Annotated in this window: 58 protein-coding genes (1 of these 58 cut by a window edge); 26 read left to right on the forward strand and 32 right to left on the reverse strand. The window is 72.2% G+C overall.

Going from position 1 to position 97,357, the window contains the following annotated elements; translation table 11 throughout:
- Positions 1-4 carry the end of a MarR family winged helix-turn-helix transcriptional regulator gene (locus ACH4S7_RS22645; protein ID WP_398523039.1) on the forward strand. The gene continues 593 nt to the left of window position 1, outside the view, so only the last 4 of its 597 coding nucleotides appear in the window; its start codon lies off the left edge, out of view; its stop codon occupies positions 2-4.
- A 255-nt stretch (positions 5-259) separates the two neighbouring features.
- The gene (locus ACH4S7_RS22650) at positions 260-1,063 is read left to right on the forward strand and encodes a gamma-glutamyl-gamma-aminobutyrate hydrolase family protein (RefSeq protein WP_398523186.1); all 804 of its coding nucleotides are present in this window, start codon (positions 260-262) and stop codon (positions 1,061-1,063) included.
- 768 nt (positions 1,064-1,831) lie between these two features.
- On the opposite strand, the gene sepH is transcribed toward ACH4S7_RS22650, so the two are convergent.
- On the reverse strand, positions 1,832-2,911 hold the full coding sequence (sepH, locus tag ACH4S7_RS22655) for a septation protein SepH (RefSeq protein ID WP_398523040.1): 1,080 nt from the start codon (positions 2,909-2,911) through the stop codon (positions 1,832-1,834).
- Between the two features lie 527 nt (positions 2,912-3,438).
- Here sepH and ACH4S7_RS22660 point away from each other — a divergent pair.
- The gene (locus ACH4S7_RS22660; RefSeq protein WP_398523041.1) at positions 3,439-4,314 is read left to right on the forward strand and encodes a hypothetical protein; all 876 of its coding nucleotides are present in this window, start codon (positions 3,439-3,441) and stop codon (positions 4,312-4,314) included.
- Positions 4,315-4,321: 7 nt separating this feature from the next.
- On the opposite strand, the gene ACH4S7_RS22665 is transcribed toward ACH4S7_RS22660, so the two are convergent.
- Together ACH4S7_RS22665 and ACH4S7_RS22670 are read right to left on the reverse strand one after the other, a co-directional pair.
- Positions 4,322-5,635: a D-arabinono-1,4-lactone oxidase gene (locus ACH4S7_RS22665; protein ID WP_398523042.1), complete on the reverse strand. Its 1,314-nt coding sequence runs from the start codon at positions 5,633-5,635 to the stop codon at positions 4,322-4,324.
- Positions 5,601-6,860 carry an MFS transporter gene (locus tag ACH4S7_RS22670; protein WP_398523043.1) on the reverse strand — a complete coding sequence of 420 codons (1,260 nt, stop codon included), beginning with the start codon at positions 6,858-6,860 and terminating at the stop codon, positions 5,601-5,603. Before ACH4S7_RS22670 ends, ACH4S7_RS22665 begins: the two co-directional genes overlap by 35 nt.
- Positions 6,861-7,031: 171 nt before the next feature.
- Here ACH4S7_RS22670 and ACH4S7_RS22675 point away from each other — a divergent pair, with 171 nt between their 5' ends.
- Complete coding sequence (locus ACH4S7_RS22675; RefSeq protein WP_398523044.1) at positions 7,032-8,159, forward strand: ferrochelatase; 1,128 nt, start codon at positions 7,032-7,034, stop codon at positions 8,157-8,159.
- A 155-nt stretch (positions 8,160-8,314) separates the two neighbouring features.
- Positions 8,315-9,133, forward strand: coding sequence for an inositol monophosphatase family protein (locus ACH4S7_RS22680; protein ID WP_398523045.1), 819 nt, complete (start codon positions 8,315-8,317; stop codon positions 9,131-9,133).
- A gap of 600 nt (positions 9,134-9,733) precedes the next feature.
- Here ACH4S7_RS22680 and ACH4S7_RS22685 read toward each other — a convergent pair.
- The gene (locus tag ACH4S7_RS22685; RefSeq protein ID WP_398523196.1) at positions 9,734-9,928 is read right to left on the reverse strand and encodes a hypothetical protein; all 195 of its coding nucleotides are present in this window, start codon (positions 9,926-9,928) and stop codon (positions 9,734-9,736) included.
- Positions 9,929-10,232: 304 nt separating this feature from the next.
- Here ACH4S7_RS22685 and ACH4S7_RS22690 point away from each other — a divergent pair, with 304 nt between their 5' ends.
- The 4 genes from ACH4S7_RS22690 to ACH4S7_RS22705 all read left to right on the forward strand — a co-directional run bounded on the left by ACH4S7_RS22690 (position 10,233) and on the right by ACH4S7_RS22705 (position 13,788).
- Positions 10,233-10,886 carry a response regulator transcription factor gene (locus tag ACH4S7_RS22690; RefSeq protein WP_398523046.1) on the forward strand — a complete coding sequence of 218 codons (654 nt, stop codon included), beginning with the start codon at positions 10,233-10,235 and terminating at the stop codon, positions 10,884-10,886.
- 3 nt (positions 10,887-10,889) lie between these two features.
- Positions 10,890-12,125, forward strand: coding sequence for a sensor histidine kinase (locus tag ACH4S7_RS22695; protein WP_398523047.1), 1,236 nt, complete (start codon positions 10,890-10,892; stop codon positions 12,123-12,125).
- Positions 12,126-12,520: 395 nt separating this feature from the next.
- Positions 12,521-12,817 carry a DUF4193 domain-containing protein gene (locus tag ACH4S7_RS22700; protein WP_005310959.1) on the forward strand — a complete coding sequence of 99 codons (297 nt, stop codon included), beginning with the start codon at positions 12,521-12,523 and terminating at the stop codon, positions 12,815-12,817.
- Positions 12,818-12,828: 11 nt separating this feature from the next.
- A complete protein-coding gene (locus tag ACH4S7_RS22705; RefSeq protein ID WP_398523048.1) occupies positions 12,829-13,788 on the forward strand; it encodes a hypothetical protein in 960 nt (319 codons plus the stop codon).
- Between the two features lie 117 nt (positions 13,789-13,905).
- On the opposite strand, the gene ACH4S7_RS22710 is transcribed toward ACH4S7_RS22705, so the two are convergent.
- Positions 13,906-14,373 (reverse strand): DUF3093 domain-containing protein, encoded by a 468-nt coding sequence (locus ACH4S7_RS22710; protein WP_398523049.1) that lies wholly within the window; start codon positions 14,371-14,373, stop codon positions 13,906-13,908.
- 214 nt (positions 14,374-14,587) lie between these two features.
- Between ACH4S7_RS22710 and ACH4S7_RS22715 the strand changes: the two genes are divergently transcribed.
- The 8 genes from ACH4S7_RS22715 (at position 14,588) to ACH4S7_RS22750 (ending at position 22,321) form a co-directional block, all read left to right on the forward strand.
- Entirely contained in the window at positions 14,588-15,196 is a 609-nt protein-coding gene (locus ACH4S7_RS22715; RefSeq protein ID WP_398523050.1) for a PaaI family thioesterase, read from the forward strand.
- The gene (dut, locus tag ACH4S7_RS22720) at positions 15,196-15,741 is read left to right on the forward strand and encodes a dUTP diphosphatase (RefSeq protein ID WP_398523051.1); all 546 of its coding nucleotides are present in this window, start codon (positions 15,196-15,198) and stop codon (positions 15,739-15,741) included. The genes ACH4S7_RS22715 and dut overlap by 1 nt, the downstream gene beginning before the upstream one ends.
- A gap of 1 nt (position 15,742) precedes the next feature.
- Positions 15,743-16,528, forward strand: a complete 786-nt coding sequence (locus tag ACH4S7_RS22725; RefSeq protein WP_398523052.1) for a DUF3710 domain-containing protein — start codon at positions 15,743-15,745, stop codon at positions 16,526-16,528.
- 144 nt (positions 16,529-16,672) lie between these two features.
- Positions 16,673-17,404, forward strand: coding sequence for an ABC transporter ATP-binding protein (locus ACH4S7_RS22730; protein ID WP_398523053.1), 732 nt, complete (start codon positions 16,673-16,675; stop codon positions 17,402-17,404).
- A gap of 218 nt (positions 17,405-17,622) precedes the next feature.
- Positions 17,623-20,166 (forward strand): ATP-binding protein, encoded by a 2,544-nt coding sequence (locus tag ACH4S7_RS22735; protein WP_398523054.1) that lies wholly within the window; start codon positions 17,623-17,625, stop codon positions 20,164-20,166.
- A 47-nt stretch (positions 20,167-20,213) separates the two neighbouring features.
- The gene (locus ACH4S7_RS22740) at positions 20,214-20,903 is read left to right on the forward strand and encodes a response regulator (RefSeq protein ID WP_398523055.1); all 690 of its coding nucleotides are present in this window, start codon (positions 20,214-20,216) and stop codon (positions 20,901-20,903) included.
- 233 nt (positions 20,904-21,136) lie between these two features.
- A complete protein-coding gene (locus tag ACH4S7_RS22745) occupies positions 21,137-21,565 on the forward strand; it encodes an OB-fold nucleic acid binding domain-containing protein (RefSeq protein WP_398523056.1) in 429 nt (142 codons plus the stop codon).
- 3 nt (positions 21,566-21,568) lie between these two features.
- Positions 21,569-22,321: a DUF3159 domain-containing protein gene (locus ACH4S7_RS22750; protein WP_398523057.1), complete on the forward strand. Its 753-nt coding sequence runs from the start codon at positions 21,569-21,571 to the stop codon at positions 22,319-22,321.
- A gap of 116 nt (positions 22,322-22,437) precedes the next feature.
- Here the strand turns inward: ACH4S7_RS22750 and ACH4S7_RS22755 are convergent, their stop codons facing one another.
- Positions 22,438-23,196: a class I SAM-dependent methyltransferase gene (locus ACH4S7_RS22755; protein WP_398523058.1), complete on the reverse strand. Its 759-nt coding sequence runs from the start codon at positions 23,194-23,196 to the stop codon at positions 22,438-22,440.
- Between the two features lie 614 nt (positions 23,197-23,810).
- On the opposite strand from ACH4S7_RS22755, the gene ACH4S7_RS22760 reads away from it, so the two are divergent.
- Positions 23,811-25,985: a S1 family peptidase gene (locus tag ACH4S7_RS22760; protein ID WP_398523059.1), complete on the forward strand. Its 2,175-nt coding sequence runs from the start codon at positions 23,811-23,813 to the stop codon at positions 25,983-25,985.
- Positions 25,986-26,622: 637 nt separating this feature from the next.
- Positions 26,623-27,135, forward strand: a complete 513-nt coding sequence (locus tag ACH4S7_RS22765) for a phospholipase (RefSeq protein WP_398523060.1) — start codon at positions 26,623-26,625, stop codon at positions 27,133-27,135.
- Between the two features lie 86 nt (positions 27,136-27,221).
- Here the strand turns inward: ACH4S7_RS22765 and ACH4S7_RS22770 are convergent, their stop codons facing one another.
- The 10 genes from ACH4S7_RS22770 to ACH4S7_RS22815 all read right to left on the reverse strand — a co-directional run bounded on the left by ACH4S7_RS22770 (position 27,222) and on the right by ACH4S7_RS22815 (position 65,993).
- A complete protein-coding gene (locus ACH4S7_RS22770; protein WP_398523061.1) occupies positions 27,222-28,157 on the reverse strand; it encodes an ornithine carbamoyltransferase in 936 nt (311 codons plus the stop codon).
- A 216-nt stretch (positions 28,158-28,373) separates the two neighbouring features.
- On the reverse strand, positions 28,374-36,095 hold the full coding sequence (locus ACH4S7_RS22775) for an amino acid adenylation domain-containing protein (protein WP_398523062.1): 7,722 nt from the start codon (positions 36,093-36,095) through the stop codon (positions 28,374-28,376).
- 60 nt (positions 36,096-36,155) lie between these two features.
- Positions 36,156-42,737 (reverse strand): amino acid adenylation domain-containing protein, encoded by a 6,582-nt coding sequence (locus ACH4S7_RS22780; protein ID WP_398523063.1) that lies wholly within the window; start codon positions 42,735-42,737, stop codon positions 36,156-36,158.
- Entirely contained in the window at positions 42,734-43,510 is a 777-nt protein-coding gene (locus ACH4S7_RS22785) for a thioesterase II family protein (protein WP_398523064.1), read from the reverse strand. Before ACH4S7_RS22785 ends, ACH4S7_RS22780 begins: the two co-directional genes overlap by 4 nt.
- A 57-nt stretch (positions 43,511-43,567) precedes the next feature.
- Positions 43,568-50,248 (reverse strand): amino acid adenylation domain-containing protein, encoded by a 6,681-nt coding sequence (locus ACH4S7_RS22790; protein WP_398523065.1) that lies wholly within the window; start codon positions 50,246-50,248, stop codon positions 43,568-43,570.
- On the reverse strand, positions 50,245-53,556 hold the full coding sequence (locus tag ACH4S7_RS22795; RefSeq protein ID WP_398523066.1) for an amino acid adenylation domain-containing protein: 3,312 nt from the start codon (positions 53,554-53,556) through the stop codon (positions 50,245-50,247). The genes ACH4S7_RS22790 and ACH4S7_RS22795 overlap by 4 nt, the downstream gene beginning before the upstream one ends.
- Complete coding sequence (locus tag ACH4S7_RS22800; RefSeq protein ID WP_398523067.1) at positions 53,553-59,189, reverse strand: amino acid adenylation domain-containing protein; 5,637 nt, start codon at positions 59,187-59,189, stop codon at positions 53,553-53,555. Before ACH4S7_RS22800 ends, ACH4S7_RS22795 begins: the two co-directional genes overlap by 4 nt.
- 2 nt (positions 59,190-59,191) lie before the next feature.
- Complete coding sequence (locus ACH4S7_RS22805; protein WP_398523069.1) at positions 59,192-60,196, reverse strand: LLM class flavin-dependent oxidoreductase; 1,005 nt, start codon at positions 60,194-60,196, stop codon at positions 59,192-59,194.
- A gap of 5 nt (positions 60,197-60,201) precedes the next feature.
- Entirely contained in the window at positions 60,202-60,405 is a 204-nt protein-coding gene (locus ACH4S7_RS22810) for an MbtH family protein (protein WP_398523070.1), read from the reverse strand.
- A gap of 35 nt (positions 60,406-60,440) precedes the next feature.
- Entirely contained in the window at positions 60,441-65,993 is a 5,553-nt protein-coding gene (locus ACH4S7_RS22815) for an SDR family NAD(P)-dependent oxidoreductase (RefSeq protein ID WP_398523071.1), read from the reverse strand.
- A gap of 227 nt (positions 65,994-66,220) precedes the next feature.
- On the opposite strand from ACH4S7_RS22815, the gene ACH4S7_RS22820 reads away from it, so the two are divergent.
- Both ACH4S7_RS22820 and ACH4S7_RS22825 read left to right on the forward strand, forming a co-directional pair.
- Entirely contained in the window at positions 66,221-67,507 is a 1,287-nt protein-coding gene (locus ACH4S7_RS22820; RefSeq protein WP_398523072.1) for an MFS transporter, read from the forward strand.
- Positions 67,508-67,511: 4 nt separating this feature from the next.
- Positions 67,512-68,306 carry an alpha/beta fold hydrolase gene (locus tag ACH4S7_RS22825; RefSeq protein WP_398523073.1) on the forward strand — a complete coding sequence of 265 codons (795 nt, stop codon included), beginning with the start codon at positions 67,512-67,514 and terminating at the stop codon, positions 68,304-68,306.
- 55 nt (positions 68,307-68,361) lie between these two features.
- Here the strand turns inward: ACH4S7_RS22825 and ACH4S7_RS22830 are convergent, their stop codons facing one another.
- Genes ACH4S7_RS22830 through ACH4S7_RS22845 form a run of 4 tightly spaced genes read right to left on the reverse strand, consistent with a single transcriptional unit; the run spans position 68,362 to position 71,916 of the window.
- On the reverse strand, positions 68,362-69,003 hold the full coding sequence (locus tag ACH4S7_RS22830; RefSeq protein ID WP_398523074.1) for a response regulator: 642 nt from the start codon (positions 69,001-69,003) through the stop codon (positions 68,362-68,364).
- Positions 69,000-70,244 (reverse strand): sensor histidine kinase, encoded by a 1,245-nt coding sequence (locus ACH4S7_RS22835; RefSeq protein WP_398523075.1) that lies wholly within the window; start codon positions 70,242-70,244, stop codon positions 69,000-69,002. Before ACH4S7_RS22835 ends, ACH4S7_RS22830 begins: the two co-directional genes overlap by 4 nt.
- On the reverse strand, positions 70,202-71,044 hold the full coding sequence (locus tag ACH4S7_RS22840) for an ABC transporter permease (protein WP_398523076.1): 843 nt from the start codon (positions 71,042-71,044) through the stop codon (positions 70,202-70,204). The genes ACH4S7_RS22835 and ACH4S7_RS22840 overlap by 43 nt, the downstream gene beginning before the upstream one ends.
- Positions 71,041-71,916: an ABC transporter ATP-binding protein gene (locus ACH4S7_RS22845; protein ID WP_398523077.1), complete on the reverse strand. Its 876-nt coding sequence runs from the start codon at positions 71,914-71,916 to the stop codon at positions 71,041-71,043. Before ACH4S7_RS22845 ends, ACH4S7_RS22840 begins: the two co-directional genes overlap by 4 nt.
- Positions 71,917-72,331: 415 nt before the next feature.
- On the opposite strand from ACH4S7_RS22845, the gene ACH4S7_RS22850 reads away from it, so the two are divergent.
- A complete protein-coding gene (locus ACH4S7_RS22850) occupies positions 72,332-73,261 on the forward strand; it encodes a pyridoxal-phosphate dependent enzyme (protein ID WP_398523078.1) in 930 nt (309 codons plus the stop codon).
- A gap of 16 nt (positions 73,262-73,277) precedes the next feature.
- Here ACH4S7_RS22850 and panD read toward each other — a convergent pair whose 3' ends face one another.
- The 3 genes from panD to ACH4S7_RS22865 all read right to left on the reverse strand — a co-directional run bounded on the left by panD (position 73,278) and on the right by ACH4S7_RS22865 (position 75,904).
- Entirely contained in the window at positions 73,278-73,649 is a 372-nt protein-coding gene (panD, locus tag ACH4S7_RS22855; protein WP_398523079.1) for an aspartate 1-decarboxylase, read from the reverse strand.
- Positions 73,650-73,752: 103 nt separating this feature from the next.
- Positions 73,753-74,136 carry a hypothetical protein gene (locus ACH4S7_RS22860; RefSeq protein WP_398523080.1) on the reverse strand — a complete coding sequence of 128 codons (384 nt, stop codon included), beginning with the start codon at positions 74,134-74,136 and terminating at the stop codon, positions 73,753-73,755.
- Between the two features lie 100 nt (positions 74,137-74,236).
- A complete protein-coding gene (locus ACH4S7_RS22865) occupies positions 74,237-75,904 on the reverse strand; it encodes an alpha/beta hydrolase (RefSeq protein ID WP_398523081.1) in 1,668 nt (555 codons plus the stop codon).
- A gap of 1,224 nt (positions 75,905-77,128) precedes the next feature.
- On the opposite strand from ACH4S7_RS22865, the gene ACH4S7_RS22870 reads away from it, so the two are divergent.
- A complete protein-coding gene (locus ACH4S7_RS22870) occupies positions 77,129-78,400 on the forward strand; it encodes a BTAD domain-containing putative transcriptional regulator (RefSeq protein ID WP_398523082.1) in 1,272 nt (423 codons plus the stop codon).
- Here ACH4S7_RS22870 and ACH4S7_RS22875 read toward each other — a convergent pair.
- From ACH4S7_RS22875 to ACH4S7_RS22890, 4 genes are all read right to left on the reverse strand, one after another.
- Entirely contained in the window at positions 78,393-78,743 is a 351-nt protein-coding gene (locus ACH4S7_RS22875) for a hypothetical protein (RefSeq protein WP_398523083.1), read from the reverse strand. The genes ACH4S7_RS22870 and ACH4S7_RS22875 overlap by 8 nt on opposite strands.
- 261 nt (positions 78,744-79,004) lie before the next feature.
- Positions 79,005-80,582: a cellulose binding domain-containing protein gene (locus ACH4S7_RS22880; protein ID WP_398523084.1), complete on the reverse strand. Its 1,578-nt coding sequence runs from the start codon at positions 80,580-80,582 to the stop codon at positions 79,005-79,007.
- Between the two features lie 444 nt (positions 80,583-81,026).
- On the reverse strand, positions 81,027-82,364 hold the full coding sequence (locus ACH4S7_RS22885; protein ID WP_398523085.1) for a class I SAM-dependent RNA methyltransferase: 1,338 nt from the start codon (positions 82,362-82,364) through the stop codon (positions 81,027-81,029).
- Between the two features lie 122 nt (positions 82,365-82,486).
- Complete coding sequence (locus ACH4S7_RS22890) at positions 82,487-84,535, reverse strand: APC family permease (RefSeq protein ID WP_398523086.1); 2,049 nt, start codon at positions 84,533-84,535, stop codon at positions 82,487-82,489.
- A 214-nt stretch (positions 84,536-84,749) separates the two neighbouring features.
- Between ACH4S7_RS22890 and ACH4S7_RS22895 the strand changes: the two genes are divergently transcribed.
- Together ACH4S7_RS22895 and ACH4S7_RS22900 are read left to right on the forward strand one after the other, a co-directional pair.
- A complete protein-coding gene (locus tag ACH4S7_RS22895; RefSeq protein WP_398523087.1) occupies positions 84,750-85,418 on the forward strand; it encodes an NAD-binding protein in 669 nt (222 codons plus the stop codon).
- Positions 85,418-86,086, forward strand: coding sequence for a potassium channel family protein (locus ACH4S7_RS22900; protein WP_398523088.1), 669 nt, complete (start codon positions 85,418-85,420; stop codon positions 86,084-86,086). Before ACH4S7_RS22895 ends, ACH4S7_RS22900 begins: the two co-directional genes overlap by 1 nt.
- Positions 86,087-86,163: 77 nt before the next feature.
- On the opposite strand, the gene ACH4S7_RS22905 is transcribed toward ACH4S7_RS22900, so the two are convergent.
- The 5 genes from ACH4S7_RS22905 to ACH4S7_RS22925 form a co-directional block, all read right to left on the reverse strand.
- A complete protein-coding gene (locus ACH4S7_RS22905) occupies positions 86,164-87,120 on the reverse strand; it encodes an ABC transporter ATP-binding protein (protein ID WP_398523089.1) in 957 nt (318 codons plus the stop codon).
- On the reverse strand, positions 87,117-90,131 hold the full coding sequence (locus ACH4S7_RS22910; RefSeq protein ID WP_398523090.1) for an FtsX-like permease family protein: 3,015 nt from the start codon (positions 90,129-90,131) through the stop codon (positions 87,117-87,119). The genes ACH4S7_RS22905 and ACH4S7_RS22910 overlap by 4 nt, the downstream gene beginning before the upstream one ends.
- Before the next feature lie 376 nt (positions 90,132-90,507).
- Positions 90,508-93,894 (reverse strand): FtsX-like permease family protein, encoded by a 3,387-nt coding sequence (locus ACH4S7_RS22915; RefSeq protein WP_398523091.1) that lies wholly within the window; start codon positions 93,892-93,894, stop codon positions 90,508-90,510.
- A gap of 365 nt (positions 93,895-94,259) precedes the next feature.
- Positions 94,260-94,931, reverse strand: coding sequence for a hypothetical protein (locus ACH4S7_RS22920; protein ID WP_398523092.1), 672 nt, complete (start codon positions 94,929-94,931; stop codon positions 94,260-94,262).
- A gap of 104 nt (positions 94,932-95,035) precedes the next feature.
- Positions 95,036-95,794: a HEAT repeat domain-containing protein gene (locus ACH4S7_RS22925; RefSeq protein ID WP_398523093.1), complete on the reverse strand. Its 759-nt coding sequence runs from the start codon at positions 95,792-95,794 to the stop codon at positions 95,036-95,038.
- A 680-nt stretch (positions 95,795-96,474) separates the two neighbouring features.
- On the opposite strand from ACH4S7_RS22925, the gene ACH4S7_RS22930 reads away from it, so the two are divergent.
- Positions 96,475-96,882, forward strand: coding sequence for an ATP-binding protein (locus ACH4S7_RS22930; RefSeq protein ID WP_398523187.1), 408 nt, complete (start codon positions 96,475-96,477; stop codon positions 96,880-96,882).
- Positions 96,883-97,357: the final 475 nt, after the last annotated feature.

A 97,357-nucleotide genomic window follows, 5' to 3' on the forward strand; every position in this document is an offset into this window, starting at 1 on the left:
ATGACCACCCGGCTGAAGATCGTGCCGTTGGCGTGAAACCCTTGTCCCGCCGCTGTCCGGCGCCCTACGATCCCCCTGCCGTTTGGCCTCAAACGAATATGACAACCGGCCATTCCCGTCCGGGATGGCGGCCGACTGCCACCGGACGGGCGATCCGCGCGTCCTCTCGGTGGGACGGGACGGTCCGTCAGTGGCCTTCGGCCGTCCACCCCTTGCCCGGGCCCACCGAACCGAAGACGACCTGGATCCCGCCGTGACCCTGCCGAGACCACTGATCGCGATCCCCGCCCGCTTCTCCGCCTCCGCGTCGGCCGTGCGGTACGCGGCCGAGGCCAGCGCCCATGCCCTGGTCGAGGCGGTGTGGCGGGGGGGCGGCGAGCCCGTGACGATCCATCCGTACGCCCCCGGGGGCTTCGCCTACGCGGTCGATGTGGCCGCCCGACTGGCCCGCTTCGACGGTGTGCTGCTGCCCGGTGGCGACGATGTCGCCCCGCACCGGTACGGCGCCCCCCAGGAACAGGCGGAGGAACAGGCGGAGGACGCGGGCCGGATAGGACACGCGGCGCCCGCTCGGCATGACGGCCGCCCGCGGACCACCGAGGACCTGTCGGCGGCGGCCACCGCCGACGAACAGGACGGTTTCGACCTCGAAGTGGCCCGCCAGGCGCTGCGCGCCGGCCGGCCGTTGCTCGCCGTCTGCCGGGGGCTCCAGATAGTGAACACCGTGCTCGGCGGGACCCTGCGCCAGGACGGTCGGGACGGAGTGGACCGCGAACACCTCAGCCGGACGCACCCGGTGACCCTGCGGGCGGGATCCCGGATCGCCCGGATCATCGGCGGTGAGAAGGCCGAGGTCTCCGGCCACCACCGCCGGCTGGTCGAACGGCTTGGCGCCGGACTACGGATCACCGCCACGGCCGCCGACGGTTCGCCCGAGGCACTGGAACTCGTCGGCGAGAAGGGGTGGCTGACGGCGGTGCGGTGGCATCCCGAGGACACGGCACACGAGGACCCGGCGCAGCAGCGCGTCTTCGACACCCTGGTCCGGGTCGCCACCCGGTAGACCCGCGGCACCACGAACACCCACGCCCGGCCCGGATTCAAACGGTCGTTTTCCAGCCAGGTGGATAGCCCGCACCCATCCGGTGCCCAAAAAAGCCCATCACCTGACATTTCACACCGGGGTAAATCCATACAAAAGCATATCCATTCGGCAAATTCTCCCTCGACCCGAATGGGTGACCCGGTCAACCGGAAGCCCATGGTGGGGGCTTCCGGGGGGCATAGCGCCGAGCGGGCCGAGCCGTTCGGGACGGATCCACACACCGGACCGCATGAGATCCGCACACGCGCGCGATGCGCACCGGAGCGGACCGCATGAGATCCGCACCCGACCAGCGCGCGCACGCGCACCGGCCGGGGCGGCGCGGCGCACCGGGACACCCGGCCGTTCGCAGGGATTCAGGAACCCGGGGCCGAGCTGAGGTAGGCACCCGGAAGCGGGGAGGCACCGACAGGGCGCGGCCGGCCACATCGGCGCCGCCCCGCACCTAGGACGACGCACCCCGAGGGCAGCCACCCGGGCCCTCTTCCGGGCCCGGCGCACTGACCCGGCCCGCTCCCGGAAAGGGACCTTGGCCCTGTCCGGGCGATCTTGTGGGGCCCACGACGACAGCTACGACACGTCCCCGAGGCCCTTGCGGGCCTGGGGAGGCCCCACACCTCGGCCCTTGCGGGCCTGGGGAGGCCGCACGCCACGGCCCACGGGGCCTGGGGAGACCCCATGCGTCTGACGCCGCGGGCTGACCCTCGAAGATCGCCCGGACAGGACCTAGTCCTGCTTCTTGCGCCGGGTCCCGAACACGATCTCGTCCCAACTGGGCACCGCCGCGCGACGACCCGGACGGACTCCGTCCGCCTCCGCCTGCCGGTCCGTGGTGCCGGTCAGCCGGTCGCGATGGCCCGCGACCGAGCGGGGCATCAGCACATCGGCGTAGGCGGAACCCGCCCCCGCCGAAGCCGCCGGGGCGACCGACTCCTCCTCTTCCGGATCCTCGGCCGGCTCGACCGAAGGGTCCGCGGGAGTCACGCGCTCCGGAACGACCATGTCGCCCCGGAAGCTCGGTACCGCCTCCAACAGGCTGGTCAGCGAGTCGCGCTCGCTGACGCCGTCGTCCGACCCCGCGGGGGCGTTCGCGCTGGGGCGCTCCGCCGGCCGGTCCAGGGTCCGGTCCAGCGGCCGGTCCCTGGGCAGCCGCGCGATCCTCGGCACGAACGGGAAGCTCGGCTCCTGCGAGGCGATCGTGTCGTCCGTCTCGCCGATCAGCGCGCGCGCCTCGTCGTCGACGGCCTGCACCAGCCGGCGCGGTGGGTCGTACGTCCAGCTCGCCGAGTGCGGTTCGCCCGCGACCCGGTAGATGAGCAGGACCTCCCAGGTGCCGTCGTCCCGCCGCCAGGAGTCCCAGAGCGTGGTGTCCTTCTCCGCGCCGCGCAGCGTCAGCCGCTCCTGGACCGCCTCGCCGAGCTGGGGTCCGGTGTTCTCGCCGGGGCGGCGTACGGGTGTCTTGCGCGCCCGCTCCGCCATGAACGCCCGCTCCGCGAGCACCGGTCCCTCGAATCGGCGCACCCGCTCCACGGGAATGCCCGCGAACTGGGCGACCTCTTCGGCCGACGCTCCAGCGCGTATCCGCGCCTGAATGTCTCGGGGACGGAGGTGGCTCTCCACCTCGATCTCGATCTGACCGAGGCGCGCACGGTCGTTGCGTACGGCGGCGCGCAGCCGCTCGTCGATCGGGAGGGTGTACTCCGTACTGTCGGCAGCCTTGAGCACCAGTCGTGTGCCGTCGTTGGAGACGGCCACGACACGCAGTTCGGGCATGGGGACCTCCCGGGTGGTGCCTGCCGACGTCACCTGTGCGTCGCTGCTTCCGCTAGTCGAGTGTGGCCTGCCCGGGTGCAGCCTGCCACAACCTTGCCGAGTTGCCCGGCGTGTCGGGCACAGGCCCTGGATCGCCGCGATGGCACGGTTACCTCTTCACCACTCAGCGTGACCAGGTAGTCACTCTGCGTGCAGATAGCCCTGCGTTGTCGCGGTGCCGCCGGTTCGAGCGCCATTTTCGGCCCCCTACCCGAGGTCCGGCCACCCGCGAGGGAGCCCAGGCCCAGGGCTCGCCACAGTACTCCATTCGGGCCATCCGGGTGGACTGCCGCGCCGCCGAACTTCTCGATGCGAACGGTAGTTCACCACTCGCACAAGGATCATGGGTGTTCTGGTTCACAGAATCTTCCCAAAGGGAACTATTCAGTTCGCCCATTTGTCCCTCATGCGTACAGACGCGACAGAAAGGCGACCAGGGGCTGAGGATGCATCAGAGGCCGGATACCGAAACAGACCGGAACGAAGAGAGCGGGCGACGGCTGGATCTCAGCGTTCCCCAAGTGGCTGGAAGTGCTCTGGCGGCGGTGGCGGCCGCCGTACTCGCCTCCCGGCTGGGCGTCTACGGGACGATCATCGGCGCCGGTGTCGTGAGCGTGGTCGCCACCTCCGGGGGCTCGATCTTCCAGTACCTCTTCAGCCGCACCGGCGACCAGTTGCGCGAGGCCACCGTGCAGGCACGGCCCCTGGGCGGCCGGCGACGGGTGACTCCGGACGCTCCCGGGGACGACCGCACCAGGCCGCTCGCGCGGGCGGAGTACGGCGCGGTCGCGGGACCGGCGCCCGGCGACACCGCCCCGCCCCTCGGCATCGGCGGTGACGGCGGCGACGAATTCGGCGGAGCCACCACCCACGGCACCCGGATGCGCGGCTGGAAGCGCCCGCTGCTCGGCGCCGCGGTCGTGTTCGGTGTGTCCATGGTCGGCATCACCGGCTTCGAACTGGCCTCGGGCTCCGAACTGGGCGGCGGCAAGGGCACCACCGTCGGCTCGGTCGTCCGGGGTGACACCGGCGACAGCAAGCCCGCACCGCCCCCGCCCCCGTCGGACCAGCGGGACCAGACCGAGCACTCCGACCCGGAGGAGTCCCGGCAGCAGAGTCCCCCACCGGCCACCGGCGACGGCGAGACCGGCCGGGACCAGAACAACGGCGGCGGCGACCCGACCACCGGACCCGACCCCACTCCCTCCGGATCCGGCGAGCCCTCCACCGGCCCCTCGGGCAACGAGTCGGGCGAACCGTCCGACGGCCAGAACGGCGACCAGGACACCGACCGGCCGAACGGCCCCGCGTCCACCCCGTCCCGGCCGGGCGCCGCGACCGGAAACGACGGCGGTGCCGGCACCGGTACGGAGAACGGCGCGAGCACCGGACCGTGACCCGGCGTCAGTCGCCGAGCACCCGCCGCAGATAGTCGTTGCCGAACAACCGCTCCGGGTCCAGCCGGTCCCGTACCGCGGTGAACTCCGCGAACCGCGGATACGCCGCCGCCAGGTACCCGGCGTCCCGGGTGTGGATCTTGCCCCAGTGCGGTCGACCGCCGTGGGCGGTCATGATCCGCTCCACCGCGGTGAAGTACCCGCGGTACGGCGTGCCCCGGTAGAGGTGCACGGCGAGGTAGGCGGTCTCCCGGCCCGACGCCGTGGAGAGCGCGATGTCGTCGGCGGGGGCCGTCCGCACCTCCACCGGGAAGCCGACCTTCAGCGGCGAGCGCCCGATCATCGCCCGTACCTCGCGCAGTGCCGCGACGGCGGCCGCCCTGGGCAGCGCGTACTCCATCTCCACGAACCGGACCCGGCGCGGCGAGGTGAAGACCTTGTAGGGGATGTCGGTGTAGGTACGGGCGGACAGCGCGCGGCTGGCGAGGCGGGCGATCACCGGAACGGTCGCCGGCACGGCTCGCCCGATCGAGCTGGCCACCTGGAAGAGGCCGTTGGCGAGCAGTTCGTCCTCGATCCAGCCGCTGACCGCGCCGGGCGGAGCGGCGGGGCCGTCGCTGCGGTTGTTGCGCTTGGTGTTGCAGTTGTCCGTGTGCGGGAACCAGTAGAACTCGAAGTGTTCGTTCTCCGCGTGCAGGGCGTCGAACTCCGCGGTGACCCGGTCGAAGGTCATCGGCTCCTCGCGCGCCCTCAGGAGGAACGTCGGCTCCACGGCGAGGGTGACGGCGGTGATCACGCCGAGCGCGCCGAGGCCGATCCGGGCCGCGTCGAAGATCTCCGGGTGCTCGCCCTTGGAGCAGGTGATCGTGGCACCGTCGGCGGTGACCAGCTCCACCTCGGTGATCTGCGCGGAGATGGAGGCGGAGTCACGGCCGGTGCCGTGCGTGCCGGTGCTGATGGCCCCGGCGACCGTCTGCTCCATGATGTCGCCCATGTTGGTCAGCGACAGTCCCTCGCGGGCGAGCGCCATGTTCAGCCGCTTCAGGGGCGTACCGGACTCGACCGTCACGGTCATCGCCGTACGGTCGATCTGGCGGATTCCGGTGAGCAGATCGGGGCGTATCAGCACTCCGTCGGTGGCCGCCACGGCGGTGAAGGAGTGTCCCGTCCCGACCGTCTTCACCCGGAGGCCGTCCGCGGCGGCCCGCCGTACGGCGTCGGCCACCTCGGCGACCGACGCCGGGAAGACCTCCCGGGCCGGGCGGGCGGTGACCGTACCCGCCCAGTTACGCCATGTCGGCGTCGTGCTTCTCGTGCCCATCGACCTGATCGCGCCCATCGCCCCGCTGCCCCTCCCGCGTCGGCGCCGGCCCGCTCAGCCGGCGATGGCCCAGGAACGCCACCACGGCCGCGAGCGCGCCCGCGATTCCGGGCACCGCGTATGCCGTCTCCGCCCCGAACGCGTCGACCGCCCAGCCCCCTGCCGAGAAGCCGAGCGCGATACCGACCGCGAGTCCGGTGCTGACCCAGGTCATCCCCTCGGTCAACTGTGAACGCGGCACATGCGCTTCGACGAGGGCCATCGTGGTCACCATCGTGGGAGCGATGGCCATGCCCGCGACGAAGAGCGCCACGGCCAGCAACGTGAGGTTCCCGACCAGTTGGAGGGGGATCATACTCACGGCCATCGCGCAGACGCCCACCAGCCACCTCCGGCCGGCCGGGCCCTTGAGGTGCAGCAGTCCGAAGACGAGCCCGGCGAGACAGGATCCGAGCGCGTAGACCGCGAGCATCAGACTGGCCGCCGCCTTGTGCCCCTGCTCCTCCGCGAAGGCGACGGTGACCACGTCGACCGCGCCGAAGAGGGCGCCCGTCGCCGCGAAGGTGACCGCCAGCACCTGGAGCGGCCGGGAGCGGAGCGCGGAGCTCGACCGGCTCTCGCCGCGCGGATGGGGCACCGGCTCGGTGGCGCGCTGCGACGTCAGCCAGAAAACGCCGATGAGCAGGAACACCGCGGCCAGCAGCGGGCCCGCCTCGGGGAACCAGGCGGTGGAGAGGCCGATGGAGATGATCGGGCCGCAGATGAAGCACATCTCGTCGACGATCGACTCCCACGAGTACGCGGTGTGCAGTTCGCGCGATCCCCCGGGGTAGACGGCGGCCCAGCGGGCGCGGACCATCGAGCCGACGCTCGGCACACAGCCGGCGGCGGCCGTGAAGACGAAGAGCGTCCAGTTGGGGGCGGACTGCTGGACACAGACCAGGAGTCCCGCGACCGCCGCCACCGCGACGAGGGTGGCCGGGCGCAGCACCCTAACCTGACCGTGCCGGTCCACCAGCCGGGAGACCTGCGGGCCGAGCACGGCGGCCGACAGCGCCATCGTCGCGGAGAGCGCGCCGGCGAGTCCGTAGCGGCCGGTGATCTGGGAAACCATCGTCACGATGCCGATGCCCATCATCGCCAGGGGCATACGGCCGAATAGCCCGGCGGCAGTGAAACTCTTGCTGCCGGGGGTCGCGAATATCGCGCGGTACGGGCTGGGCAACGGGCGCTCCGGTAAGGCGTATGGATGGCGTTGACAGATTACGCCCGGCCGTTCCCGGCGCGCAGGGGGGTCTCCCGCCCGCGGCCCCCGGCCGGCCGCGGGCCGTGGAAATCGGGACGGGACGGCGGGTGGGTGGTTCCGCTGTCGGTGCCGGGTGGCAGGATCGGTTCCATGTCCGACCTGTGCGATCCCACCCCCTATGACGCCCTGCTGCTGCTGTCCTTCGGAGGCCCTGAGGGCCCCGACGACGTCGTCCCCTTCCTGGAGAACGTGACGCGCGGCCGAGGTATCCCCACGGAGCGGCTGAAGGAGGTGGGGCAGCACTACTACCTGTTCGGCGGGGTCAGCCCCATCAACGCCCAGAACCGCGCCCTGCTGGCCGCGCTCGAAGCGGATTTCGCGGCGCACGGCCTGGACATCCCGGTCCGCTGGGGCAACCGGAACTGGGCGCCGTATCTGACCGACACCCTGCGGGATCTGGTCAAGGACGGCCATCGGCGGATCGCGGTGCTGGTGACCAGCGCGTACGCCTCGTATTCGGGCTGTCGTCAGTACCGCGAGAATCTCGCGGACGCGCTGGCGGAGCTGGCGGCCGAAGGGTTGGCGGTGCCGCGCGTCGACAAGCTGCGGCACTACTTCAACGACCCCGGATTCGTGCGCCCCATGGTCGACGGGGTGCTGAGATCGCTGGCGGAGCTGCCGGCCGAGGTGCGGGCGGGCGCGCGGCTGGCGTTCACCACCCACTCGATCCCGGTCGCGGCGGCCGACTCGTCGGGTCCGCCCGATGGACACGGTGACGGCGGGGCGTACGTCCGCCAGCACCTGGACGTGGCCCGGCTGATCGTCGAGGCGGTGCGCCGGGAGACGGGCGTCGAGCACCCCTGGCAGCTCGTCTACCAGTCCCGCAGCGGCGCCCCGCACATCCCGTGGCTGGAGCCGGACATCTGCGACCACCTGGAGGAGCTGCACGCCGCCGGGGCGCCGGCCGCCGTGATGGTCCCGATCGGCTTCGTCTCGGACCACATGGAGGTCCTGTACGACCTGGACACCGAGGCGGTCGCGCGCGCGGCCCAACTGGGGCTGCCGGTGCGCAGATCGGCGACGGTCGGCACCGACCCGCGGTTCATCGCGGCCGTCCGCGAGCTGGTGCTGGAGCGGGCCGAGTCCGAGCGCGGGGTGGCCCCCGAGCGCTGCGCGCTGGGGTCCCTCGGCCCGTCGCACGACCTCTGTCCGATCGGCTGCTGTCCGGCCCGTGCGCCCAGGCCCGCGGCGGCGGGTGTCGACAGCCCGTACGCGTGACAACCGGGCGGCCGGGGGCCCCGCGGCGTCGTCCCGTGCACGGGACGGCCCTCAAGGCGGCTCCCGGGCCGTCGCGCCCGTCCCTCGCGCCTCTCGTTGTTCCCGGCGGCCGCCCCGCAGCTCCCGTCCCGTCATCCCGTCATGGAGGAATCGCCGTGAGTGACCGCCTGGACCCGCAGGACCCGCTCCTCACCGAGCTGCTCGATCTCGCCTCGGAGGCCGCCCGCCGCGCGGGTGCCCTGCTGCGCGACGGCCGGCCGGAGGATCTCGCGGTCGCGGCGACCAAATCGAGCCCCATCGACGTGGTCACCGAGATGGACATCGCCGCCGAGAAGCTGATCACCGGCTTCCTCACCGAGCACCGACCCGCCGACGGCTTCCTCGGCGAGGAGGGCGCGGCCACGCCGGGCACCAGCGGGGTGCGCTGGGTCATCGATCCGCTCGACGGCACCGTGAACTACCTCTACGGGCTGCCGACCTGGTCCGTCTCGATCGCCGCGCAGCTCGACGGCGAGACGGTCGTCGGGGTGGTGGAGATCCCGATGCGCGGCGAGAGCTTCCGGGCGGTGCTCGGTGGCGGGGCGTACGGCGGGGACAGGCCGCTCCGGCACCGCCGGGCGGCACCGTTGGACCAGGCCCTGATCGCCACCGGTTTCAACTACGTGGCGACCGTACGGGCCCATCAGGCGGCGGTCGCCGAGCGGCTGATCCCGCTGGTGCGGGACATCAGGCGCGGTGGCTCGGCGGCGGTGGATCTCTGCGATGTCGCCGCCGGCCGGCTGGACGGGTACTACGAGCGGGGGCTCCACCCCTGGGACCTGGCGGCGGGCGATCTGATCGCCCGGGAGGCGGGGGCGCTGACGGGCGGCCGGCCCGGTCTGCCGCCGTCGCGCGAGCTGACCCTGGCGGCGAGCCCGGGGGTGTTCGAGCCCCTGGGCGCGCTGCTGGAGGAGTTCGGCGCCTGGCACGACTAGGCCCCTGTCGGGCCGATCTTGTCGGGCCCGCGACGACCGCTGGGCACGTCCCCTCGGCACTGGGGGCCTGGAGACCTGGGAGGACCCCACGCCCCGGCCCGTGGCGGCCCGGGGGACCCCCACGCTGCGTTGTCGGAGTCATCGGAGTCATCGAGGTATGTCCCGGTACGAGGACGACCTCCCGCTGGCTTCGCCGGGAGGAGACCCACCGCCCTGCGATACGTCCCCTGGGCCCGTAGGGCCTGAGGAGGCCCCACGGGCCGGCACTGGGGGCTGGGGAGACCCCACGCATCTGACGCCGCGGGCCGACCCTCGAAGATCGCCCGGACAGGATCCAGGGGCCCTCTCGTGCCCCGGGCGCGGTGAAGGGCCTCGGTGCGCGAGATCGCGCGCCGAGGCCCTTCACGGTGGACGGGGTGTTCGTGTTCCAAACGCTGTCCGGGGGGTGCGGGACCGGTCCGGCCGGGGATACGCGCCGACCGGCGCCAACCGGTTCCGCTGCTTCCGGGTGGTGGTCACACCGAGTGAGCGGGGTGTGCCGGGCAGGCCACACCGAGTGCTGTGGGCCTGAGGGTGATGCGGGCCGAACGATGGTGCGGGCTAAACGCTGACCTCGACGCCGTGCTCGGCGGCCAGACGGCGCAGATCGTCGATCTCGGCCTGCTCGACATCCGCCAGGAAGTCGTCGCCCGTCTCGCGTGCCAGTGTCAGGTCCGTCTCCGCGGCCTTTATGCGCTGCAGCAGTCCTGCGGTGAATGCGTCCATGTGCGCCCCCTCGTCGTGGGTCGGTGGCACGGGGGTGTGCCTCGGGATTTCCCCCGCCGCAGCGGGGGGCGGGGTGACCACGCCTGCACAGATGGTGGAGGTGCGCCACTACAGGGCGTGATCTCGGGTGTTTAGTCGTCCTCCCCCGGCGGGTTCTAGCAGAAACCTCAACTCGCCCGGGAATCCGGTTGATTCCCGTAAGACCGGGTCGGGCTCACGAAGGGCGGTTCGCCTTACAGCCGGTTTACGCGCGTAACGGGCAGGATGGGAGCGCACAACCGTGCGCAAACCTGCCCTGATCATGAGTGACGGGCTCAGAGGAAGGGACCGAGACGTGCGCGTACTCGTCGTCGAGGACGAGCAACTGCTCGCCGATGCGGTGGCCACCGGACTGCGCCGGGAGGCCATGGCCGTCGACGTCGTGTACGACGGCGCCGCCGCCCTGGAGCGCGTCGGGGTCAACGACTACGACGTGGTCGTGCTGGACCGCGACCTTCCGCTGGTCCACGGTGACGATGTGTGCCGGCGGATCGTCGAGCTGGGGATGCCGACCCGGGTGCTGATGCTGACCGCGTCCGGCGACGTCAGCGACCGGGTCGAGGGCCTGGAGCTGGGTGCCGACGACTACCTCCCCAAGCCGTTCGCCTTCACCGAGCTGACCGCCCGGGTGCGGGCGCTCGGCCGGCGTACGACGGTGCCGCTGCCGCCCGTCCTGGAGCGCGCCGGGATCAAGCTCGACCCGAACCGCCGGGAGGTCTTCCGGGACGGCAAGGAGGTCCAGCTCGCGCCGAAGGAGTTCGCGGTGCTGGAGGTGCTGATGCGCAGCGAGGGCGCCGTCGTCTCGGCCGAGCAGTTGCTGGAGAAGGCGTGGGACGAGAACACGGACCCGTTCACCAATGTGGTGCGGGTCACCGTGATGACGCTGCGCCGTAAGCTCGGCGAGCCCCCGGTGATCGTCACCGTGCCCGGTTCCGGCTACCGGATCTGACCGGTGGCCGCTCCCCCGGCGCCCCCCGCGACGCCCCCGAAACCGACCTGGGACCCCCGTGCCCCGGTGCGCCCGCTGCTGCGTCCGACGATCCGGATACGGCTGACCCTGCTGTACGGCGGGATGTTCCTGATCGCCGGCATCCTGCTGCTGACGATCATCTATCTGCTGACGGCGCAGGCGCTGCACTCCGGTGACGGGATGCCGTTCAAGCTGCTGCCGGAGAGCAAGGTCCAGCTCACCGACAACGCCTGTCCGGCGCTCTCCCCGGGGATGTCCGCCGACGAGGCGAATTCCGTGCTGCAGACCTGCTTCTCGCAGCAGCGCGAGGTGGCCCTGGACGATCTGCTGCGCCGCTCGCTCTTCGCCCTGCTGGGCCTGAGCATCATCGCCTTCGCCTTCGGTTACGCGATGGCGGGCCGGGTGCTGTCGCCGCTGGGCAGGATCACCCGTATCGCCCGCCAGGTGGCCGGTTCCGATCTGTCCCGTCGGATCGAGCTGGACGGCCCCGACGACGAGCTGAAGGAGCTGGCGGACACCTTCGACGAGATGCTGGACCGGCTGGGGCGGGCGTTCACCGCGCAGCAGCGGTTCGTGGCGAACGCCTCGCACGAGCTGCGTACGCCGCTCGCGATCAACCGCACGCTGCTGGAGGTCCACCTCTCCGACCCGGCGGCCCCCACCGAGCTCCAGCAGCTCGGCAAGACGCTGCTGGCCACCAATGAGCGCAGTGAGCAGCTGGTGGAGGGTCTCCTGCTGCTCGCACGCAGCGACAATCAGACATTCGAGCGGAAGCCGGTGGATCTGGCGGAGGTCGCGACGCGCGCGGTCGACCAGACCCGGGCGGAGGCCGATGCGAAGGGCGTGGAGTTCCGCGGCGAGTGCGCGGAGGCCGTGGTGCCGGGCAATGGTGTACTGCTGGAGCGGATCGCGCTGAATCTGGTGCAGAACGCCGTGCGGTACAACGTTCCCGACGGCTGGGTCGAGGTCTCTTCGGGGACCGAGGCCGGCGTCGCGGTGCTGACGGTGTCGAACACGGGGCCGGTGGTGCCCGCCTACGAGATCGACAATCTGTGGGAGCCGTTCCGACGGCTGCGCCAGGACCGTACGGGCAGTGACAAGGGCGTCGGCCTCGGCCTTTCCATCGCCCGATCGGTGGCGCGGGCCCACGGGGGACGTATCATCGCGGAGCCTCGCGAGGGCGGTGGCCTGGTGATGCGTGTCACGCTGCCCGTCTGAGACAGGTGATCGAGACCACATACTTTCGTTCGCTTTACGCGGAATTTTCTGGACCTGTTCCGGAGTTGAGCATGTGGGATCGATCACAAGGGCGAATTTCAAGCCATCAACTCTCTGTGATCATGGCCCTTACCGGAAAGCCGGGAAAAGTCCGGGTTTCCAGGGGTCGAGATCACGGGAAGTACACGGGGTGGCGCCCGTGAGCTGCGACATTCGGATCGTGTACGGTCCCCATCGCTGTCCAACCCGATCACTCCAGGGCGATCCGGTTGGGTGTCGATTGAGTAACAGACCTTGATGTGAGGCAAAATCTCCGCCTCGGGTCGGGCACAAGTCCGGCCTCTCACGCGTTACGTGCGCTGAGACACCGCAACCACCCAGAGGGGGAGAGCGACATGGCAACGGATTACGACACCCCACGTAAGACCGACGACGACGTTGATTCCGACAGTCTTGAAGAACTCAAGGCTCGGCGGAACGACAAGTCGACGTCGACGGTCGACGTGGACGAGTTCGAAGCGGCCGAGGGCATGGAACTGCCCGGCGCGGACCTTTCCAATGAGGAATTGGCCGTCCGGGTCCTGCCGAAGCAGGCCGACGAGTTCACCTGCATGAGCTGCTTCCTCGTGCATCACCGCAGTCAGCTGGCTCGCGAGAAGAACGGCCAGCCGATCTGCCGCGACTGCGACTGAGGTCCGGTCGCGTGGCAGGCGAGACACCGTCCAGGAAGATGCGTTTCCGGCGTCAGAAGCCGTCGGAGACGGACCGGGGCGGTTCGGGACCGTCGGAAGGCGCCACGCCCTCTGACGACCACTCGACCGCCCTCCTGCCCCATGGTGCGGGAGAGACGGGAGACGACGAGCGGGGCCGGCCGGCCCCGTCCGGTGCGCTCCCGGCGCTCCCGCACGAAGCGGCGGACCGGACCGGTTCACCGACCCGGTCACGCCTGGCCGCCGTGCGTCAGGGCGTCCGGAGGAGCAGTGACGGCGCCAAGGCCGCGGTCGGCTACATCGCCGACCGCATCATCGAGAACGCGCCCCGGGTCCCGGTGCGCGATCTCGCGACCCTGCGCGCGCAGTTTCCCGGGCTGAGCCCGGAGCAGCTCGCCGACAAGCTCGTCGCGGGCGCGTCGACCGCCACCGCCACGGTGGGCGCGGGCGTCGGGGCCGCCGCGATGCTGCCGGTTCCGCCGGCGATGCCGGCCGAGCTGGCGGCGGAGATCACCGGCGTCGCGGCGATCGAGCTGAAGCTCATCGCCGAGCTGCACGAGGTCTACGGCCTGCGTCCCGCGGGCGGTCTCAAGGACCGCAGCACCGCGTATCTCTCCGCCTGGTCGGACGAGCGCGGTGTCGAGGTGACCAAGCCGTCGACGTACAAGAACGCCGCCGTCAGCGGCGGTCTCAAGCGGGAGCTCCGCCAGCAGATCATGAAGCGCATGATCCGCAATCTGCCGAACCTGATTCCGTTCATGGTCGGCGCGGCGGTCGGAGCGGTCATGAACCGCCGGGACACCCGGCACCTCGCCGACCGCGTCCGCAAGGACCTACGGGCCCGCCAGGTGCCCTGGGACGCGCTGCCCTCCCTGCCGCCCCTGGAGCAGCCCACGCATCCGCTGGAGGTCACGGAGGGCCGTCAGATCCCCCGTGAGCTGGGCGGCGGCTGAGCCCCGACCCATCAGGGGCGCCATCGGGCCCCACCGGGGGTCGGCATCCGGCCCCGACCGGGGCCACCATCGGGCAGAGACCCCACCCGAAACACCCGCCCCGCTGGCCCCGACGACTCAGGTAGCCAGCGCGGCGGCCAGTTTCCGCGGGTTCCGGGTCGACAGATAGACGTACGGCGTCGGATCGGCCGGATCCGTGATCTCGATCCGTACGGCCGTGGGCACATAGCTGCGCAGCAGCATGAAGGCCCGGGGATCGGCCTTGTACGAGCGCCAGGCCCGCGCCTCCGCCGCGTCCAGCACCTCGGGCTCACCGAGGGCCGTCAGCGGGATCCGCGCGTCACCCGCGATCAGCGAGCCCGCCACCACCCTGATGCGGGCGGAGCCGTACGCGCTCACCACCACCATCGCCAGCGCGGCCGTCCCGACCAGACCGCCGAGCATCGGCAGCGTGCCGAGCGGGAGGGTGACCAGACCGCCGGAGATCCCCAGCAGGAGTGTGATGCCCCACCAGGTACGGGGCGCCGTCAGACGTTCGTCGTAGCGCGGCGCACCGGGGCGCGCGGAGTTCGCGCCGGCGGACACGGCGGCAACGGCCGGGACGGCTGAATCAGCAGAATCGGTGGAAACAGCGGAAGCGGACGAATCCGCGGAATCGGCGTGCGCGGAGTCCGTGTCCCGGGAGTCGGGGCGCGGGGAGTGGGCGCCCGGAGAGTCGGGGCGCGGGGCGGAAGGCTGCATGGCGCCAAGCTTGGCACGGTGCGGTCCCGGGGTATCCGCGCGGGTAAGGTCTGCGCCTGTGAGCACTGCGAATTCCCGGGGGGCCGGCCCCACGCCCGCCGCCCTGATCCCCCCTCCGGACGCCAGACCGCCGGTACGCCACCCCGACGCCCCCGCCCCCGGTGAGCTGCTCGGCTCCCACTACGACCACTGCTTCGGCTGTGGCGCCGGCCAAGCGCACGGCCTGCACCTGGCGGCGCGCGCCGGTGCCGGGGTGACCATCACCGCCGAGTTCACCGTGCGCCCCGCCCACCAGGGCGCCCCGGGCCTGGCCCACGGCGGTGTGCTGGCCACAGCCCTGGACGAGACGCTGGGCTCGCTGAACTGGCTGCTGCGGAAGATCGCGGTCACCGGCCGGCTGGAGACGGACTACGTCCGCCCGGTCCCCGTGGACACCGTGCTCTTCCTCCAGGCCGAGATCACCGCGGTCGCCGGGCGCAAGATCTACTCCACCGCCGTGGGACGGATCGGCGGCCCCGAAGGACCGGTCGCCGTACGTGCCCAAGCGCTTTTCATCGAGGTCAAAGTCGAGCACTTCATCGACAACGGCCGCCCGGAGGAGATCCGGGCCGCCATGGCCGACCCCGACCAGATCCGGCGCGCACGCGCCTTCGAGGTGAATCCCTGATGTCCCTGACGCCCAGCCCGGCCCCGGTCTCCCCGGCCTCGCCGGTTGACGTGCTGATCCGCCGGGTGGACCCCGACGTCCCGCTGCCGGTCTACGCGCACCCCGGTGACGCCGGCGCCGATCTGGTGACCCGGGAGGCCGTCGAACTGGCCCCCGGCGAGCGCGCGGTGCTCCCCACCGGGGTCTCCATCGCCCTCCCGGACGGCTACGCCGCCTTCGTCCACCCGCGCTCCGGTCTCGCCGCCCGCTGCGGTGTGGCCCTGGTGAATGCCCCAGGGACGATTGATGCCGGGTACCGTGGGGAAATCAAGGTGATCGTGGTCAATCTCGACCCGCGCGACAGCGTGCGGTTCGAGAAGTACGACCGCATCGCCCAACTGGTAGTCCAGCAGGTCGAGAAGGTGCGCTTCCACGAGGTGGCGGAGCTTCCCGGCTCGGCACGGGCCGAGGGGGGCTTCGGGTCCACCGGCGGTCATGCCGTGGTGGACGGCTCAGCGGGTGGGAATCGATACGCTTCCGTCGTATCCGACCGGGAAGGACAGTGACGTGTTCGGACGTCGCAAGAAGAGTGGTTCCGCGGAGGACGCGGACGCAACGGGCGAGGCCGAGCGAGTCGCCGACCTGTCAGCCGAGAGCGACACGGAACACGCGGACGGTGAGGAGACTCCCCGCGGCAGGGTGAACCTCCCGCCGATGCCGCGGCCGGACGGCCCCTGGGACCTCGACGAGGTGTCCAAGCCCGCCGAGGGCCGGGTCGACCTGGGCGGCCTGTTCGTGCCCGGGGTCGAGGGCATGGAGCTGCGGGTCGAGGTCGCGGGGGACGCGATCGTCGCGGCGACCGTGGTGCTCCGCGACAGCGCCGTACAGCTTCAGGCGTTCGCGGCGCCCAAGAAGGAAGGCATCTGGGGCGAGGTCCGCGAGGAGATCGCCACCGGCATCACCCAGCAGGGCGGTGTCATCGACGAGGTCGAGGGCCCGCTGGGCTGGGAGCTGCGGGCGCAGGTGCCCGTACAGCTGCCGGACGGCACCGGCGGTGTGCAGTTGGTGCGCTTCATCGGGGTCGACGGCCCGCGCTGGTTCCTGCGGGGAGTGATCTCCGGCCAGGGCGCAGTGCAGCCGGAGGCCGCCGGTCTGCTGGAACAGATCTTCCGGGACACGGTCGTCGTGCGCGGTGACGGCCCGATGGCGCCGCGTGACCCGATCGTCCTCAAGCTGCCGGAGGACGCGCAGATGGTGCCCGAGGGCGTCCAGCAGGAGGACCAGGAGAACTCGCGCTTCTCCGGAGGCATGGGACAGCTCCAGCGCGGTCCGGAGATCACCGAGATCCGCTGACCCGTACGAACCGCCAGGTGGGCCGCGCTTCCGTCAGGGAGTGCGGCCCACCGGTGTTTCCGCGTACTGTGCCCGGACCGATTCCGTACGTCTGTACGGCTGTGTCCGGTGTCCACACGACGCCGGTGGGACGAGGGGGATTCGATGACCGAGAGCACGAGCGCGGGCAGCGGCACGGTTCTCGCCGGTGATCCGGCGGCCGGTGCGATGGTACGGGTGGAGAATCTGCACCGCTCGTACGGTTCCGGGGCGGCGGCCGTGCACGCCCTGCGCGGGGTCTCCTTCACGATCCCGCGTGGTGAGCTGGTCGCCCTCAAGGGCCGCTCCGGCTCCGGCAAGACCACCCTGCTCAATCTGGTCGGCGGTCTCGACTCTCCCGACGAGGGCCGGATCAGCGTCGACGGGATCGATCTGGCCGCCCTCGGCGAGAACGGTCTGCTGGAGCTGCGCCGGGACCGGATCGGCTTCGTCTTCCAGTCCTTCGGGCTGATCCCCATCCTCTCCGCGGCCGAGAACGTCGGGGTGCCGCTGCGGCTGCGGAAGGCCGACGCCCGGGAGCGCGACGAGCGCGTCGAGCTGCTGCTCGACCTGGTCGGGCTCGCCGATCACGCGGCGCAGCGGCCCGGGGAGCTGTCCGGCGGGCAGCGGCAGCGGGTCGCCATCGCGCGGGCGCTGGCCAACCGGCCCGCGTTGCTGATCGCGGACGAGCCGACGGGCCAGCTCGACGCGGAGACCGGACTCGCCGTGATGGAGCTGCTGCGGGCGGTGGTCCGCGGCGAGGGGGTGACGGCGCTCGTCGCCACCCACGACGCCCAGCTCCTCGGTCTCGCGGACCGGGTGCTGGAGCTCAACGACGGCGATCTCATCGAGCACTGAGGCCCGCGCCCTCCCGCTGTGACCTTCCCGCTGTGGCCTTCCCCCGTCGTTGACCAGCGGCGGAGCCGTCCCGGCCGCCGCTTCTGCGGCGGTGCGGGCGCCGGCGTCAGAATCGCGTCAAATACGTCGCTCACGGACGTCCCAGGTCCGTTCCGCCCGTGTCCTGGGCCGTATGGTCGTCCCAGCGTGAACAGCAGTTTCTGAAAGACAATGAGGCCATGGGACGCGGCAAGCTACGGATCTATCTCGGCGCGGCGCCGGGTGTGGGCAAGACCTACGCCATGCTGGCCGAGGCCCACCGCCGGGTCGAACGGGGCACGGACTGCGTGGTGGCCTTCGTGGAGCACCACGACCGGCCCCGTACCGAGGTCATGCTGCACGGTCTGGAGCAGGTCCAGCGGCGCGAGATCGAGTACCGGGGGACCGTCTTCACCGAGATGGACGTCGACGCCGCCCTGGAGCGGCGCCCCACGGTCGCGCTGGTGGACGAGCTGGCCCACACCAATGTGCCGGGCTCCCGGAACGCCAAGCGCTGGCAGGACGTGGAGGAGCTGCTCGCGGCCGGCATCGATGTCGTCTCGACCGTCAACATCCAGCACTTCGAGTCGCTGGGCGATGTCGTGGAGTCCATAACGGGCGTACGGCAGCGGGAGACCGTCCCCGACGAGGTCGTCCGCCGGGCCGATCAGATCGAATTGGTCGATATGTCGCCGCAGGCGCTGCGGCGCCGGATGGCCCACGGCAATATCTACAAGTCGGACAAGGTCGACGCGGCCCTCTCCAACTACTTCCGGCCGGGCAATCTGACCGCGCTGCGGGAGCTGGCCCTGCTCTGGGTCGCGGACCGGGTGGACGAATACCTCCAGCAGTACCGGGGCGAGCACAACATCCGCTCCACCTGGCAGGCCCGGGAGCGGATCGTCGTCGGTCTCACCGGCGGGCCCGAGGGCCGCACCCTGATCCGGCGGGCGGCCCGGATGGCCGCGAAGGGTTCCGGCAGTGAGATCCTCGCCGTCTACATCGCCCGCAGCGACGGTCTGACCTCGGCCTCGCCCAAGGAGCTGGCGGTCCAGCGGACCCTGGTCGAGGATCTCGGCGGCACCTTCCACCACGTCATAGGCGATGACATCCCGGCCTCGCTGCTGGAGTTCGCGCGCGGGGTCAACGGCACTCAGATCGTGCTCGGCTCCAGCCGCCGCAAGGCGTGGCAGTACATCTTCGGGCCGGGGGTGGGCGCGACCGTCGCCCGTGACTCGGGGCCCGATCTCGACGTCCACATCGTCACCCACGACGAGGCGGGAAAGGGGCGCGGACTGCCGGTCGCGCGCGGGGCGCGGCTCGGCCGGTCCCGGATCATGGCGGGCTGGCTGGTCGGTGTCGCCGCCCCCGTACTGCTGTCGTTGCTGCTCACCGCGCTCGATGACACTCTCGGACTCGCCAATGACGTGCTGCTCTTCCTCTTCCTCACGGTGCTCTCGGCGCTGCTCGGGGGACTGCTGCCGGCCCTCGCGTCGGCGGCGGTGGGTTCTCTGCTGTTGAACTTCTACTTCACCCCGCCGGTGCGGACGCTCACCGTGTACGACCCCAAGAACATCGTCGCCATCGTGATCTTCTTCGCGGTGGCGGTCGCGGTGGCGTCGGTGGTCGATCTGGCGGCCCGCCGCACCCATCAGGCGGCCCGGCTGCGCGCCGAGTCGGAGATCCTGTCCTTCCTCGCGGGCAGTGTGCTGCGCGGCGAGACGACCCTCGACGCGCTGCTGGAGCGGGTCCGGGAGACCTTCGGCATGGAGTCGGTGGCCCTGCTGGAGCGGCTGAGCGACGTCGATCCCTGGACCATCGCGGGCAGTATGGGCCCGCGCTGTGTCGTACGGCCCGAGGACGCCGATGTGGACATGCCCGTCGGTGACCATATGGCGCTCGCGCTCTCCGGGCGGGTGCTGCCCGCCGAGGACCGGCGGGTGCTGGCCGCCTTCGCCGCCCAGGCCGCCGTCGTCCTGGACCGGCAGCGGCTGGTCGGGGCGGCGGAGGAGGCCCGCAGGATGGCCGAGGGCAACCGGATCCGGACGGCGCTGCTCGCCGCCGTCAGCCACGATCTGCGCACTCCCCTGGCGGCCATCAAGGCGGCCGTCTCCTCACTCAGGTCGGACGACGTGGCCTGGTCCGACGAGGACGAGGCGGAGCTGCTGGCGGCGATCGAGGACGGTGCCGACCGGCTGGACCAGCTCGTCGGGAATCTGCTGGACATGTCCCGGCTCCAGACCGGCACCGTCACCCCGCTGATCCGGGTGACCGATCTGGACGAGGTGGTGCCGATGGCGCTGGTCTCCGTGCCTGACGAGAGCGTGGAGCTGGACATCCCGGAGTCGCTGCCGATGGTGGCCGTGGACCGGGGACTGCTGGAGCGCGCGGTCGCGAACATCGTGGAGAACGCCGTCAAGTACAGCCCCGACGGCACCCCCGTCTCCGTGGCGGCGAGCGCGCTCGGCGACCGGGTGGAGGTACGGGTCGCCGATCGCGGCCCCGGTGTCCCCGATGACGCGAAGGAGCGGATCTTCGAACCGTTCCAGCGTTACGGTGACGCCCCGCGCGGGGCCGGGGTGGGGCTCGGTCTCGCCGTCGCCCGTGGCTTCGTCGAGTCCATGGGAGGCACCCTCAGCGCCGAGGACACCCCCGGGGGCGGCATGACCATGGTCCTCACTCTCCAGGCGGCGCCCGGCGTCGAGCCCGTGAGCCCCGATCTCCCCGCCCGGGTCACCTCATGACCGGGCCGGCCGGCGCGGCACAGACCGTAGCGAAAGGCAGGACAGCGATGACCAGGGTGCTCGTGGTCGACGACGAGCCGCAGATCGTGCGCGCCCTCGTGATCAATCTGAGGGCGCGGAAGTACGAGGTGGACGCGGCCCCCGACGGCGCGACGGCGCTCCAGCTCGCGGCGGCCCGCCACCCCGACGTGGTCGTCCTCGACCTCGGTCTGCCCGATATGGACGGGGTCGAGGTGATCAAGGGGCTGCGCGGCTGGACCCGGGTGCCGATCCTGGTGCTCTCCGCCCGGCACACCTCGGACGAGAAGGTGGAGGCGCTGGACGCGGGCGCCGATGACTACGTGACCAAACCGTTCGGGATGGACGAGCTGCTGGCCCGGCTGCGGGCGGCGGTCCGGCGCGCGGAGCCCGTGGGCGGCGGTGACGACGACCTGGTGGTGGTCGAGACCGCCGGGTTCACCGTCGATCTCGCGGCGAAGAAGGTCCACCGCGACGGGCGGGACGTCCGGCTGACCCCGACGGAGTGGCATCTGCTGGAGGTCCTGGTCCGGAACACGGGCCGGCTGGTCAGCCAGAAGCAGCTCCTCCAGGAGGTGTGGGGGCCGTCGTACGGGACAGAGACCAACTACCTCCGGGTCTATATGGCCCAGCTCCGGCGGAAGCTGGAGACCGACCCCTCGCATCCCAGGCACTTCGTCACCGAGCCGGGGATGGGCTACCGATTCGAGCGTTCCTGAGGCCGTGGCCGGGACGGCCTGTGGAGAGCGCCGTGGCCGGGACGGCCAGTGGAGAGCGCCGTGGCCGGGACGGCCAGTGGAGAGCGCCGTGGCCGGGACGGCCAGTGGAGAGCGCGGAGGGCGGAACGGCCAGTGGAGAGCGCGGAGGGCGGAACGGCCAGTGGAGAGCGCGGAGGGCGGAACGGCCTGTGGAGAACGGGGAGGGCGCGGGTGCGGGCCGGTACCCTTGCCCTATGAGTGCTGTCCCCCGTTCCGAGAGCGGTTCCGGTAAGGCCGACAGGGCGGCGAGACCGGCCGGCCGGTTCCGCCGTATGCTCGACCGGCTCGCCAGCTCGCAGGAGGACCTGGAGTCGGCGGAGCTGCGCGAGGACGCCCAGGCATCGGGGTGTACCCGCATCGCCGAGTGCGGTGACCGCCAGATCGTCCGGGTGACTGGTACCTTGCGCACGGTCACGCTGCGACCGCGGGCCGGAGTGCCCGCGCTGGAGGCGGAGCTGTTCGACGGTACGGCGCCCCTGGACGTCGTCTGGCTCGGCCGCCGCTCCATCGTGGGCATAGAACCGGGCCGCAGGCTCATAGCCTCCGGCAGGATCTCCATGAGCCACGGCCGCCGTGTGCTGTTCAACCCCAAATACGAACTCCGACCGCTCGGACAGGAGTAGCCGGTGACGTCTGTCGACAAGCCGACCACCACGACCAACGAACCGCAGCCGCCCCACGACGACCAGACCGCCGCATCGAAGGCGGTCACGGAGGCGGCGCTCTTCGAAGCCTTCGGCGGCGTGCGCGGCATGGTCGAGACGGTCGTGCCCGGACTGCTGTTCGTCACGATCTTCACGATCAACAAGGACCTGCATATCGCGGCGATCGCCGCGCTGGCGGTGTCCCTGGTGCTCGTCGCGGTCCGGCTGTTCCGCAAGGACACCGCGAAGCACGCGTTCAGCGGGGTCTTCGGGGTCGCCTTCGGTGTGGTCTTCGCGATGATGACGGGCAATGCGAAGGACTTCTATCTGCCGGGGATGCTGTACACGCTCGGCCTGGCGCTGGCGTACATCATCACCACGATCGCCGGGGTCCCACTGATCGGCCTGATCCTGGGCCCGGTCTTCAAGGAGAACCTCTCCTGGCGCACCCGTAACCCGGGCCGCAAGAAGGCGTACGCCAAGGCGAGCTGGGCCTGGGGGCTGATCCTGCTGGCCAAGTGCGCGATCCTCTTCCCGCTCTACTGGTGGGCGGACACGACCCAGTTCGGCTGGGTGCTGGTCGCCCTGAAGATTCCGCCCTTCCTGCTGGCGGTCTATCTGACCTGGGTCTTCCTGTCGAAGGCGCCGCCGCCGATCGATGTCTTCGCGGAGATGGAGGCGGAGGAGCGCGCCGAGCGCGAGCGCAAGGCCGCCGCGCGGAGCAGCGAGGCGTAGCGGCCCGCCCGCTCCGGCCCGCCCGACACAGCCCGCCCCGGTCACGACGGACATCGTGACCGGGGCGGGCTGTGTCGGGCGGGGTGGACGCGCTGTCCGGTTTCGCTTCGGGCGGGTCAGCCGTGTTTGCGCGCCTCGATCAGGAAACGGGCCGAGTGGGCGACGAAGGGCCCCTCGGCTCCGATGTGTTCGTGCAGCCGGCGCAGCGTCTCCCGATGGGCGGCCACGGTGAAGCCCGGCACCATCCAGACCACCTTGCGCAGGAAGTAGATCACCGCGCCGATATCGTGGAACTCCATCCGCAGCCGCTCCTGGCGCACCTCGACGACCTCCAGACCGGCCGCTTCGGCGGCGGCGCTCTCGTCCTCGGGGCGGCGCTCGCGGCGGGCGGCGGGCTGCGGCCCGAGGAAGAACTCCACCAGTTCGAAGACGGACGCGGGGCCGACGTGTTGGGCGAAGTAGGTGCCCCCGGGGCGCAGCACCCGCGCGAGCTCGGTCCACCAGACGGTCGCCGGGTGCCGGCTCGTCACCAGGTCGAAGGCGGCGTCGGCGAACGGCAGGGGCGGCTCGTCCGGATCGGCGACCACCACGACGCCGCGGGGGTGCAGTCGCCGGGTGGCCTCGGCGAGGTTGGGCGGCCAGGATTCCGTGGCGGCCATGGTGGGTGGGAGGACCGGTGCCCCGGCGAGTACCTCTCCCCCGCCGGTCTGGATGTCCAGCGCGGCCGACGCGACCGCCAGCCGCTCGCCCATCAGCCGCTGATAGCCCCACGAGGGGCGCGCCTCGGTGGCGCGGCCGTCGAGCCAGGAGAAGTCCCAGCCCGCCACGGGGGCCGTGTCGGCCTCGGTCACGAGATCGTCGAAGGTACGAGACATGACGCCATCATCGGCGAACCCGCGCCGGTCGCGCGGTGCCGGGGGGCACGGAGCCCCCGACCGGCCGGGGGGGGTCCATGACCGGGGTCGGTCAGTTCGCGATCCAGATCCCGAAGTCGGGTTCGCCGGGGGGACGGTGTCTCAGGAGGCCGGGGCGGTGCACGAGTAGCCCCGGACGGGGATACGGGCGGGGGCACCGGCGAGGGCGCGGGCACAGGGGCCCGGTGAGCACCCTGACGCACGGCTCCCAACGGGAGCGGCGAAAGGCCGTGTTCGTCGCCCTCTCGCAACAAGAGGGACATAGGCGGAGATTGGCATCAGGCCCGGTGATACTTTACATGTCGCTTACCTGAGTAAATGTTGTGGCAAGCTTCTGTCGCAACCTCACCCAATTCGCCCGGAAGGAGCCGCTGGTGCCGACCCGTACCCGCAGCGCTCCCCGGCCGGGGAGCGCCACTCGTACACCTGGACAGCGCCCGCCCGCCCCGTGAGGCGACGACGCCCGGGGCGAGTCGGGAGCGTCCGCCATGAGCCGGATCCGCGCCCGCGACGACCGACCGTGCGCCGGACCCCGGGTCCGCGCCGGGGACCATTCAGAGAACAGAGAACAGAGCGTGTCACAACAGCGGCCGTACACGGCCCTCACCACCGGGGTCCTCGCGACCCTGCTCCTCGCCGGACTGGCCACCGCCGGACCGGCCCAAGCGGTCGCCGGCGACCCGGCCACCGAGGGAAGCCACGCCTTCACCGCGAAGATAGACATCGGCAACGGTGAACGCAGTTGCTCCGGCGCGCTCGTCGCGCCGCAGTGGATCGCCACGGCGGCCGGCTGCTTCACCACCGACACCCAGAGCGGGACGGTCGCGCCGGGCAAGCCCGCCTTCACGTCGGTCGCCCTCGTCGGCCGGACGAACCTCAGCGCGACTGGCGGCCAGACCGCCGAGATCGTCGAACTCGTACCGCATGCCGACCGGGATCTGGTGCTGGCGCGGCTGGCGAAGCCGATCACCGGTGTCGCCCCGGTGGGGATCGGCACCACCGCTCCCGCACCGGGCGAGGTCGTGACGGCGGCCGGTTATGGCCGTACGAAGTCGGCATGGGTGCCCGGCAAGCTGCACACCTCTCCCTTCACCGTGAACTCCGCGGACGGCGGCACCCTCACGACGACCGCCGCGACCAGCGCGTCCGCCGTCTGCCGCGGCGACAGCGGCGGGCCCACCCTGCGGGCGACCGGCGGCGGATTCGAACTCGTCGCGGTCAGCAGCCGGTCCTCGATGGGCGGTTGTGTCAACGAGGAGGACACCCCCAACACCGCCGTCAGCAGCCGGGTCGACGATCTGGCGGAGTGGATCGGCACCGTCACCACCGGCGCGCCGGTGACCGACTTCAACTGCGACGGCGCGCGCGACATCGCGGTCGGCGACCCGGAGGCCGTGGTGGGCGGCGACGCCAAGGCCGGCCTGGTGCGGATCGTCTACGGCGCCGGCAAGGGCCACGCGGAGCTCGCGCAGGACCTCGGCACGGTGCCCGGCGGCTCGGAGGCCGGTGACCGGTTCGGCGAGACCCTGGCCACCTTCGACCACAACTCCGACGGCTGCACCGACCTGGTGGTCGGCATCCCGGCCGAGGACCTGGTGGGCAAGACCGACACCGGCATGGTGCAGGTGCTGTACGGGGCGCCCGCCGGACTGACCAAGGGCAAGGCCGCGCTGGTGCTGGAGCAGGGCGCGGGCGGCGGCGCCATCGGTTCATCGGCGCCGGAGTCCGGGGACCGGATGGGCCACTCGCTGGCCGCCGGCGCCACGGCCACCGGTGAGCCGTATCTGCTGATCGGCGCGCCGGGCGAGGACCTGGACGCGATCGTCAACGCCGGTAACGCCTTCTACCTGCGCGGTACCACCAACGCCGCGGTGCACGAGGGCAAGGACGGGGTGACGGGCGATGTGGAGAAGGACGACCGCTTCGGCACCGCGGTCGCGGCCTCGCCGCAGCACCTGACGATCGGTACGCCGGCGGAGGCCATCGGCACCAAGGCGTCGGCCGGTCGTTTCCATGTCTTCAGCCACAAGCTGACCGGTGGTTTCCCGACTCCGCTGACCGCCCTCGACCAGGACAGCACCGTGATCAACGGCGACGCCGAGACCGGTGACCGGTTCGGCGCCTCGCTCGCCATGGTCCCGCACCGCCCGGCCGGCGCGGCGACCGCGACGGAGTCACTCCTCGCGGTCGGCTCCCCCGGTGAGGCCAACGGCGACCTGAAGGAGTCGGGCCGGGTGGTCACGCTGAAGGTGAGCGCGACGGGCAAGGTGACCCAGCTCCACGACATCCACCAGAACACCGCCGACGTGGGCGGCGCCAACGAGGCAGGCGACCGCTTCGGTGAGCGGCTCTCCGCCGTCAACACCGCGCCGGACGCCGTCTCCACCGAGCGGACCGCCCTGCTCGCCGTGGGCGTCCCCGGCGAGGACGTCGGCACGGCCGCCGACTCGGGCTCGATCTGGGTCTTCCCGCTCATCGGCGCCCCGGGCGCGGCCGATGTGCCGGTGGAGCCGGGCAAGGTGGGCCTGCCGGGCGTCTCGGGTGCCGGACAGCGGCTGGGCAACAGCCTCACCGCCACCGGAACGCACCTCTACGTCGGGATGCCCGACGGGCCCGCACCGACCGGCGCCGCGCACACCGTCCCGTGGGCGAATGTGCTCTCCGCGGCCACCGAGCCGGTGACGACGCACCAGCCCGGCAAGGGCGGACTGCCCGCCGCGGGTGGCGCGTTCGGTACCGCCATCGGCTGACCGCGCACGGGCGACGGCCCGTCAGCACACCGGGCCGGGTCCCGGGGCACCTCGCGAGGTGCCCCGGGACCCGGCCCCTGGTGTTCTCAGAGGCAGTCGGCGGCGCGGCACTTCTCATCACCGGGCCGCGCTCACCAGGCGGCGGCGTTCGCCAGGCAGCCGCTCTCACCGCGCGGCGTCGCGCACCACGCGGCTGCTCTCATCACGCGGGAATGGCGACCGAGCGACAAACGAGATCAAGCCACCTGGCGGCTCGGTCCCGACCCTCGCGCCCCCTCCCCCGCCCGGTCCTCCGGGCGCACGGGTGAGACCGCCCCCGGCGAGGAGCGCGGGGGGACGACCGGCCCGCCGTCGGCGAGGAGCGGCAGGTGTCACGGCGCCACGGACGGTCCCCACACGGTCCGTTCGCGACGTCCGCCGGAGGTCGGCCACCGGCCCGGACGGGGTTCCGGGCGCCTTCCCCGGGCCCCCCTCGGCACGCATCGGATCATGGACATGACTGGATCCATACCTTGACGGCTCGGCCCGCCATCCGTTGATCTGGCTCGGCTCCCGCCCCCACAGCCAGTGGTCCGCGGGGCGCTTCGCCACCCACTCCCGCTCTCCTGGCGGAGGGGACCCCACCGGAAGGAACCCGATGAACCGGTCAGTCGTCACCATGGCCCTCACGGCTGCTTCGGCAGTGGCCGTCATGGGCATGGCCGCTCCCGCGCAGGCCGCTCCCGCGAACAAGCCGCAGATCCTGTCCCAGTGGACCCAGACGAGTGCCGCCAGCTACAACTCGTGGGCCGCGGCCCGCGCGAACCAGGGCGCCTGGGCCTCGTACAACTTCGACTGGTCGACGGATTACTGCAGCAGCTCCCCGGACAACCCGTTCGGATTCCCGTTCCAGAACTCCTGTGCCCGCCATGACTTCGGGTACCGCAACTACAAGGCGGCGGGCCAGTTCCCCGCGAACAAGGCGCGGCTCGACAGTGCCTTCTACGAGGACCTCAAGAGAGTCTGTAACACGTACACCGGCGGGCAGCGCACCATCTGCAACGGCACCGCGTGGACGTACTACCAGGCGGTGAGCGCCCTCGGATTCGCCGCCGACACCGCGGCGCCGAAGTCGGCCGCGCAGAAGCCGGCCGCGCTGAAGGTCGGCTAGCGGAGGCGGTCCGCCGAGGTGCGGCCGGGGGCTCGTGGCAGTGCGGTCACGGGCCCCCGGAGCGGCGGAGATCGGCGGGCGGCGGGCTACCTCCGGCCTCCGGTCAGGCACCACTCCAGCACGGCGGACGCGCTGTGCATCTTGTTCTCCGCCTGGTCGTAGGCGACGCTCGCGCTGCCGTCCAGCACGGCCGCCGTCACTTCCTCCCCGCGGTGGGCCGGCAGATCGTGCATGAACCTGCCCTCCGGATAACGGGACATCAGCGCCTCGTCCACCCGGTACGGCTCGAAGACGGCGCGCCAGTCGGGATCGGGCTTGCTGGTGCCGGTCGTCTGCCAGCGGGTGGTGTAGACGAAATCCGCCCCGCCAGGCACCGCGGCCAGGTCATGGCCGCTCATGAACGTGCTTCCGGAGACCTCCGCGTACTTCCTCGCGGCGTGCTCCGTCGCTTCGGGCAGACCGTAGCCGGGGGGCGTGACGACATGCAGTGCGGTCCCGCTGAACCGGGTGAGCGCGAGGGCCAGGGCGACGGCGGAGTTGTTGCCCTCGCCGACGTAGAGCACGCGGACCCCGTCGATCTCCCCGCGCAGCCGCTGAATGGTGGTCAGATCGGCCAGCGCCTGGGTCGGATGCTCACCCTCGCTCATCGCGTTGACGACCGACATCCGGTCCTGCGCCGCGTAGGCGGCGATCTCCCGGTCCGGGCCCGACGTGCGGACGACCAGCCCGTCCAGCATCCTGGACAGCACCTGGCCGGTGTCCTCCACCGTCTCCCCGGTGTTCTCCTGGAGGTCCGCGGGGCCGTAGGCGATGACCTTGGCCCCCAGTCGCAGGGCCGCGGCCGAGAACGCGGTGCGCGTCCTCGTGGACGTCTTCCGGAAGTACGTCCCGATCACCTGCCCCGACAGCACTGCGGTGGACTCCTGGCCCGCCGCGTACCGACTCGCCCTGTCGACGAGGTACCGCAGTTCGTCATCGGTCAGATCCGCGATCGACAGCAAGTGTCGGCGCCTGTGCTGCATCGAAATCTCCGCTCACGATCGGCCGAGCTGGTGCACCGAAGCTAATTGGCCGTGCCCGGCGTCCACCAGCGCCGCAGGGGGTTTGGCAGATTGTCGCCACACCGGTCGGCACCGGGTGAGACACCACTCCCACCGTGCGTTCGCCGCTCCCACCCGGGGCGGACGGCACCACCGCCCGCCCCGGGTGGAGCCCCCCCGCCGGTACGGGCCGGGCCGCTAGGAATCCGCCCCGGTATCGCCCAGCTCCCGCTGCCGGTCCAGGAACCGGCCCAGTTCGGCCGCGCCGAGCACCGGTTGCCGTACCGCCGATCCGGCCAGCCGCTGTTCGGTGCGCGGCGCCCGGTAGTCCTGCTCCATCAGCGGCTGCGCCGGATCGAACTCCATGTTCGGGAACATCGGCAGCAGTCGCTTCAGCCAGGTGCCTCCGGGCCGCTCCGCCGCGTCGAGCAGCCGGGCCCGCCAGCTCAGATACGGCAGTGCGGTGACCGGCTCCCCGCTGTGCTCGGTCAGCCACCCGACCATGTCCGCCCAGCGCACCGGCCGGCCGCCGATGATGTGGAACAGCTCGCCCTCGACGCCGTCCTGACGGGAGAGCTCCACGACGGCGCGTGCCGCGTAGTCCACCGGCGCCAGGTTCAGCTCCAGGTCGGCGACCGGGACGGCGCCGATCCGCGCACAGGCGACGATGGACTGGCAGACCACGTCGTCGGGGTTGGCCGCTCCCGTGTGGCTGTGCCAGGAGATCGTGCCCAGCCGGTAGACCGTGGCCGGGAGACCGCGCTCGGCGGCGGCGCGGACCAGTGACTCGGCGGCCCACTTGCTCTGCGAGTAGCCGTCGGGGATGCCGTCGAGGTGGTCGGTGGGGGTGTCCTCGGTCACCGGGCCCCGTTCGGCCTGCGCACCGGAGAACACCGACATGGTCGAGACGTGGTGCAGCGGTGTGCCGCGCCGGGCCGCGAGGTCGAGCAGTTCCCTGGTGCCGAGCACATTGGCCGCCCGGAGCGCCGGATACGGATAGACCGTGTTGACCTGCGCGCCGTTGTGGTAGATCGCGGCGAGCCCGTCGCCGAGGGCGTCGAACGCCGATTCATCGAGGCCGAACCGCGGTAGCGCCAGATCCCCGGCGACGACCTCGACCCTGCTCGCGACATCCGTGTCGGACACCTGGAGCCGCCGCAGCGACTCCAGGAGCCGCCGTCGGCCGTCGGCGGCGTCCGCGCCGCGGACCAGGCAGCGCACCGGCCCGCTGGTGCGGTCGAGCAGCTCCCGCAGCAGGAACGCGCCGACGAACCCGGTCGCGCCGGTCAGCAGGACGGGCGCGGCGTCGCCGAGCGCCCGGCGGGTGGCGGTGGGGGCGTAGTCCGGGTCGAGCACGGCGTCGGCCCGCACCCGGTCCAGGACGTCCGCGATCTCACCGCCGCGGAGCCGGATGGCCAGTTGGGCGGGGGTGGGGTGGGACAGCACGTCCCGCAGTTCCAGTTCGATACCGCGCGCGGCGGCCTCGGCCACGACGCGCAGGCTGGTGATCGAGTCCCCGCCCAGCTCGTAGAAGTTGTCGTGCCTGCCGACCCGGTCCAGGCCGAAGACCTTCACCCAGATGTCGATCAGGCGGGCCTCGGCCGGGTTGCGGGGCCGTTCGTACGGGGTGGCCAGCTCGGGCCGCGACTGCGGGGCGGGCAGCCGCCGGTGGTCGGTCTTCCCCCCGGAGGTGACGGGGAGTTCATCGAGCACCAGCACCGCGGCGGGGACGAGGTAGGCCGGCAGCCGCTCGCCGACGAACCGGCGCAGCTCGGCGGGGTTCGGCTCGGTGTCGGGGGCCGGGACCACGTAGCCGACCAGTCTGCGGTCGCCCGGGGTGTCCTCGCGGGCGACGACGACGGCCTCGGCGACGCCGGGGTGCGCGCAGAGCGCGGCCTCGACCTCGCCGGGTTCGATCCGATAGCCCAGGATCTTGACCTGGCCGTCCGCCCGGCCGAGGAACTCCAGCTCGCCGTCGTCCCGCCGGCGCACCAGGTCGCCGGTCCGGTAGAGCCTGCCGCCCACCGTCGAGTACGGGTCGGGGACGAACCGTTCGGCGGTGAGGCCGGGCCTGCCGAGGTAGCCGCGGGCGACTCCGGCCCCCGCGATGTACAGCTCGCCGACGACGCCGTGCGCGACCGGATTGCCGAACCCGTCGAGCACGTACACCCGGGTGTCCGCGATGGGGCGTCCGATCGGCACCCTGGTCGCGCCGGGCGCGGGGGTGCCTGCGTCGGCCACGACACAGCCGACCACGGTCTCGGTGGGACCGTACTCATTGATGATCACGGCGTCCGGGGTCAGCTCCCGCCAGGCGCGCACGCTGTCCGCGCGCAGTTCCTCGCCGCCGACCACGAAGGTGCCGACCGAGTCGATCCGGCCGCCGTCGGCCAGCCGCGCCCGCAGCAGCTCCAGATGGGCGGGGGTGATCTTCACCAGGTCGAACCGGTCGGGCCCGCGGAGCAGTTCCGCCAGCGCGTCGACGGGGGCGTCCCCGGGGAGCAGCCGCACGGCCGCGCCGCCGGCGAGCGGGACGAGCAGATTGGTCACGGAGAGGTCGAAGGCGACCGAGCCGAGCAGCGGCACGGTGCCGCCGCCGGTGACCCGGTAGCGCCGCACCGCCCAGTCGAGGTAGTTCGCCAGGCCCCGGTGGGTGACCATGACGCCCTTGGGGGTGCCGGTCGATCCGGAGGTGTGGATGAGGTAGGCGAGCGTGTCCGGCAGGGGTCGGGGCAGCGGGACGGCCGGGGTCGCGGCGATCAGCGGCCAGTCGGTGTCGAGGAGTACGGTTCGGCCGGTGAAGCCCGTCCCGAGCCCGGCGACGAGCGCCTCCTCGGTGAGCACCAGCTCGGCACCGCTGTCGGCGAGTACATACTCCCGCCGCGCGGCCGGGTGGTCCGGGTCCAGGGGCACGTAGGCGCCACCGGCCCGCAGCACTCCCAGGATCGCGACGATCAGCTCCACCCGGTGGGTGAGCAGGATGCCGACCCTGACGTCCGGTCCGACGCCGTGCCCGCGCAGATGGGCGGCGAGCCGGTCGGCCCGCCCGGCCAGCTCCGCGTAGCTCAGGGCCGTGCCGTCGGTGCCGATGACCGCGGCCCGCCGGGGGGCCCGGCGGGCGTGGTCGGCGACCCGGTCGGCCGGGGTGACGACCTCGTCGGCGGACTCGTGCCGGGCCGCGTTCTCGTCGGCGGCCTCGTGGTACCCGGTCAGCAGGCGGTCCCGCTCGTCCGGCGCGAGGTGGTCGCCGCGGGCGTCTCCGTCGGCGTCGGCGGCCATCGCCTCCAGCACGCTCCGGTAGGTGTCGGCCAGCCGCCGCGCATGGGCGCGGTCGAGCACATCGGTGCTGGTGGTGAGGGCCAGATAGCCGCCGAGTGAGGTCACGGCGAGCGGGAACTCATTGGGGCTCTCGTCGATGCTGTCGTCGAAGTCGACCAGGTCGGTGTCGACCATGTGGAAGTCGAGGTAGTTGAAGAACACGTCGATCAGCCGGGCGTCGCCCCCGGCCCGCGCGCGCCGCATCGCGGAGAGCGGGTAGCGGCGGTAGGACCACACCTCGCTCTCCCGCGCGTAGACGTCGGCGACCAGCTCGCGCCAGGTCGCGGCGGTGAGCCGGAACGGGAACGGCACGGTGTTGAGGAACATCCCGTACAGCCGGTCCGCGCCGGGCACCTCCGGACGGGTGTCGCAGACCAGACCGGACGACAGGGACCGTTCCTCGGTGAGGGTGCTCATCACCTTGAGATGGGCGGCGTGCAGCACGCTCTTCAGCGACACCCCGACACTGCTCGCCAGCGCGCGCAGACCGTCGTGGAGGTCGGAGACCGGGACCCAGATCTGGTACGGGACGGCCGGTTCCGGGCCGTCCGGCGGGGCCGCCCACCCCTCGGGCAGCCGTATCCGGGGGTGTGTGTCGAGCACCTCCCGCCAGTACGACTGGTGCTCCGGTGACCGCAGGGTGCGCCGCTCCAGCGCGACGAAGTCGGCGTAGCGGGTGGTGACGGTGCCGGGTTCGGGCAGCGGTGCGCCGTCCCGGACGGCGCGGTAGAGGTGGAGCAGTTCCATCAGCAGCGAGTGGTAGCTCCACCCCTCGAGGATGGCGTGGCACTCGGTGATCGAGAGCCGCCAGCCGTCGTCGTGGAGATGCGCGCCCAGCCGCATCAGCGGCGGCCGGGAGAGGTCGAACACCTTCCCGCGCTCGTCGGCGATGTAGTCGCGGACGATCCGTTCCCGTTCGTCCGCGCCGCGCCCGCGCAGATCGGTCACGGTCAGCGGCAGGGTGGCCGCCGGGTGCACCACCTGGAGCGGTTCGGAGTACTCCGTGGGGTGGAGCGAGGTGCGCAGTATCTCGTGCCGGTCGGTCAGTTCGGCGGCGGCGGCGCGCAGCGCTTCCGCGTCGAACGGCTCTCCGTCGCGGATGCTGAAGGAGGTGATGTTGTGGTAGACGTTCCGGTCGCTCGCGAGCATCTCGATGACCATGCCCACCTGCACCTGGGACATCGGATAGGCGTCGAGCGGTCCGGAGGTCAGCCGCTCGGCGTCGGCGGGGGCCAGGAGGGAGAAGGGTGCGGCGCTCGGCAGCGGTTCGGCCGTACCGGTGCGCCGGGAGAGCGCCTCGGCCAGCCCGGCGATCGTCCGGTGCTCGAACAGATCGCGTACGGAGACGTCGAGGCCCTCGGCGCGCAGGGCGCCCACCACCGCGACCGCGCGCAGCGAGTCGCCGCCCAGCTCGAAGAAGTTGTCGTGCACGCCGACGCGGTCGGTGCCGAGTACGTCCCGCCAGACGGCGGCCACCCGCTGCTCGCCGGGCGTGCGGGGCGGCTCGTACCGGGCGCGGGCGGCCACCGCGCCGGCGTCCGGCTCGGGCAGCGCCGCGGGGTCGAGTTTGCCGTTGGCCGTCAGCGGAACGGTGGGGATCTGGAGATAGGAGGCGGGTACCAGATGGCTCGGCAGCCGGCCGGCCAGCCAGGACCTGACCTCGGCGCGGTCCACTCCGGAGGCGGGGTCCTCGGGGACCAGATAGGCGACCAGGCGTACGGTACGGTCCGCTCCGGTGCGGGCGGTCACCACCGCGGTGCGCACGGCGGGGTGTTCGGCCAGGGTGGTCTCGATCTCGCCGAGTTCGATCCTGAAGCCCCGGATCTTGACCTGTTTGTCGGCCCGGCCGATGACCTCCAGGACACCGCCCTCGCGCCAGCGCGCCAGGTCGCCGCTGCGGTAGAGCCGGGTGCCCGGCGGTCCGTACGGATCGGGCACGAACCGCTCCGCCGTCAGCTCGGGCCTGCCGAGGTAGCCGCGGGCGAGCCCCGGCCCGCCGACGTACAGCTCACCGACCACTCCGACCGGGGTCGGCCGGCCGGCCCGGTCCAGCAGGTGGACCCGCAGGTCGGACAGGCCGCGGCCGATGATGCTCGGGGTGGTGGGGGTCAGCTCGCCGGCGTTGACGTGGTGGTAGGTCGTGTGCACGGTGGTCTCGGTGATGCCGTACATATTGATCAGCTTCGGGCCGCCGGTGCCGAAGACGGCGTCCCACGGCAGCAGTTCGGCGGGTTCCAGCTTCTCCCCCGCGAAGATCACGGCGCGTAGCCGGAGCTTCCGCAGCCGTGCGTCGTCCGGGCCGGTCGCGGCGAGCAGCGTGCGGAACGCCGACGGTGTCTGGTTGAGCACGGTGACCCGCTCCCGGACGAGCAGATCGATGAACTCGTCCGGCGAGCGGGTCACCTCGAAGGACGGCACGACCAACCGGCCGCCGTGCCCGAGGGCACCCCACAGCTCCCAGACCGAGACGTCGAAGGCGTACGAGTGGAAGAGCGGCCAGACGTCGGCGGGTCCGAAGTCGTAGTGCTCACCGGCGGACGCGAACAGGCGCAGCACATTGCGGTGGGTCATGCAGACGCCCTTGGGACGTCCGGTGGAGCCCGAGGTGTGGATGACGTACATGAGGTGGTCCCGGGCGGTGACCGGCTCGGGGTCGGTCGGGGCGGCGGCCTCGATCAGGGCAGCGTCGCCGTCGAGCGAGATCAGCTCTCCGGTGTAGGAGTCCGCGAAGAGTTCCGTGTGGGCGTCGTGGGTGATGAGCCGGGTCAGTCCGGTGTCGGCCAGGATGTCGGCGAGCCGCCGGGCGGGGTAGGCCGGGTCGAGCGGGACGTACGCCCCGCCGGCCTTCACCACCGCCAGCAGGCTCGTCACCAGGTCGACGCCGCGTTCCAGACAGACGCCCACCAGCCGGTCCGGGCCGACGCCGTGCGCCCGGAGGGTGTGGGCGAGCCGGTTCGCGCGCGCGTTCAGCTCGCCGTAGGTCAGCGAACCGTCCTCGTCGACGACGGCGACGGCGTCCGGGGTGGCCGCGGCGTGGGCCTCGAACGCCTGGTGCATCCCCACGGCCGTGCCGAGCGCGGGGTGTTCGTCGAGCACCCCGGCCGGGTCGGCGCCGCCGGCCCAGGTGACGAGGAGTTGGTGCCGTTCGGCCGGCGACAGCGGGTCCGCGTCGGACACCCGGCGCTCCGGTGCGCCGACGAGCCCGGCGAGCAGCCGGTGGTAGTGCCCGGCGAAGCGCTCCATGGTGGACCGGTCGAACAGGGCGGTGGCGTATTCGAGGAAGCCGCTGATGCTGCCGTCGGGCAGTTCGGCGAGTTGCAGATTGAGGTCGAACTTCGCGACCGTCCACTCCACCTCGATCCGCTCGGCGGTCAGCTCGGGCAGGTCGAGCTCTCCCGCGACGCCGTCCTGCAGTCCGAACATGACGGTGAACAGCGGTGTGCGGGCCAGATCGCGTTCGGGGGCCAGTTCCTCGACGAGCTGCTCGAACGGCACGTCCTGGTGCGCGATGGCCCGGCCGACGGCCCCCCGGCCGGTGTCGAGCAGTTCGAGGAAGCTGGGGTCGCCCTCCCACCGGTTGCGCAGCACCACCGTATTGATCAGGAACCCGACCAGGTCGGCGATCTCCGGGCGTTCGCGCCCGGCGACGGGGGTGCCGACCGCGATGTCCCGCTGTCCGGTGTAGCGGGAGAGCAGCACCTGAAAGGCGGTGAGCAGCACCGTGAACGCGGTGGTCTCCTGTCGCCGGGCGAGCCGGCGCACCTCTTCGGCCAGCTCGGCGGGGAGGGTGAAGCGCAGGGTGGCGCCGGTGGCGTCCCTGATCGGCGGGCGGGGGCGGTCGGCCGGCAGCTCCACGACGCCGAGCCCGGCCAGTTCGCCGCGCCAGTGGTCGAGCTGGCGTTCCAGTTCGGCCCCGGAGAGCCGGTCCCGCTGCCAGGCCGCGTAATCCGCGTACTGCACCTCGTTCCGGGGCAGTCCGGCGGCGTCCTGCCCGCCGGGGGCGATCCGCCGCCGGTAGGCCGTCATCAACTGTTCGGCGAGCAGGTTGAGCGACCAGCCGTCGCAGGCGATGTGGTGCAGTACGAGGACCAGGAGATGGTCGTCGGCCGCGATCCGCACCACCCGCAGCCGCGCCGGCAGGTCGGTGTCCAGCCGGAACGGGGCGCGCGCCTGGTCGTCGGCGTAGGCGAGGGCGAGCTTCTCGCGTTCCCCGGCCGGGCGGTCGGCGAGGTCGGCCACGGCGAAGTCGATCTCCGACTCGCCCCCGATGAGCTGGGCGGGAGCGGTGCCGGCGAGTGCGTACCGGGTGCGCAGGATCTCATGGGCGCCGACGATGTCGAGCCAGGCGGCGCGCAGCGCGTCGACGCGCAGCCCGCCGCGCAGCCGGACCGCCCACGGCACCAGGTACTCGGGGCTGCCGGGGGTGAGCCGGTCCAGGAACCAGAGCCGTTGCTGTCCGAAGGAGAGCGGCAGCGGCCGCCGCCGGTCGGCGGGCGGGATCGTGGCGCGGCGGCCCGGCCCGCCGCGCCGTCCCGCCAGTCTGCTGGCGAGGATGTCGGCCCTGAGTCCGGCCGCGTCCCGAGCGCCTTGGTTCCCCGTCACATCATTCGCCTCTCGCCTGGTCCGCGTACGTGTTCTGGTGTGTTAGGTCCCGGACAGGGCCTAGGTGTTCGGGCTTTCTCCGTGTGGTTCGCCGGCCAGCAGGGCCGCCTCCGCGGCCAGTTCGTCGTCCGGCAGTGCGTCGATCTCGGCCCGGATGGCGGCCTCCACGGCCGCGGCCAGCTCGGCGACGGACGGGCCCTCGAAGACGACCCGCACCGGGAGCTCCAGGTCGAATTCCCGTTGCAGCGCGCTGACCAGTCGGATGGCCAGCAGGGAGTTGCCGCCGAGGGCGAAGAAGCTGGTGTCCGCGCCGACACTCCCCGGCGCGCGGTCCAGCAGTTCGCCCCAGAGTTCGGCGATCCGCTCCTCCACCGGGCCGTGTGGCGCGGTCTCCGGCGCGCCGGTCCTGGTGACGGCCGCGGGGTCGGGCAGTGCCGCGCGGTCCAGCTTTCCGTTGCGGTTCAGCGGGAACGCGTCGAGTGCCACGAAGACGCCCGGTACGAGCGCCTGGGGCAGGGACCGCCGGCAGTGCCGGGCCAGCTCGGCGGCGGTGGGATCGGCGGGGGTGGGGTCGGTGGGCGTCGGCACCTGGCGGGTGCCGTCGGCCGGCTCGGTGCCGGGCAGGTAGTAGGCGACCAGGGTGCGGCCGCCGGAGGCCAGCTCACGGGCGATCACCACGGCGTCGCGCACCGAGGGGTGGCCGGTCAGCGCGGCCTCGATCTCGCCCGGCTCGATCCGGACACCGTTCACCTTGACCTGGCTGTCCACCCGTCCGACGAACTCCAGCACCCCGTCGGCGCGCCGCCGGACCAGATCGCCCGTCCGGTACAGCCGCGCCCCCGGCGGTCCGTACGGGTCGGGGACGAACCGCTCCGCCGTCAGCTCGGGCCGTCCCGCGTAGCCGCGCGCCAGCCCCGCACCGCCCACCAGCAGTTCGCCCGGCACCCCCGGCGGCGCGAGCCGGCCCGCGTGGTCGAGCACCCGGGTCCACAGCCGGGGCAGCGGGCGGCCGATCGGGACCGGTCCCGCCGTGGGCCCGGTCCCGACAGCGTACGCCGTGACGTCGATGGCGCATTCGGTGGGTCCGTAGGTGTTCCAGACCTGGACGTCGACGCGTTCGCGGAGCGCGGCGGCCAGTTCGGCGGTGAGCGGTTCACCGGCGAGCCACACCTGCCGCAGCGCGGGCAGTTCCGGCCACTCCGGCAGCTCCAGCAGGGTCCGCAGCACCGAGGGGACCAGTTGCAGGACCGTCGCCGCGCCGTCCCCGGCCGCGCGCAGCAGGGCGGCGGGGTCCAGTTCGGTGTCCGGCGCGGCCATGACCACCGTGCCCCCGGCCGCGAGCGGGGCGAAGAGTTCGAGCACCGCCGCGTCGAACCCGAACCGTGTCTTGTGCAGGATCCGGTCGGTCGGGCCGATGCCCTGTCCGGACACCGACCAGGCGACCCGGTTGGCGATGGCGCCGTGCCCCACCACCACGCCCTTGGGCCGGCCCGTCGAGCCGGAGGTGAACATCACATAGGCGGCGTCGGCGGCGGTCAGGGGCACCGGCGGCGTCGTGGCCGGGCGGGCCGCGACGGCTCCGGCGTCGGCGACGATGTCCACCGTGGCCATGCCGGGCAGATCGGCCCCGATCAGTCCGCCGGCGGTCAGCACGGCCGCCACGCCCGCGTCGAGGCACTGGGCGATCAGGCGTTTCGGCGGATGGGTGGCGTCGAGCGGCAGGAAGGCCGCGCCGGCCCGCCAGGCGGCGACCACGCCGACCAGCAGGTCGAGTCCCCGGGGCAGTGCCACGCCCAGTACATCGCCGGGGCCGATCCCGCCCGCCCGCAGATGGTTGGCGAGCCGGCCGGACCGGTCGAGGAGTTCGCCGTAGCTCAGGCTCCGCCCGTCCGGCCCCACCTCGGTCGCGGCCACCGCGTCGGGTGTCGCGGCGGCCCGTTCGGCGATGAGTGTGGGCAGGATCGGTGGGGCCGACCGCTCCGGCTCGCGCGCCGTCAGGGCGGCGCGTTCGCGCGGGGCGAGGAGTTCCAGCTCCGACACCGGGCTGCCGGGGTCTCGGGCGCCGCGCAGCAGTTGGACGAAGTGCCCGGTCATGGCCCGTACGGTGTCGGCGTGGAACAGCGCGGTCGCGTATTCGACCGTGCCGACGTACGAACCGTCCGGTTCGGCGCGCAGGGTCCAGGTCTGGTCGAATTTGGCGGCCTGCCACAGTCCGGCGAACCGCTGGTCCAGCTCGACGGCGGGCCCCGCCGCGCCGGGGGTGTCGTCCGAGGGGGCGCCGACGTCGGCCACGTCGAAGAGGACGGAGACCAGGGGGGTGCGGGAGAGGTCCCGCTCCGGGCTCAGCTCGTCGACGAGCCGTTCGAAGGGGAGATAGGGGTGGGCGAAGGCGTCCAGGGCGCCCGCGCGGACCCGGTCGAGCAGTTCGCCCACCGTGGGTTCGCCGGAGAGGTCGTTCCGCAGCACGAGGGTGTTGACGAAGAAGCCGACCAGATCGTCCAGTTCGGGCCGGGCCCGCCCGGCGACCGGTGCGCCGACCGCGATGTCCCGCTGTCCGCTGTACCGGCCGAGCAGCACGGTGAACAGCGCGAGCAGCGACATGAACTCGCTGGCCCCGCGCTCACGGCCGGCCGCCACCAGCGGACCGGCCGCGTCGGCCGGGATCCGGAAGCCGACGACGGCCCCGCTGGCGTCCCGTACCGGGGGGCGCGGCCGGTCGGTCGGCAGCGCCAGATAGGGCATCCCGGCGAGCCGCTCCCGCCAGAAGTCCAGCTCCCCCTCGATGCGCTCGCCGGAGAGCCAGTCGTTCTGCCAGGCGGCGAAGTCGGCGTACTGCACGGCCAGTTCGGGCAGTGCGGGCCGGTCGCCGTCGACCCGGGCGCGGTACAGCTCCGTCAGGTCCCGCCGCAGCACCGGCACCGAGAGGCCGTCGGCCGCGATGTGGTGCAGCAGCAGCATCAGGACGTCGTCGTGTCCCGGCTCGGCCGCGCGGAGCAGCAGCGCCCGCCAGGACGTTCCGTCGGCGAGTCGGAAACCCTGCCGGATCCGGTCGCCGAGGGTCTCGATCACCGTCTCCAGCGGGCCGTCGGCCACTTCCAGTACGCCGCCGCCCACCGGGGAGACGATCTGCCGCGGTTCACCGTCGTGCCGTGTGTAGTGGGTGCGCAGGATCTCGTGGCGGGCGGCCAGATCGGTCAGCGCGGCGCGGAGCGCGGGGAGTTCGGCCCGGCCCCGGAGGGGGATCGCCACCGGCAGGACGTACTCCGGCGAGTGCGGGTTGAGCTGGTCGAGGAACCACAGCCGGCGCTGTCCGGAGGAGAGCGGCAGTCCTGGTCCGTCGCCCGGCTGGCGGGCGGCGGGCCGGATCGGTGGCGGGGCGTCCGTCGCCGATCCGCCGGCGGAGATCAGCGCGGCCTGGTCGGCGAGGCGGAGTGAGCCGAAGAGGGAGTGCACGGCGATGGGGACACCGGCGCGGTCGGTGAGGCCGGCCGCGAGCCGGGCGAGCAGCAGTGAGTGGCCGCCGAGCGCGAAGAAGTCGTCATCGGCGCCGATCCGGTCCCGGTCGAGCAGCTCCGACCAGACCTCGGCCACCAGCCGTTCGGCGGCGGTCCGGGGGGCGATGTGAGTGGGTCCGGAGAGATGGCGGTCGTCGGCGGCGGGCAGCGCGGACCGGTCGACCTTGCCGTTCTCGCCGAGCGGCAGTTCGGTGTGCGGGACGAAGACGGCGGGGATCATCGCCGTCGGCAGCAGGGCGGCCAGCCAGCTCCGCAGTTCCGCGGTGCCGGGCGCGCGGCCGGGCCCGGCCACCACATGGGCGACCAGCCGCCGTTCGCCCCGGCGGCCGGGCTCGGCGAGGGTGTACGCGGCCGTGATCTCCGGGTGGCGCAGCAGCGCCGTGTTGATCTCGGCGGGTTCGATCCGTACGCCGTTGACCTTGATCTGGTCGTCGGCCCGGCCGGCGAAGTGGAGCACGCCCTCCCGGTCGCGGCGGACCAGGTCGCCGGTGCGGTAGACCCGTGAGCCGGGTGGTCCGTACGGGTCGGGGACGAATCGTTCGGCGGTCAGATCGGGCCGTCCGGCGTAGCCACGGGCCACGCCGGGGCCGCCGACCAGCAGTTCGCCGGGGACGGTGTCCGGGACGAGTTCGCCGTCGGGGCCGACGAGGGTGATCCGGGTGTGGTCGATCGGTTCGCCGATGGGCACGGTCCCGGTGCGCTGCCGGGCGTCGAACCGGTGGGCGGTGACGTCGATCGAGCACTCGGTGGGGCCGTAGGTGTTCCAGATCTCCGGAGACCCGGTCTCGCGCACGCGTGCGCAGAGCTCCGCGTCGAGGGGCTCGCCGGCCGAGAACAGCAGCCGCAGGGCGACGCACTCCACCCAGCCCGGCTGTTCCAGGAGCAGCCGCAGCACCGAGGGGACCACCTGGAGCACGGTGACGTCCTCGTCGGCCACGGCGCGGACGAGGGCCGCGGGGTCCCGTTCCACTCCGGGTGGGGCGAGGACGACGGTGCCGCCGACGACGAGGGGCGCGAAGACCTCCCAGCCGGCGGCGTCGAAGCCGATCCGGGTCTTCTGGAGGACCCGGTCGTGTTCGGTCAGTTTGTGGGTGCGGACGGTCCACCACACCCGGTTGGCGATTCCGGCGTTGGTGATCACCACGCCCTTGGGTGTGCCGGTGGAGCCCGAGGTGAACAGCACATAGGCGGCGCCGTCCCGGTGGCTCGGCGGCCCCGGCTGTCCGGAGCGCGCGGTGCCGTCGTGGGCGGGCTCGGTGCCGTCCTGGCCCGGTGATGTGCCGTCCTGGGCGAGCACCAGGGGGGCGGCCACACCGAGCGCGGTGAGGCGGGCCTCCCGGCCAGGATCGGTGATCACCAGCTCCGCCCCGGCGTCGGCCAGGGTGGCGGCCCACCGGGCGGGCGGGTGCTCCGGGTCGAGGGGTAGATAGGCGGCGCCCGCCCGCCAGATCGCGAGCAGTCCGACCACCAGCGGCAGCCCGCGTTCCAGACAGACTCCGACCACGTGTTCCGGTCCCGCGCCCCGGGCGCGCAGCCGGTCGGCGAGGCGTCCCGCCAGCTCGTCCAGCTCGCGGTAGGTGAGGGTCGTGTCGCCCGCGCTGACCGCCACCGCGTCCGGTCGGGCCCGTACCCGCTCGGCGATGGCGTCGGCGAGCAGCGGCGGTTCGGCCGCCGCGTCGGCGGGGTCGGTCACGGGCACGGTCCGGTCCGTCACGGGCGCGGCCCGGTCGGTCGTGAGCGCGGCCTGTTCCGCGGGGGTCAGGGCCCCGATCCGGGCGATCGGGGTGTCCGGCTCCCGCCCGAGCAGGTCCAGCAGGTTCAGGTAGTGCCGGCCGAGCTGCTCCACCGTCGCGGCGTCGAACAGCGTCGTCGCGTACTCCAGCATCAGATTGTGCGTGCCGTCGGCGCGCTCCACCACATGCACGGTCAGATCGAGCTGGGAGACGTCCTGCGAGATGGGCAGGTCGACCGCGTCGCCGGAGAGCCGCAGCATGTTGAAGCCGAGCTGCACCAGCGGCGGTTCGCTCCGGCTGACCCCGCGCGGGGTCTGCCGGACGAGCTGTTCGAAGGGCACGGTCTGGTGGGCGAAGGTGCCGGCGGCCGCGGTGCGCACCCGGTCGGCGAGCTGCCGGAAGGTCGGTGTGCCGGTCATCCGTACCCGGACCGGGACCAGGTTCACGAACATGCCGACGAGCTTCTGTAGCTCCGGCTCGCCCCGCCCGGCCAGATAGGTCCCCACCAGGATGTCCCGACGGTGGGTGTACCTGCCGATGAGCACCCCGAGCGCAGCGAGGTGCAGTACGTACGGGGTGACGCCCTCGGCCTTGCTCAGCGCCCGCAGCCGGGCCGTGGTCTCCTCGGGGATGTCGAGCTGGAGGGTGCGTCCCGACAGGTCGGGCAGCGGGGGTCGGGGCCGGTCGGTGGGTAACTCCAGCGAGGTCGGCACACCGGCCAGCTCCGTCCGCCAGAAGGCGAGTGACGCGTCCAGCTCGCCGGCCTCCATGCCGTCCCGCTGCCAGGCGGCGAAGTCCCGGTAGGAGACGGGTAGTTCGGGTTGTCCCCGGCCGGCCAGCTCCAGGCCGATGAGGTTCAGCGAGGTGGCGTCCGCGATCAGATGGTGGGTGGCGAACAGCAGCAACGACGAGTCGGGGCCGAGCCAGATGACCTCGGCCCGCCAGAGCGGGGCGGTGTCCAGTCGGTACGGCCGGCGCGCGACCTCCTCGGCGTGCGCGACGGCCGCCGCGTACGGGTCGGGCGCGTCGGAGAGGTCGGTGACCGGGATCCGCACCTCGATGTCGTCGGGGTCGTGGACCACGATCAGCGGCTCCCCGTCGACCACGTCGACGGACATCCGCAGACAGTCGTGGCGGACCATGACGTCGCGCAGGTTCAGCTCCATCGGCTCGGCCTCCACCCGGAGCGGCAGCGTGGCCACCATCACCAGGTGGAAGACGGGCATGTCCGGTGCGAGCTGCGCGGTGAGCCAGACCCGTTCCTGCGCGTAGGAGAGCCGGACCCGGCGGTCGGGGTCGGCGGCCGGCACCCGCCGGGTGACGGGTGCCGCCTTGCCCGCGAGCAGTCGGGCCAGCAGTTCGCGCTTGGTGTCGGACAGTTCGCGTCCGCTCATCGACCCACTCCGCTCAGTTCGTCGGCCGCGGCGCGCAGTTCGGCGCTCACCGAGGCGGTGATGGAGAGTCGGTCCTGCTCGAAGAAGCCGTGGTCCCCGGGGAAAAGCCGCAGCGAGAAGGCCCGGGTGGTCTCCTCGCGCCAGCCGAGCAGGGTGGGCACGGTCGTGCTCGGGTCGCCGGTCGCGCCGAACACGCTGACGGGCAGGTCGAGCGGCCGGTCGGCGAGGTACTCGCCGGTCTCGTAGACCTCGTAGTCGGCGCGCACGCTCTGTTCGAACATGTCGAAGAGCCCGGGGGTGTTCAGGATGGCGTCCGGGATGATGCCGAGGGCGGCGAGGTGCTCGATGAGTCCGTCCTTCTCCAGTCCGTGCACTCCGCTGTCGCGGAGCACCGTGGCGGGTGAGGGGCAGGCGCAGGCGAAGAGCGCGGCCGGCGGTCTGCGTCCGCTGTCGCGCAGATAGCGGGCGAGTTCGAACGCGGTCAGCGCGCCGGAGCAGTAGCCGAGGAGCCCGTAGGGCACGTCGAGCAGTTCGTCCAGCGCGTCACCGAGCAGGCTGACCAGCTCGCCCATCTTCCGCACCGGGGGTTCCCGCAGCCGGCTCTCCCGTCCCGGCAGCCGGACGACGCAGAGGTCGATATCTGCCGGCAGGTCCTGGGCGAAGCCGCGGAAGGTGGCGGCGCCACCGCCCGCGTGGGCGAAGCAGATCAGTCGTAGCTGTCCACGGCTCGCCGGCCGCAGCCGGGCTATCCAGGGGTTCGCCGAGGCCGACATCAGGCCCTCCAAGTGGTTGTCCGGACACGGCCCGTGTCCTGTCGGTCGTTCCGCGTCTCACACATCGGCCCTCCATCGGGTGCCTCGTTCCGTGGGCAGCAGTCGGCTCAGCAGGTGCACGGTCGGGTTCTCGAACACGGTCCGGACGCCGAGGCTGGTGCCGAGCGACTGGGCGATCCGGTCCACCAGTTGCATGGCGAGCAGGCTGTGCCCGCCAAGGTCGAAGAAGTCCTCGTGCACGCCGACGGTGTCCACGCCGAGCAGTTCGGCCCAGATCGCCCGCATCGCCCGCTCCGGTCCGGTCGCGTCCTCCGCCTGGGGGGCGGTGGTACGGGGCCGGGGCGCCGGTAGGGCGGCCCGGTCGACCTTGCCGCTGGTGTTCAGGGGCAGTTCGTCCAGCGGGACGAGGACGGCCGGCACCAGGTACCGGGGCAGGGTGCGGGTCAGTTCGGCCCGCAGGGCCCGGTCGTCCCAGGGTGTGCCCGGTTCGGGTACGACATGGGCGATCAGCTCCATGGCGCCGTCGGGGGCCCCGGGTCCGCGCCGACCGGTCACCACGGCCTGCCGGACGCCCGGCAGCTCCTCCAGCGCGCGCTCGGTCTCGGCCGGTTCGACCCGTATCCCGCGGATCTTCAGTTGCAGGTCAGCCCGGCCCGCCAGTTCGATCTGGCCGTCGGCGCGGCGCACGGCCCGGTCGCCGGACCGGTAGACCCGGCCGCCGGCCGGGTCGAAGGGGTCGGGCACGAACCGTTCGGCGGTCAGGTCGGGTCTGCCGAGATAGCCCCGGGCGACTCCGGCGCCCGCCAGATAGAGGTCGCCGGTGACACCGACCGGCACCGGGCGCAGCTCGCGGTCGAGGAGGTAGGCGGTGATCCGGCTGATCGGGTCGCCGACCGGGACCGGCCGGCCGGCGACGGGTTCGCCGTCGGCGCGCTGGCAGAGGGCGTCCCACACCTCCGACGAACCGTACAGATTGCGCAGTTCACGGCCGGGCAGCCGGTCGGCGAAGCTGCGCGCCAGGGTCGGCGGCAGTTCCTCGCCCGAGCTGACCCACCGGGTGAGCGCGGGGAGCTTGGCGGCGAGGTCGGGGACCTCCAGCAGGGCTTGCAGCAGGGACGGCACCACCAGCAGCCGGGTCACCCGGTGGGCGGCGAGCAGTTCGGTCAGCAGGCGGGGGTCCGTGCCCGCTTCGGGCGGGGCGATCACCGTCGGCACGCCGTGGAGCAGCCCGCCGAGGAGTTCCCAGAGCCCGTCCACGAATCCGATCGGGCCCTTCTGGCAGAGCACGTCCTCCGACCGGAAGGGCCAGGTGTCGGCCATCCAGTCGATCCGGTTGAGCAGCGAACGCCCGGTGATCGCGACGCCCTTCGGCAGGCCCGTGGAGCCGGAGGTGTAGATCACGGCGGCGAGGGCGTCGATATCGGCGCCCTCGTCCGCCGTGGTGCCGGCCCGCTCCGGCCCCGGCCACTCCCCCGCCGCGTCGGCACGATCCGGTGCGGGCCGCTTCCCCGCGGCGTCGGCACGATCCGGTGCAGGCCACTCCCCCGCCACGTCGCCACGATCCGGTCCCGGCCACTCCCCCGTGGCGTCGCCACGATCCGGTCCCGGCCACTCCCCCATGGCGTCCAGTACCAGATGGTCCACCGCGGCCGGCAGCAGCTCCGCGCCCGCCGGGTCGGTCAGCACCAGCCGGGTGCCCGAGTCGGCGATGAGGTGCGCGATCCGGGACGCCGGGGCCTCCGGGTCCAGTGGGAGGTAGGCGCCGCCGGCCCGCCAGACGGCGAGCGCGGCGACCGGCAGGCCGAGTCCCCGGGGCAGGCGGACGCCCACCGGTGTCTCCGGGCCGACGCCCGCCGCGCGCAGCGTCGCGGCCAGCGCCCCCGACCGGCGCTCCAGTTCGGCGTAGGTGACGCTCTCGCCGTCCGCGACGAAGGCAACGGCGTCGGGGGTACGGGCCGCCTGGCGCAGGAACCGGGCGCCCGGGCCGCCGTCCGCGTACGGCTCGGCGCGGTCGCCCGGCGCCGTGATCAGCGCATGGTGTTCGACCGGGGTGAGGACGGTGTGCCGGCCGACCGGACGGTCCGGATCGGCCAGCGCCTGCGCCAGCACCCGACGTACGTGGTCGGCGAAGCGGGCCGCGGTCCGGTCGGTGAAGACATCGGTCGCGTACTCGACGTATCCGTCCAGCCCGCCGTCGTCGCCGGGCCATACGTGCAGCGAGAGGTCGAAGGTCGCCGACGCGCTGTCCGACGGGAGGGACTCCACCCGGAGGTCGCCCAGCGCACCGGGTCCGCCGCCGTCGGCGGGCACGTTCTGCATCACCAGCGCGACCTGGACGTACGGGGTCTCGCCCGCCCTGCGGTTCGGCGCCAGCTCCTCCACCACCCGGTCGAACGGCACGTCCTGGTGGGCGAAGGCGTCCAGCGACACCGAGCGGCAGCGTGCCACCAGTTCGCGGAAGGTCGGATCGCCGGAGAGGTCGACGCGCAGCGCCAGGGTGTTGACGAAGAAGCCGACCAGGTCCTCCAGCTCCGGTACGGCCCGGTTGGCCGCGTACGTCCCGACCACGACGTCGTCGGTCTCGCCGTAGCGGCCGAGGACCACGCCGACCGCCGCCAGCAGTCCCATGAACGGGGTCGCGCCCAGCCGGGCGCAGAGCGCGGCCAGTTCCGCCCCCGGCGCCGCCGGGACGGACACCTCGTGGCGGGCGCCGGCACCGGAGCGCCCGGGCCCGGCCGGGACGAAGTCGGCGGGCAGCCGGGTGATCTCCGGTGCGCCGGCCAGTTGGTCCCGCCAGAAGTCCAGTTGCCGGGTGAGGACGGGTCCGGTGAGCCCGTCGCGCTCCCAGACCGCGTAGTCGCCGTACTGGAGCGCCAGCGGTGGCGGCCCGCCGCGCTCGCCACCGGCGCGGACCGCCTCGTACAGCGCGGCGAGATCCCGCAGCAGCACGGAGGCGGACCAGCCGTCGAAGACGATGTGGTGGACGGTGATCAGCAGGATGTGCTCGGTGGCGGAGACCTTCAGCAGTTCGGCGCGGAAGACCGCGTCGGTCGCCAGGTCGAACCGGCGTGCCGCGGCCGTCGCGATCCGCGCCCCGACCTCGGCGGCGCGCCGGTCCCCCGGCAGCTTCCCCAGGTCGGTCAGCGGGCACGGGACCGCGCCGGCCGGATCGATGATCTGAACGGGCTCCCCCGCCACGCCGGTGAACCGGGTGCGCAGCACCTCGTGCCGGGCCACCACGCCGTCGACGGCCCGCCGCAGCGCGGGCACGTCCAGCGGGCCGAGCAGCCGCAGCGGCCAGACGATCGTGTAGTCGACGCTGTCCGGGTCGAGCTGGTGCGCGAACCACAGCCTGCGCTGGCCGAGGGAGGCGGGCAGCGGGTCGGGGCGGCGGCCGGGCAGCGGACCGGGGCGCGCGGCCCCGGTGTTCCCGCTCTCCAGGGCGGCGGCCAGGGCGGCGACCGTCGGCCCCGCGAACAGGGTGGCCAGCGGCAGGTCGCGGTCGATGTCACGGCGGAGCCGGGCGAGCAGCCGGCTCGCCAGCAGGGAGTGCCCGCCGAGGTCGAAGAAGTCGTCGTGCACCCCGATCCGGTCCAGGCCGAGCACCTCGCGCCAGACGGCGGCCACGGACTCCTCGACCGGGGTCCGGGCGGGCACATAACCGGTGTCCAGCTCCGGCCGGGCGCCCGCCGGGTCGGGCAGCGCGGCCCGGTCGACCTTGCCGTTGGGGTTGAGCGGCAGCGACGCGAGGACGACGAGGCGCGCGGGCACCATGTAGTCGGGCAGCGAACGCCGGCAGTGCTCGCGCAGTTCGGCGGGGTGCGGCGGGCCGTCCGGCAGCGCCTCGACATAGCCGACCAGGGTCTGTTCGGCCCGGTCGTCCGCGAAGGCGACCACGACGGCCTCGCCGACGGCGGGGTGCCGCCGCAGCACCTGTTCGATCTCGCCCAGCTCCACCCGGAAACCGCGGACCTTCACCTGGTGGTCGGTGCGGCCGAGGAACTCCAGCAGCCCGTCCGACCGGCGCCGGACGAGGTCGCCGGTGCGGTACAGCCGGGTGCCGCCGGTGCCGTACGGGTTGGGCAGGAACCGTTCGGCGGTCAGCTCCGGGCGGCCGAGGTAGCCGCGGGCGAGGCAGTCCCCGCCGATGTACAGCTCGCCGGGGACGCCCGGGGGCAGTAGCTGGAACCGGTCGTCCAGCACGAAGAGTTCGGTGTCCGGGATGGGCGCCCCGATGGGGACGCGGGCCTCGACGGGGTCACCGGGGCGCATCGGGTGCGTACTGGCGAAGATCGCGGCCTCGGTCGGTCCGTAGCCGTTGACCAGGACGGCGCGATCGTCCAGCAGGCCGAGGGCGCGTTCGACATGGCTGGTGGAGAGTTGGTCGCCACCGGCGATGAGGGTGCGCAGTCCGGCGAGACCGGCGCCCGCCGTGTCCACGACGGCGTGGAACAGCGCGGCCGTCAGCCAGCCGACGGTCACCCCCTGCTCGGGGAGGAACGCGCCGACGGCCTCCGGCATCGCCTTGCCGGGCAGCACCGCCAGCCGGCAGCCGTTGGTCAGCGCGCCGAACACCTCCAGCACGGAGACGTCGAACGACAGGGCGAGGGCGTGCAGCATCACGTCCCGCTCGGTCAGTCGGACGAAGCGCGGGTCGCGGACCCGGGTGACGGCGGCGCGGTGGCTCACCGCGACACCCTTCGGCCGCCCGGTCGAACCCGAGGTGTAGATGACGTACGCCAGATTCTCCGGCCGCACCCCGGAGGGCGGTACGGGGACCGACGGCGCGGCCGGTACCTCGTCCAGCGGGACCGCGCGGAATCCGCCGGACGGCAGCCGGTCGAGCAGCTCCGACTCCACCACGACGGTGTCGGCACCGGAGTCGGCGAGTACGTAGGCGAGCCGGTCGGCCGGGTTGTCCGGCTCCAGCGGCAGATAGGCGGCCCCGGCCTTGAGCACGCCGAGCAGGGCGACCACGGACCGGACCGAGCGCCGGACGCACACCCCGACGAGCCGTTCGACACCGACGCCGGACGCCCGCAGCCGGGCGGCGAGCCCGTCCGCCGCCCGGTCCAGCTCCGCGTAGGTGAGGGATTCGTCGCCGCAGCTCACGGCGGTGGCGTCGGGGGTACGGGCGGCCTGCGCCGCGACCAGTGTGTGCAGGAGGTCGGCGGGCGAGGGGGCGGGGCCGGCTCCGCCGTCGGCCGGTGCCGTGCGCCGCTCGTCCTCGGTGAGCAGCGCATAGGCGTCGACCGGCCGGTCCGGGTCGGCGACGGCCTGTTCCAGTACGTGTCGGACGTGCCCGGCGAAGCGGGCGGCGGTGTCCGCGCCGAACACGTCGGTGGCGTACTCCACGAATCCGTCGAGCCCGCCGTCGTCCCCGGGCCAGAGGTGCATCGAGAGGTCGAAGGTCGCGGTGCGGGTCTCGACGGGGAGCGACTCCACGGCCAGCGCGCCGAGCGCCGATCCGTCGTCGGGGCCGTTCTGTGTCACCAGCGCCACCCGCGCGTACGGGGTCACGCCCCGGGCCCGGCGGGGCGCCAACTCCTCGACGACCCGGTCGAACGGCAGGTCCTGGTGGGCGAAGGCACCCAGCGCCGCCGTGCGGCAGCGGGCCAGCAGCTCCCGGAAGCCGGGACCGCCGGAGAGGTCGATCCGCAGCGGCAGGGTGTTCACGAAGAAGCCGACCAGGTCCTCCAACTCCGGCTGGGTCCGGTTGGCCGACAGGGTGGCCACCACGACGTCATCGGTGGCCCCGTAGCGGCCGAGGACGAGGCCAACGGCCGCGAGCACGCCCATGAACGGGGTCGCGCGCTCCGCCGCGCACAGCTCCGCCAGCGCTCCGGCCACGGCGGCCGGGACGGCGACGGCGCGGCGGGCGCCCGCGCCGGAGCGGCCTTCGGGGCCGGGGGCGAAGTCCACGGGGAGGTCGGTGGTGACCGGGGCCCCGGTCAGCTGGTCGCGCCAGAAGTCGAGGAGGTCGGTGAGGTGCTCGCCGGAGAGCAGCTCCCGCTCCCAGGCGGCGTAGTCGCCGTACTGCACCGGCAGCGGTTCGAGCGCGGCACCCTCATCACCTTGCCGCACCGACAGCGGACCGGCCGCGGCACCCTCACCGCCCCCGTACCCCACCGCCGACGGACCGGCCGCGGTGCCGTCGCCGCCTGCGGTCAGGTCCTCGTACAGCGCGGAGAGATCGCGTAGCAGGACCGACCAGGACCAGCCGTCGAAGACGGCGTGGTGTGCGGCGAGGACGAGCACGTGACGCCGCTCGTCCTCGCGCAGCAGCTCGGCCAGGAACAGCGGGCCGGCCGCCAGGTCGAAGGGGGTCGTGCCCGCGCTCCGGACGCGGTCGCGCACGCGCGCGCCGCGCGCGTCACCGGTGAGCCCGGTCAGATCGGTGAGCGGGCAGGGGACGGCACCGGCTGGGTCGACGACCTGCACCGGCTCGCCGTCCACCCCGACGAGCCGGGTCCGCAGCACCTCGTGCCGCGCGACGAGCGCTGTCAGCGCGGTGCGCAGCGCGGCCGGGTCCAGCGGCCCGGTCAGCCGCAGCGGCCACACCACGGTGTAGTCGGTGCGTCCCGGCCGGAGCTGGTCCTCGAACCACAGCCTGCGCTGGGCGGCCGAGGCCGGATAGATCCGGGTACCGCTGGCGGCGAGCCGCTCGGCCAGCAACTCCCGTCTGCCCGCGCCGGACTCCCCGGCCGGCTCATCCTGCCCCTGGTGCCTCACGGTCATCCCCGTCCCCGTCCCGTACGCCCATCGGATTCCGCGCCGGGAACGCCCAGCACCGCCGCGACATCGGCCGCGGACATCGCCCCGGTCAGTCCGGCCGCCGCACCCGCGTCCAGGCGTCCCACCGGCACCAGCGCGGGCCGCGCCGGGCCCGCCGTCCGGACCCGGTCGAGCGCCGCCGCGAACTCGGTCAGCACCGGCCGCTCGAACAGCAGGGAGAGCCGGACCCGGCCGCCGAAGTCGCGGCGCAGCCTGCTGATGACCTGGGTGGCCAGCAGTGAATGCCCGCCGAGCGCGAAGAAGTCGTCGTGCCGGCCCACTCCGGGCGCGCCCAGCACCTCCCGCCAGACCGCGGCGACCGCGCGTTCGGTGCGGCCCACCGGTGCCGCGTCCGGGGGCACGGCGGGGCGTTCCGGCGGCGCGGGCAGTGCGGCCGTGTCGATCTTCTGGTGTGCGGTCAGCGGGATCTCCAGCAGCGCCACGAAGGCCGATGGCACCAGATGGGCGGGGACGACGGCACCCACGCCGGCCCGGAGCGCGGCATCGCCGGGGAGATCGGCGCCGGGGGCGGCGACGAGATAGGCGACCAGGCTCGTCCGGTCGGCGCGCGGCACGACCACCGCGTCGGCGATCTCCGGGAGGCCGAGCAGCGCCGCCTGGACCTCGCCGGGCTCCACCCGGTAGCCGCGGATCTTGACCTGGTGGTCGGTGCGGCCACGGAACTCCAACTCGCCGTCGGCACCGAGCCGGACGAGGTCACCGGTGCGGTAGAGGCGCTCCCCCGCCGCGTACGGATGGGGCACGAACGACACGGCGGTACGGGCCGGGTCGCCGAGGTAGCCGCGGGCGAGTCCGGCGCCGCCGATGTGCAACTCCCCGACCGCGCCGGGCGGCACCGGCTCCATCCGGTCATCGAGCACCAGGCAGGAGGTGCCGGGCAGCGGCTCGCCGAGGGGGATCCGGCCCGTCGCCGGCGGCAGCCCCCGGCGGCCCGCCAGGGTGGCGATGGTGGCCACGATCGTCGTCTCCGTCGGCCCGTACACATTGGTGAGCAGCATTCCGGGCACGGCGGCCCGCCAGCGCGCGACGGGGGCGGCGCCGGGCGCCTCGCCGCCGATCGCCATGGCCCGCAGCGCGGCGGGCGGTCCCGAACCGGTGGTGATCTGGGCGGCGAGCTGGTGGAACCAGGCGGTGGGCAGATGGGTCACGGTGACGCCGAGCCGCCCGCACTCGGTGAAGAAGTCGGCCGGGGTCTCCAGCATCCGTTCGGTGCGCGGCACCAGCGCGGCACCGGCGGCGAGCGCGGGGAAGATCTCCTCGGCGCTCACGTCGAAGGTCAGCTCGGTGAACATCAGCACCCGGTCGTCGCCGGTGAGCCGGTAGGTGTCCAGGTCGGCGGCGACGTAGTTGTCGAGCCCGCCCCGGGTGACCATGACCCCCTTCGGGGTGCCGGTGGAGCCGGAGGTGAAGAGGGTGTACGCGAGTTCGCCGGGGAGCGAGGGGTACCAGGGCACCGGTTCGCCGGCCGTGTCCGGGGCCGGGAGCGGGGGCAGGGTGATCGCGGTCGTGGACCCGGGCACCGGAGTGCCGGTGCCGTCGGTCAGGACCGCCGCGGGCCGGGCCGCCGCGAGGATCGTGCCGGTGCGGGCCGGGGGCTGCGCCGGGTCCAGCGGCAGATGGCTCGCGCCCACCCTGAGCACGCCGAGGATCGCGGCGACCGCGGCGGCCGAGCGCGGGAGGAGGAGGCCGACCACATCGCCCGGCCGGACCCCGGCCCCGGTCAGCGCGGACGCGACGGCCCCGGACCACTGGTCCAGTTGGCGGTAGCTGATCGCCGATCCGTCGGCGCCGATGATCGCGGGCGCCGTGCCCCGGTGCCGCAGCCGGTCCGCGATCAGCCCGGTCACCGAGGGCGCCGCCGCCCCGCCGGTGCGGTCGCGCGCGGCGATGAGGGCCGCCCGCTGCGCGGTGCCGAGCAGGGGCGCGTCACGGACCGGCCGGTGCGGTGCGGCGATGAGGGCGGCCAGCAGGGTGCGGTAGCTCTCCAGGAGACCGGCCACGGTGTCCCGGTCGAACAGGTCGGTGGCGTACTCGGCGACCAGCCGGGCCCCGCCGGCGTCGGTCTCGACCGAGAACGAGAGGTCGAAGAGCGAGATGTCCCGGTCCCGCACCCGGAGCGGCTCGGACCGTACGCCCGGCAGCCGGAGCCGGTCCGCGCCGCCGGGCTGTACGTCGAACATGACCTGGAAGAGCGGGTTGTGGCTGTGCGCGCGGGCCGGGTCCACCCGGCGCACGAGCTGCGCGAAGGGCAGGTCGGCATGGGTCTGGGCGTCGGCGACGAGGGTGCGCACGGTGTCGAGGAGTTCGGCGAACGACTCGGTGCCCCGGACCGGGACGCGCAGGGCGAGGGTGTTGGTGAAGAGGCCGATCAGCCGCTCCAGTTCGATCCGGTTCCGTCCGGCGTCGACGGTGCCGATCACCAGGTCGCCGGAGCCGGTCAGCCGGTGCAGCAGCACCGCGAACGCCGCGAACAGGGTGCTGAACCGGGTGCACCGGTGGCGGCGGGAGACCGCGTCCACGGCGGCCTCGGTCGCGGGCGGCAGCGGTAGTTCGACGAGGCCGCCGCGGAAACTCCGGGCGGCGGGACGGGGCCGGTCGGTGGGGAGTTCGAGGAGGGCGGGGGCGTCGGCGAGCCGCTCCGCCCAGTAGCCGGCCTGGTCGTCCCAGGCGCCGGAGGCGAGGGATTCGGCCTGCCAGTCGCCGAAGTCGGCGTACTGGAGCGGCAGCGGCTCCAGCCGGGGCGCCCGGTCATCGGCCCCGGCCGCGTACGCCTCGGTGAGTTCGCCGAAGAGGACCCCAGCCGACCAGCCGTCGAAGACGGTGTGGTGGAGCGTCAGCAGGAACGCGTGGTCGGTGGGCGAGAACGACACCAGTTCGGCGCGGAGCAGCGGGCCTGCCGCCAGGTCGAAGGCGGTCCTGGCGTGCCCGGCGGCCAGTCGCAGGGCCTCCGCCGCCCGGTCCGCCGGCGCCACACCGGTGCAGTCGGTGCGGTGCAGCGGCACGTCGAGGCGTGCGGCGATGACCTGCCGGGGTTCACCGGCGACGGATCGGAAGGTGGTCCGCAGCACCTCGTGCCGGGCGACCACCGTGTCGAGCGCGGTGCGCAGCGTGTCCGCCGAGACCTCCCCGTACCAGCGGAAGGCGAAGTGGACGTTGTAGAGCGCCACGTCGTCGGCGAGCTGTTCCAGCAGCAGCAGCCGCCGCTGTTCGGCGGAGGCTGCGGCCACGGTCACCGGCTGCTCGGTACTCATCCGGCGGTCTCCTCCTGGTCGAACCGGTCGAACCCGAGCGGGTCCGCCGACTCCCTGCTGCGGGCGGTGAGCGCGACGGCTGGACCGTCGGCCCCGCGGCGGCCCGCGCGGCGGACCACGCCCTCCACGGTGGCCTCGGTGATCAGGTCGCGGACGGTGAGGGTGAGGTCGAGGTCGGCGCGGAGCCGGGCGATGAGCCGGACGGCCGCCAGGGAGTGCCCGCCGAGGTCGAAGAAGTCGTCCAGCGGGCCGACCCGTTCGACGCCGAGCACCTGCTGCCAGATCGCGGCGACCGCGCGCTCCTCGGGCGTCCGCGGGGGTGTGTGGGCGCGGCCGTTCGCCGGTGCCTCCGCTGACGGCGCGGGCAGCGCGCCCCGGTCGACCTTGCCGCTGACCGTACGGGGCAGGGCAGCAAGCACGACGAGGGCGGCGGGGATCAGATAGCCGGGGAGCCGCTCCCGGAGCCACTCCCTGACCTCGGCCGGGGTCGGCGCGGGTGCGGCGGGCGCCGGCGCGCAGTAGCCGATCAGCCGGGTCCCGTCGGCGCCGGGTTCGGCCACCACCACGGCCTCGGCGACGGCGGGGTGGTCGCGCAGCGCCTGTTCGATCTCGGCGGGCTCCACCCGGAAGCCACGGACCTTCACCTGGTGGTCGCGGCGGCCCAGGAACTCGATGACGCCGTCGGGCCGGTGGCGGCCGAGGTCGCCGGTGGCGTAGAGCCGGCCGCCGGGGTGGTCCGGATCGGGGTCCGGTACGAAACGGGTGGCGGTACGGGCCGGGTCCGCGTGGTAGCCACGGGCCAGCCCGGTCCCGCCGAGGTACAGCTCCCCGACCACACCCGGTGCGGCGGGCCGGCCCGCCGCGTCGAGCACCGTCGCCCGTACGCCGGGCAGCGGACCGCCGATCGGGAGCACTCCGGGTTCGTCGCCGGCCGGCTGGTGGAAGGTGTTGCCGACGGTCGCCTCGGTCACTCCGTACACATTGAGGATGCGGGTGCCGGGCCCGGCGGCGGCCCGGAACCGCAGGTAGTCGGCGCCGCTCCACGCCTCGCCGCCCACGGCGAACAGCCGGGCCGGCGGCAGTGACTGTCCGGTCCGCTCGGCGTGGTCCACCAGCAGGCGCAGCACCGAGGGCAGGAACTCCGCGTACGCCACCCGTTCGTCGCGCAGCAGGGCGAGCAGGCGGTCCGGTTCGAGCAGGGTCTCGGTGGGGCAGAGCACCAGCCTGCCGCCGGAGAGCAGCGCGCGGAAGACGTCGCCGGTGCAGACGTCGAACGCGACGGAGGCCAGTTGCAGATGGGCGGCGGGCTCGGCGTCGAGTCCGTAGGTCCGCTCCCAGGCCCGGTACTTGTCGACGAGCGCCCCGTGCGGGATGCCGACGCCCTTGGGCCGCCCGGTCGAGCCCGAGGTGTAGATGAGGTAGGCGAGTTCGGCGGGGTCGGGGCGCACTCCGGGGTCGGTGGTGTCCGCCCCGGCGACGTCGGGCGAGTCCAGCCGCAGCGCGGGGAGGCCGAATCCGGCGCCGGCCGCCGATGCGGTCAGCACCAGTTGGGGCCGGGCGTCGGCGAGCACGTCCGCGGTGCGGGCGGCCGGGCCGGTGACGTCGAGCGGCAGATAGGCGGCGCCCGCCTTCAGCACGCCCACCATCGCCACCACCAGCTCCACCGACCGGGGCAGGTGGAGGGCGACCACATCGCCCCGGCCGACGCCGCGCGCGGCGAGGGCGTGGGCCACCTGGTTGGAGCCGAGGTCCAGCTCCCGGTAGTCGAGCCGGTCGCCGGAGGGTACGGACACCGCGGTCGCGGTGGGGTGCGCGGCGACGACCCCGGCGAGGAGTTCGGGCACGGTCGCGGGGGCGCCCATGGCGGGCTCCCGGCGTGCGGGCGGCAGCGGACGGCCCGCGGGCAGTTCGGCGATCGGCCCGGCGGGACCGGCGACGGCGGCGGCCAGCAGTTCGGTGTACGCGTCGGCGAGCCTGCCGACGGTCTCCGCCGCGAACAGGTCGGAGCGGTACTCCCAGATCAGGGTGATGCGCCGGTCCCGCTCCGCCCGGTCCACCCCGAGCTGCCGCTCGGCGCGCGGCACCACGAGCACCGAGAGGTCGACCTTGGCGGTGTTGTTGTTCCGTTCGAGGTAGCTGCCGGCGACGGGGCCGAGGCTCAGTTCGGACAGGGGCGAGTCGTCGAAGTTGAGCATCGCCTGGAACACCGGGTTGCGGCCCGGGGAGCGCGGCGGGTCGAGCTCCCTGATCAGCTCGACGAACGGCAGCTCCTGGTTGGCCTGTGCGTCGAGCACGACCTGGCGGGTCCGCTCGACCAGGTCGGCGAAGCTCGGCGCGGGCCCGGCGGGGCTCCGGACCGAGCAGCGCAGCACCACCGGGTTGACGAACATGCCGATGACGTCGGCGGTGCCGGGCACGCCCCGGTTGCCGAACGCGGATCCGACGCAGACCTCGTCCTGGCCGCTGTAGTGGTGGAGCAGGGCGGCGTAGCCGGCGAGCATCGTGATGAAGAGGGTCACTCCGCTGTCGGCGCTGAACGCGCGGAGCCGTTCGCAGAGTTCGGCGGGGAGTTCCATCCGGTGCACGGCGCCGGTGGTGTCGTCCCGCTCGGTGCGCTGCCCGTCGTAGGGCAGTTCGAGGAGCTGGGGCGCGCCGTCGAGCCGGTCCTTCCAGAAGTCGAGCTGGGCCCGCATCGCGGGGCCAGCCAGGACCTCCCGCTGCCAGCGGGCGAAGTCCTGGTAGCGGACGGCCGGCTCGGCGGTGGCCGGCTCGCCGCCCTCGGCGAGGGTGGTGTAGATCCGGCTCAGCTCGCTCATCAGCAGGGCGAACGACCAGCCGTCGTGGACGAGATGGTGTTCGACCAGGACGAGTTCATAGGTCTGTTCGGCGAGGCGCAGCGCGGTCCAGCGGATCAGCGGCAGCCGGCCGATGTCGAAGCGGACGCCGATGTCGGCGCGGATGAACTCCGCCGCAGCGGCCTCCGGGTCGGTCTCGGCGCGCAGGTCCACCACCGGGACCCGTACGGGGTAGGGCTCGTGGACCACCTGGGTGGGCTCGCCGGCCCGGAGTTCGACGGTGGTGCGCAGGATTTCATGGTCGCGCACGATCTCGGAGAGCGCGCGCTCCAGCAGGGTGAGGTCGAGTGGGCCGTGCAGCCGCAGGGTGGTCGGCGCGTTGTAGGCGCTGCTGTCCGGGGAGAACTGTTCCGCCAGCCAGACCTGCCGCTGGGTCAGCGAGAGGGGTGCCGTGTCGGCGGGGCCACCGCGGACGACGGGGGGCAGTACGGCGGTGCCCGCGGTCTGGCCGAGGGTCTCGCTCAGCCCCAGCGGGGTGGGGGCCGCGAACAGCGCGCGCAGGGGCAGTTCGGCGGCGAGTTCCGCGCGGATGTCGGCGAGGGCGCGGGCGGCGAGCAGTGAGGTACCGCCGAGGGCGAAGAAGTCGTCGTGGATGCCGACCTCGGGCACGTTCAGTACGCGGGACCACACGGCGCACAGGCGGCGCTGCACATCGTCGCGGGGCCGCTCGTACGGTTTGCCGCCGCTCGACCGGTCGGCGCCGATCGTGGGCAGTGCCGACCGGTCGACCTTGCCGCTGGCGGTGACCGGGAGCCGGTCGAGCCAGGCCAGCGCGGTGGGTGTCATCCACTGCGGCAGCCGCTGGCCGAGCCACTCCCTGATGGCGGTGGCGGGCAGCCGGGAGCCGGCCTCGGCGGAGACGAGGTGGGCGACGAGACGGTCGCCGTCGGCGACGACCGCGGCCTGCCCGATGGCCGGGTGGCCGGCGAGCACGGCCTCGACCTCGCCCGGTTCGATCCGGAAGCCGCGGACCTTGAGCTGGTCGTCCACCCGGCCGACGAAGGTGAGTTCGCCGTCGGGCGCCTCGGTCATCCGGTCGCCGGTCCGGTACATCCGGGCGCCCGGGGCGCCGAACGGGTCGGGTACGAAGCGTTCGGCGGTGAGGCCGGGGCGGTCGAGATAGCCGCGCGCCAGCGCCGTGCCGCCGATGTACAGCTCACCGGGCTCGCCGGTGCGGACCGGGGTCAACTCGCCGTCCAGGACGCGCAGGGTGCGCGGTCCGACGACCGTACCGACGGGCACCGATGCGGCCCCCGGGGAGCCGGCGGCCGTGCTTCCCCCGGCGCCGGAGGCGGTGGCGTGCGGGGCCGCGGCAGTCACACCTGCGGCGGTGTCCGGCGCCGGGGCAGCCGCGGCAGCCGGGGCCGCGACCGCCGCACCTGCGGCCTCCGCACTCGCGACCGTTGCACCTGCGGCCATCGCATCCAGGGCCGCCGCCGTGGCCGCGACCGCCGCACCCGCCGCCGTACCTGCGGCCGTGTCCGGGACCGCCGCAGCCGCGGCAGTCGAGGCCGGGGCCGTCAGGTCCGGGATCACCACACCTGCGGGCGTCGTAGCTGTGCCCGCCGCACCCGCCACCGCACCCGCGGCCGTATCCAGGGCCGCCGCAGCCGAGGCAGTCGAGTCCGGGGCCACCACACCTGCGGGCGTCGTAGCTGTGCCCGCCGCACCCGCCACCACACCTGCGGCCGTGTCCGGGACCGCCGCAGCCGCGGCAGTCGCAGCCGCGGCAGTCGCAGCCGCGGCAGTCGGGGCCGCGGACACCGCGCCTGCGGCCTCCAGGTCCGCGACCGCCGTCGTCGTCGTCTCGAAGACGCCCGTCGACGCGGTCATCACCGCCTCCGTCGGCCCGTACGCGTTGATCACCCGCGGGCCCCGGCCGGCCGAGGCGAACGCGGCCCGCCAGCGGTTCAGCGCGCCGGCCGGGAACGCCTCCCCGCCGACGAGCACGGTGTGCACCCGGCTGAAGATCGCGGGCAGGTTCCAGGAATCCGCCGCCCCGACCAGCTCGCCGAAGAGCGCGGTCGGCAGGTCCGCCACGGTGACGAGCCCCTGGCGCAGCTCCGCGCAGACCTCGGCGGGCCCCCACGGCTCGTCCCCGCGCAGCACCACCATCGCCCCGGTCGACAGCGCCACGAACAGTTGCTCCACCGCGACGTCGAAGGACTCCCCCGCCATCTGGAGCACCCCGTCGCCGAAGCCGGTGCCGATCCGGTCGGCCATGGCGAGCACATGGGCGACGGCCGCGCGGTGCTCCACCACGACGCCCTTCGGCGTACCGGTGGAGCCCGAGGTGTAGATGACGTACGCGGCACGGGACGGATCGGGCTCCGGCAACGGCGGCCCCACCTCCGCCGTGGCGTCCGCGCCGCCCCCGGCGGCGTCGACCGTCACCACCGGGCAGCGCAGTTCCGGCAGTCCCGCCCGGAGCGCCTCCACGGTGACCACCGCGACCGCACCGGCGTCCTCGGTGAGACCCGCCAGCCGGGCGGCCGGCAGATCGCGCGGCAGCGCCAGATAGGCCGCGCCCGCCTTGAGCACACCGAGGACGGCCACCACGAGCGGGAAGTCCCGCCCGGTGTGCACCCCGACGACGTCATCGGGCCCGACGCCCGCCGCGACCAGCCCGCGGGCCAGCCGGGTCGCGGCGGTGTCCAGCTCGGAGTAGGTCATCCAGCGGCGGCCCCGGCGCACGGCGGGGGCGTCCGGGACGAGCCCGGCCTGCCGCTCCACCAGCGCCGACAGGGTGCCGGGCGGGCCCAGAGGATCAACAGCCACAGTCATCTCCGTTCGGGGCCGAAGCCGTCGTCGGGTCGGCCTGCCAGCGCCTCGGCCGTGCGCAGCAGCAGCGCGGAGTCCTTGTGGGCGTTGGCCATCGGGGTGATGACGACCTCCGTCACACCCGCCTCGTGGTAGCGGGCGACCCCGGCCCGTACCTGCTCCTCGTCGCCGACCACGCTGACGGCGTCGAGGAGTCGGTCACCGATGCGCCTGCCGCTCACCTGGTCGGCGAATCCACTCACCTCGTGCATCCGCCGGTAGTTCGGCATCCGGGTGTACGCGGACAGGTAGTCCCGCACTCCCTCCCGGTCGGCGTCGACATCGTCGGAGACCATGCCGGGGACCATCACCGCGACCGGGAAGTCATCGGGGTCCCGGCCCGCCTGGAGCAGCCCGGCGCGGAGGTTCGGCAGCGCCACCTCCCGGATGTACTCCGGGGTGCACATCCACAGCAGCAGGCCGTCGGCGTGTTCCCCGGCCAGCCGGCACATCTTCGGCCCGAAGGTGCCGAGGTAGATCGGCTGGCCCACCCGGCGCGGCGAGCTGTAGACGCCATGCGCCCGGAACCACTCGCCGTCGACGTTGACCTCACCGTCGTTGAGCAGCCCGCGCACCGCGCCGAGGTACTCCCGCATCTCCCTCACCGCGGGGCCCGGTGCCCGGCCGAGGCTCCACTCGGCGGTCATCCGGTGCCCCGTGCCCACCGCCAGCGTGAACCGGCCGCCGGACAGCTCGTCGATGGTCGCGGCGGTCTGCGCCATCATCACCGGTGGGCGGCTGTAGTACGGGAGCACACCGGCGGCGAGCTGTACCCGCTCGGTCGAGACGGCCATGGCCGCGAGCACGCTCGCGGTGTCCCGGATGGTCGGCAACTGCACCAGCCACACCGAGTCGACCCCGGCCTTCTCCACCATCCGGGCGCGCTCCAGGAGCTCGGCCACCGGGATGTTGACGCCCTCCAGGACGATTCCGTACCTCTTCACCGCGCTGCGCTCACTGACCATGGCTGTTAGGCGTCCATCCGCTCGCGGAGGCTCTTGGGACGCATGTCCGTCCAGACCTCCTTGATGTACTGCAGGCAGGTGTCCTTGCTGCCGGCCGCGCCCACCTCGTGCCAGCCGGCGGGGATATCACGTCCCTTGGGCCAGATCGAGTACTGCTCCTCGTCGTTGATCACCACGGTGTACTCGCGGTCGTCGTCATCGTCGAACATGCGCTGATCTCCTCTCTCGTGCGCTTCTCATGCGCTCAGTTGGCGGCCAGCTTGTGGGCGGCCTCTTCCTCGGAGAGCCCCTCGATCAGCGCGAGGAGCGCGTCCTCGATCTCTCCGGCGAGACCGCGGATGGTGCGTGCCTCGAAGAGGCTGGCCACCGCGATGTCCACCGCGAACCGTTCCCGGATGCGGGCCACCAGTTGGACGGCGACCAGGGAGTTGCCGTTGAGGTCGAAGAAGTCGTCGTCGATGCCGACGGTGTCCACGGCGAGGGTCTCCGCCCACATCTCGGCGATCACCCGCTGTGCCTCGGTCTCCGCCTCGACGTAGGGGGTGGCGATGCTCCGCGGACTGGCGGTCACGGTGCGCTGCGGCGCCGCGGCGAGCTGCTCGCGCAGCACGTCCCGGGTGACCTTCCCGGCGAGGGCCATGCGCCGGGTGAAGCTGTCGGTGCAGACGATGAGCTGCGGGGTGACGCCGGAGTCGAGGATCTCCCACAGCATCGGATAACCGTCCTGGGCGCGGATGCCGAACTCCTGCTCGTTCACCCGCAGCAGGGCCAGCTCCAGCTGGGCTCCGACGTCGGTGGCGGCGCCACCGGGTGCCGCGGCCGTCGAGGGGGCGCCCGCCGAAGCCTGGACCGCGTCCTCCCCGTCCACCGCGATCAGTGAGAAGCCCTCGATGGCGACCAGTTCGGCGCCCTGGTCGTCCACCACGGTCACATTCGTGCGGACCAGCGAGCCCTTGGTGTCGTCCAGGTGTTGGATCCGGCTGTGCACCCGGGCCGGCAGCGGGGCGCGGACCACGATCCGGTCGTACCCGAACGGCAGGTAGGTGCTGTCACCGGTGCCGATGATGTGCTGGGCGATGGAGGTCGCGCAGTCCAGCATGGCCGGGTGCAGAACGTACTCGTCCAGGTCGGCGTGGTGGTCGGCGGCGAGCTCGATGGTGGCCAGTTCGTCGAACCGGCCGTTGTCGGCGGTCTCGCTCGTCCAGTGTCCGGCGATGGTGTCCCACCGCGGGCCCAGCCACACCAGGCCGGAGGCGTCCCCGGAGGCGGCCCGCTCGTCGGGGCGGTGGCAGTGCTCGCGCCACTCGCCCAGGGGGTGCGTCGGTACGGGGGTGGTCGGTCCGGGTCCGACGGTGGCCGTCGTGTAGTCGAGCGCGCCGCCCCGGGGGTTGTCCGCGTCCTTGACCACCACCCGGAAGCGGCGGTCGCCGTCCGGGATCAGCAGGATGTGCACGGAATGGCTGGTGTCGAAGGAGAGCGGGCGCTGGAAGACCAGATTGGTGATGGTGCAGGTGGTGGCACCGGTGGCCTCCTGGTAGGCGGCCCGGATGATCTCGATCAGGCTGGTGCCCGGCGCGGTCGGCCGGTCGGCCACGGTGTGCTCGGCGGTCACCCAGTCGTCGGTGGAGAGCTTCTTGACGAAGGTGATGTTGTCGCTGCCCGTCCGGACCAGCCTGCTGCCCAGCAGGGGGTGCGCGACGTCCTCGTAGCGGTCGCCCAGCTCGAAGTCGAGCAGCACGTCGGGGGCGTCCATGTTCGCCATGCCGAGGCCCTGCCAGATCGGCCAGTTGACCGAGACGACCCGGGCGCGGCCCCCGGCGGCGACGCGGGCGTGGGCGTAGGCGTCCATGATGGCGTTGGCGGAGACGTAGTCACCGAGGCCGAAGTCACCGGTGAAGATCGCGAAGGTGGAGTAGAGGACGATCGCGTCGATGTCGTCGCCGAACACCTCGTCCAGCGCGAGGGTGCCGAACACCTTGGCGGCCATGACGCGTTCGGCGTCGTCCTGCGATCTCGCCTCCAGCATCCCGCCACCGGTCACGCCCGCTGCGTGCAGCACCACGTCCACCCTGCCGAACGCCGCCTCCGCCTCCGCCCGTACCTCGCGCAGCCGATCGGCGTCGGTGATGTCCGCGGCGCAGACGAGCACTTCGCCGCCGAGGCGTTCGATCTCCCGGACCGCGAGGATGCCCTCGGAGGTCTTGTCCTCCTCGCCGTGCCCGGCGAGGTGGTCGTCCCATTCGTCGCGCGGCGGCAGCCCCGACCGGCCGAGCAGGACCAGCTTCGCCGAGTGCCGCTCCGCGAGGTCCTTCGCCGTGAGCAGGCCGATGGCGCCGAACCCACCGGTGATCAGATAGACGGCGCCGTCACGGAGGAACCCGGCCCCCTCGCCGGCCGGCGGCAGGGACACCTCCTGGTGCTCCCACACCCATCTGCGGCCGCCGCGGTAGACGACCCGCTCGTCGTCGCCGTGTCCGATCTCCCGCAGGATCTGGCCGAGCTGGGCCTCCGGGACCCCGTCCCGGGTGATGTCGATGGTGCGGCAGCGGGTCTGGGAGAGCTCTTTCGGGAGCAGCTTGACGAAGCCGAGCACACCGGACTTGGCCGGCTCGATCCGCTCGGCGCCGGTGACGGGCTCCGCGTCGCTGGTGAGCAGCACCAGATCCAGCGGGGTGTCGACGATCTTGCGGGTGATCGCGTGCACCGCCGTCAGGATGCTGAAGAAGCCGAGGTCCAGGCCATTGCGGGCGCGCTGCGTCGCGGTGTCGCCCGGGATGTCGCCGACCAGCCAGCCGTGCACCACCCGCAGTTTCGACGGCTCGTCCGCCGTCGCGGCGGCGAACACCGCCACATGGTCGGCCAGTTCGCGGGGACGGACCGTGAAGGTTCCCTCGTCGTCCCGGGAGAACTCGGTGCCCTGCCGGACGACGAAGGCGGTGGCGCCCGCCGCGCGCAGCCGGTCGACGAGACCGATCAGCGGAGCCGTCGCGGACTCGTACACCAGCCAGGTGGTGTCGGTGTCGACGGTGGCGCCGCCGAGCAGGGTCCGTTCCCGCCAGCTCGGCACGTAGTACGGGCCGGTCTCGGCGCTGATCGCGGCCTCCGCGGCGCCCCCGTCACCGTCGGCGGTGCCGGGCTCGATGTCCAGCCAGCACCGCACCTTGTCGTACGGCACCGGAGGAAGCTGGACCCGGCCGCGGCTCTCGTCCTTCCAGAGTCCGGCCAGGTCGAGTTGCACGCCGACCTGCCACACCTGGCCGACCGCGCCGAGCAGGACGGCGACGTCGGACTGGCGCTGCTTGACGTGCCGGACGGTGGACACGGCGAGCCCGGTCCGGTCGGCCGTCAGTTGCTGTCGCGCCAGCGAGGTGAGTGAGTTGCCCGGTCCGACCTCCAGCAGGACCCGCTGGCCGCCCTCCAGGAGACGGGCGACCGCGTCCCCGAAGCGCACCGCGCCCCGCAGGTGTCTGGTCCAGTACTCGGGGTCGACCGCGTCCTCCGGCGTGATCCAGTCGCCGGTCACATTGGAGACGAACGGTGCGGTCGGCCGGGCCCGCTGGACGCCCGCCACCAGGTTCCGGAAGTCGTCGAGGATCGGGTCCATCATGCCGGAGTGGAAGGCGTGCGACGTGTGCAGCGGTCGCCCCTCCACGCCCTGGAGGGACAGCAGTGCCCGGACGTCCTCGACGCTCTCGCCGGGGCCGGAGATCACCGTGGTGTGGGGCGCGTTGACCGCGGCCACGCTCACATCGTCCGGCAGCGACGGCCGTAGCTGGTCCTCCGCCAGCGGGACGGACAGCATCGATCCGGCTGGAAGCCCCCGCATCAGCCGGCCGCGATCGGCGACGAGCCGCAGCGCGTCGTCGCGGGAGAAGACCCCGGCGAGGGTGGCCGCGACGAACTCGCCGACGCTGTGGCCGACCATGGCCTCCGGCCGCACTCCCCAGCTCTCCAGCAGTCTGGCCAGCGCGTAGGAGAAGACGAACAGGGCGGGCTGGGTGACCTCGGTGCCGGTCAGCCGCTCGGTGGCCCGCTCCAGGTCGGCGTCGTCGGTCGGGTAGAGCACATCGAGGAGGTTCCAGCCGGTGTGCTCGGTGAGCACCTTCGCGCAGGAGTCCACCTCGGCGGCGAACACCGGCTCACGTTCGTAGAGTTCCTGGCCCATCCGCACGTACTGCGCGCCCTGACCGGGGAACATGAACGCCACGGAGCGCTCCGTCCCGCGCGCCGGGACCAGTGCGGGGCTGGGCTGCGGTACGCCGGCCGCGAGCCGGTCCGCCGCGGCCTCCGCGCCGTCGGCGACCAGGAACCCACGGACGGCGCGCTGGTCCCGGCCGACCGCGAGGGTGTAGGCGGCGTCGGCGAACCGGTCCCGCTGCTCGCGCAGTCCCCCGCCGAGCGCGGTCGCGGCCGACTCCAGGGTCTTCGGTGTGCGCGCGGAGACCACGATCAACTGGTGGGTACGGGCCGGAGGCGTGGTGACGGGCTGCGCGGGCGGCTCTTCGAGCACCACGTGCGCGTTGGTCCCGCCGACGCCGAAGGAGCTGAGACCCGCCCTGAGCGGACCGTGGTCGGAGACCCAGGGGCTGAGTTCGGTGTTGACATAGAGCGGTGAGGCCGCGAAGTCGATCTGCGGGTTGGGCTCGTCGAAGTTCAGGCTCGGCGGCAGTATTCGATGCCGCATGGACATCAGCGTCTTGATGAGACCGACGACTCCGGCGGCGGCGCCCAAATGCCCGACATTTGTTTTCACCGAGCCGATGGCGCAGTACTGCTTACGGTCGCTGTACTGACGGAATGCCTGGCTCAGCGCATTCACTTCGATCGGGTCACCGACGAAGGTACCGGTGCCGTGCGCTTCGATGTAACTGACCGTGGAGGGATCCACACCTGATCTGTTCCAGGCGTCGATCACCGCCGCGTACTGACCCTCGGCACTCGGCGCGGAGAAAGCACCCTTCTGCGCGCCGTCGTTGTTGATGGAGGTGGATCTGATGACACCGATGACGTTGTCCCGGTCCGCCAGCGCCGCTTCCAGCGGCTTGAGCAGAACCGCACCGGAACCACTGCCGAAAATGGTGCCCCGCGCCTTGGCGTCGAAGGCACGGCAGTGGCCGTCCGGCGAGTACATGCCGCCTTCGGAGTAGACGTAACCGGAAATCCTTGGCAGGAACTCATCAACGCCACCGGCGAGCGCCATCTCGCATTCGCCGGCCCGCAGCGCCTGACAGGCGAGATGCAGGGCGACCAGCGAGGTCGAGCACGCGGTGAGGCAGGTCAGCGCGGGTCCTTCGAGGCCGAGTCGGTAGGAGACGCCGGTGGCCACATAGTCGCTGATGTTGGAGAGGCTCGCGGTCAGGCCGCCGAGCAGGGTGTAGGCATCGGGGTGCGGCTTGACGTGGAGGTCGAGATAGTTATTGACGCCGACCCCGCCGTACACACCGATCCGACCCGAGAAGTTGCTCGGCGAGTATCCGGCGTACTGGAGTGAGCCGTCACATGCCTCCAGGAATGCCCGGTGCTGCGGATCGAGCACCTCGGCCTCACGGACGGTCATTCCGAAATAGCCGGGATCGAACAGTTCCGTATCAGGGGAAAGAGGTGCTGCTTTGACGTAGTTGGGGTCGTTGATGGCCTCCTCGCTGACCCCTGCTGCCCGCAACTCGTCATCGCTGAAGAACGTAATCGACTCGACGCCGGAGACGAGGTTCTGCCAGAGCTCCTCGGTGTCCCGGGCCCCTGGAAACTTGCCCGCCATTCCGATCACGGCGATGTGGCCGCTACTGCTCTTCTCCACGGTTCCCCCTTCAGAAAACCTGAACAAAGGAATGTCGCGGGCCCACGGTCGTCGCCATGGAAGTGCACCGGAACCATTCCGTTGGACGTCAGCCTGCGGACAGCGGAGGGCGATCTCAAGGGCTGACAGCCCGCCTGGCGTAAAGTGGCCACCGCGTTGACGGGGCCCTGTCCGCTGCCGTCTCCTGAGCCGATGCGGGGAGAATCGGACAGTGGGAAGCGGGCCATGTGAGCGCGACGGAAGCGTCACGGAAAGCGAGCGAGGGAGCACCGCGGCCGCGTTTCGGCCTCGGCTTCACCGCCGTCTGCGGCGGGATGTTCCTCGCCAATCTGGCCTCCGGCATCAGCTCGGTGGCCTTCCCCTGGCTCGCCACCTCCCTCACCGAGAACGCCCTGCTCATCTCGGGCGTGGCCGTGCTGCTGGAACTGCCGTGGCTGCTGGCGAGTCTGCCGGCCGGCGTCTTCATCGACCGGGCCGACCACCGGTGGACCCTCGTCCTCACGCATCTGTTCCGCGCGCTGATCGCGGGGGGTATCGCGCTGGCCGTCGCCACCGGTTCGACCGAACTGGCGCTGATCTACGCCGCCGCGTTCCTGATCGGCTCGGCCACCGTGCTCAACGAGAACACCAGCCAGGTCGTCGTACCGCGGCTGGTGCCCTCGTCCCTGCTGGAGCGGGCCAACGGCTATCTCGTGATGACCGACACCGTGGGCGGACTCTTCATCGGCCCCTGGCTCGGCGGACTGCTGCTCGGCGCCTCGCTGACGCTGCCGTTCGCCGTCGAGGGCGGACTCTTCGCCGGTGCCGCCGCCCTGATGCTCCTCGTCGTGCTCGCCCCGCGCGCCCGGGAACTGCCGAACCGCACCCTGCGTACGGAGATGGCCGAGGGGCTGCGCTACTTCTGGGGCCATCCCGTCCTGCGCACGCTCGGCCTCTTCCTCGGCCTGCTCAACCTCAGCGGCGCCATCGCCCTCTCCACCCAGGTGCTCTACGCGCAGACGATCCTCGGCCTCGAAGCGGCCCAGTTCGGGCTGCTCTTCCTCGCCGGCGGTATCGGCGCGATGCTCGGCGCCTGGCTGACGAGCACCCTGGAACGCCGGCTCGGCGCCCGGCGGATCCTGCTGATCAGCCTGGCCGGCAACGCCCTGAGCAGCCTGATCGTCGGGCTCGCGAGCAACGCCGTCCTGGTCGCCCTCGCCATCGCGGTCGGCGGGATGCTCTCCACCATCTGGAACGTCCTGACGGTGAGCTACCGGCAGCGGATCGTCCCCGAGGAGATGCTCGGCCGGGTCAACAGCATCTACCGGCTGCTCGCCTGGGGGCCGCTGCCGTTGGGCTCACTGCTGGGCGGAGTCGTCGTCACCGTCTCCGAAGCCCTGACCACCAGGGAGATCGGCCTGCGCACCCCGCTGATCCTGGCCGCGCTGCTCGCCGGCGCGCTCACGATCGTCGGCTTCACCAAGCTGCGCGAAGGCATCTGGTCACCCGACTACCGCGCTGGCGGGAAGGACTGAGCCCATGTCCCCGAAGACCCTGGTGCCACCCCATCAGAGCACCGGCTCCGGCGAGCCGGTGCTGCTGCTCGCCCCGGCCGCGACCCGGTCGGCGGTGTGGTCACTGCACCAGGTCCCCGCGCTGCGGGCGGCCGGGTACCGCGCCCTCACCTACGACCACCGGGGCACCACCGACGCCTTCGCTCCCGACGGGCCGTGGCGGTTCGCCGATCTCGTCGCGGACGCCGCCCGGCTGGTCCAGGAGGCGGCGGGCGAACCCTGCCACCTCGTCGGCTCCTCGCTCGGGGCGCTCGTGGCCCAGCGGCTGGCGGTGCTCAGACCGGACCTCGTCCGCTCGATCACGCTGCTCGGCACCCGGTCCCGTACCCCTGCCTTCACCGCCGCGCTCGCCGGGGCCAACGCGGGCGCCGCCCGGTCGGGCGAGGTGCCGGTCGACTACGCCGCCGCGGCCACCATGACCCAACTCTTCTCCCCCGCCACACTGCTGGACGACAGGTTCGCCAAGGAGTGGCTCGACCTGATGACCTTGCGTCCGATCCGGGGGGACGGCATCGCCCGGCAGTATCTGGCGACCCTGACGGTGGACGACTGGGCGGACGAACTGTCCGCCATCGACTGCCCGACGCTCGTCGTCGGCTTCCCCTTCGACACGGTGATGCCCCCCGCGCTGGGCCGGGAGGTCGCCGACGCGATCGACGGCGCCCGGTACGAAGAGGTGGCGGACTGCGGCCACTTCGGCTTCCTGGAACGACCCACCGAGGTCAACACCCTGCTGCTGGACTTCCTCGCGAAAGCTTAGGCCCGCTCGCTCGGCTCTCGGTCCGGGAGCGACCCGCGCTGGCCGGGTGCCGCGGTCAGTCCTCGACGGTGATCAGGCCGCGATTGACCGCGGTCATCACCGCGGCGGTACGGTCGTCCACCCCGAGCTTCCCGAAGATCCGCAGCATATGGGTCTTCACGGTCGACTCACTGATGAACAGCGCGGAACCGATGGCCGAGTTGGTCAGACCCCGGGCGACCAGCCGCAGCACCTCGGCCTCACGCGCCGAGAGACTGTCCCGCTTCGGACTGCGGACCCGCCGGGTCAGCCGGGCGGCGACCGCGGGAGCCAGCACGGTCTCCCCGGTGGCCGCGCCGCGGATCGCCTGGAGCAGATCGGCGCGGTCCGCGTGTTTGAGCAGATAGCCGGTGGCCCCCGCCTCCACGGCGCTGAGGATCTGATCGTCCGAGCCGTAGGTGGTGAGCACGAGGACCCGGCACTCCGGCTTCTGTTCGGCCAGCCGCGCGGTCGCCTCCACTCCGCCACCCGGCATCCGCAGGTCCATCAGCACCACCCGGGGGTCGAGCGCGTGCGCCATCGACACGGCCTCGTCTGCGCTGCCCGCCTCCCCGACCACCACCATGTCGGTCTCGTTGGCCAGCATCCCGCGCAGCCCGGCTCGGACCACGGGGTGGTCGTCGACGATGAGCACGGTGATCGGTCCTGCTTCCGTCATCGAGGCACCTCCACCAGGATCGTGGTCCCTTCACCGGGAGCACTGTGCAACTCGCGGCTGCCGCCCACCTGTTCGACCCTTCTGATCATTCCGACCAGACCATACCCGTGTGGCCGGCAGTTGGTGTCGATACCGTCCCCGTCGTCCCGCACGCGTACGGCGACGGTCTCCTTGGTGTAGCTGAGGGTGACGTCCACGGACGACGCCCTCGCGTGTTTGCGCACATTGGCCAGCGCCTCCTGGGTGGCCCGCAACATGACCACCTCGACCGCCACCGGCAGCGCGCCGGGCTCACCGCGTACCGAGAAGCTCGTCGCCAGCCCACTGCCCTCGGCAGCCCGGTCGGTGAGCCGGCGTAACGCCTCCGGCAGGGAGGCGGCGTCCAGCGCCGTCGGCCGGAGCGCCTCGACGAGGGCCCCCGCCTCGGCGAGGCTCTCCCGGGCGGTACGGGCGACCAGGTCCAACTGGTGCCGGGCCAGATCCACCGACTTGCCGTGGCCGACGGGCAGGCCGGTCATCTGGTCCAGGGTCGATCCGGTGGCCTGGACCAGCATCACGATGCTGCTCAGCCCCTGGGCGATGGCGTCATGGATCTCACCGGCGAGCCGTTCGCGCTCGGCCGCCACTCCGGCCTCCCGGGACACCTCGGCCAGCTCCCGCCGGGTCGAGGCCAGCGTCACGATGAGTTCGGCGCGCTCCCTGCTCTGTTCGATGATCCGCTGCACCCAGGAGCCGAAGATGGTGGAGAACACGATGATCACCAGGGCCGCGGGCCCCTGGTCGGCGAAGCTCTGCACCACCGCGCCGGTCCGGAAGGTCTCCACGGCCACCGGCACCGAGGCGAACACCACCACCGCCACGGTGGCGTAGAGCGGGCGTAACGTCCAGTACGTCTGCGGAATGATCGTGATCAGCGCGATGGAGCTGGCCGAGGCGAACGTGTCGGCGGCCGTGAAGAGGGCCAGCAGGACCACGAGGTAGACCAGGCCGCGCCAGCTCTCGTCGTCGGAGCGCATCACCGCCCTGCCGTACACCCCGTACCACGCCACGCAGCAGACCAGCATGACCGAGGCGAGCCACTGGCTCTTCGCGGTCGTGTCCTCCAGGGTCAGCACGAAGGCGACGGCCCCGGCGAACCCGCTCACATAGAAGAGGTCCCAGGTGAAGTAGCCGCGGAGCCACTCATGTCCCGACTGCTCTACCCTTGGCGGCTGTTCTTCCAGCGGAAGGTGAGCAGACACAACACCAGGCCGCCGACGCACCACGCGGCCAGCACCAGGGCCGTCCGTCCCGGTTCCCATGAGCCTGCTACCTCCTGGAAGGTCATCGAATCGGGCAGGAACACCGATCGGAACCCTTGCGCCATCCACTTGAGCGGGAAGGCGGAGCCGATCTCCACCATGGGTGACGACAGTTCACTGATCGGATTCAACAGCACGCCGGAGACGAACTGTAGCCCGATGAACGGAAGCATGATGACCGCTGACGCGCTCTTCGCCGACCTCGGGACGCTACTGATGGCGATACCCATCAGAGCGCATGCGATCACCCCCAGCAGGAAGACCCAGCCGAATGTCAGCCACCGGTCCAGCTCGGTCGGCAGGCGCAGATCGAAGAGGGCCTTGCCGATGGCGAGGAGGACGACGACCTCGGCGAGGCTCACCGCGAGCACCAGCAGCACCTTGCCGATGATGTACGACGCCATCGTCGTCGGCGTGCCGCGCAGCCGCTTCAGGGTGCCGTCGTCGCGGTCATGGGCGATACCGGTGCCGAGGGTGACGAACGCCGCGGACATGATGCCCGCCGCGATCATGCTGGCCGCGAAGATCTGACTGGCCGCCACCCCGGTCTCCGGCACCGTGTCGTTGTAGACGCTGGCGAGCAGCACCAGCATCACCACCGGCAGGGCGAAGGTGAAGACGACCGCGTCCCGCTCCCGGAAGAACTGCTTGAGCTCCAGCGCTCCCCGCCCCAGCCCGATCTTGACCGAGCTCGGGGGTTCGGGCCTCGCCTGTCGCCGGCGGGGAGTCTGTGTGGTCATGCCGATTCCTTCCAGAGCGCCGCGGTGCTGGAGTTGCTGCTGATCAACTGCAGATAGACGTCTTCGAGGCTCGGCCGCTGGACGGAGAGGCCGGGCACGATCCCGGAGTTGCGGCGGACCAGTTCGGCGACGAACTGATCGGGGTTGAGCGTCTCCGCCTCCATCAGCCGGCCGTTCTCGCGCCAACTGACCACGGCCCCGGCATCGGCGCGGTCGCCGAGCGTCGCCGGCTCGCCGATGATCTTCAACTGACCGTGGGCGATGACCGCGACCCGGTTGGCGAGCGCCTCGACCTCGTCCAGGTAGTGCGTGGTGAGCACGATGGTGGTGCCCTCCGCCGACAGCCGACGGATCAACTGCCAGAACCGCACCCGGGCCTCCGGGTCGAAGCCGGTGGTCGGCTCGTCCAGGAACAGCAGATCGGGGTCGCCGATGATGCCGAGGGCCACGTCCACCCGACGGCGCTGCCCCCCGGAGAGCCTGCCGACCCGCTTCTTGGCGTGCTCGCCGAGCCCGACTTGGTCGATCACGGCGTCCGGATCGCGGTGCCGGGGGTAGGTGGTCGCGAAGTGGCTCACCACCTCGCGCACGGTCAACTCGGATGCGTCCGCAGCGGTCTGGGAGACGATGCCGATCCGGCTGCGCCAGGCGCGGCCCGCGGTGCCCGGGTCCTCCCCGAGCACGGAGACGGTCCCTTCGTCACGTGTGCGGTAGCCCTCCAGGATCTCCACCGTCGTCGTCTTGCCCGCGCCGTTCGGCCCGAGCAGCGCGAACACCTCACCGTGGGCGATATCGAGATCCAGTCCGTCAACGACGGCCGTACGGCCGTATCGCTTGACCAGTCCCCTCACGTGTACCGCTGAATCGATCATGTATCCAGAGTCGTGCCGGACGGGCGGAACCAGTAGCGACCTGAGGTTGGATCCCGGCGTCAACCGGTCGATGGACAATCCACCGCGCGGTTGCCGGGAATCACCTCCCGGCCCGCCACTGAGCACGGAATTCCACCGTCCGGCGGGGGGCATCTCACCGGGATACGCGGGCCTGTTACGCGCCCCGGCGTTCCGCATTTTCGGGCGATCGGCCACCCTTACGTTCGAGAGTGGCCATAAGTCGCCATCACCTTCCCGAATCAGGTTCGCAAGTGGATCCTGAGCTTGAGGACTTAATTGTGCGCAATCCGGGAGAATTCACTTGTTGCAGCGAATAGATGAGCTGCGCGCCAACATTTCCGCAACTCCGACTTCGAGCTTTGTCGTCGAATATCGCGGGCGCGCGCATGAGCTGATGCTCAAGCATGAGAGTCTCAATCCGACCGGCTCGATCAAAGACCGGACGGCGACCGGCCTCCTGGTCGACATCGACCGTCTCAAACCACTGACCCCAGGCACCGTCATTGTCGAGTCCACATCGGGAAATCTCGGACTTGCGCTGGCCAGACTGGTCCGTCTACTCGACTGCAATTTCATCGCGGTCATCGATGAGAGAACACCCAGGCCAACCCGGGATTCGCTTACGGCGAGCGGTGTGGAACTTTACTTTGTCGATGAACCCGACGGACAGGGAGGCTATTTGCTCAGCCGGCTCAAGGCGGTCCGTGAGCTCTGCCTCGCGAATCCCGACTACCGGTGGACAAACCAGTACCACAATGCCGCCAACCCGCTGATCCACGAGCAGACGACCGGTCCCGAGATCGCCCGGCAGGGCGGCGCCGAGCTGGACGCGGTGTACGTCGCCGTGTCCACCGGAGGGACCCTGGCGGGCATCTCGGCGCATCTGCGCTCCGTCGCGCCGAACATCAGGATCGTGGCGGTGGACTCCACCGGGTCACTGGTCACCGGCGGGGTGGGCGGTCAGCGGCTGATCGCCGGGCTCGGCGCCAGCAGGGCCTCGTCGTTCCTCACCGACGGCGCCTACGACGTCGCGGCCCGGATCAGCCCCGCGGCCGGCGTGGCGGCCTGCAGGGCGTTCTTCGAGGACACCGGCATCGCGCTCGGCGGGTCCAGCGGCAGTGTGCTCCGGGGCTATCTCGACGACCTCGACCAGGGCCTGTTCCCCCGGAGGGCGCTCTGCCTCTGCCCGGACGACGGGAGCAAGTACCTCGGGACCCTCTACGACGACGGATGGCTGGACACCGTGCACATCGCCGAGGCGGTGCACGGTGCCATCAGCCGGCTCCGGGCGGACGGTCTGCGGTTCCGGGTCGCGGCTCCCTGACCGGGCGACGCGGGGCTCAGGCCCCGGGGTCGCCCCCGACGGCGGTCACCGCGTTGCGCTCGTCGACGAACACCACCCGCGGCGTGGTGTTCTTGGCCTCCGCGTCGGTCACCAGTCCGTAGCCGATCACGATCACCAGGTCACCCGTGTGCACGAGGCGGGCGGCGGCGCCGTTGATCTGAACTTCGCCGCTGCCTCGCGTGCCTTCGATGACATAGGTCTCAAGACGGGACCCGTTGTTGATGTCGACTATATGGACCAATTCGCCCGGCAGGAGATCCGCCGCGTCCATCAGGTCCGGATCGAGCGTCAACGATCCGATGTAGTTCAAGTCCGCGGCCGTCACCGTCGCACGGTGAATCTTCGACTTCAGCATCGTTCTGAACACGGGTGTCGCCTCCCCAACTGAACAGTGAATGGGGGAAGCTTATGAGAACCGTGACACGGTCACACATACCCATGGCGATGATGCGCCACAGAAAATTTTCGGATCAACGATTGCTGCGGAAATTGAAGGCCAGATTGACCAGAGCGATACCGGCCCAGGCCACCGAAGCCACCAACACACTTCCGTTGTCGGAGAACGAGGTAGCCACACCGGTGGCGGGAACCCCGATACCGATCGAGATGACAGCGAGCCAGAACCCACCGCTGTCCGCCGACCCCTCATTGCTCGCGGGGGAGAGCTCGGCGACCCGCTGATCGACCCGCGCGTCGATCGCAGCCTGGGTACGCGCCAAGAAGCTGGCGATGACCGCCGATTCCGCATCGGCGCCGAGCGCCCTTCGGGCATCGATTGAACCCGCGATATCCGCGGCATCAATTCCTAAGCGGTTGGCCGAAGTTCCGTCGTATTTACGGGTCGATTCGCTCACCGGTTCACCATACCTCGCCACCATCCACTGCCCGCAATGGTTTCTGGGAAATTGACGCCACATTCAGACGAACGATGGACAGAGACACACCTCGTCGCGATCAATCCGGTAGCCTGCCCGCCAGCTCCGCCAGCTCCGCCAGCCGCGGCGCGCTGTGCTCCGTCACGGCTCCGGCCGGCGCGGTCGGATCCGGCAGCGGCACCCCGGCGCAGCCGGCGCCGGGCCGGGGCAGCTCGCCCCGGGCGAGGTAGGCGTCCACCGCACGGTCGACACAGCCGTTGCCGTTGCCGTAGAGCATGTGATCGCCCTCCCCGGCCACCTTGAGCAGGCGCGAGCCCGCGAACACGGCACCGGCCGACACCGCGCCCTCCAGCGGAGTCGCGGGGTCGTGCACGGAGTGCACCATCAGCACCGGCGGGACACCCCGGCCCGTCGGCCTCGGCAGCGCGACGGCGGGACGATCCCAGAAGACACAGGGCTCGGCGATGCTGCGCCAGCCGATCAGCGGGAACAGCCGGCCCTGCGCGGCCGATGAGGCGGCGAGCGTACGGCGATCGCCGCGCCAGCGGGTGTCGTTGCAGCCCACGGTGTAGAACGTGGCGTCGATGGCGTCCGGCGCGCCTAGGCGCCCGCCGGGCGACCGGGCGGCGTCGCGCACCGCGGCGACCCGCGCGGCAAGACCGCTTCCGACGGCGGTCCGCGCCGGTGCGGGGCCGGTCGCCGCGGTCAGCCCGGCCAGCAGCTCCCCGAGGCGCGGGAAGGTCCATTTGCTGTAGAGGCTGCCCGCGATCATCGAGTCGAGACCGGTCGCGGTCACGATCGTGCCGCCGCCGATGTCCAGCGGTTCCCGGGCGAGCCGGGCGCGGACCCGCTCGTATCCGGCCCGTACGGCGGGCGCGGTCGCGCCGAGCCCGTACACGCCGTCGTACCGCGCCGCCCACGGCAGGAAGTCCTGGCGGAACCGGCGCTCGAACCCCATCGGTTGCAGGGCGTAGATCCGCTGCCAATCACCGGTGAACCGGACGCTGGAGTCGAAGACGAACCGGCCCACCCGCGAGGGGAACGCCCGCGTGTAGTGCGCCCCCAGCCAGGTGCCCGCCGAGTAGCCGAACCAGTTGGTCCGCTCATGCCCGAGAAGCGCACGCAGCAGGTCGAAGTCCCGCACCGTCTGCCAGGTGTTGACGTAGTCGCCGACCGGGGCCGATGCGCTCTGGCAGGCGCGGGCCATGCCCTCCGCGTCGTCGAGCATGGCGTTCACATTGGCCCGGCTCCGGTCGCGCACATCGCGCTCGCGACCGATCACCTCACCAGCGCAGGTGACGTTGGTGCTCCGGCCGGTCCCCCGCACATCGACACCGACGATCTCCGAGACGTCGGCGACCTGGGCGTGCGCGGGATCGAGGAAGAGCAGCGGGACGACGACACCCTCCTCACCGGGCCCGCCGGGGTTGGTCAGCAGGAGGTTCTGGGGTTCGCCGGTCACCGGCCGGAGCCGGCTGATAGCGATGTCGACCGTGCCCCGGCGCTGCCGCTTCCAGTCCAGCGGGGCCTTCATGACTGAACACTCCAGCCGCTCGGCCCCCGGCGGTAGTCCTGGTTCCGCCGCGGGGAAACAAGGCTGCCAGTCCAGGCGTTGGTCCTGGAAGGCCGCGTCGACCCGGAGCGCACCGGGGTCCGTCGTACCGACGGCCGGTTCGGCGACGGCGGGCATCGTGCCCAGCGTCAGCGCGAGCAGCACGGCCGGTACTACGGCGCGAGTTCTGAGCATGGCTTGCCACTCCTCCATGGGGCTGAATTGGTCGGGTCGGCTTCGAGTCGATGGCGAGCGTGGCGGCCGGGGGACCGGGTGCTCGGACACCGCCACCGCACCGCCCGGAGCGGCATCAGGCCGACCGGACCGCCCGGGTTAGCCCGGCACCCGATCGACGCAGGTGAGCATCCCGTCGCGAAGAACAGGGCAGGTCACGCCCCGGGCACTCGTCGGAACGCGGCATTCGGCAACCGGTACGAACACTCGGTCCCGGTGCGCCCACGGCACCGGAACGCGGACGGGGACAGGAGCTTCCTGAAGATCGGCACGACAGAACCACCCGCTTCAGGCCGTGCGCAAGAGGTCTGGCGTGAAGTCGCCAACCCTGCACGACGGCACGAATCTGGCACAAAATAGGGACCCACCCGGAGCCGGAAAAGGGTCAAATGGGGTCTCCAGAGAGCGACTTGACAGCACTGGCGCCCCGCTCTTCGCGGGGCCGGTCCCAACGCCCGGTCCGCGGGCCGGACCGAGCGTTCCGATGCGACACCGCGGGGCGGTCCGGCTCGGCCTGTCGCCCGACCGGCACGACGGCATTCCATGCCGGCGACGGCAAGCGGTTTCTGATCGCGCCCGTCGGCCCGCCGCCCCCGCGGGCCCGGTGGCGCGCCGACTGTCCACCGCGCCGCAACCCTGGTCAAGGCCACGCCATGGTGGTAGATGTCCACGGTGTCCCATTGCACAGTGATAGCGGCACCGACCGGCATGAACTCCGGATCACGACCCGGTTGACCGACCTTTCACAGCACCACGACCGCCCAGCGTGTGAGACTGGAAGGGCCCGATCGCAGATGAACACGACTATTGGGCCGGCCGCACTACGGAGCCGGTCACATAGGAAGGTTTCCACGAAACGGGAGATCGCATGACGCCCCGCAGCGCGTTCCGATGATGCCGCAATTCTCTGCGGACGTGCCCGCGACGGTCGATCATGCAGCCCGGCCGCAGCAACCCTGACACACCGCCCGACGTCTTTTCATCGGTAGCGATGTCAGCGACCGTAAAGCCCGTTCGTCAACGCCACGTTACAGCGATGCGACGCGGGGATTACCACGCAAGACCACGTGTCCATCGGGGGATGGCACATCACTCAGAGGTCACCTGCGGGGAGCAGGTCACCTCTCACCCGAAGCCCGAGGGAACGCGGGCTCAAGGGGATTTGTGACTTGCAATGGGGGAATTTTGAAACAATTTAATGAGTCCGTAATTACGTCCGATGACATATCTGTCAAATTACGCCTGCTCGGAAATACAGAACTGATCGCCGGAGACCGCAGCTACCCGCCGGGCGATCCGCTCCAGCGCGGACTGCTCGCCACCCTCGCCATGCGCGCGAACAACCGGGTGGGGGCGGAGGCGCTGGCGGCGGCGCTGTGGGAGAACCCGCCGCGCACCGCGCTTCGGCAGATACAGACCAAGGTGTGGAAGTTACGCGAGCTGCTCGACTACGCGTTCGCCACGGAGAGCGTCCAGCAGCGTCCGCAGCTGATCAACCAGGCGGGCGGCTATCTGCTGTTCGTCGAGCCGACCTCGATCGACCTGGTCCTCTTCAACACCTTCGTGAAGGAGGCGCGGAAGACGGCCGCAGAGGGCGACTTCGAACGGTCGGCGCAGCGGTACCGGGACGCCCTGTCGCTCTGGCGGGGTCCGGCGTTCGCCGACATCTCCGCCCCGGAGATGTCGGCACCGGGCATACGGGCGGAGGCGATCAAGCTTCAGGACCACTACATCACGGTCACTGAGGAGAGGATCGAGGCCGATCTGATCCTTGGCAGACACAACGAAGTCATCTCCGAGTTGCAGTACCTGGTCCGCAGACATCCGCTCCGCGAGAGATTCCGGCTGCACCTCATACGCGCGCTGGGCCGCATGGGCCGGCGCACGGAGGCATCCGAAGCCTATCTGGAGGGCCATCGCCTCCTGGTGCAGGAGCTCGGCCTCGATCTGAGCCCGGACCTGACGGAGGCCCACCGTGTCATTCTGGCTGGTGGTCCGCCGCCTGCCAAGAGAACGGTTGTGCGACAGGTGTCGGCATCGGGCACGGCCGTGCTCACCGACGGCAACAAGTGGGCCATGGTCGCGGGCGGCAGAGGCCATCAGCACGACCTGGCGCAGCCCATCCCGGTCATTCCGACGCAGGGCCGGGAGCATCGGCAACGCGGCCCCGCGACGGCGGACGTACGACTGCTGAACTCCACCGGTCGCGGTGGCGACCGGGACCGGCCTCCCGCCCATCTGGAGCCGGTCCTGGAGCAGTTGCTGAACGGCGCCACGGACCTCACGGCGAGCCGAAGACTCGGGCTGTCGCCCCGAACCTTCAGCAGAAGAGTCTCCGAACTGCTCGAATACCTCGGTGTGGCCACCCGATTCCAAGCCGGCGCCGAAGCCTACAACCGGGGCTGGATCACCGTCCGCCCGGAAGGCCCATCGGATGGCCAACAGTCCCCTACCTGACCGGCCGCATCGCCGGACCGACCAGTTGCGCGGCACCGGCCGGGGCGAGCTTCGCCCTGACCGTGTTCGTGAAGGTCTTACCGGGCCACCAGTGCGCGATCATGACCACCGCGGCACCGGAACCGACCAGCACCGAGGGGTCGGACTGCGCGGCCACACCCACCACCAGACCCGAGGCGGCGGTGGCCCCGGCTGCCAGCAGACGCGTAATCATCATGGAGTTGAGCATCCGGGAGACGCGACGCGGCGTCACATTCCGTTTCGGCGTGAGCAGCGGGTCGACCGCGTAATTCACCCCGAGCAGACCGGCCGCGCCCACGGCGGCCGGGATCCAGAAGATCATGTCGTCCTCTAGCCCGGAATCCGGCACGACCGCCGTGATTCCAAATACGCCGAGGCCAACGCTGAGTAGCATGAATAACGACGACAAAACCCGTAGGCGCCCCTGAGTTGAGTTCATGAGCACATGGTAACTCGAAGGGCCCTACTGAGTAACGGAGTTGGCTGGACCATCGGGGGCGCAAAGCCGGGCTTCGCCTCAACTCGCGCCCCCCATCACCCACGCCACGTCCACTCCCACACCGGACGCGGAAGGCGGCCGCGGTCAGCCGGTGTAGGCGCCGACGATACGGGAGAACTCGTAGGGCGCCTGCGGAATGTTGGTGCAGAGCGAGAGGTGCCCGCCGACGCAGGCGTTACGGTCGCGGGTGACGTCCCAGTACGAGATCATGCCGAGCCCCTTGCTCCGCGCGAAGGCGACCAACTGCCGGGCGTCGGACTGGTCGTAGATCTGGTGGTCGTCATTCTCGCCGAGCATGGGGGTGACACCGATCATGCCCCAGAGCCGGGCGTCGCTCCTGCCCGGATGGAGCGACTTCACCTGGGTGAAGGTGGCCTCCGCGGCCCGGAGCGCGGCGTCGCCGTAGTCGATGTTCATGAAGTAGTCCATCGCCATCACATTGACCACCTCCACATCGACGCCCGCGTCCCGCGCGGAGGCCACCACGGAGAGTCCCGTCGCGGTCAGCCCCCAGGGGGTGACCGGTAGCGTGAGCGAGATCCGGAGACCCGGGTGCGCCTCTTGCAGCCGGGCGAGCGCGGCCGAGCGGCGGGCGATGGAGACCGGGTCGGTGGTGGCCGACCCCTCGATGTCGAAGTCGACGTACCTGAGCCGGTACCGCGTGACCACCGCGTCGTACTCGGTGAACAGCGCATCCACCGAATCGCAGGTCTGGGCCAGTTCCCTGCCGCCCGCGCCACCGAAGGAGACCTTCACCTCCCCGCCCACCGCCCGGAGCGCCTCGATGTCCCGCTCGGCCCATCCGGTGCGCGGGTCGAAGTGGTTGAACCACATCGCCTTGCAGGTGGTGGCGGTGATGAAGCCGAGGCTGAAGTTCCTGAGGCCACTCGCCGCGGCCAACGCGGGCAGACTCGGTGTCGGCCAGGCACCCATGTCGACGTAGGGAGCGGTGGGCATGGTCCGGGGAGGTGAGCCCGGATCACCCGTTCTGCCGATGACCGCCGGGCTGTACGCGGAGACATTGCCGGCCAGGTCCCTCGCCCGGACACGGAAGGCGTACCCGGTCGCCGGCATGAGTCCGGTGACCCGGTGGGAGGTGGCCCCGACGACGGCGACCGGCGCGGCTCCGTCGATGGAGATCTCATAGGTCAGTACCGCGTCCCGGTCGTCCGACGACGCCGTCCACCGAACCGTGAGCGCCGTATCACCGACCGCGGCGAAGCCGATACCGACCGGAACCGAAGGCGCCGTGGTGTCGCCCCCGGACTCGCAGGGACCACCGCTGTTGATGACACAGCGCGCGGGGAGCCCACTGCCGCTGGCCACCCACCCGAAGGTGGTGGCGGCCCCCGGCGCCAGTGTGCCGTTGTGGCCGACGTGCCCGAAGACATGACGACCCCCCTCGCGGGTGAGCCGGGCGTCCCAGTACGTACTGACCGCGGTACCGGCCGGCAGCTCGAACGCGACGGTCCAGCCGTCCAGTCGGGTACGGCTCTGATTCCTGATGGTGTACGTGCCCTGGTAGCCGGTCCCCCAGGAGGAGGTCTGCCGGAATTCCGCTGTCACCAGAGCGAGCGGCGTACTCGCGGCGGCGGCCGGGGCGAGTAACAGGGCCAGGAACCCCATGACGATGGCGATCAACGACGCTTTTGGTCTTCGCATTGCTGCCTCCCGGGCGGGGAACGAGCGCGAGCCGTGCAGGTCGATGCGGACGACTTGGTCTATACCAAAGCCGCCCGCATTGACTACCCGCCGCACGGCACGGCGTCAAGACCTGCCGGGTGGCGCTTCCCGGGCGGGGGATCACGGACCGGGCCCGGACCCGCCGCATGGGGGCCCGCTCATCTCTGCCGTACCCCATCGGTGTCAGGAGCGGTCCCGCCAGCACGGGCCGCCGGATCCTGGTCGCATTCGGGCCCGGCGCCGATGAGGACCGTCGTGTTCGCCCCGTCCGCGGTTAACAGCGGATCCACGGGTTCAGCACCATCACGTCACGCTGCCGCCCTGGAAGGCGGGCTCGGGTGCCGAACCCCGTACCCGGTCGTCACCGGCCCGCACGCGTGCCGGCGCTGCAGCCCGCTCCGCGAGGGTCAGCACGCCCCCAGCTCAGTCGTCCTTCTTCACCGGCTCCAGGATCGCCACGCACTCCACGTGGTGCGTCATCGGGAACAGGTCGAACGCCCGCAGCGTCCGCGAGCGGTAGCCCGCCTCGCGGAAGTACGCCAGGTCGCGCGCCAGTGCCGCCGGGTCGCAGGCCACGTAGGCGATGCGGCGCGCGCCGAGGGTGGCGAGGCGGCGGACGGTCTGCTTGCCGGCGCCCGCGCGCGGGGGGTCCAGGACGATCAGGTCGGCCTCGGTGATGCCCGTGCGGGGCAGGATCTGGTCGACCTTGCCGTGCTCCACGCGGACGCGCTCCAGGTCCTGGAGGTTGTGGCGGGCGTCGTCCGCCGCGCGCTTGGAGGACTCGATCGCGAGGACCGCGCCCCGGTCACCGAGCCGCTCGGCGATGGCGCCGGCGAACAGGCCGACGCCGCAGTAGAGGTCGAGCGCCATCTCGCCCTTGCGGGGCATCAGGCCCTGCATCACGGCCTTCACCAGGACGTCCGCCGCCTGCGGGTGGACCTGCCAGAAGCCGCCGGAGCCGACGCGGTAGGTGCGGCCGTCCGCCCGCTCCCGTACGAAACCGCGGCCGTGCACCCGGTGCACCCCGCCGTCGCGCTCGTCGACCCGGAGGACCGAGACCGGCTTGTCCAGCTCGACCAGGGGCAGCCGGCCGCCGGGGGCGGGGGTGAGGATGACCTGGCGGTCGTGGGAGCCCGTCGCGGCGATGGCCTCCACGGCGGCCATCTGGGGCCAGGTCCGCTTCTCGATGCCCAGCTCGCTGACGCCCGGTGCCGCGATCAGGCAGTGGTCGACCGGCTCGACGTCGTGCGAGCGGTGCCTGCGCAGGCCCGCCCGGCCCTCCTCGTCGATCGCGTACTGCACCCGGGTGCGCCAGGCGGGCACCTCGCCGGTGGGGAGCTTGTCGCCCGGGGCCGGCATGACGGTGCCGTCCCAGCCCGCCTCCTCGGGGGTGAGACCGGCGAGCCGCTGGAGCTGCTCGGTGATCACCTCGCCCTTGAAGCGTCGCTGCGCGCCCGGCTTGGCGTGCTGCCAGTCGCAGCCGCCGCACTTGCCGGGGCCGGAGAACGGGCAGGGCGCCTCGATCCGGTCCTTGGACGCTTCGATGATCCGGACGGCGTCGGCGCGCAGGAAGCGCGCATCCTCGTCACCCTCGGTGACGCGGGCGACGACCTTCTCGCCGGGCAGGGTGTGCCGGACGAACAGCACCCGGCCGTCGTCGGTACGGGCGACACAGTGGCCTCCGTGGGCGACGGGGCCGATCTCGACCTCGTACTCCTCCCCGACCAGCGACGAATCCGAAACGTTCTCCTTGGCGGGCATGGCGGGGTGACTCCAGAGTTTCGGTGGTGCGGGGGGTGCAGGGGGTGCGTGCCTGGGGGGCAGCCCACCAGTCTACGTCGGGTGGGGAGCGGAATCCGCCTCAGTCACGGGGGCGAGCCGCCTCAGTCGCGGGTGCTCGGCTCCTTCGGCCGCTCGTTCACCAGTCCGCGCCGCACCGAACCCGGCGCGCTCCAGTTCTGGCGTCTGCGGGCCCGCTTGCGCGCCGCCTCCGACGACACGAGCTGGTAGGGCACCGAGGTCACCATCACCCCGGGCGTGAACAGCAGCCGCCCCTTGAGCCGCAGCGCGCTCTGGTTGTGCAGCAGGTGCTCGTACCAGTGCCCCACCACGTACTCGGGGATCACCACGCTGACGACGTCGCGCGGGCTCTCCCGGCGCAGCCCCCGTACGTACTCGATCACCGGCCGGGTGATCTCCCGGTACGGGGAGTCCAGGATCTTCAGCGGCACATTGATGCCGCGCCGCTCCCACTCCGCGCGCAGTGCCCTGGTCTCGCCCGCGTCCACGCCGATGGAGAGCGCCTCCAGCTTGTCGACCCGCATCAGCTTCGCGTACGCCAGCGCCCGCAGCGTCGGCTTGTGGACCTTGGAGACCAGCACGATGGCGTGCACCCGGGAGGGTCGCACGCTGTCGTCGCTCGGTTCGTCGGACGCGGCCAGTTCCTCCGCGACCCGGTCGTAGTGGCGGCGGATCGCGGACATGACGCCGTAGAAGAAGGCCATGCCCAGCAGCGCCACCCACGCGCCGTGGGTGAACTTCGTCGCGAGCACCACCACCAGCACCAGGCCGGTGAAGCAGGCGCCGAAGGTGTTGATCGCCCGGGAGCGGATCATCCGGCGGCGCTTGGCGGGGTTCCGTTCGGTGCGCAGATGGCGGTTCCAGTGCCGGACCATGCCGGTCTGGCTGAGAGTGAAGGAGACGAAGACCCCGACGATGTAGAGCTGGATCAGTTTGGTGGAGTCGGCGCCGTAGGCGACGACGAGGGCCGCCGCGGCGCCGGCGAGCAGCACGATGCCGTTGGAGAAGGTGAGCCGGTCGCCCCGGGTGTGGAGCTGGCGGGGCAGATAGCGGTCCTGCGCCAGTATCGAGCCGAGCAGCGGGAATCCGTTGTACGCGGTGTTCGCGGCCAGGAAGAGGACGAGCGCGGTGGCCGCGGCCAGCAGGACGAAGAAGAAGGTCTCCTCGCCGAAGACGGCCGCCGCGACCTGGGAGATCACCGGGTCCTGGACGTAGTCGCCGCCCACCGGCAGACCGCCGCTGAGCAGGTCGTGCGCGGGGTTCTCGGCCATCTTCACATCGGTGGCCAACGCCAGGCCGATGATGCCGCAGAACATGGTGGCCGCCAGGCCGCCCATCAGGGCCAGGGTGGTGGCCGCGTTCCGGGATTTCGGCTTGCGGAAGGCGGGCACGCCATTGCTGATCGCCTCGACGCCGGTGAGCGCCGCGCAGCCGGAGGAGAACGCCCGCAGCAGCAGAAAGACCAGTGCGATTCCGGCCAGGCCCTGCTCCTCGGCCTTGATCTCGAAATCCGCGGTCGGCGCCTTCATGGTGTCGTCGAGGACAAATCCTTTGTAAGCGCCCCAGGCGATCATGATGAATACGGCGGAGACAAAGACATACGTCGGGATCGCGAAGAGCTTGCCGGACTCCTTGACCCCACGGAGATTCATCATGGTCAGCAGCACGATGACGCCGACCGCGCAGAGAACCTTGTTCTCCACGACGAAGGGGATGGCGGAGCCGAGGTTCTCCACTCCGGCCGAGATCGAGACGGCCACGGTCAGGACGTAGTCGACGAGCAGCGCGCTGGCGACGGTGAGACCGGCCTTGGGGCCGAGATTGGTGTTGGCGACCTCGTAGTCGCCGCCGCCGCTCGGGTAGGCGTGCACGTTCTGCCGGTAGGAGGCGACCACCGTGAACATCAGCACCACGACGGCGAGCGCGATCCACGGGCTGAAGTGGTAGGCCGACACACCCGCGACGGAGAGCACCAACAGGACTTCGCCGGGCGCGTACGCCACGGACGACAGGGGGTCGGATGCGAAGACAGGAAGCGCGACGCGCTTGGGAAGGAGCGTTTCTCCCAGCCTGTCACTGCGCAGCGCCCTGCCGATGAGGATCCGTTTGGGCAGGTCGGTCAGTTTGGACACGGTGAGGATCGTAAGCGTTCTCCCGGGCACCGCCCACCCACCACCCCCGGCCGTCCGGCGGAATCTCGCACTCCCCTCGGACCAGGTGTCCCTAGGCATATGCCATGTGTGTAGCTTGGGGCCGCGGTCTGAGACCCTTTAAGCCAGAGCTTCTTTATTTTTGGGTAAAGAACGCCAAGAATCAGCCAAGTCCAGAGGTACCGGAAGGACGGTCGTGCACATCGTCATCATGGGATGCGGGCGAGTGGGAGCCGCTCTCGCGCAGACCCTGGAGCAGCAGGGGCACACGGTCGCCGTCATCGACCAGGACCCCACGGCCTTCCGCCGTCTGGGCTCCGGATTCGGTGGCCGCCGCGTCACCGGCGTGGGCTTCGACCAGGACACCCTGCGCGAAGCGGGGATCGAGGACGCCGGCGCCTTCGCCGCCGTCAGCAGCGGGGACAATTCCAACATCATCGCCGCGCGGGTGGCGCGCGAGATGTTCAACATCGAGAACGTCGCGGCCCGTATCTACGACCCGCGCCGCGCCGAGGTCTATCAGCGCCTGGGCATTCCCACCGTCGCCACCGTCCGCTGGACGGCCGACCAGATGCTGCGCCGGCTGCTGCCCTCCGGGGCGGAGCCGCTGTGGCGCGATCCGAGCGGCGCGGTGCAGCTCGCCGAGGTGCACACCTCGCCCGCCTGGATCGGACACAAGGTCAGCAGGCTCCAGGACGAGACGGGTGTACGGGTCGCGTTCCTGACCCGGCTCGGCGAGGCGGTGCTGCCCAGCTCGGGGACCGTGCTCCAGGAGGGCGACCTGGTGCACGTGATGATGCGTACGGACGAGATCGAGAAGGTCGAGGCGGTCTTCACCGAAGGCCCCGAGGAGGACGGTCACTGATGCGCGTCGCAATCGCGGGCGCCGGCGCGGTGGGTCGCTCCATCGCCGGAGAACTGCTGGAGAACGGACACGAGGTCCTCCTCGTGGACAAGGCGCCCACCGCCATCTCGGTGGAGCGGGTGCCGCAGGCGGAGTGGCTGCTCGCCGACGCCTGTGAGATCACCTCGCTCGACGAGGCCGCCCTCCAGCGCTGTCATGTGGTGATCGCGGCGACCGGTGACGACAAGGTCAATCTGGTCGTCTCGCTGCTGGCGAAGACCGAGTACGCGGTGCCGAGGGTGGTCGCCCGGGTCAACAACCCCAAGAACGAGTGGCTCTTCAACGAGTCCTGGGGTGTCGATGTCGCGGTCTCCACCCCCCGGCTGATGTCGGCGCTGGTGGAGGAGGCGGTGAGCGTCGGCGATCTCGTCCGGCTGCTGCGCTTCAGTCACGGCGACGCGAATCTGGTCGAGCTGACGCTGCCGCCGGAGTCGGCGATGGCGGGCGTCCAGGTCGGCGATGTGGCTTGGCCCGAGGACACCTCGCTGGTGACGATCATCCGGGGTTCCCGGGTGCTGACGCCGAGCCCGGAGGAGACCCTGGAGGCGGGCGACGAGCTGCTGTTCGTGGCGGCACAGGCGCGCGAGGAGCAGTTGGAGGATCTGCTCCAGGTGCAGCGGGAGGCGTAGCGGACGCGGGGCCCCCGGCCGGGGGCCCCGCACCGGGCCGCCCCGGCCCGCACCTGCCTCTCGCCGGCCCCCGGCGGTCAGGACTCCTTCGGAGAGTCCGGATAAATCTGGATATGGTCGGGCTCCAGCTCCAGCAGCACCCGGTCCCGCATCCCCAGCGTCTCGGTGTACTCCGTCGGCAACTGGAGCCGGCCGGCCCGATCCAGCATCGCGTACTCCCGCGCCACCACCGACTCCTGACCGGTCGCCGTGTCCACCTCGGTGTGGCGCAGGATCTCGGTGGAGGTGCGGCCGTCGCGGATCGCCACCGTGCGGCGGACCTCGGAGGCGACCGACTGGTCGTGGGTGACGATCACGATCGTCGTGCCCAGTTCCTCGTTGGCCGTACGGAACGCCGCGAAGATCTCCTCGGCGGTGTGCGAGTCCAGCTCACCCGTGGGCTCGTCGGCCAGCAGCACCGACGGCTCGTTCGCCAGCGCCACCGCTATCGCCACCCGCTGCTGCTGGCCGCCCGACATCTGGTGCGGCCGACGGTCCCGGCAGTCGGCGACGCCGAGGAGGGTGAGCAGCGCATCGGCCCGCTCGGCCTTCGCGCCCCGCTTCACCCGGCGCCCGCTCAACTGGATCGGCAGCGCCACATTCTGAGCGGCCGTCAGATACGGCAGCAGATTGCGCGCCGTCTGCTGCCAGACGAAGCCCACCACCTCACGCCGGTACCGGAGCCGTTCCTTGGCCCCCATCGCGAGCAGATCGCACTCGGCCACCTTCGCCGCGCCCGCGGTCGGTTCGTCCAGGCCGGCGAGGATGTTCATCAGCGTCGACTTGCCGCTGCCGGACGCACCGACCAGGGCCATCAGCTCGCCCTTGCGGACCAGCAGGTCAAGCCCCTGGAGTGCCTGCACCTCGACGCCGTCAGCGGTGAAGATCCGGACCAGCCGGTCGCAGGTGATCAGCGCGTCGTGCCCGTACTCGGGGCTCTGTCGCCGGGCCGCGGCCCGGCGCTCCAGCTCCTGGAGAGTGGCGGACTCGGTCATCGCGGGTCTCCTACCCTGAGTTCGGTCGTGGTCGTGCGTCGGGTGCTCAGCCATGCCTGCGCCGCGGCCACTCCGGCCGCGATCACCACCACGGCCAGCGCGGGCAGCAGCAGGCTCCACGCGTCGGGCTGCAGCCGTACGGGACCGAGGGAGGCGACCCGGCCCTGTGCGGCCAGCGCGAGCCGGGCGAGGTCGACCCCGGGGGCGAGCAGATGGATCGTCCCCCAGCCCACCAGGGCGCCGCCGGCGCCCGCCAGCAGCGTCTGCGGCAGGCTCTCCAGGATCAGCAGTCGACGGCCCTGGCGCCGGGTCAGACCCATCGTGCGGAGCCGGGCGAGCAGCGCGGCCCGTTCGGGCGCGGCCCGCAGCAGGGAGAGCAGTACGGCGAGGACCGCGTATCCGGCGCCGGCGGCCACCGCCACCAGGTAGATCCGTTCGGCGCCGGTCTGCACGGGTGACTCGGTGAACGCCGCGCGTTCGGCGGCGCGCAGGGTGACGGTCGCGGCGGGGACCGCCGCTTCGAGTCCGGACCCGGACGCGGTGGGCCCGGAGACCAGCAGGGTGGTGGCGGGCCGCTCGCCCGCCAGCCCGGAGGCGTCCACGATGAGGAAGTCGCCGTCGGACGCGGCGGGGGTGATCTCCCGTACCGCCGACAGCTCGACGGTGAGGAGCCCGCCGACGGAGCCGATCGACACCGGTCCGTCGCCCAACCGCGCGGCGACCGCCGGTGAGGCGATGGCGGGCAGGGCGTCGGAGCCCCCGGCCGGCTTCCGCAGCTCGTCGGCGTCGAACCCGCCGAGGCCGGTGGCGCGGGCCAGCCGTGCGTAGGCGTCCGGTTCGACGGCGATCAGGGTGACGATGTCCTGATCGCCGTCCCGCATCTCCACGTCGAACTCGCGGTACACGGAGACGACCTCCCGGACCCCGGACACCTTCCGGACCCGGTCGGCCGCGCCGGGCGGGAGCCCTTCGGTGGCGTCCAGCCGGGCGTCCGCGCCCACCACGACGAGCGAGGCCCGGTCGCGCGCCTCGGTGACCCCGGCGAGCACCGAACCGCCGAACGCGGCCGTCGTCAGGGCGACCAGCAGCGCCAGGAGCACCAGCGCGGCGGCGGCCGGGGTGCGGCCGGCGCGGGCGAGGGAGAGGAAGCCGATCGCGCCGCGCCGCCGGGCCATGGGGAGCGTCGCGAGCCGCAGGGGCACCGGATACACCCGTACGAGAAGGAGTGCGGCGACCATGCCGACCAGCACGGGGGCGGCGCTGACCAGTTCGTTCACCTGGCCGTCGGAGGTGCCGCCGCGGCGCAGGGCGAGGACGGCGGCCACCGTCAGGACGAGCAGGGTCAGTTCGGCCACCGTGCGGCCGCGCGATGGCCGGGCCCGCACGAGATCGTCCCGCCCGGCCGGGGGGCGTGACCCACGGGTCAGGAAGACGGCCCGCAGGGGCAGCGCGGCACTGGCGATCAGCGCGACCGCGCCGGCCGCCAGCAGCGCGGGCAGCGGCCGTCCGCCGGGCACCAGGACGAGCGCGAGCCAGTAGCCGAGCGCGGCGGCCGGGAGCACCGGGACGGCGACCTCCGCCAGCAGCCGGCCGGCGATACCGCGCACCGAGCCGCCCCGGGCGCGGACGAGGGAGAGTTCGGTGTGCCGTCGCGCGGCGGCGAGGCCCCCGGCCATCAGCAGGACGACGGCGGCGACGGTGCCGATGCCGAACGCGGCGACCGAGACCACCGGCCTGATCGAGGACCGGATGCCGTCGAAGCCGAGGAGGATCTCGTCCAGGTCAGTGGCGGTCTCCAGGCCCGGCGATACGGCGGTGCGGAGGTCGACCTGGGCCGGACCGCTTTCGAGCGCGGCGACGGCCTTGACGGCGCGCGGCAGTTCGTTGGCGTCCAGCGCGGCGGGGTCGACGGCGACCCGCCAGTACGCCTCGGTGTCATAGCTCACCGAGAGCAGGGCCGGCGCCGTGCCGGGCGCCAGCAGCAGGCCCGCGTGCCAGTACGACGTGACCGGCGGCGGGGTGTAGCGCAGGGCGGGTGTCCGCAGGACCGGTTCGAAGGACCAGTTGCTCCGCTCGGGCCGGAGCGGCTCGACGATGGCGGTGATCCGTATGGCCAGCGGTGTCGCGTCACCGGCCCGCGGCAGATGGACCGTCGAACCGACCTTGGCGCGCAGGGTCTTGGCGGTGTCCGTGGTGACGGCGGCCTCGACCGTGTCCGCGCCATCGGGCGCTGGGCGGGGCAGCCGGCCGGCGCGGAGCCGGGAGTTCTCGGCGAGTGCGGCGGGGGCGCTGAGGGTGAAGACCGGGCGGCCGCCGTCGAGTTCGGGCAGCCAGCGGTCGCCCGCCCGTACCGGCTTGGTGATTCGTACCCCGTACGACGACTCCGTGGTGTCGGCGCGGAGCGGCGCCGGCAGGCCCTTCTGGATCTGCCGGTACCGCTCGGTCAACGTCTCGGGGCGCAGGGCGTCGGCGCGGGCCTCGGGATCGTCATCCGGCTGAGGCCCGACGGTGAACCGGAGGGCGCTGCGCTCGGGGACGGCCGCCGCCAGCTCATGGCGCAGGCCGTCCGCTTCATAGGTGTCGACCGCGCGCGGGAAGGCGGCTGCGAGGAAGGAGGTGATCAGGACCAGGGCCGTCAGGGCGAGCGCGGGGCCCGGCGAGGTGCGCAGCCGGGTACGGACCCAGGGGGCGACGGCCCGCACCGGGCGGGCGGGACGCCCGGCGGAACGGGCACGAGTGCGGGGCGCCGGGTCGGCGGGACGGTCCAGGTCGGCGGGACGCCCGGCAGGACGGGCGGGGGCGCGGGGCGCCGGGTCGGCGGGACGGTCCAGGTCGGCGGGACGCCCGGCAGGACGGGCGGGGGCGCGGGGCGCCGGGTCGGCGGGACGGGCATTGGCGGCGTCGGCGTGGGGAGGGGCGAGAGCGTCGGGGGTGCCGGCGTGGGCCGGGGCGTCCGTACGGTCGGTACGGGGTGGCTGGTGGGGGCCGTCCGGCTGGCTCGCGGCGTCCACGTGGTGACGGCCACGGGGATCTCCCCCGGGCCCGACCTGACCGCTCCGACTGTCACCGGGCACGGCCTGGGCACCTGAACGGACACCTGAACCGGCCTGACCGCTCGGGCCGCCCGGCTGGCTCGCGGCGTCCACGTGGTGACGGCCACGGGGGCCTCCCCCGGGCCCGACCTGACCGCTCCGGCCGTCACCCGGCGCGGCCTGGGCACCTGAACCGGCCTGACCGCTCGGGCGGTCGGAACCGGCGTCGGCGGCCGGCGCCGCGCCTCCCGTACCGTCGCGCGACACCCTGTCCCCGTTCCTGGCGCTGTCTCCGCCTCTGGCTCTGTCCCTGCCGTGATCGGTGGGGTCCGAGCTGTCCGTGTGGTCGGCCATCTCACTCGCCCCCTTGTGCGCGCAGCGACGTCGCCGGATCGCCGCGGCGCAGCGCCAGTGCCGCCACGATCGCCACGGGCGCCGCGGCCACCCCCGCGATCAGCAGCGCAACCCGTCCGAGCGGCAGTTCCACCAGGACCGCCGGGATCGGCTGGGTGGCCTGCCCGGTCAGCACGATCAAGGGGACGACCGCACGGGTGAGTACCGCCCCGAGCGCGAGTCCGATCAGCAGCGCGACCCCGATGAGAAGCGACTGTTCGACGGCGAGCACCCGGGCGAGCCGGCGCCTGGTCGTGCCCAGCGCCCGCAGGACGGCGAACTCGGCCGAACGCTCGCGCAGCGCCCCGGCGGTGGCGACCGCGAAGCCGACCGCGGCGAGCGCGGCGGCCACGCCGGTCACCGCGAGCAGCGCCGACTGCGGGCCCGCGCCGAGTGGATCGTCGTGCAGTTCGGCGGCGATCTCGTCGCGCACCTGGATCTGTGCCGGGTCGATCTCGGCCCGCTCCCGCAGTGCGGCCACCACGCCTTCCGCCGCGCCTGGCCGGGTGTACAGCCACCACTCGGTGGGCGGGAAGGCGGCGTCGGCACGGTCGGCCAGGATGCGGTTGACCGCGCGCAGATCGACCAGCAGGGCGCCGCCGTCGACGGCGGTCGCCTTGGTGGTGGTCGGGCCGACAGGGGCGGCCCCCGTCGTCGGAATGGCCCGCAGGGCGCCCGCGATCCGTACCTTCACCGGCCCGCCCGACATCGGCACCTCGATGACGGAGCCGACCTTGGCCGCGGTGGACTCCAGGAAGCGGTCGGTCGCCAGGGCGGCCGGGACGGTGGGCGCCGGGCGGCGGGCCGCCGCCCGGACGGTGACGGTGCGCTCGGGGCCCCAGCTGTCGCCGACGGCCGCCGTGCCCAGGTGGTAGCCGAGGTCGAGCGCCGTCCCGGAGGCGGAGCGGGCGGCGGTGACGGCGGGCCTGGTCTCCCTGCCGGGCACCGGGTCGACGTTGACGGTCGCCTTCCCCTGCCAGCCGAGGTCGGGGGGCGGGATGAGCGTCCGGGAGGTGCCGTCGGCGGCGATCGACCGTATCCCGCCGACCGTGAACCGCTTCGGCACGATCCGGTCCGGGTAGCCGATCTGGTCGAATTCGATCGCCGTCAGCGCGAGCGGTTCGGCGGGCCTGCCCACCGGCGCGTCGGCTGCCTTCGCCAGGTCGACGGTGAGTGACTGCCGGCCCCCGACGGGCCGCAGGCTCTCCGGCGAGATCCGGTACGACACCCCGTGCCGGTCCTCGACGGTGACCGTGACCGGGGTGTCGGTGCGCCCGAACGGATCGTCGGTGGGGGCGCTCAGCGTGACGTCGAGGGCCAGCCGCGCGGTGCCGGGCGGCATCACCACCCCGGCGCGGGGCGTCTTCGGCGGATGGAGGGCGGCGATGAGCCGTCCGGAATCGCCGTCGGCGAGGTCGGCGCGCGGGCGCAGTCCGTCGCCCGCGAGAGCCGTGTCGATGGCCAGCACGGTGGCCTGCCGGCCTCCGGAGAGTCCCATTCCGGTACGGGCCGCGGGCACCGCGGCCCGTACGCCTGGCATTCCGTCGTACGTACCGCCCTGTCCGAACTGCTGGATGGTGCCACCGCCGAGGACCCGTACCGGCGCACCGGCCCGGAAGTCCGCCTGATCGTCCTGCGAGCGGTCCCAGGAAGCGCCCTGTCCGATCGCCAGCATCCCCATCGCGACGGCGAGCACCAGCAGCAGTACGGGTCCCGTGCCGCGCAGTGGGCGGCGGCTGAGCTGCCAGCCCGCAAGCGGGGCGGTGAGCCCCCGGCTCCGGGCGGCGCGCCGTTCCGCGAGCTTCGCCGCCGGGGGGAGCAGCCGCAGCGCCAGGACGGTTCCGGCGAGCAGGGCCAGCGCGGGCGCCACCACGAGCAGCGGATCGATGCCGAGCCGCCCCTCGCCTCCGGCGGTGCCGCTGAGCGCGCCGCCACCGGAGGTGCGCCGGTCGAGCTGCCAGTAGGCGACCCCCGCCACGACGAGGAGTCCCAGGTCGGCACCGGCGCGGAGCGGAGCGGGTAGTGCGCGGGCACGGGGCGCGCGCGTGGCGGTGAGCGCGGGGGCGACGACGGCCGCCGCACAGGCGACCGCCACGGCCAGCCCGACCAACCAGATCTCCACCGTCAGGGCGGTGTCGATCCGCAGCCCGATCCGCTCCAGCAGGCCCTGTCCGGCGAGGAGCCGGGTGAGCGGGCCGGCGAGGAGTGGCGCGCAGATGGCGGCGGGGGCCGCGAGCAGGAGCGCTTCCAGGGCGGAGAGCGAGGCGATCCGACCCCGGGACGCGCCGCGCGCCAGCAGGACGCGGGTCTCGCTCTCGCGTTCCGTCCCGAGCAGCCGGGCCACCAACAACAGCGCATAGCCGGCGAGCAGTACCAGTTGGAGGGAGACGATGAGCAGGGTCGCCCGGGAGACCAGGAGCGCGCGCTCCAGTTGGTCCAGCACCTCGGGCAGCGCGGTGCGGGTGACGACCCGGCTGGTCAGCGCGGGCTGGTCGCCGAGGTATCGCTGACTGTTCTTCGCGGAGGTGCGCAGCGCGTCGAGCCGGTCGCCGCCGAAGGTGGTGAAGTCGGCGGTGGCGAGCCAGGCCAGCTCGCCCCGGCTGATCCGGCCGGAGGCGAGGGCAGTGGGGTCGGTGAGCAGGGGGCCGTAGGTGGTGAAGGCGTCCTTGCGGACCCCGCGTCCGGCCAGTTCGTCCAGTTGCCAGTACGGGTCGTCGCGGTCGGCCGGCCGGTAGAGGCCGGTGACCCGGATCTTCACGGGGGGTCCGCCCAGCCGGTCGGCGAGGGACAGCACCCGTGGGCCGGGGGTGAGCCGGAGCTGTCGCGCCGCCGCCTCGTGGAGGGCGACCCCGACCACACCGTCCGCCGTCCCGGATGCGGGTGTGGCGGGCTTCGCGGACTTCGCGGGTGTGGCGGGCTGCGCGGGCGCCGCCGTGGGCCAGGAGCCCGCCGACAGTCGGACTCGTGAACGGTCCACGGCGGCGAAGGTGGTGAGATCGGGTTCGCCGCCGCGCGCGGCCTTCGGCTGGAGGGCGCGGGGCAGTGAGTACGGCCCCGAGTTGTCGAACTGGCGCAGGGTCAGCGGCAGTCCGTCGAAGGACCGCTGCGCACCGCGCCGGGCGTCGCGGGCGGCCGCCGCGCGGTCCGGCCCGGGGTTCTCGGCGGTGATGATCAGCGAAGCCGCCGCCGCGTCCCGGGTGCTGAGCGCGTGCCGCAGCCCGGCGTCCCCGACGGAGCCGGCGAAGGCGGCGAGGGTGGCCAGGACCGAGGTGGTCAGCAGGACGGCGAGCAGCGCCGCCGTCAGCAGCAGCCGATGTCCGCGTGCGCGGAGAAACAGAAACCCCGCCACCGGACGCCCCCTGTTGCCCTGTACTACCCCCGTACGGCCGTCCGGGCAGGCGCGTGTGGTCGCGACGTCTCCGCCGCCCCATGGCGCTTGGGTCCCCCGAAAGCCCTTTCGAGCCCGATACTTTCAGAGGGCACGGGTCTAGGAGAACGGCCACCGGTCGGACTTGATGAGATCGTGACCGGCGATCGGGGTTCAGATCTCGGGTGATCGGGATCCGGATCTCGTACGAGCGAGGTCCGGACCGGTACGCGCGGGGATACGGGCCGGTACGAGCGGGATCCGGACCGGTACGAGCGGGGCCGGATCAGGGACGAGTGGGGTCACGGGTCCGATCCGCGCGGGGCCGGACCGGGGGCGATCGGGATTCAGATCCGGTACGGCGGCCGAACCGCGAAGGCATTGTCGATATAGAGATTGCCCTGCTGTCGGGCGCGCTCCCGCATGGCGGAGGTGATGGGCGTGCCGTCCGTGACGAACCACCACAGATAGAGCGTCTCGTACATCCAGGCACCCTCATAGGCCCAGTCCTGGTCAGCGCCACCGCCCGTGCCGAACACCGAACCCGCCGGGAAGTTGGCGTTGTGGGACTTGCCGCCCACATGACGGGCCTCATGGACGAAGGTCGAGGCGCGGTCGGGCACCGCCTGGTCGAACCACATGCCGAGGTACAGCTCCACCCGGTCGCTGAAGGAGGTGGCCACCGCCGTACCGTCGCCGCAGAACGCCCGCAGGACGCGGATGTTCTCGCGGACGTACCGGCGTCCCCAGCTCAGGATGGACAGCTCGTACGAGTCATTCTCATAGTTCGGCGCCGAGTAGGTCAGCAGCCAGAGCGAGTTGAAGGTCCGTCCCAGCGGCAGAATGATGTTGTTCGGGTCGTCCCAGCCGAAGCCGTCGTCCCAGTACGCCTTCTGGCCGGCGAATCCGTAGGTGTTCCAGAAGTAGCTCACATGGGGCTGACTGCCCTGCCAGAACGGCGCGTAGAAGTTGTCACCGGAGACATCGAGGTCCGGCGCGGTGGCTGAACAGGTGGCCATGGGTCTCTCTCCTCCTCGTCCCTCCCCCTCACGATCCCTCCCCGCAGCACCGTCCACGGCCGATTCCCGGTCAGCACGGTGGGGGCGTCAGCGCGGTGGTGGCGTCAGCGCGGTGGCGGCGGCGGGTCGGCGCCCGCTCCCGGATGGAGGACGTAGTCGACCCGCCCGACCTGCGGCACTTCCCGTACGTCGGGACGCCGCGCCGTCAGGAGATCCCGGTCGTCCTCGCGCACCAGCTCCGTCAGATCCACCGGTGCGCCGCCGGGCAGCCCGCGCAGGGCCGTCACACAGGCGGCCCGCACGCCGCGCTGGTCGTCGTCCAGATGCCGTACGAGGGCCTCGACCGCGCGCGGATCACCCTCGGCGGCCAGCCGGGCCAGGCCCTCGACCGCGGTGGTCCTGATCACGACCTCCTCCCCGACCGTGGAGTGCCGGTGATCGGCGCCAGGAGAACGCTCGGGCGGTACGGGCGTGGCCACGACGGCGGCGAGGACGCCGGCGGCGTCACTCAGCCGGAGGTCGGTCAACAGTTGCACCAGACCCCAGCGGTCGAGATACGCCTCTTCCGGGAGGGACTGCCAGCCCCTGCGCGCGAAGGTGGTGATCTCGTCCGGGGGGTACTCGCGCAGGACCCGCAGCGCACGCTGATAGTTGTCCTCGACGTCCGGGCCCACGGCACCCATGGCGTGCACGGCATCGGTGAACGCGCTCCCGAGACCGCCGAACTCGTCGATGAACTCATACGCCTGCGGCCCGGGGGAAGCGAGGGAGTCGCCCGGCTCGTCACCCGGCGCCGCCTTCCCGCCCGGTGGCGGGGGGCCGGCCACCCGTGGAGTGTCGTCGGCGGAATGCTGGTCAGCCATGGGGAATCCATCCCTCCGGTACAGCTCTGCTGTGCGTCTGGACGGGCTCCGCGGCCACTACTCCCCCGGCCGCGGGTCGGCGGCGGGGCCGGTGAGGTTCTCGTGGGGCGCTCTTCGGCGCCTCCTGCCGTCGCACGCGCACGGGTCGTGCCGAACCTCTCCTTCCATGCTGCGCGTGTCGTGTGGGACACGCAACACACGCGGCGGACGCGGCGGGGCGGAGCGAGGGGGAGTGAGAGGGATTCGCGGGGGTAGACGCGCAGAACCGCGGAGCGCGGAGGACACTTCCGTACGCGGACGACCGACAGGGGCACGGGGGCACTATGCGAAACATCGGGCTGGCCGAACGGGACCAGGCACTGTCCGTCCGAGCGCCCTCGTGGGCCGGTGGTACCGGCACCGCGCAGGTGCCCCCCGACGGTGGCCGCTTCGACGAGATCCGTCATGGCGGAGCTCCTGACGGTGGAGTCCGCCACGGCGGGACGTACGACTACGGGGTTCGGTACGGCTACATGCTTGACGACGAGGTTCGGTACGACGGGGTACGCGGCGGAGCCCGGGACGGCGACCGGGACGGCGACCACCGTGATGTCCCGGCCCACGGCGCGGCTCGGGACCACTCCGCCCCCGACGGCGCCGCCATCCGCGACGGCCGGGACCAGCACGACCGGAACCACCTCATCCGGGACCGCCACGACTATGACGGCGCCTGCTACGACGGAGCGCCGGATTGCATCGCGTCGGCGCGCGCCTTCGCCGGTGATTTCCTGTCACGGGTGGGGGCCGGGGGCGGTACGCCGGTCCCGGTCTCGGCGGTGGCGACGGCGAAGCTGGTCGTCAGCGAGCTGGTGACCAACGCGTGCAAGTACGCACCCGGGCCCTGTCTGCTCGACCTGGAGGTGGTCGGGGAGCTGATGGAGATCAGCGTGTGGGACACCAACCCCGCCCTCCCGGTGGCGCGCGCGGCCGAGCCGGGGCGGGTGGGCCAGCACGGTCTGGAGATCGTCCTCGCGGTGTGCGAGGGCTTCGAGGTCAGGCGCCGCCCGGTCGGCAAGCGGATCAAGGTCTGCGTCTCGCTGGACCAGTAACCACGGGGAACTCCCCGGGGTCCACCACACGGCCACGGGTCACGGGAACGCACAGGGGCGACACCCCCGGCTGGGGGCCACCCGCCCGAACGGACCCGAAGGCCCAGCCACCCGAAAGGCCCGGTCGCCCCGCCCGGGGGCAGTCGGGCTCACGGTTCAGTGAGCCCCGGGGCAGCGGGGTCCGAGATCAGCGCGGCGCGAGGATCAGCGCGGCGTGCGCTCAGCGCGGCCCGGGATCAGCCGGACTTACGGTTCAGCGCGGCCCGGGGTCAGCAGGGCTCACGGATCAGTGAGCCCCCGGGATCAGCGCGGCGCACGGATCCGCGGGGCCCGGGATCAGCCGGAATCACCGATCAGCGCGGCCCCGGGATCAGCAGGGCCCGGGATCAGCAGGGCCCGGGATCAGCAGGGCCCGGGATCAGCAGGGCCCGGGATCAGCAGGGCCCGGGATCAGCAGGGCCCGGGATCAGCAGGG

It is taken from the genome of Streptomyces sp. NPDC020965, from assembly GCF_044333555.1.
In the GTDB taxonomy this organism is placed as follows: Bacteria; Actinomycetota; Actinomycetes; order Streptomycetales; family Streptomycetaceae; genus Streptomyces.

Excerpts from the sequence above, each read along its gene's own strand:
- ACH4S7_RS22665 (WP_398523042.1), bottom strand. The coding sequence starts at position 5,635 with ATGGGCACGAGAAGCACGACGCCGACATGGCGTAACTGGGCGGGTACG.
- ACH4S7_RS22675 (WP_398523044.1), top strand. The coding sequence starts at position 7,032 with ATGTCCGACCTGTGCGATCCCACCCCCTATGACGCCCTGCTGCTGCTG.
- ACH4S7_RS22700 (WP_005310959.1), top strand. The coding sequence starts at position 12,521 with ATGGCAACGGATTACGACACCCCACGTAAGACCGACGACGACGTTGAT.
- dut (WP_398523051.1), top strand. The coding sequence starts at position 15,196 with ATGTCCCTGACGCCCAGCCCGGCCCCGGTCTCCCCGGCCTCGCCGGTT.
- ACH4S7_RS22730 (WP_398523053.1), top strand. The coding sequence starts at position 16,673 with ATGACCGAGAGCACGAGCGCGGGCAGCGGCACGGTTCTCGCCGGTGAT.
- ACH4S7_RS22735 (WP_398523054.1), top strand. The coding sequence starts at position 17,623 with ATGGGACGCGGCAAGCTACGGATCTATCTCGGCGCGGCGCCGGGTGTG.
- ACH4S7_RS22740 (WP_398523055.1), top strand. The coding sequence starts at position 20,214 with ATGACCAGGGTGCTCGTGGTCGACGACGAGCCGCAGATCGTGCGCGCC.
- ACH4S7_RS22745 (WP_398523056.1), top strand. The coding sequence starts at position 21,137 with ATGAGTGCTGTCCCCCGTTCCGAGAGCGGTTCCGGTAAGGCCGACAGG.
- ACH4S7_RS22755 (WP_398523058.1), bottom strand. The coding sequence starts at position 23,196 with ATGTCTCGTACCTTCGACGATCTCGTGACCGAGGCCGACACGGCCCCC.
- ACH4S7_RS22765 (WP_398523060.1), top strand. The coding sequence starts at position 26,623 with ATGAACCGGTCAGTCGTCACCATGGCCCTCACGGCTGCTTCGGCAGTG.
- ACH4S7_RS22770 (WP_398523061.1), bottom strand. The coding sequence starts at position 28,157 with ATGCAGCACAGGCGCCGACACTTGCTGTCGATCGCGGATCTGACCGAT.
- ACH4S7_RS22780 (WP_398523063.1), bottom strand. The coding sequence starts at position 42,737 with ATGAGCGGACGCGAACTGTCCGACACCAAGCGCGAACTGCTGGCCCGA.
- ACH4S7_RS22785 (WP_398523064.1), bottom strand. The coding sequence starts at position 43,510 with ATGTCGGCCTCGGCGAACCCCTGGATAGCCCGGCTGCGGCCGGCGAGC.
- ACH4S7_RS22790 (WP_398523065.1), bottom strand. The coding sequence starts at position 50,248 with ATGACCGTGAGGCACCAGGGGCAGGATGAGCCGGCCGGGGAGTCCGGC.
- ACH4S7_RS22795 (WP_398523066.1), bottom strand. The coding sequence starts at position 53,556 with ATGAGTACCGAGCAGCCGGTGACCGTGGCCGCAGCCTCCGCCGAACAG.
- ACH4S7_RS22805 (WP_398523069.1), bottom strand. The coding sequence starts at position 60,196 with ATGGTCAGTGAGCGCAGCGCGGTGAAGAGGTACGGAATCGTCCTGGAG.
- ACH4S7_RS22810 (WP_398523070.1), bottom strand. The coding sequence starts at position 60,405 with ATGTTCGACGATGACGACGACCGCGAGTACACCGTGGTGATCAACGAC.
- ACH4S7_RS22825 (WP_398523073.1), top strand. The coding sequence starts at position 67,512 with ATGTCCCCGAAGACCCTGGTGCCACCCCATCAGAGCACCGGCTCCGGC.
- ACH4S7_RS22830 (WP_398523074.1), bottom strand. The coding sequence starts at position 69,003 with ATGACGGAAGCAGGACCGATCACCGTGCTCATCGTCGACGACCACCCC.
- ACH4S7_RS22840 (WP_398523076.1), bottom strand. The coding sequence starts at position 71,044 with ATGACCACACAGACTCCCCGCCGGCGACAGGCGAGGCCCGAACCCCCG.
- ACH4S7_RS22845 (WP_398523077.1), bottom strand. The coding sequence starts at position 71,916 with ATGATCGATTCAGCGGTACACGTGAGGGGACTGGTCAAGCGATACGGC.
- ACH4S7_RS22850 (WP_398523078.1), top strand. The coding sequence starts at position 72,332 with ATGCTCAAGCATGAGAGTCTCAATCCGACCGGCTCGATCAAAGACCGG.
- ACH4S7_RS22865 (WP_398523081.1), bottom strand. The coding sequence starts at position 75,904 with ATGCTCAGAACTCGCGCCGTAGTACCGGCCGTGCTGCTCGCGCTGACG.
- ACH4S7_RS22875 (WP_398523083.1), bottom strand. The coding sequence starts at position 78,743 with ATGATCTTCTGGATCCCGGCCGCCGTGGGCGCGGCCGGTCTGCTCGGG.
- ACH4S7_RS22880 (WP_398523084.1), bottom strand. The coding sequence starts at position 80,582 with ATGCGAAGACCAAAAGCGTCGTTGATCGCCATCGTCATGGGGTTCCTG.
- ACH4S7_RS22885 (WP_398523085.1), bottom strand. The coding sequence starts at position 82,364 with ATGCCCGCCAAGGAGAACGTTTCGGATTCGTCGCTGGTCGGGGAGGAG.
- ACH4S7_RS22900 (WP_398523088.1), top strand. The coding sequence starts at position 85,418 with ATGCGCGTCGCAATCGCGGGCGCCGGCGCGGTGGGTCGCTCCATCGCC.
- ACH4S7_RS22905 (WP_398523089.1), bottom strand. The coding sequence starts at position 87,120 with ATGACCGAGTCCGCCACTCTCCAGGAGCTGGAGCGCCGGGCCGCGGCC.
- ACH4S7_RS22920 (WP_398523092.1), bottom strand. The coding sequence starts at position 94,931 with ATGGCCACCTGTTCAGCCACCGCGCCGGACCTCGATGTCTCCGGTGAC.
- ACH4S7_RS22925 (WP_398523093.1), bottom strand. The coding sequence starts at position 95,794 with ATGGCTGACCAGCATTCCGCCGACGACACTCCACGGGTGGCCGGCCCC.